Annotated in this window: 101 protein-coding genes and 3 tRNA genes (2 of these 104 cut by a window edge); 67 read left to right on the top strand and 37 right to left on the bottom strand. The window is 29.1% G+C overall.

Annotated elements, in window-relative coordinates:
• From ACZ5SO_RS05735 to ACZ5SO_RS05650, 18 genes are all read left to right on the top strand, one after another.
• Positions 1-506, top strand: partial view of an ADP-ribosylglycohydrolase family protein gene (locus ACZ5SO_RS05735; RefSeq protein ID WP_464627400.1) — the end only. 1,570 nt of this gene lie to the left of the window's left edge; the window shows 506 of its 2,076 coding nt (coding positions 1,571-2,076); its start codon lies off the left edge, out of view; it ends in the stop codon at positions 504-506.
• Between the two features lie 3 nt (positions 507-509).
• Positions 510-1,427: a PfkB family carbohydrate kinase gene (locus ACZ5SO_RS05730; protein WP_464627398.1), complete on the top strand. Its 918-nt coding sequence runs from the start codon at positions 510-512 to the stop codon at positions 1,425-1,427.
• Positions 1,417-2,352: a nucleoside phosphorylase gene (locus tag ACZ5SO_RS05725; protein ID WP_464627396.1), complete on the top strand. Its 936-nt coding sequence runs from the start codon at positions 1,417-1,419 to the stop codon at positions 2,350-2,352. The genes ACZ5SO_RS05730 and ACZ5SO_RS05725 overlap by 11 nt, the downstream gene beginning before the upstream one ends.
• A complete protein-coding gene (locus ACZ5SO_RS05720; RefSeq protein ID WP_464627395.1) occupies positions 2,342-3,478 on the top strand; it encodes an SIS domain-containing protein in 1,137 nt (378 codons plus the stop codon). The genes ACZ5SO_RS05725 and ACZ5SO_RS05720 overlap by 11 nt, the downstream gene beginning before the upstream one ends.
• Before the next feature lie 11 nt (positions 3,479-3,489).
• A complete protein-coding gene (locus tag ACZ5SO_RS05715) occupies positions 3,490-3,897 on the top strand; it encodes a secondary thiamine-phosphate synthase enzyme YjbQ (RefSeq protein ID WP_464627393.1) in 408 nt (135 codons plus the stop codon).
• An 11-nt stretch (positions 3,898-3,908) separates the two neighbouring features.
• On the top strand, positions 3,909-4,856 hold the full coding sequence (locus ACZ5SO_RS05710; protein WP_464627392.1) for a nucleoside hydrolase: 948 nt from the start codon (positions 3,909-3,911) through the stop codon (positions 4,854-4,856).
• A gap of 7 nt (positions 4,857-4,863) precedes the next feature.
• Positions 4,864-5,961, top strand: a complete 1,098-nt coding sequence (locus ACZ5SO_RS05705) for a nucleoside 2-deoxyribosyltransferase (RefSeq protein ID WP_464627391.1) — start codon at positions 4,864-4,866, stop codon at positions 5,959-5,961.
• Positions 5,962-6,669 (top strand): purine-nucleoside phosphorylase, encoded by a 708-nt coding sequence (deoD, locus tag ACZ5SO_RS05700; protein WP_464627390.1) that lies wholly within the window; start codon positions 5,962-5,964, stop codon positions 6,667-6,669.
• Positions 6,670-7,084: 415 nt separating this feature from the next.
• On the top strand, positions 7,085-8,095 hold the full coding sequence (locus ACZ5SO_RS05695; RefSeq protein WP_464627388.1) for a hypothetical protein: 1,011 nt from the start codon (positions 7,085-7,087) through the stop codon (positions 8,093-8,095).
• Between the two features lie 973 nt (positions 8,096-9,068).
• Entirely contained in the window at positions 9,069-9,776 is a 708-nt protein-coding gene (locus ACZ5SO_RS05690; RefSeq protein WP_464627386.1) for a FadR/GntR family transcriptional regulator, read from the top strand.
• Positions 9,777-9,863: 87 nt separating this feature from the next.
• Positions 9,864-10,859, top strand: coding sequence for a TRAP transporter substrate-binding protein (locus tag ACZ5SO_RS05685; RefSeq protein WP_464627384.1), 996 nt, complete (start codon positions 9,864-9,866; stop codon positions 10,857-10,859).
• 77 nt (positions 10,860-10,936) lie between these two features.
• Complete coding sequence (locus ACZ5SO_RS05680) at positions 10,937-11,467, top strand: TRAP transporter small permease (RefSeq protein WP_464627382.1); 531 nt, start codon at positions 10,937-10,939, stop codon at positions 11,465-11,467.
• Entirely contained in the window at positions 11,460-12,749 is a 1,290-nt protein-coding gene (locus ACZ5SO_RS05675) for a TRAP transporter large permease (RefSeq protein ID WP_464627381.1), read from the top strand. Before ACZ5SO_RS05680 ends, ACZ5SO_RS05675 begins: the two co-directional genes overlap by 8 nt.
• Positions 12,750-12,764: 15 nt before the next feature.
• On the top strand, positions 12,765-13,439 hold the full coding sequence (locus ACZ5SO_RS05670) for a hypothetical protein (RefSeq protein WP_464627380.1): 675 nt from the start codon (positions 12,765-12,767) through the stop codon (positions 13,437-13,439).
• A gap of 25 nt (positions 13,440-13,464) precedes the next feature.
• Positions 13,465-14,556 carry a type I phosphomannose isomerase catalytic subunit gene (locus ACZ5SO_RS05665; RefSeq protein ID WP_464627379.1) on the top strand — a complete coding sequence of 364 codons (1,092 nt, stop codon included), beginning with the start codon at positions 13,465-13,467 and terminating at the stop codon, positions 14,554-14,556.
• Between the two features lie 839 nt (positions 14,557-15,395).
• The gene (locus ACZ5SO_RS05660; RefSeq protein WP_464627377.1) at positions 15,396-15,761 is read left to right on the top strand and encodes a hypothetical protein; all 366 of its coding nucleotides are present in this window, start codon (positions 15,396-15,398) and stop codon (positions 15,759-15,761) included.
• A 45-nt stretch (positions 15,762-15,806) separates the two neighbouring features.
• The gene (locus ACZ5SO_RS05655) at positions 15,807-16,358 is read left to right on the top strand and encodes a hypothetical protein (RefSeq protein WP_464627375.1); all 552 of its coding nucleotides are present in this window, start codon (positions 15,807-15,809) and stop codon (positions 16,356-16,358) included.
• A 594-nt stretch (positions 16,359-16,952) separates the two neighbouring features.
• Complete coding sequence (locus ACZ5SO_RS05650) at positions 16,953-17,942, top strand: N(5)-(carboxyethyl)ornithine synthase (protein WP_464627834.1); 990 nt, start codon at positions 16,953-16,955, stop codon at positions 17,940-17,942.
• A 105-nt stretch (positions 17,943-18,047) separates the two neighbouring features.
• Here the strand turns inward: ACZ5SO_RS05650 and ACZ5SO_RS05645 are convergent, their stop codons facing one another.
• The 4 genes from ACZ5SO_RS05645 to ACZ5SO_RS05630 form a co-directional block, all read right to left on the bottom strand.
• The gene (locus ACZ5SO_RS05645; protein WP_464627374.1) at positions 18,048-19,103 is read right to left on the bottom strand and encodes an NAD-dependent epimerase/dehydratase family protein; all 1,056 of its coding nucleotides are present in this window, start codon (positions 19,101-19,103) and stop codon (positions 18,048-18,050) included.
• A gap of 6 nt (positions 19,104-19,109) precedes the next feature.
• Entirely contained in the window at positions 19,110-19,820 is a 711-nt protein-coding gene (locus ACZ5SO_RS05640; protein ID WP_464627373.1) for an IspD/TarI family cytidylyltransferase, read from the bottom strand.
• A gap of 497 nt (positions 19,821-20,317) precedes the next feature.
• Positions 20,318-20,401: transfer RNA gene (locus ACZ5SO_RS05635), tRNA-Leu, on the bottom strand.
• A 76-nt stretch (positions 20,402-20,477) separates the two neighbouring features.
• A complete protein-coding gene (locus ACZ5SO_RS05630) occupies positions 20,478-21,539 on the bottom strand; it encodes a tetratricopeptide repeat protein (RefSeq protein WP_464627371.1) in 1,062 nt (353 codons plus the stop codon).
• Between the two features lie 159 nt (positions 21,540-21,698).
• Between ACZ5SO_RS05630 and ACZ5SO_RS05625 the strand changes: the two genes are divergently transcribed.
• The 4 genes from ACZ5SO_RS05625 (at position 21,699) to ACZ5SO_RS05610 (ending at position 24,840) form a co-directional block, all read left to right on the top strand.
• Entirely contained in the window at positions 21,699-22,286 is a 588-nt protein-coding gene (locus ACZ5SO_RS05625) for an epoxyqueuosine reductase QueH (protein WP_464627370.1), read from the top strand.
• A 91-nt stretch (positions 22,287-22,377) separates the two neighbouring features.
• A complete protein-coding gene (locus ACZ5SO_RS05620; RefSeq protein WP_464627369.1) occupies positions 22,378-22,917 on the top strand; it encodes a hypothetical protein in 540 nt (179 codons plus the stop codon).
• A 90-nt stretch (positions 22,918-23,007) separates the two neighbouring features.
• Positions 23,008-24,537 carry a cardiolipin synthase gene (gene cls / locus ACZ5SO_RS05615; protein ID WP_464627367.1) on the top strand — a complete coding sequence of 510 codons (1,530 nt, stop codon included), beginning with the start codon at positions 23,008-23,010 and terminating at the stop codon, positions 24,535-24,537.
• An 18-nt stretch (positions 24,538-24,555) separates the two neighbouring features.
• Positions 24,556-24,840, top strand: coding sequence for a Trp family transcriptional regulator (locus ACZ5SO_RS05610; RefSeq protein WP_464627365.1), 285 nt, complete (start codon positions 24,556-24,558; stop codon positions 24,838-24,840).
• Positions 24,841-25,182: 342 nt separating this feature from the next.
• Here the strand turns inward: ACZ5SO_RS05610 and ACZ5SO_RS05605 are convergent, their stop codons facing one another.
• The 3 genes from ACZ5SO_RS05605 to ACZ5SO_RS05595 form a co-directional block, all read right to left on the bottom strand.
• Positions 25,183-27,003, bottom strand: coding sequence for a DEAD/DEAH box helicase (locus ACZ5SO_RS05605; protein WP_464627364.1), 1,821 nt, complete (start codon positions 27,001-27,003; stop codon positions 25,183-25,185).
• A 119-nt stretch (positions 27,004-27,122) separates the two neighbouring features.
• Positions 27,123-28,166, bottom strand: coding sequence for a DUF2804 domain-containing protein (locus tag ACZ5SO_RS05600; protein WP_464627362.1), 1,044 nt, complete (start codon positions 28,164-28,166; stop codon positions 27,123-27,125).
• Positions 28,167-28,285: 119 nt separating this feature from the next.
• Positions 28,286-29,812, bottom strand: coding sequence for a peptidylprolyl isomerase (locus ACZ5SO_RS05595; RefSeq protein ID WP_464627361.1), 1,527 nt, complete (start codon positions 29,810-29,812; stop codon positions 28,286-28,288).
• Between the two features lie 422 nt (positions 29,813-30,234).
• On the opposite strand from ACZ5SO_RS05595, the gene ACZ5SO_RS05590 reads away from it, so the two are divergent.
• The 7 genes from ACZ5SO_RS05590 to ACZ5SO_RS05560 all read left to right on the top strand — a co-directional run bounded on the left by ACZ5SO_RS05590 (position 30,235) and on the right by ACZ5SO_RS05560 (position 36,372).
• Positions 30,235-30,307 (top strand) — tRNA-Pro (locus ACZ5SO_RS05590).
• A gap of 24 nt (positions 30,308-30,331) precedes the next feature.
• Positions 30,332-31,129, top strand: coding sequence for an alpha/beta hydrolase (locus ACZ5SO_RS05585; protein ID WP_464627360.1), 798 nt, complete (start codon positions 30,332-30,334; stop codon positions 31,127-31,129).
• A gap of 250 nt (positions 31,130-31,379) precedes the next feature.
• A complete protein-coding gene (locus ACZ5SO_RS05580; RefSeq protein ID WP_464627358.1) occupies positions 31,380-31,964 on the top strand; it encodes a TetR/AcrR family transcriptional regulator in 585 nt (194 codons plus the stop codon).
• 18 nt (positions 31,965-31,982) lie between these two features.
• Entirely contained in the window at positions 31,983-32,651 is a 669-nt protein-coding gene (locus ACZ5SO_RS05575; RefSeq protein WP_464627357.1) for a haloacid dehalogenase type II, read from the top strand.
• Positions 32,652-32,668: 17 nt separating this feature from the next.
• Positions 32,669-33,301 (top strand): flavodoxin family protein, encoded by a 633-nt coding sequence (locus ACZ5SO_RS05570; protein WP_464627356.1) that lies wholly within the window; start codon positions 32,669-32,671, stop codon positions 33,299-33,301.
• Positions 33,302-33,413: 112 nt separating this feature from the next.
• Positions 33,414-35,150, top strand: coding sequence for a hypothetical protein (locus ACZ5SO_RS05565; protein WP_464627355.1), 1,737 nt, complete (start codon positions 33,414-33,416; stop codon positions 35,148-35,150).
• A 430-nt stretch (positions 35,151-35,580) separates the two neighbouring features.
• Positions 35,581-36,372, top strand: coding sequence for a hypothetical protein (locus ACZ5SO_RS05560; RefSeq protein ID WP_464627354.1), 792 nt, complete (start codon positions 35,581-35,583; stop codon positions 36,370-36,372).
• A gap of 33 nt (positions 36,373-36,405) precedes the next feature.
• On the opposite strand, the gene ACZ5SO_RS05555 is transcribed toward ACZ5SO_RS05560, so the two are convergent.
• The 3 genes from ACZ5SO_RS05555 to ACZ5SO_RS05545 all read right to left on the bottom strand — a co-directional run bounded on the left by ACZ5SO_RS05555 (position 36,406) and on the right by ACZ5SO_RS05545 (position 39,359).
• Entirely contained in the window at positions 36,406-37,281 is an 876-nt protein-coding gene (locus ACZ5SO_RS05555; protein WP_464627833.1) for an IS3 family transposase, read from the bottom strand.
• 53 nt (positions 37,282-37,334) lie between these two features.
• The gene (locus ACZ5SO_RS05550; protein ID WP_464623952.1) at positions 37,335-37,640 is read right to left on the bottom strand and encodes a transposase; all 306 of its coding nucleotides are present in this window, start codon (positions 37,638-37,640) and stop codon (positions 37,335-37,337) included.
• A 441-nt stretch (positions 37,641-38,081) separates the two neighbouring features.
• Complete coding sequence (locus ACZ5SO_RS05545) at positions 38,082-39,359, bottom strand: FAD-dependent oxidoreductase (RefSeq protein ID WP_464627353.1); 1,278 nt, start codon at positions 39,357-39,359, stop codon at positions 38,082-38,084.
• 233 nt (positions 39,360-39,592) lie between these two features.
• Between ACZ5SO_RS05545 and ACZ5SO_RS05540 the strand changes: the two genes are divergently transcribed.
• Positions 39,593-40,534: a Fic family protein gene (locus ACZ5SO_RS05540; RefSeq protein WP_464627352.1), complete on the top strand. Its 942-nt coding sequence runs from the start codon at positions 39,593-39,595 to the stop codon at positions 40,532-40,534.
• Between the two features lie 102 nt (positions 40,535-40,636).
• On the top strand, positions 40,637-42,259 hold the full coding sequence (locus ACZ5SO_RS05535) for an N-acyl-D-amino-acid deacylase family protein (protein WP_464627351.1): 1,623 nt from the start codon (positions 40,637-40,639) through the stop codon (positions 42,257-42,259).
• Between the two features lies 1 nt (position 42,260).
• Here ACZ5SO_RS05535 and ACZ5SO_RS05530 read toward each other — a convergent pair whose 3' ends face one another.
• The 3 genes from ACZ5SO_RS05530 to ACZ5SO_RS05520 form a co-directional block, all read right to left on the bottom strand.
• The gene (locus tag ACZ5SO_RS05530) at positions 42,261-43,013 is read right to left on the bottom strand and encodes an amino acid ABC transporter ATP-binding protein (protein ID WP_464627349.1); all 753 of its coding nucleotides are present in this window, start codon (positions 43,011-43,013) and stop codon (positions 42,261-42,263) included.
• A gap of 11 nt (positions 43,014-43,024) precedes the next feature.
• The gene (locus tag ACZ5SO_RS05525; RefSeq protein WP_464627348.1) at positions 43,025-43,660 is read right to left on the bottom strand and encodes an amino acid ABC transporter permease; all 636 of its coding nucleotides are present in this window, start codon (positions 43,658-43,660) and stop codon (positions 43,025-43,027) included.
• Between the two features lie 66 nt (positions 43,661-43,726).
• A complete protein-coding gene (locus ACZ5SO_RS05520) occupies positions 43,727-44,518 on the bottom strand; it encodes an amino acid ABC transporter substrate-binding protein (RefSeq protein WP_464627347.1) in 792 nt (263 codons plus the stop codon).
• 161 nt (positions 44,519-44,679) lie between these two features.
• Between ACZ5SO_RS05520 and ACZ5SO_RS05515 the strand changes: the two genes are divergently transcribed.
• From ACZ5SO_RS05515 to ACZ5SO_RS05505, 3 genes are all read left to right on the top strand, one after another.
• The gene (locus ACZ5SO_RS05515) at positions 44,680-45,996 is read left to right on the top strand and encodes an ISL3 family transposase (protein ID WP_464626896.1); all 1,317 of its coding nucleotides are present in this window, start codon (positions 44,680-44,682) and stop codon (positions 45,994-45,996) included.
• Positions 45,997-46,524: 528 nt separating this feature from the next.
• Entirely contained in the window at positions 46,525-47,562 is a 1,038-nt protein-coding gene (locus ACZ5SO_RS05510; protein ID WP_464627345.1) for a glycosyltransferase, read from the top strand.
• A gap of 180 nt (positions 47,563-47,742) precedes the next feature.
• Positions 47,743-50,070 carry an efflux RND transporter permease subunit gene (locus ACZ5SO_RS05505; protein WP_464627343.1) on the top strand — a complete coding sequence of 776 codons (2,328 nt, stop codon included), beginning with the start codon at positions 47,743-47,745 and terminating at the stop codon, positions 50,068-50,070.
• 177 nt (positions 50,071-50,247) lie between these two features.
• Here the strand turns inward: ACZ5SO_RS05505 and ACZ5SO_RS05500 are convergent, their stop codons facing one another.
• Positions 50,248-51,078 carry a LicD family protein gene (locus ACZ5SO_RS05500; RefSeq protein WP_464627341.1) on the bottom strand — a complete coding sequence of 277 codons (831 nt, stop codon included), beginning with the start codon at positions 51,076-51,078 and terminating at the stop codon, positions 50,248-50,250.
• A gap of 284 nt (positions 51,079-51,362) precedes the next feature.
• Positions 51,363-52,775, bottom strand: coding sequence for a lipopolysaccharide biosynthesis protein (locus ACZ5SO_RS05495; protein WP_464627340.1), 1,413 nt, complete (start codon positions 52,773-52,775; stop codon positions 51,363-51,365).
• A 228-nt stretch (positions 52,776-53,003) separates the two neighbouring features.
• Here ACZ5SO_RS05495 and glf point away from each other — a divergent pair, with 228 nt between their 5' ends.
• Entirely contained in the window at positions 53,004-54,104 is a 1,101-nt protein-coding gene (gene glf / locus ACZ5SO_RS05490; RefSeq protein ID WP_464627339.1) for a UDP-galactopyranose mutase, read from the top strand.
• A gap of 140 nt (positions 54,105-54,244) precedes the next feature.
• Here glf and ACZ5SO_RS05485 read toward each other — a convergent pair whose 3' ends face one another.
• Positions 54,245-55,522, bottom strand: a complete 1,278-nt coding sequence (locus ACZ5SO_RS05485) for a beta-phosphoglucomutase family hydrolase (protein ID WP_464627338.1) — start codon at positions 55,520-55,522, stop codon at positions 54,245-54,247.
• A 93-nt stretch (positions 55,523-55,615) separates the two neighbouring features.
• Positions 55,616-56,575 (bottom strand): 2-oxo acid dehydrogenase subunit E2, encoded by a 960-nt coding sequence (locus tag ACZ5SO_RS05480; protein WP_464627336.1) that lies wholly within the window; start codon positions 56,573-56,575, stop codon positions 55,616-55,618.
• Positions 56,576-56,894: 319 nt separating this feature from the next.
• Between ACZ5SO_RS05480 and ACZ5SO_RS05475 the strand changes: the two genes are divergently transcribed.
• A complete protein-coding gene (locus ACZ5SO_RS05475; RefSeq protein WP_464627335.1) occupies positions 56,895-57,281 on the top strand; it encodes a metal-dependent transcriptional regulator in 387 nt (128 codons plus the stop codon).
• A gap of 111 nt (positions 57,282-57,392) precedes the next feature.
• Here ACZ5SO_RS05475 and ACZ5SO_RS05470 read toward each other — a convergent pair whose 3' ends face one another.
• Positions 57,393-58,166 (bottom strand): response regulator transcription factor, encoded by a 774-nt coding sequence (locus tag ACZ5SO_RS05470; RefSeq protein ID WP_464627333.1) that lies wholly within the window; start codon positions 58,164-58,166, stop codon positions 57,393-57,395.
• A 704-nt stretch (positions 58,167-58,870) separates the two neighbouring features.
• Here ACZ5SO_RS05470 and ACZ5SO_RS05465 point away from each other — a divergent pair.
• From ACZ5SO_RS05465 to ilvD, 10 genes are all read left to right on the top strand, one after another.
• The gene (locus ACZ5SO_RS05465; RefSeq protein ID WP_464627332.1) at positions 58,871-60,706 is read left to right on the top strand and encodes an aminotransferase class I/II-fold pyridoxal phosphate-dependent enzyme; all 1,836 of its coding nucleotides are present in this window, start codon (positions 58,871-58,873) and stop codon (positions 60,704-60,706) included.
• 1 nt (position 60,707) lies between these two features.
• Entirely contained in the window at positions 60,708-61,829 is a 1,122-nt protein-coding gene (locus ACZ5SO_RS05460; protein ID WP_464627330.1) for an NAD/NADP octopine/nopaline dehydrogenase family protein, read from the top strand.
• A gap of 520 nt (positions 61,830-62,349) precedes the next feature.
• Complete coding sequence (gene ilvN, locus ACZ5SO_RS05455) at positions 62,350-62,877, top strand: acetolactate synthase small subunit (protein WP_464627328.1); 528 nt, start codon at positions 62,350-62,352, stop codon at positions 62,875-62,877.
• 49 nt (positions 62,878-62,926) lie between these two features.
• Positions 62,927-63,919 carry a ketol-acid reductoisomerase gene (gene ilvC, locus ACZ5SO_RS05450; RefSeq protein ID WP_464627326.1) on the top strand — a complete coding sequence of 331 codons (993 nt, stop codon included), beginning with the start codon at positions 62,927-62,929 and terminating at the stop codon, positions 63,917-63,919.
• Positions 63,920-64,043: 124 nt separating this feature from the next.
• Positions 64,044-65,645: a 2-isopropylmalate synthase gene (locus tag ACZ5SO_RS05445; protein WP_464627325.1), complete on the top strand. Its 1,602-nt coding sequence runs from the start codon at positions 64,044-64,046 to the stop codon at positions 65,643-65,645.
• The gene (cimA, locus tag ACZ5SO_RS05440) at positions 65,646-67,235 is read left to right on the top strand and encodes a citramalate synthase (protein ID WP_464627323.1); all 1,590 of its coding nucleotides are present in this window, start codon (positions 65,646-65,648) and stop codon (positions 67,233-67,235) included. It begins immediately after the preceding gene.
• Positions 67,236-67,248: 13 nt separating this feature from the next.
• Positions 67,249-68,517, top strand: a complete 1,269-nt coding sequence (gene leuC, locus ACZ5SO_RS05435) for a 3-isopropylmalate dehydratase large subunit (protein WP_464627322.1) — start codon at positions 67,249-67,251, stop codon at positions 68,515-68,517.
• A gap of 3 nt (positions 68,518-68,520) precedes the next feature.
• Positions 68,521-69,015, top strand: a complete 495-nt coding sequence (gene leuD, locus ACZ5SO_RS05430; RefSeq protein ID WP_464627320.1) for a 3-isopropylmalate dehydratase small subunit — start codon at positions 68,521-68,523, stop codon at positions 69,013-69,015.
• Entirely contained in the window at positions 69,015-70,073 is a 1,059-nt protein-coding gene (gene leuB / locus ACZ5SO_RS05425; protein WP_464627319.1) for a 3-isopropylmalate dehydrogenase, read from the top strand. The genes leuD and leuB overlap by 1 nt, the downstream gene beginning before the upstream one ends.
• 55 nt (positions 70,074-70,128) lie before the next feature.
• The gene (gene ilvD, locus ACZ5SO_RS05420; protein ID WP_464627317.1) at positions 70,129-71,814 is read left to right on the top strand and encodes a dihydroxy-acid dehydratase; all 1,686 of its coding nucleotides are present in this window, start codon (positions 70,129-70,131) and stop codon (positions 71,812-71,814) included.
• 43 nt (positions 71,815-71,857) lie between these two features.
• Here ilvD and ACZ5SO_RS05415 read toward each other — a convergent pair whose 3' ends face one another.
• The gene (locus ACZ5SO_RS05415) at positions 71,858-73,012 is read right to left on the bottom strand and encodes an IS110 family RNA-guided transposase (RefSeq protein ID WP_464624806.1); all 1,155 of its coding nucleotides are present in this window, start codon (positions 73,010-73,012) and stop codon (positions 71,858-71,860) included.
• A gap of 253 nt (positions 73,013-73,265) precedes the next feature.
• Between ACZ5SO_RS05415 and ilvB the strand changes: the two genes are divergently transcribed.
• The gene (ilvB, locus tag ACZ5SO_RS05410; RefSeq protein WP_464627316.1) at positions 73,266-74,948 is read left to right on the top strand and encodes a biosynthetic-type acetolactate synthase large subunit; all 1,683 of its coding nucleotides are present in this window, start codon (positions 73,266-73,268) and stop codon (positions 74,946-74,948) included.
• 69 nt (positions 74,949-75,017) lie between these two features.
• On the opposite strand, the gene ACZ5SO_RS05405 is transcribed toward ilvB, so the two are convergent.
• Together ACZ5SO_RS05405 and ACZ5SO_RS05400 are read right to left on the bottom strand one after the other, a co-directional pair.
• Positions 75,018-75,257 (bottom strand): hypothetical protein, encoded by a 240-nt coding sequence (locus ACZ5SO_RS05405; RefSeq protein ID WP_464627314.1) that lies wholly within the window; start codon positions 75,255-75,257, stop codon positions 75,018-75,020.
• Positions 75,258-75,437: 180 nt separating this feature from the next.
• Positions 75,438-76,661, bottom strand: coding sequence for an MFS transporter (locus ACZ5SO_RS05400; RefSeq protein ID WP_464627312.1), 1,224 nt, complete (start codon positions 76,659-76,661; stop codon positions 75,438-75,440).
• 211 nt (positions 76,662-76,872) lie between these two features.
• Between ACZ5SO_RS05400 and ACZ5SO_RS05395 the strand changes: the two genes are divergently transcribed.
• Positions 76,873-78,063, top strand: a complete 1,191-nt coding sequence (locus ACZ5SO_RS05395; protein WP_464627310.1) for an Mbeg1-like protein — start codon at positions 76,873-76,875, stop codon at positions 78,061-78,063.
• Positions 78,064-78,081: 18 nt separating this feature from the next.
• Here ACZ5SO_RS05395 and ACZ5SO_RS05390 read toward each other — a convergent pair whose 3' ends face one another.
• The 3 genes from ACZ5SO_RS05390 to ACZ5SO_RS05380 form a co-directional block, all read right to left on the bottom strand.
• Positions 78,082-78,228 (bottom strand): hypothetical protein, encoded by a 147-nt coding sequence (locus ACZ5SO_RS05390; RefSeq protein WP_464627309.1) that lies wholly within the window; start codon positions 78,226-78,228, stop codon positions 78,082-78,084.
• A 553-nt stretch (positions 78,229-78,781) separates the two neighbouring features.
• Positions 78,782-81,454 (bottom strand): bifunctional acetaldehyde-CoA/alcohol dehydrogenase, encoded by a 2,673-nt coding sequence (gene adhE / locus ACZ5SO_RS05385; RefSeq protein WP_464627308.1) that lies wholly within the window; start codon positions 81,452-81,454, stop codon positions 78,782-78,784.
• Positions 81,455-81,974: 520 nt separating this feature from the next.
• Positions 81,975-82,457 carry a hypothetical protein gene (locus tag ACZ5SO_RS05380; protein WP_464627307.1) on the bottom strand — a complete coding sequence of 161 codons (483 nt, stop codon included), beginning with the start codon at positions 82,455-82,457 and terminating at the stop codon, positions 81,975-81,977.
• Between the two features lie 465 nt (positions 82,458-82,922).
• Here ACZ5SO_RS05380 and ACZ5SO_RS05375 point away from each other — a divergent pair, with 465 nt between their 5' ends.
• Positions 82,923-83,162: a hypothetical protein gene (locus tag ACZ5SO_RS05375; protein ID WP_464624267.1), complete on the top strand. Its 240-nt coding sequence runs from the start codon at positions 82,923-82,925 to the stop codon at positions 83,160-83,162.
• 195 nt (positions 83,163-83,357) lie between these two features.
• On the opposite strand, the gene ACZ5SO_RS05370 is transcribed toward ACZ5SO_RS05375, so the two are convergent.
• Entirely contained in the window at positions 83,358-83,834 is a 477-nt protein-coding gene (locus tag ACZ5SO_RS05370; protein WP_464627305.1) for a hypothetical protein, read from the bottom strand.
• 307 nt (positions 83,835-84,141) lie between these two features.
• Positions 84,142-84,765, bottom strand: a complete 624-nt coding sequence (locus ACZ5SO_RS05365) for a hypothetical protein (RefSeq protein ID WP_464627304.1) — start codon at positions 84,763-84,765, stop codon at positions 84,142-84,144.
• Positions 84,766-85,004: 239 nt separating this feature from the next.
• Between ACZ5SO_RS05365 and ACZ5SO_RS05360 the strand changes: the two genes are divergently transcribed.
• Complete coding sequence (locus tag ACZ5SO_RS05360; protein ID WP_464627303.1) at positions 85,005-85,718, top strand: response regulator transcription factor; 714 nt, start codon at positions 85,005-85,007, stop codon at positions 85,716-85,718.
• An 18-nt stretch (positions 85,719-85,736) separates the two neighbouring features.
• Positions 85,737-87,257 carry a sensor histidine kinase gene (locus ACZ5SO_RS05355; RefSeq protein WP_464627301.1) on the top strand — a complete coding sequence of 507 codons (1,521 nt, stop codon included), beginning with the start codon at positions 85,737-85,739 and terminating at the stop codon, positions 87,255-87,257.
• On the opposite strand, the gene yfcE is transcribed toward ACZ5SO_RS05355, so the two are convergent.
• Positions 87,254-87,787, bottom strand: coding sequence for a phosphodiesterase (gene yfcE / locus ACZ5SO_RS05350; protein WP_464627299.1), 534 nt, complete (start codon positions 87,785-87,787; stop codon positions 87,254-87,256). The genes ACZ5SO_RS05355 and yfcE overlap by 4 nt on opposite strands.
• Positions 87,788-87,901: 114 nt before the next feature.
• Here yfcE and ACZ5SO_RS05345 point away from each other — a divergent pair.
• Positions 87,902-87,973: transfer RNA gene (locus ACZ5SO_RS05345), tRNA-Val, on the top strand.
• Between the two features lie 180 nt (positions 87,974-88,153).
• Positions 88,154-89,371 carry an NADP-dependent isocitrate dehydrogenase gene (locus ACZ5SO_RS05340; RefSeq protein ID WP_464627297.1) on the top strand — a complete coding sequence of 406 codons (1,218 nt, stop codon included), beginning with the start codon at positions 88,154-88,156 and terminating at the stop codon, positions 89,369-89,371.
• Between the two features lie 54 nt (positions 89,372-89,425).
• On the opposite strand, the gene ACZ5SO_RS05335 is transcribed toward ACZ5SO_RS05340, so the two are convergent.
• Positions 89,426-91,069, bottom strand: coding sequence for a B12-binding domain-containing radical SAM protein (locus tag ACZ5SO_RS05335; protein WP_464627296.1), 1,644 nt, complete (start codon positions 91,067-91,069; stop codon positions 89,426-89,428).
• 136 nt (positions 91,070-91,205) lie between these two features.
• Between ACZ5SO_RS05335 and ACZ5SO_RS05330 the strand changes: the two genes are divergently transcribed.
• Together ACZ5SO_RS05330 and ACZ5SO_RS05325 are read left to right on the top strand one after the other, a co-directional pair.
• Complete coding sequence (locus ACZ5SO_RS05330) at positions 91,206-93,122, top strand: YgiQ family radical SAM protein (protein WP_464627295.1); 1,917 nt, start codon at positions 91,206-91,208, stop codon at positions 93,120-93,122.
• Positions 93,123-93,205: 83 nt separating this feature from the next.
• Positions 93,206-94,231, top strand: coding sequence for a branched-chain amino acid aminotransferase (locus ACZ5SO_RS05325; protein ID WP_464627294.1), 1,026 nt, complete (start codon positions 93,206-93,208; stop codon positions 94,229-94,231).
• A gap of 246 nt (positions 94,232-94,477) precedes the next feature.
• On the opposite strand, the gene ACZ5SO_RS05320 is transcribed toward ACZ5SO_RS05325, so the two are convergent.
• Together ACZ5SO_RS05320 and ACZ5SO_RS05315 are read right to left on the bottom strand one after the other, a co-directional pair.
• Entirely contained in the window at positions 94,478-94,726 is a 249-nt protein-coding gene (locus ACZ5SO_RS05320; RefSeq protein WP_464627832.1) for a group II intron maturase-specific domain-containing protein, read from the bottom strand.
• Between the two features lie 435 nt (positions 94,727-95,161).
• Positions 95,162-96,454 carry an NCS2 family permease gene (locus tag ACZ5SO_RS05315; RefSeq protein WP_464627293.1) on the bottom strand — a complete coding sequence of 431 codons (1,293 nt, stop codon included), beginning with the start codon at positions 96,452-96,454 and terminating at the stop codon, positions 95,162-95,164.
• Between the two features lie 333 nt (positions 96,455-96,787).
• On the opposite strand from ACZ5SO_RS05315, the gene ade reads away from it, so the two are divergent.
• The 10 genes from ade to ACZ5SO_RS05265 all read left to right on the top strand — a co-directional run bounded on the left by ade (position 96,788) and on the right by ACZ5SO_RS05265 (position 106,925).
• Positions 96,788-98,524, top strand: a complete 1,737-nt coding sequence (gene ade / locus ACZ5SO_RS05310; protein WP_464627292.1) for an adenine deaminase — start codon at positions 96,788-96,790, stop codon at positions 98,522-98,524.
• 202 nt (positions 98,525-98,726) lie between these two features.
• A complete protein-coding gene (locus ACZ5SO_RS05305) occupies positions 98,727-99,095 on the top strand; it encodes a winged helix-turn-helix domain-containing protein (RefSeq protein WP_464627290.1) in 369 nt (122 codons plus the stop codon).
• The gene (locus ACZ5SO_RS05300; protein WP_464627289.1) at positions 99,088-100,119 is read left to right on the top strand and encodes a FecCD family ABC transporter permease; all 1,032 of its coding nucleotides are present in this window, start codon (positions 99,088-99,090) and stop codon (positions 100,117-100,119) included. Before ACZ5SO_RS05305 ends, ACZ5SO_RS05300 begins: the two co-directional genes overlap by 8 nt.
• Complete coding sequence (locus ACZ5SO_RS05295; protein WP_464627288.1) at positions 100,116-100,886, top strand: ABC transporter ATP-binding protein; 771 nt, start codon at positions 100,116-100,118, stop codon at positions 100,884-100,886. Before ACZ5SO_RS05300 ends, ACZ5SO_RS05295 begins: the two co-directional genes overlap by 4 nt.
• 1 nt (position 100,887) lies before the next feature.
• On the top strand, positions 100,888-101,538 hold the full coding sequence (locus tag ACZ5SO_RS05290) for a class I SAM-dependent methyltransferase (RefSeq protein ID WP_464627286.1): 651 nt from the start codon (positions 100,888-100,890) through the stop codon (positions 101,536-101,538).
• Positions 101,538-102,611, top strand: coding sequence for an ABC transporter substrate-binding protein (locus tag ACZ5SO_RS05285; protein ID WP_464627285.1), 1,074 nt, complete (start codon positions 101,538-101,540; stop codon positions 102,609-102,611). Before ACZ5SO_RS05290 ends, ACZ5SO_RS05285 begins: the two co-directional genes overlap by 1 nt.
• Positions 102,612-102,751: 140 nt before the next feature.
• Entirely contained in the window at positions 102,752-104,044 is a 1,293-nt protein-coding gene (locus ACZ5SO_RS05280; RefSeq protein WP_464627283.1) for a glutamate-5-semialdehyde dehydrogenase, read from the top strand.
• A 20-nt stretch (positions 104,045-104,064) separates the two neighbouring features.
• Positions 104,065-105,189: a glutamate 5-kinase gene (gene proB, locus ACZ5SO_RS05275; RefSeq protein WP_464627282.1), complete on the top strand. Its 1,125-nt coding sequence runs from the start codon at positions 104,065-104,067 to the stop codon at positions 105,187-105,189.
• Positions 105,176-106,126, top strand: coding sequence for a hypothetical protein (locus ACZ5SO_RS05270; RefSeq protein WP_464627281.1), 951 nt, complete (start codon positions 105,176-105,178; stop codon positions 106,124-106,126). Before proB ends, ACZ5SO_RS05270 begins: the two co-directional genes overlap by 14 nt.
• Entirely contained in the window at positions 106,116-106,925 is an 810-nt protein-coding gene (locus ACZ5SO_RS05265) for an N-acetylmuramoyl-L-alanine amidase family protein (protein WP_464627280.1), read from the top strand. Before ACZ5SO_RS05270 ends, ACZ5SO_RS05265 begins: the two co-directional genes overlap by 11 nt.
• Before the next feature lie 70 nt (positions 106,926-106,995).
• Here ACZ5SO_RS05265 and ACZ5SO_RS05260 read toward each other — a convergent pair whose 3' ends face one another.
• The 4 genes from ACZ5SO_RS05260 to ACZ5SO_RS05245 all read right to left on the bottom strand — a co-directional run bounded on the left by ACZ5SO_RS05260 (position 106,996) and on the right by ACZ5SO_RS05245 (position 111,184).
• Complete coding sequence (locus tag ACZ5SO_RS05260) at positions 106,996-108,444, bottom strand: nicotinate phosphoribosyltransferase (protein ID WP_464627279.1); 1,449 nt, start codon at positions 108,442-108,444, stop codon at positions 106,996-106,998.
• A gap of 9 nt (positions 108,445-108,453) precedes the next feature.
• Complete coding sequence (serS, locus tag ACZ5SO_RS05255) at positions 108,454-109,734, bottom strand: serine--tRNA ligase (RefSeq protein ID WP_464627278.1); 1,281 nt, start codon at positions 109,732-109,734, stop codon at positions 108,454-108,456.
• 74 nt (positions 109,735-109,808) lie between these two features.
• A complete protein-coding gene (proC, locus tag ACZ5SO_RS05250; RefSeq protein WP_464627277.1) occupies positions 109,809-110,624 on the bottom strand; it encodes a pyrroline-5-carboxylate reductase in 816 nt (271 codons plus the stop codon).
• A 53-nt stretch (positions 110,625-110,677) separates the two neighbouring features.
• Positions 110,678-111,184, bottom strand: coding sequence for a tRNA (cytidine(34)-2'-O)-methyltransferase (locus ACZ5SO_RS05245; RefSeq protein WP_464627276.1), 507 nt, complete (start codon positions 111,182-111,184; stop codon positions 110,678-110,680).
• Between the two features lie 223 nt (positions 111,185-111,407).
• Here ACZ5SO_RS05245 and ACZ5SO_RS05240 point away from each other — a divergent pair, with 223 nt between their 5' ends.
• Complete coding sequence (locus ACZ5SO_RS05240) at positions 111,408-111,923, top strand: flavin reductase family protein (RefSeq protein WP_464627275.1); 516 nt, start codon at positions 111,408-111,410, stop codon at positions 111,921-111,923.
• On the opposite strand, the gene ACZ5SO_RS05235 is transcribed toward ACZ5SO_RS05240, so the two are convergent.
• Positions 111,906-113,054 carry an EAL domain-containing protein gene (locus tag ACZ5SO_RS05235; protein WP_464627274.1) on the bottom strand — a complete coding sequence of 383 codons (1,149 nt, stop codon included), beginning with the start codon at positions 113,052-113,054 and terminating at the stop codon, positions 111,906-111,908. The genes ACZ5SO_RS05240 and ACZ5SO_RS05235 overlap by 18 nt on opposite strands.
• A 69-nt stretch (positions 113,055-113,123) precedes the next feature.
• Positions 113,124-113,564, bottom strand: a complete 441-nt coding sequence (locus tag ACZ5SO_RS05230) for a hypothetical protein (RefSeq protein ID WP_464627272.1) — start codon at positions 113,562-113,564, stop codon at positions 113,124-113,126.
• 357 nt (positions 113,565-113,921) lie between these two features.
• Between ACZ5SO_RS05230 and ACZ5SO_RS05225 the strand changes: the two genes are divergently transcribed.
• Positions 113,922-114,734 (top strand): undecaprenyl-diphosphate phosphatase, encoded by an 813-nt coding sequence (locus tag ACZ5SO_RS05225; RefSeq protein WP_464627271.1) that lies wholly within the window; start codon positions 113,922-113,924, stop codon positions 114,732-114,734.
• Here the strand turns inward: ACZ5SO_RS05225 and dinB are convergent.
• Positions 114,731-115,343 carry the 3' portion of a DNA polymerase IV gene (dinB, locus tag ACZ5SO_RS05220; RefSeq protein ID WP_464627270.1) on the bottom strand. Its footprint extends 563 nt past the window's final position, so 613 of the gene's 1,176 nt are visible here — the last part of the coding sequence; its start codon lies beyond the right edge, outside the window — the gene reads right to left on this strand; its stop codon occupies positions 114,731-114,733. The genes ACZ5SO_RS05225 and dinB overlap by 4 nt on opposite strands.

Below are 115,343 nucleotides of genomic sequence, written 5' to 3'. Positions count from 1 at the left end.
GCACACTATTAAAATCAATTTGGGAAACTAACCCATATTGGCTTCAAGCTTGGGTTGGAAGTGCAAAACAATTTGCTGCAGATTTTAATCATACATATTGCATTTCTCATGTAGAAGAAAATGGGATTATGACAATTGGAACTCAAGATTGGAGTGATTATTCACTTGAGACAAATTTAATATTCTCCTTACATAAACAAGCTGGAATAGTTGTTAGAGCAAAAGGCTTAATTAATTATACAGCAGTAGTATTTGAAAATGGAAATACAGTTAAGGTTATAGAAAATAAAATGGGTGAGATAACCACACTTAATACTTATGATTTTAACTATGTAGAAGATCAATTATATAATATTTTAATAAGTGTTAAAGATTCTGATTTAACATTTAAAATAGATGGGAAAAGTTTTTATAAAACATCAATAACAAGAGATAGAGGTTCAGCTGGCTATCTAATTAGTTCTGGGACAATAGTTGCAAGAGACTTCATTATTAAGAGGATATAGCATATGGAATATTTAATAGTTTCAACAGCAGTAGTTGATCAAATTTCTTATCCAAATACAAAAGAAAAAATCCTCTCAATAGGTGGGGCAGGTTTTTATGCATATAGTGGAGCTAGGATTTGGAGTAAATCAGTGAATCTAGTATGTGGCAAAGGAAAAGATTTTGACACAGTGATAAAACCATATTTCATAAAAGATATGATCAGTGATCAGTGTATGTTTAATTTAGATTTACCAACCCCTACTACTAAAGTTGAATATGATACAACAGGAGAGAGGGTAGAAACACCAGTATATGGATCTACTCATTATCAAAAATTTGTTGCAAATATAGAAGAAATTGAGCAACATTGTAAGACTATAAAAGGGTTATACATCTTTAAAGAAGCAGAAGATGTTGAATTTTGGGAAAAGTTAATTGAATTAAAAAATAAATACAACTTTAAAATACTCTGGGAAATCTCTAGTGACAGTACAAAAGAGAGTAATTTAGATCTCATTAAAAGATTATCTAAAAATATAGACGTATTTTCAATTAATAAAAAAGAGGCAATGTCTTTATTTAATTGTGAAGATGAAAACTTAGAAGAAAGGTTTAAACAATTTAATTTTGATTTAGTCTTTTTTAGAAAAGGAGCAAAAGGAGCATCTTTAATTAGTAAAAGAGAAATAGTTTTTGCTCCATCATGTAATAAATTTGCTCTAATAGATCCAACAGGGGCAGGAAATAGTTCAAGTGCTGCAGTTCTAGTTGGATATTGTGAAAATAAAAGTTTATTAGAAATTGGTTTAATGGGATCAATATCTGCAGGCTTTATAATATCTCAGAATGGTGCCCCATTAACTCATTCAAAAGAAATAACAGAAAAAGCACACAAGTTGTTAAACGAAGAACTAAAAGGAAAAACTTATGTTAGATAGTGAAAAAATAAGAAATAAAAAATCAATAAAAGCAATCCAAGAGAGATATCCATATTATCATAATGTTCCAGAGAGGGGCTTAGTAATAGATGGAAGGCCGGCAATGACTCAAATAGACCCATCAAAAGTTGGTGACTATGTAATACTTACAGTCAGAGATCCTCTTTGTGCCTATGATATGGATCCAGCTAAACATATAGCATCACTATTAGACGATAGTGAATTAATAGGACAATCTGGAATGTTCTTATCATATAGCGGGTATTATAAAGGGGCACATATAACAGTGGTTTCAGGTGGTAGTGGCTCAGCAGAAATTGAATTAGCCTTATATGATTATATGGAATATACTAATGCTTCTACATATCTTAGATGTGGAGGCTCAGGTGGAATTGGAGAACTAGTTGATCCTGGAGATATAGTAATATCTAGCGGAGTAGTGAGAGATGAAGGCATGACAAAAGCCTATATACCTTCCTGTTACCCAGCCGTTAGCAATTATGAAGTAGTTACAGCGATGGTAAGTGCAGCAGAGAGATTAAAAGCTAAATACCATGTAGGCGTTACACTCTCAGTAGATAGCGATTTTGTAGGTGGTGGAAGACCTAGTGTAGGTGGATATTTACAACCCTGGAATATAGAAAAAGTAGAAATCTATGATAGAGCTGGTGTTTTAAATGGAGATAGAGAATCTGCTGCAATAGTTACCTTATCATCATTATTTGGTAAAAGAGGTGGATCAATATGTTCAGTTGCTGACAATGTAACAACGGGTAAAAAATTTACTGCAGGAGCCGGTCATCAAGATGCCGTTCAATTAACCTTAGAAGGCTGTGCAATTTTACATGAAATGGACAAATTAAAAAAGAAAACGAACACAAAAAACTGGAATGTAGATTTGAATGGGAGTATAAATGAAAAATAAATATGACAATAATATGCGAGAGCAAATATATAGTTTATCACAAGAGATAAAAAATCAATATGATAAATTAGAACCTTTAGCGAGAAAAGTTTTAACAACACCTGAAATCTTTTCTATTCAAAAAATAGTTTTAACAGGGTGTGGAGATTCTTTTGCTGCTAGCATGTTTTTAAAAAAGACTTTTGAAAAGCTAACAAAAATGCCGGTAGAAGTAGTTTCTGCCTTAGATTTAGCTAGACATTATGATGAATCACAATTAGGTTTTGCACCATTAAATCCATTAGTTATAGCAGTTAGTAATTCAGGAAGTGGTGCTAGAGTTGGAGAGGCAGTTCAAAGAGTCTTAAAGCATGGAGGCTTTGTACTTGCAGTAACAGGAAACAAAGAATCAATATTAGCTAAAAACTCATCAGCAGTATTAGAGTTGAATATACCACCACTTCCACCAGCTCCTGGTGTTACAACATATTTAGTATCAATACTTTCCTTATTGTTAGTTGCAATTAGAATAGGGGAAGTTAGGGCTAATATTACAATGGATAGAGCAAATGAGTTAAGAAGCGAAATTCTAACACAAGCTGATAAATTAAGTAAATCACTAGAAAGTATTGATAGAAAAGCTTTATCAGTTGCTACTAAATTTAAAGATAATGAAGCCTGGGATTTTATAGCAAGTGGAAGTGATTATGCAACAGCATGGTATGGCATGGCAAAAGTGATGGAAGCAACAGGGCAATATGCTATGCATATAAATAGTGAAGAATTTAACCATCTAAACTTTTTTATGAGAAAAACCCATTCACTTAACACCGTTTTTGTCATAAGCAAAAACGATTTAGGCTATTCTAGGACAGTAGAATCTTTAAATTATGCAATAAAGTTAGAAAGACCAACAGTATTAATAACAGATGATAAAACACTAAGTAAGAAATATCCTCTTTCCATTTTAATAGACTCCTCTAATTTTGATGAAATTCCATATTTATTCCAAAGTGTCCCAATAGCATTAATAGTAAGCTATGTAATGAAAATGATAGGAGAGAGGCCTGGAAGAGGGGTAGAAGGCCTATGGGATTTTGCAAAAAATGGAAATGGCGTTAAGAACAGTGAAATAATTATTTTATAAGGAGAGTACCAATGTTAAGTAATTATAAATTTAAAACAAAGTTTAATGATGTATATGATATAAAAAGATATGTATTAGAGGCAGTAGAACAAAGTGGTGTAGAGAGTGGAATTTGTGTAGTTTACACACCACATACAACAGCAGCAATTACAGTAACATCCTTTTGGGATCCTAAAGGATTTGAAGATTTACAAGATGAAATTTGTAGATTAATTCCAACACGAATAGATTTCAAACACCAACATGACACTCCCTCTGATGCAGCGGGACATGTTAAATCATCTTTGATAGGAGTTTCTTCATCTTTTATAATTAATGATGGAAAATTACTCTTAGGTCATTCTCAAGGATTATATTTTCTAGAGTTTGATGGTCCTAGAAACAGAGAAATTTTTGTCAAAATAGTTTCAGATAAATAGGAGATATGATTTTGAAAAAAGTAATTTTAGATTGTGATCCTGGAATGGATGATTCAGTTGCCATAATTATGGCCAGTAAATCATTGCAATTAGATTTATTAGCAATAACATGTGTTAATGGAAATTATCCAGTAGATATAACAAGCAAAAATGCAAGAGCTATAATGGAATTATTAGGAAGGGATGATATCATTGTTGCAAGAGGAATGGCTAATCCAATGATTAGAAAATCCCCTGCAGACCCATTTACACATGGGGAAGACGGATTAGCAAATTCAAATCTTCCAGAACCAAAATTGCCATTAAGTGATAAACATGCAGTTGAAGTATTAAAAGACCTTATAATGGAAAATCCAAATGAGATAACGATAATTGCAACAGGTCCATTAAGTAATATAGGAATGTTAATTTCACAATATCCTGAAACAAAATCCTTAATTAAAGAAATAATTGCAATAAGTGGGACATTTGGTTTAAATAAGGCTGCTTTTTCAAATGCAACAGGAGATACACCACAAAGTGAGTGGAATGTATATGTTGATCCTGAAGCAAGCAAGTTAGTATATGAAAGTAAAATCCCATTTACAGCAATAGGTTTAGATGTAGCAACTAATTTTGATGTAGATTTAACAAACGAAGATATAAAGCAAATAGAACATTCAACTAATAAAGAAGCAAAATTTTTATTTAATGCAATCAATTTTGTTAGAAAAAGAGGATTTGGAGCTTATTGTGCAGTAATCGATTGTATGGCAGTAGCATATGCAATAAATAAAGATTTGATAAAATGTGAAAAAGTACATGTTGGAGTAGAAACTAAAGATGGATTAACCCTTGGGATGACAGTTAGAGATTCTAGACATCATTTTGTATGGGAAACTCTTCCATTAATTAATATAGCAGTTGATGCTGATTATCAAGGTTTTTTGGAACTATTAAAAGATTTGGTTTTAAGGTAAATAAATTATGATGTATAATCCATATAATAAAGAAAACTTGTATATAGCAGGACCTGAGTGTTTTTATAATAGAGGCTATAGTCTTTGGTATTCTCAAAAACAGCTAGCTGAATATTATGGCTTTAATGTAGCATTACCAACCTCTACAGAATATAAACTTGATAGTAAAGATTTAAGAGAAAATGCAAAAGAAATATTTAGAGATTTGATAGATCAAGTAGAAAAAACAACAACAATTATAGCAGATTTAGAATTTTTTAGAGGATGTGAACCTGATAGTGGAACAATATTTGAAATCGGTTGGATATATTCAAAAGGTGGCAAATGCTATGGATATACTAGAGACTTAAGAAATATGGTAGTAAAAAGCCAAAATGCTAAGTTAATAAATAATAAAATAGTAGATGAAAATGAAAAACTTTATCCATATTATAATTTACCCTTTTGTTCCTCTATCTGTGCTTCAACAAAATTGGTAGAAGGCAATTTTGAAAATTGTCTAAAAACTTTAATGCAGGATATAAATGAAGAGAGAAGAATATCTCCAATTAAAAGAGTTGAAGCAAATATTAATCAAATTGATTGTAATCATATTGAAAAGGTTGAAAAAGGTAAAACTATTTATATTTCAAGTTTGAATAGATATGATGAAAGTAGTATAGCTTATTTTGAAAAATTAAAATCAAAGTATGAAGAGTTAGGATATAAAGCAATATCTCCATTGGACAATTACATAGAAAGTAAAAATGAAGATCCATTATTTGATGCAGTAGTTAATTTCCACAATAGATTACAACTCATAGATCAGTGTGACTATGTAGTTGCAACCCTTGATGGTTTTCATGGCTTAGAAACAAATAATGATGTATCCTTTGAATGTGGCTATGCATACGGAAAGGGTAAAAAGTTAATTGGAGTTTTAGAAGATACTAGAATAATGAGAGATAAAATACCTAGTTTAGATAACAATGGCCTTGATATTTGTGATAATGTTATAGAGAATTTTGATTATCCAATAAACTTGATGTTTGCTTGTTCAATGCAAATAATAAAAGGTAATGAATTGAATTCAGTAGATAAAGTTATTAAACTAATGGAGGGGTAAATGAGCTTACATATTGGTGCAAAAAGCGGTGAAATTTCAGATAAAGTATTATTGCCAGGAGATCCCTTAAGAGCAAAATTTATAGCAGAAACATATTTAAAAAAAGTTTTTTGCTATACAGATATAAGAGGAATGCTAGGTTTTACAGGGGAGTATAAAGGGCAAAGAGTTAGCGTTCAGGGGACAGGAATGGGAATGCCATCATTTTCGATTTATGCAAATGAATTGATAAACGATTATTCTTGTAAAAAACTAATCAGAGTTGGTACTTGTGGATCCATAAGCGAAAAAGTTAATTTAAAAGACGTAATTTTAGTAAATGGTACACATACTGATAGCAACATATATAAAACTCGTTTTAATAACATAAATTTTTCAGCAGTCCCTAGTTTTGATTTATTATATAAGGCATATAATATTTCAACAAAAAGTAAATTAGAAACAAAAGTTGGAACAGTTTTAGTTTCTGACCTATTTTATATGGATAATGCTAATGAAATTAATCAATTAATGAAAAGTTATGGGACTTTAGCAGTTGAAATGGAAAGTGCTGAATTATATGCTCTTGGAGCTAAATTTGGTGTTGAAGTTCTAACTCTTTTAACAGTGAGCGATGATTTAGTAAGACATAAAGCCATAGCCCCAAAAGATAGACAAACAACATTTACTCAAATGATGGAAATCGCCCTAGAAACAATCATAGATTAATGCTAATGCAAATGACTTTTTACAAAAATATATACCCAGTTTTATATAAAGTAAAAGAGAAATTTTCTAGATAATATAGCAATGTAAATAATTGCTATTTTTTTTTATCTAAAGCAAGAAATAAATTTTATAAAATACTTATTTAAATGTAACTAATATTGAACTAGTATTGTTTTATACCTAATTTTTTTGAAATAAACGTTTATGTGTTAATAAATAAAATCCATAAATAGTGTGTATTATTTATTTGACAGTTGTGTAAAATCTCACTAATATAAGCATTGTAGAATGCAATTTGTTATAACATGTATTTTGTTATATTCATTTAAACTTCCTTATATCAATATGTAATCTACTTAATTAGAAATTATTTTATTTTAAAAATGAAATATATAACATTTTTCGGAGGTTTAAAATGAAAAAAGCAAAGTTTAAAAGTCTTACTATAGTTTTGTTCTCTTTGTTTGCATTTTTGTTAGTTGGTTGTGATGATACTGCTTCACAAAATTTCAATGATGAAGTTCACTCTTTTAAAGAAGTTGGGACAAGTGATATTCTTGATGCTGAGGATACTGATTTGTATGATCCATTAAGAGATGATGAGTTTTACGACTTTGATGAAGACGAGTTTATTTCGGTTGCTCTACAACGTACATTTTGGGGAATTGCTTATAGTTTAGAGACTATTCCTTATATTATTTTAAATTATGAAGATGGCACAGTATCTAGTACAAAAGATATATCTATGGATATACTTTTTCACATAGATGACGAGTCTTTATATTTTGAGCCAGATGATGTCGACTCCTCTACGGTCTCTTTATATATTGAATGGTTAGATTTAATTGCAAGTGGTAATTTATATGATCCTATTGCAGATTTACTTAATGAAGACTTTAATGAAATTGATAAAGAAATGAGTTTAGATCTTTCGACGTATTTTACTACTGAGCTAATATCAGAGCCTATAAATAATAGTGGTATTAATTGTATAGATTTAAGTTTAAATGTTGACCAAGATGATAGTTCTGATATGACACTTTCTGGACATTTAGATTATAGCTTTGCAGCAAGGATAATAAATACCGAAAATAGTGCTTTGGGTGCTTTTTCAGCAAATTTGAGTATTGATGAAATAGATTCTTTCAATGGTGCTGATTACGAATATGTAGGTATCCAAATAGAAAATCTTATTTCTGATATTCTTTCATCCGAGGGTGATTCCTTAGAAAGTCAAATAGATGCAAGTGATTATGTTGATGTTTGGGAAGATATTGAAAATAATATTTGGGGAAATACCTCAAACGATCATATTTCTGTAGAATTCGTACTCGCTGATGCTGAGGGAGTAATAAATAGTGCAACTTTGGTAGATGAAGATTTATTTAAACAGTATCTTATCTACTATATATTAATTACTATCTAGTTTAAATGTAGAATAAAATTAATTAATAACAGTATTTCAAAAAAACCAAGCAATTTGTAATGCTTGGTTTTTTAGTGTTTGCCCAGCATGGGCAACATCTAGGTAGTGAAAGTCCACTGTGGGTTTGGCAATTTCATTTAAAAAAAATGAAATAACCACTAGCTGATGGCAAGTGCAGTATTGTGAGGTGTGAAGAAAACCTAATCCAAAGTTTCGAAGTTACGAACAGAAACAAGATATAAAGAAGATAATGAGTATGAGTTGTCAAAAAAAGTGACAAATACCAGTCAAAACTGTAATAGGTTAAGCCTAGATGACAAATAGTCTTTATTCTTAATCGAGGGGTTTGTAATACGTAGGAAAGGTTGAAATAAAACTAATGATAACAGCAATTTCCACAGTAATGTTTAAATAGGTATTTAAATTGGCAACTCTAAGAATTAAAGATAATAAAAGATATATGTAATTTTAGTAAGCATTTTTTTACCTTATTATTTTTTATTCCGTCATAAAATTTATATACTTTTGTAAATGGTCTTTAGATATTCAATCATATATCAAAAAATAATATTTAATCAATTTTAGCATTCCTAACAAATAGTTTTTCCAATTATATATCTTGTCAAAAATTGAAAAGATATGATGAATACAAATTATAAATATTAAATTCATCATACCTTTTTTATTGATACTTAATTTTTGTTTAGTATATTAAAATTTTTATTGGAAATGAATAAATTTATTTAAAATATTTTTTTAATGAGCTAATTCACTATATAATAACAAATTAATCGATTAAAGCTGAGATATTTTATAAAGTTTATAAAATAATTGAAATTTAATTTAAATTTTTTCTTGACTATTCGATATTTCATAGTAAGATAAACATCGTACGAATTTGAATGACTTCAAATTCAGTGATTATTTTATATAGTCAATGGTATGATGAATTTTAATTTATGGAGTTTCAATTATGAAAGACGGCAACCAACCTGCATCCGCTTTAGTCTTAGCTTATATCAAAGAGAAAATAGGCAATGGTGAGTGGAAGAAAGGTGATAAGATTTATACTGAACCACAATTTATGAAGAAACTTGGTGCAAGCAGAGCTGCCGTTAGAAGTGCCATAGATGAATTGGTTGCATTAAATGTATTAACACGTATTCAAGGAAACGGTACCTTTATATCAGATAGTGCTATTCCTCCAATGATGAATTCTTTAATTCCTTTTATGTTATTTGATGATTTTGATGCATTGACAGTATTAGAGTTTAGAAAAATCATTGAGCCATCTTGCATTGAACTATTTATAGATTGTTACTCAGAACAAAATATAAAAGATTTAGAAGAATGTTTAAATGTAATGATAAATTACGAATCATATGATAATAAAGAATTCTATAAGGCAGACTTTAATTTCCATACCATTATTGTTAAAGGAACACAGAACCCATTAGCTGCAAAAATAATGGACATTCTTCATGATGTATTAATTACATACCAATACAAATCAAACCAAGCAATTGGTCCTCAAACAGGACTTTTAGAACATAAGAGAATTTTTGAAGCTATAAAGAATAAAGATAAAGCTTTAGCTTCATTATTGATGAAACGTCATATCGAACGTTCTGAGGTGGATATGAAGGCTTATATAGATTCAAAAGCTATAGAGAAACAATAAATTAATTTAAACATTTTACAAACATATTGTTTGTTTAAAAAAATATAAGATTTTATTCGAGAAGCAAATTTTCTCGAGGAGGTTTTTATGAAAAAAGTATTTTGTATATCTACTATTTTGTTATTAGTAGTTGGTTCAGTTTTCGCAAGTGGTTCAAGTGAAGAGGGTGCAACACCTGAAAATCCAATTGAATTTAAACTTGCTGATAATAGTCCATTATCAACACCTTTATGTGCTGTTAATGTAAAATTTAGCGAATTAGTTGAAGAAGCAACTAATGGTGCAATTCATATTGAAGTATATCCAGATGCTCAATTAGGTAATGAAAATGAAACAATTGAACAAGTTAAAGCTGGCGTATTAGATTTAACTAGAGTTAATATCATTCAATTAGCTCAATATGATCCTAATTTCCAATTATTTAATCTTCCATACATTTTCGTAGATGATGAACAACGTTGGGCTGTTACTGATGGTGAAATTGGACAAGCTTTAAATGAAGAGTTCCATGATCTTACAGGAATGAACATTTTAGCATATTTAGATTCTGGTTGGAGATGTTTTTACACAACAGATAAAGCTGTAAAAAGCTTAGCAGATTTAAAGGGTATGAAAATTAGAGTTATGAATTCTGATTCAAACATTGCTATGATTAAATCATTCGGTGCAGTAGCTACTCCAATGGCTTATTCAGATGTATTCTCAGCATTACAAACAGGTGTTATTGATGGTGCTGAAAATGACTTTGTAAGTTATGATACATCAGGTCACTATGAAGTTGCTAAAAACTATACTGTTGACCGACACACAGCTAGCTTTGGTGTTATTTTAATGAGTGATAAAGCAAAGAGTAAAATCACTGAAGAACAATATCAAATTATCTTAGATTGTGCTTATGAAGCATCACTATGGCAAAGAGAAGCTATGGTAGCTAAAGAAAATGAAAGTATGGAAAAAGTTATTGCAGCAGGTAGCAATATTTATGAAGTAAATGTTGAAGAATTCCAAGAAGTTGTTCAACCTGTATATGACCAATATTCAGATTTAGCTCCATTAATTGAAAAAGTATACGCTTTAAAATAGTTAAATTAAAATAATACTAGTTACTTTCTAGTGAGTTATTTGCTAGAAAGTAGCTGTTTTTACGTAGGGAGAATAAAATGAATAAATTAGATTCATTTATCGAAAAAATGATTAATGTCGTTCAAAATATTTGTTCAGCATTACTTATGATTATGCTAGCAATAGTTTTTGCTTCTGTATTTGCTAGATATTTATTTAACAGTCCAATAATTTGGTCAGAAGAAATAACACTAATGTTATTAATTTGGTTTGGGTTTTTCTCAATTTCAAATGAGTTATATTTTGAAAATCACATGAGCTTAACTATAGCTTATAATAAATTTTCACCAAAAAAGAAAAAAATAATATCTCTTTCTAACGCAGTTTTATTTATATTCTTTTTTACACTTATGGCTGTAAATATTATTCGTATTTCATTAGTTATTTCAACAAATAAAATGCCAGTAAGTGGAATCCCCAAAGTATTGTTATATCTTCCAGTTTTATTGTCAGCAATATTAATGGTAGTTTATTCAGTCGCATTATTTTATAAAAAACTACATCAAGATTATTCCATAGAAAACAGTGAATCAGATATTTCTGCTATGAAGGAGATTAAAAATGAGTAGTACAGCTCTTGGAATTATATTACTATTTGGCATACTCGCCATTTTAATGATAAATTGTTTTCCTATTGCTTTAGCTTTAGGTTTATCAAGTGTAATCACAGCTTTAGTTTTAGATATTAATCTATTTCTATTGTTTCAGAGAATGGTTATTTCCCTAAATAATTTTGGGTTTTTAGCTCTTCCATTTTTTATCCTTTCAGCAAATATAATGACTGCAGGGGGAGTTAGCGATAAGCTAATGAAATTTGCAGACGTACTTGTTGGAAGAATTAAAGGCGGATCTGCAATGGTTAATATTATTGTAAGTATGCTTTTTGGTGGTATTCAAGGATCTTCTGTAGGGGATGTGTCTTCTATTGGTGCTATGTTAATTCCTGCTATGGAAAAACAAGGGTATGATAAAGATTATAGTGTAGCTGTTACAGTTACTTCATCAGTTGAAGGTATTATTATTCCTCCAAGCCAAAATATGATTTATTATTCAATGGCTGCTGGTGGATTATCATTAAGTAATTTATTTATTGCAGGTTATATCCCAGGTATATTATTAACTGGTGCACTAATGATTGTTGCATATATAATCGCTAAAAAAAGAAATTATCCAACTAGTGGAAAATATAAATTTAACGAAGGCGTTAAAGCTATTATTGATTCATTAATTGGATTATTTACAATCGTAATTATTATCGGTGGTATTGTTGCAGGTATTTTCACACCAACTGAATCAGCTGGAGTTGCAACTGTCTATGCGCTATTTGTTACGTTCTTTGTATATAAGACAATGAATTTTAAGAAGCTAGTTGGAGTAATTAAAGATTCACTTGGCTCCCTTGCAATAATTATGGCAGTTATTTCAATGTCATCAATGTTTAGTTATGTATTATCTTATTTAAAAGTACCAGTTTATGTATCAAACGGCTTATTAACTATCTCACAAAACCCAATTATTGTAATGTTAATGATTAATATAATCTTATTTTTTGCCGGTATGTTTATGGACATGGCAGTATTAATATTCATGTTAACTCCTGTATTTTTACCAGTAATTACTCAAATTGGTTATAACCCAATTCAATTTGGTATAATAATGATTTTAAACTTAGGTGTTGGACTTTGTACTCCTCCAGTAGGTAATTCCCTCTTTGTAGGTTGTGCGATAGCCAAGTTGCCGTTAGAAAAATCGATAAAAGCTTTCTTACCGTTCTACGTAGCAATGTTAATTGTACTAGCTTTAGTAATTTGTGTTCCAGCAGTTACCCTTTGGCTTCCCGGATTAATGTAAGGTTGGGGTTTAATAATGAGTTTAGTATTAAACAAATATTCTATTGGGGAAATTTCCCCATATAGAAGGGTTAGTGTGTTAGACGGAGAAGTGAAAAAAACTAATTTATATTATCATAAAATTAAAAGTAATGAAAAATATATATTAGAGCCTTGTGAAGATGTTTTCACAATCTTTTTTCTCCTATCTGGTAATGCGACCTTTTTAAGTAGTAATAAAGAATATGAATATTTTGAAAAAGGCGTATTTATAAATTTACCACATGAAAAAGTTGATGTTGTAACACAAAGTGAGAGTGAGTTAATCGAAATAAAATGGCCAATCTTAGGTGATTTCGATAGCAAGGAATTTCCATATACTCAAAAATATATAGATGCTCCGCAATATAGAGATGCATCTAAAAGTGAAAAATCCATAAGTAGAATGATTATACCTAGTTCTTTAATAAAAGGATTTAGTATGGGCTCAGTTGAGACTGAAGGAGAAGATATGGTGGCACCTCATTGCCATCCAACTCAAGATCAAATCTTTTATAGTTTTAGTGAAAACCATATAAAACTTTTAATTAATGATGAGGAAGCAGCATATGGACCAAATTGTTTCGTTCATATACCTCTTGCATCAAATCATGGTGTAAAAGTGGAGCAAGGCTATAAAGCAGAATATATATGGATTGATTTTGAAGTATAGCGAAAATATATCAAGGGGTTAAAAATTGATTTCAAATGTACAACCAGTAAAATTAAAAAAAGCAAAGGCCTGGAGAACTTACTTAGGTGGATCTCTGTTAAGGGAGTTACAAGGAACACCTAATACAGAAGATGATCATTTTCCTGAAGAGTGGATTATGAGTTTAGTAAGTGCTAGAAATGCAGGTAGAGAAGATATATTAGATGAAGGCTTAAGTTATATAGAAGCTGATGAAAAGATTTCATTAAAGGAACTAGTATTAAGTGATCCAGAGCATTATCTTGGCAAGCAATTTGTTGGTAAATATGGAGAAACAACTGGAGTTCTAATTAAGCTAATAGATTCTTATGAGAGATTATCTGTACAAGTTCACCCTGATAGAGAAAAAGCTAAAAAATTGTTTCACAGTGCCTATGGAAAAACTGAATGTTGGCATGTATTAGGTGGTAGAAGAATAAATAATGATGATCCTTGTATTTACTTAGGTTTTAAAGAAGGAATAACTCAAAAGAAGTGGAAAGAACTTTTTGATGTTCAAGATATCCAAGGAATGCTTGATTGCATGCATAAAATTTATGTAAAGCAAGGTGAGACTTATTTAATAAACAGCGGTGTTCCTCATGCAATCGGGGCTGGTTGTTTTTTAGCTGAAATTCAAGAGCCAACAGATTATACTATTAGAGTTGAAAAAATAACAGAATCAGGGTTAAAAATTGATGATAGAATGTGTCACCAAGGAATAGGTTTTGTTAAAATGTTTGAATGTTTCCATTATGATGGGCTTACATATCAACAAGCGGTAGATAGATGGTCTGTTAAGAAAAAAATACTTGATCAAACACCAGTTGCAGTTTACGAAAGTTTAATTGATTACTCATCAACAGAAATGTTTGCCTTATATGGTTTAAAAGTTAAAAGTGGTGACTATGAATTAAAATTAACAGATGTATTTTCTGGTATTTATGTTCTTGAAGGAACTGGAAAGATGGAGTGTGACGGACAAACTTATGAATTAAGTAAGTCTAATCAATATTTTATTCCAGCAGGTTGCGAAGACCTAGTCTTTAAAAATAGTAATAATCTAAGAATCTTACATTTCTTTGGTCCTAAAATTTAAATGTATATATAAATTATTATTAAGAGTATTACAAATTTGTAGTACTCTTTTTTTATGATTTTAAAAATAAGTTGGTAAATTAAAGACAATGATATTGATAATTTATAACAAATTTTTTAAGAAATAATTTAATATCAAATAGCATTAACAAATATAATCTCTATATCAATTTTAATATTTATTGTTAATTACAAAATTTAAACATGGAATAGGTGGTTTGAATTGAGTTGCTCTAGATATAGTATTTGCAAAGACTAATATAAGAGACAAAGAATTATTAGTTAGGCGTATAGATAATTTATTTTAAAATTAGAAAAATTAGTTATGTTTTGAAATAACCTATGTGATAATAGAATTTTATTTTTTCAAATTACTTTAAGAATACACTGACTATTAATATTAATTAACAAGTAACAGAATTGTAAAAAAATTAAAGTCTTTTAATTCACATAAAAATATTATTATTCAATTTGATTTTAAGATGTAAAAAATGGCATTATAGTTGAAATATTTTTCTATTGTAAATTTTAAATTTGATAATTTTTTTACTAATTTAATATAATTTGTATATAAATCATAAATACAAAAAACAAGTATTTGAATTCAAAAATGAGTAATAATATACTAATTGCTAGGAAAATGACTTTAAAAAGTAATGATTTTGTTTAATTAAATTTAGTTCTTTTAACAAAAATAAATTAGTAAAGTAAATGTTTATTATTGTATCTATTGTTACTAGCAATTAAATTTGTTAATCAAAAATTATGCTTGGTTTATTGTTGTAACGGAGGATTTTTATGAAAAAATAATTTATTACAATTACCAGTGTATTATTTGTTTTGATTGTAAGTATCTTTCTCACTGGTTGTGAAGATGCATCACAACAAATTAGCAATGAAAAGGAACTTCATTCTTATCAAACGGTATCTTTAGCGGATATTCCAATAATTGAAAATGTTGATAACTACCTGCTGCTAGGAGATATATCTTCATTAGATGGGGAAAAATATATTGAAACATATCGCTATGAGTATTTAGATGTCGCTTTTGAAAATTGTAATAAATTATTTGAATTAATAGATAGTGCTCTAAACGATGACAATCAATTAAGATCTCTTTATGCTAGTATTGAATTATTTTTAGAAGATGAACAACTTTCACTTACTGATGAATATGACTCAACTTATAACGCAAATATTGATTGACTTGATTTAAAAATTAGTGGAACAACTAGTTCCCAAATTTTAGATATGTTTGATAATATGAATTTAGATGGAAATAATTCAATAGATTTAAATCTTTCTAGTTATTGTACTTTATATGATGTTACTGATGATAACGATAATGTTTCTTATATGCCAATTAGTATCTACGCTAAATTGAAAATCGATTCTGAAGAAGAAATATCTGATTCAACTTTTGGTGGAGCATTATCTCTGTCTTTTGCAGATATAATATTACAAAATGTTTCAGATTTAGAAATTAATACCACAAAGTCTCAAATGCCAGAATATCTAGGAAGAATTGCGTTTGAACTTGATATTGCTGAATTTGATGGAGTAACATATTCCGATATTAATCAAATTATAGATATTATCTCAGAGATTGAATCCCAAGAACAAGAAAAAGATTATACTAGTTATTGGTCAGAAATAAAGAATATCCTTTGGGATAATGATGCACCAGATTCATCTCTTTCATTAACATATTCTGTTGGGGATGAAAACGGAGAAATTGAAACTATAGTTTATAGTGGAGCTGAAGCTTTAAAAATAATTTTTCCAGTATCGACTAAGATTTAGCTAATGAAATTTAATTATTTATAATCTATAATATTGATACTCAAGTGTTATTCTTTATAGCACTTGAGTTTTTTGTTTGCCTATTATGGACAACAATATTTATATTGGAAAAAATTAAATAAGAGTATATCTACACAGCTTATGTATGATATTTATATTTAAGGCTACTGTAGATATAGGTTGAATCTTTCAAACAGGTTAAATAGAAAATAGATTAGGATACTGTTTTAGTAAAAGAACATAATTTTTAAGAAATATAAATAGTAGTTTTTTTTGAAAAAAATGATGTAATCCTAGTATCAAAAAGTGTCAAATACACTAGTTCCTTGCTAATTTCTGTAAATTTTGTTATAATTAGTTTAGATTTTGTAAAATATTAAATATTTTAATTAAAAAAAATTATATTTTACTTTAATCGATTTTAATTGTAATTAATAAACTTTTCTGTACGAAAAGATTTTACATATTCTTCTAAGTAATACGACTAACTACATTCACTAACGCATGAAGCAAAAGTTACACATGTAATAAGGTAACTAACTTATTATGCCAAATCAAGTATTAACAAACTAAGTTGGTTATCTAGAAAAATTAATAATTAAGGAGGCGCTTATCAAAACAATAGGATTTTTATTAAGTACAAAAGAAAATGAGAGACGAAGAGCATTAATTCCTAAAGATGTATTAAGGATAAAAAATAAAAAGTATTTATATTTTGAAAGAGGTTATGGCTCTCTATTAGGATATAGTGATGAGGACTATAGAAAAGTAGGGGTAAACGTTGTTAGTAGGAGAGAAGCTCTTAACCAAGATGTAATTTGCGAGCCTAAAATAGGTGACGCTGATTATCTTAGTGAAATAGAAAATGGGAAAACTATATTTGGTTGGATTCATGCTGTTAAAAACCCTGATGTTACTGATTTAATTGTTTCAAAAAATTTATCAGCAATCGCTTGGGAGAATATGGATAAAAAAGGTCGTCATGTATTTTGGAAAAATAGTGAATTAGCAGGTAAAGCTGCTGTGTTACATGCCTTTCCACTCTTTGGCAAATTACCAACTGAGTGTAATGTCGCAATAATTGGGCGAGGCAATGTGTCTGTAGGAGCTTATAATATTTTAACTTCATTAGGAGCTAAAATAACAATTTATAATAAACATAATATGAAATTCTTGAGAAGTGATATTGAGAAATATGATGTAATAGTAAATGGAATTTTATGGGATCCCTTCAGAGATGATCATATTATTTATAAACAAGACTTAAAAAGAATGAAAAAACCATCAATTATAATTGATGTTAGTTGTGATGAAAACGGTGCTATTGAAACAAGTCGTCCCACAACAATTGAAAACCCTGTTTATATGGAGAATGGGGTAATGCATTATGTAGTGGATCACACCCCTTCATTATTTCCACATGTAGCTTCAAAAAATATTAGTAATGTAGTTAAAAATTATATAGATGACATCGTCGAAGATAATCTAATGTCAAATAAAGTCTTACAAAAGGCTATTATTATTGAGAAAGGAATTATCTTAGACAAACGAATAATCGAATATCAGCACATGGATGCTAGTTAGCCCAAGTTTTTAGAAGGTTAGATAAAGTGTGCTGGTGAAAAAGTTTCAACTTAGCACACTTTTTAAGCATTAAAGAAGGAATGATATAATCAAAACGTATAATGTTTAATTTAGTTTGATTTGTTTCAATATTAATACTGTTCGTTTTAAAGCAGCGATAATATCATATTTAGCTGTCCAATTAAGATTTTCCAATTTAGTTGCATCTAGTACTGATTGTGATACAGGGTTAAAGCTATTTTTTTCTTTATCACACGGATTTTCAAAAATAATATTTTTATTATACAAAGAAGTTAGGTTCTGCGCGATTTCTCTTATTGTGACATTTGAGTTCTTATTAGCAATATTATAAGCATTTCCTTTTTCACCTTTTAATAAAACTGCAAATATACCAGAAACACAGTCACTTACATAGATGTAGGATCTTAGTTGAAGTCCGTCACTTTTCATTAAAATATCTTGATCGTTAACTATATTATTTATAAATTGTGAAGCTGCTCTATTATCTTTTACAGTTGCACTAGGCCCGAAAGTATGGCAAGGTCTAGCTATAACTGTATCCAAATTAAATTGATTTTGGTATGAGACGCATAAAGTTTCGGCGGCTCTTTTACCATTAGGATAACATGAGCGAGGATTTATTGGGTTTACATAACCGCTATAGTCTTCAATAAAAGATTTCAGATTTTTTTCTCCTTGTCCATAAACCTCGCCTGAAGAAACAAATAGGAATCTTTTTAAATTATGATTTTTACCATAATCTAATAAATTATTTACACCATTAAGATTAGTCATTAATGTACCTACTGGATCATCAGAGAAAGCTTTTGGATATGCATTACTAGCTGCATGAATAATAAAATCAAAATTATAATCAAAATCTAAAGGAATATTAATGTCAGTGATAACGAATTTAAGTAAAGGATTATTGATATTAGATTTAAATCTACGAAGTAATGAATTTTTATTTCGTGATAAAGCAAACACCTTAATATTAAGATTAAAAAGTTCATTGCCTAATAATAATGAGTCAACAATAACTGAACCTATCATTCCTGAAGCCCCTGTTATTAGAACATTACAATCTTGCAATTGATTAAAATCATTATCTGAAATGATATTTAATAAGTCTTCTTTGTAAAGTTTATTGTTAAATAACATATATATTTATTTCAACCATTCAGTTTTTTTTGTTCGAAGTAGGGCTTTAAAAATATCAATATCTTCTGGGGTCGTTAATTTTATATTTTTTTCAGATCCTGCCGAAAAGTAAACTTGTGAACCTAATTCAATCATCAATGTACATGAAGCTACAGAATTAGTTATTCCTCTTTTTTTCGCTTCTTCATGTGCCCAAACTAGTTTTTTTAAAGTAAAAGCTTGAGGTGTTTGAGCTCTCATTAATTTATCTCTATTAAATGAAGATGTAGATTTTGTCTTTGTCTCAGTTGTAAGCATAGCTTCACTACAAGGAATAGAAGCAATCGCAGAGCCGTAAAGTTTGCATTTTGCAATATTATCTGAAATTATATCTGATGAAATCATAGGTCTAATTGCATCATGAACTAAAACTATATCATTGCTATTATATATTTCATTTATAGCGAAAACCCCATTTTTGATAGATTCCTGTCCATTTTTTCCACCAAGAATTATTTTTTTTAGTTTAGTTATTTGAAATTGATTAGCATATGCTGATAATATTTCATGCCAACCTTCTAAACATACAACAAAAATTGAATCAATATCTGGGTGATTTTGAAAAGCTTCTAAAGTATATATTATTACTGGTTTGTCTTCTACATTAATAAATTGTTTTGGTATGTCTTGATGCATTCTTTGGCCATTTCCACCAGCAATTATTAGTGCTATATTCATTTGATTCCCTCCGAATCTTTCATGTGTAGTAAATTTAAGTTAAAAATAATGATTAATTAATATATTCCTAATATTTTTATATAAATTATTATATAGTATATAAGTTTAAGTTGCTATATATTTAAGTTTGATAAAAAAAGTTATATTTCTAAGTAAATATTAGAAAATGCACATAATTTTTTCTTATCATAATTTCTATAATTTTAATCATTGATTTTTAACAAATTAGGGTCATATTAAATATAAAAGTAATTTATTTCAATAGTAATTTTAATAAAACACCCATTAATCATTTTTATAAATTATTATGTATAATTATGTTTCTTTAATAAAGGTAAAATCAATTGCAATTTTTTTTAGATGGAATCTTACTTAAGCATAAATATTAATTTCAGTGTCCTTATTATATTTATATAAATTCGCTAATATCATTGAACAAATTCAATTGATTATTTTGTAGTTATAAAAAAAGATTGTTACATTGTAACAATCTTAATTACCGGCGATCGGACTTGAACCGATACGGAGTTGCCCCCAATAGATTTTGAGTCTATCGTGTCTACCAATTTCACCACGCCGGCATGTATGATGAAATTTAGCATAAGATATTGTTTTGTTCAATATGAAATTTAAAATTAATTTGTGAAGTTTAAAAATTTATTTATGTTCTTCAGCCCATTTCAAATCTTCTTCTGTTAATTCAGTATTTGGGAGATCTTCGTCGTCGATATCATCAACTAATTCATCCTTATCTTCAATTTCTTTTTTACTCACTACAACAGGTTCTCTCTCAAAAGGTTTTTTCATTATTTTATTAGCCGTCGCTTCATCTAATAGTATGTAAGATTCACCTTTTGCAACTTCTTCTACACTGCTATTAATACAAGCGACAATATAATCTTTATTATCAGATTCTAACCCATTTATCATTTGAGTTAATATATCTTGTTTAAAGAATATTGTATTAGTCCACATTTTGTTAGCAGCCTCTTTCAAACATTCAATAGCTTTTTCAATATTATTGTAATGCAAAAATACTTGAGCTGCATGTACATAAGGGTCTGGGAAACGTGGTTTGCGATCTAATATATCTATATATAGTTTATAAGCTTTCTCCCATTTCCCCGTGAGAATATAATACCAACCATGGTTATCAGCTATTCCACTACTTGTATTCTCTTGTTCAAGAGTATCTTTAAGTAAATCTTTAGCTTTTTTTAGATTATTTTGATACAAAACATAGGTTTCTAGATTAATCATTAAGTTTTTATCACAATAACCACCATGTCTAACTTCTTCTAAAATTTTGATTGCATTATCAATGTCCCCATTTAATTGATATACCATGCTTTTTTGTATTTTAGCTAGTTTTACTAATTTTTTATCTTTAGAATGATTAATAACTGAATCTAAAATTTCTCCACCGAAATTATGATCGTTTTTTTGAATTATAATACTAGCCATAGTTATTTTATATTTATCAACAAGTTTTGCATTATATGCTTTTCTATAGTATAGCCATGTTTTTTCTTTATTCTCTTCTTTTTTGCTCATATAAAGTCTATTTGCGTGAATAAAATAAAAAATAGATCTGTTTATATAAATAATAGTAGCTGAGATTAGAATTATACCAATAATTTTTATAATACCAGCAATGGGTAGAAAACCTAATGTAACACATATAATTATAGCAGCTAGAGCACCATATTTACTTTTCATAGAAAACTCCTCAAAATGTTTAAGATTATTTTATCATTAGTATTTACTATATTAAACAAAAAAATTAAAAAAAACAAATTATTATGAAATTAAAATTAGTTGTTACTTTTGTAAATAATATATATAATTATGGAGATTCAAGAAATTAAAGGAATATTGATGTTAGAGAAAACTGATAATGATAAAAAAATATTATTACATTGTTGTTGTGCACCTTGTAGTACCACATGTGTTGAAAGATTAATTAATGAAGGCTATGAAGTCATTCTTTGGTTTTCTAACGATAACATATATCCTAAAGAAGAAAATTATAAAAGATTTGGAGAACTTATTAAGCTTGCCGAGTTTCACAATCTCAAAGTACTTAGAAATGAATATAATCATAATAGTTGGTTAGAGAAAGTTAAAGGCTTTGAAGATGAGAAAGAGGGAGGGGAAAGATGTTCTATTTGTTTTGATTATAATTTAGCTGCAACATACGAGAAAGCTAAAGAACTTTCTATTAAATATTTCACTACTACTTTAACGGTGAGTCGTTACAAAAATAGTTTGAGGATATTCGAAATAGGTAGTAAATATGATGGATTTGTTGAAAAGAACTTTAAGAAAAAAGATGGATATGCTAATAGTATAAAACTAAGTAAAGAATTAGGTTTATATCGACAGAAATATTGTGGTTGTGAGTTTTCCCTACGTGATGCTAAGGCTTATGAAAAACTCAAAGCTGAAAAAGCTAAAAATATATAATTTGTAAAAAAAATAAAAAAATGCTAGAATAATAAAAAGTATTGCCCGATTTAAATTGTGGGTTAATAAATTAGTTTAAGGAGACATATTAATGGATAAAGAAACTTTTTTCCAAATACTACCTGAATTTCAAAAAGAAGGTCCAGTTAATGTTGTAAAATTAGCACAAAGAATGAATTTGGGAATTTATTGCTCTCCAATGTTAAACCCTGCTATTACGGGTAAATTAATTCGTGTCAAAAGTGAAGAGACAAAGAAGTTTGACAAGGGAGCTGGATGGTATCTATTAATGAATAGAGATAGACCTGCTGGAGTAGTAAAAGAAAGTATAGCTTACTTAATTGCTAAGTACATTTTAACTGATTTAACTGAAGTTAATTTGTTATCTGATAACGTTAGATTTAGAACGAAATCAATTTTTACTGATCCATTAGAATCTGAAATCAATAAATTGGCGCTTGAGATTATATTGCCTGATCATTTAATAAAAAAAGAAATAGAGAAGGGTACATATATTCATGAGTTACCTTTAATTTTTAAAGTTGATCCTAGTACTTTGTCTGCTAAGTTCGGATATACTGTTTATCCAATTGATTTTTGGGTTAATGCTAGTAAAGAAACTGAATTATAATAACTAATTTCTAGAATAACTTATATTTAAATTTTTGAAAATAAAGTGATATATTCTGAGAATTTAGCTTTTGACTAGTGGAATTAAAAATTGAAAAAATTAATAAAAATTATTACAAGTAGATTGTTTTTCTCAGCCATTTTAATAGCGGCTCAACTTGTTATTATAATATTGCTTTTTTCAAGAGCCGTAAATAATACTGTTTGGTCCCAAATTTTTGTGGGGATTTCTTTCGTTTTTGGACTATGGGTAATATTTAATAAACATGAGCCTGAGTATGCTATAGGATGGCTTTTAATAATTATGATATTTCCCGTATATGGGGCTCTGTTATACCTCATCTTCGGCAAGAAAACTCTGACTTTAACCGGTAGAAAAAGATTATCCAAATTTGTAAGAAATTTTAATAGGACAAGAGAATTTAATACTGGTAAAGAAGCAGTATACAAAAAATTAAATGCGGTTGATAAAGATTTTGCCAGGCAATCTAGCTATATATCTAATTCTGCATTTAGTTCACCTTGGGAAAAAACTGAAGCTAAATATTATCCTTTAGGAGATGATTTTTTCCCTGATTTTATTGAGGAATTGAAAAAAGCAAAGAAATTTATTTTTTTAGAGTTTTTTATAATTTCGCTAGGGGAGATGTGGAATCAGGTTTTAGAAATTCTTCTACAAAAAAAAGAGGAAGGTTTGGATATAAGAATTCTTTATGATGACTTTGGTTGTATTGGTGGACTTCCTGGTAATTACGCAAAACAATTAAGATCAATGGGTTTTAAGGCTAAGGCTTTTAATCCTGTGAAACCTCATGTTAATAGCCGGATGAATTATAGAGATCATAGAAAAATTGTAGTAATAGATGGCAACGTTGCATTTACTGGTGGAATTAATTTAGCGGATGAATATATAAATAGAACTATAAGATTTGGACATTGGAAAGATACAGCTGTAAAGATTGTAGGTTTTGCAGTTTGGGATTTTACGGTTTTATTTTTATCAATGTGGGACATCACAAATGGACTTGAAGGTGATCTTACTAAGTTCCAACCAACCTTTGAGGCTAATAATGATGGTTTTGTACAACCTTTTGGTGATAATCCTTTAGATGAGATTGCTATGGCAGAAACTTCTTATTTACAGATAATTAACATGGCAAAAGATTATGTGTGGATTACTACTCCTTATCTTATTATTACAAGAAGTATGTTTAATGCTCTGTCTATTGCGGCTCAAAGTGGAATTGATGTCAGATTAGTTGTACCATATATACCAGATAAAAAATATGTAAATGAAGTTTCAAAATCATACTATTTAGATTTGATAAAAACTGGAGTGAAAATATATGAATATTCACCAGGTTTTATTCATTCAAAGATGTTTGTTTCAGATGATAAGGTATCGATTATTGGAACTGTTAATATGGATTATAGATCATTTTATTTACATTTTGAATGTGGAGTTGCTTTTTTTGGTTCATCAGTAGTAAAAGATGTAAAAAAAGATATGGAAAATTTATTTGTTGTAAGTAATCAGATAAATTATAATGACGTTATATCAGTTAATATAATAAAAAGGTTTTTCAGATTAATCCTTAGATTATTTGCCCCAATATTATAATACATGGAGAGATATGTTATGAATGAATACGATGATTTAATAAAAATATTTTGTGAGACAAAAGATCCTAAAAAGATGAAGCAACTTTTTAGTGAAATGTTTACTGATAGGGAACAAAAGGATTTTGTACTTAGATGGGATTTGCTTAAAGATTTATATCAAGGTATACCACAGAGAGAAATTGCTGCTAAGCATAAAATAAGCTTATGTAAAATAACAAGAGGGTCAAAAATACTTAAAAAAGAAAATTCTTATGTTAAAAAAATTCTTTCAAAACGATATGATGATCATCTCCACTTATAATTACTTGTTTTAGTATTTTGCTTTAATTTATTTATTATTGAAAAAAGTAGATTCTTAAAGTTTACAAAAGTGACTCCAAATCAAATGATTTGGAGTCTATTTTATGTTTGCCCAACATGGACAATATTTAAGTGGTGAAAGTCCATTGTGGTTTTGGCAATATATTTTATAAAAAAATAAATAACCACTAGTTGAGGCAAATGCAGAAGAAGGTCTTGAATTATTAAAAGAAGATTGGCACTACTTCAACATTGAGCGTTATGTTTGATAATCCGCTAGTTACCGAACGGTATCATGTGATGATGTGAGAGGATGGTTTCGTGAGAAACCCTCCTACTCAATTTATCTACGTCTAGAATTTTTATTGTATTTACCATGAGCTTTTCTTTTACTAGAAGAAGATGGTTTTGTATCCCAATCATCGTCTCTAAAAGAATCTTTTCCATATGGTTGATAACTGTCATCACTAGATTTCTTTCTAGGTGAGCGTCTATCACTTCTTCTAGAAGATGATCTTCTGTTTCTAGTTAAATGTTTTCCATTCGGATTATCTGGTTTAGCTCTAGTAACAATTGGTTTGCTGCCTGTATTACCACTGTTAATAATTCTAATAATATCTTCTGCAACCTCAAAAGGTGCAGATACAAATGAAAATTCATCTCTAACAGTTACATTTTGAATGTCTTCATCTGTTGCTTTAACTTTACTTGTAAGATAAGAGACTAACTCTCTCTTTCCAAGTCCATCCTTACGACCTCGAGCGATAAATAGTCTTACAAATCCATCTTCATCTTGATTGAATCTAGATGGAATTTCATTACCTCTAGATCTTCTAGAAGAAGAAAGGTTCTTATATTTACTTTCATCTAAAGCGTCTTTATAAAAATGGGTTAAAACTGAAGCTAAAACTTGTTCACTATCATAAGAAGCTAACATTTTTCTTGCAATAGGAATAAATTGTTCATTTTCAACATTGTTTGTTAATAAAGATAATAATTCACTTTCTATCCTATCTTTTCTAATTGATATAATTTCTTTTGCTTCAGGTATTGAAGCTTTTCTAATATCGGTTTTAGCTGCCCTTTTAATGAAGTTAAATTTTCTAAATTCAGATGGAGTGATAAAAGTGATTGCTGTTCCCATCTTACCAGCTCTTCCAGTTCGTCCTATACGGTGTATATAAGCCTCAGGAGCTTGTGGAATAGAGTAGTTGATAACATGAGTCAAATCATTAATATCAATTCCCCTAGCAGCAACGTCAGTTGCTACAATGATACTGATATTATGTTTTTTCATCTTGTTTAAGATTTGTTCTCTTTGTTTTTGAGATAAATCACCATGAAGAGCTTCAGCATCGTATCCACGATCTTGAAGTTTTCTACCAATATCATCACATTGAATTTTAGTACGACAGAAAATAATTCCGTAAAAAGATTCTTCCATGTCAATTATTCTACAAAGAGCCTCTAACTTATCACTTTCTCTAACTTCAAAATAGATTTGATCTGTTAAATTTTTTGTGATATCTGTTTGTTTAACTCTTACAATAGTTGGTTCTTCCATGAATTTAGAAGCTAAGGCTAATATGGGTTTAGGCATAGTAGCAGAAAAACAAAGCATTCTTTTTTCAGTAGGTGTATTTGATAAAATGTTTTCTATATCTTCAATGAATCCCATATCTAACATTTCATCAGCTTCATCAAGTACTGCAAATTTAAGTTGGTTTAATTTTAAGGAACCTCTTTTTAAGTGATCTTGTATTCTTCCTGGAGTCCCAACAACGACTTGAACGCCTCGTCTTAATTTTCTCAATTGATTATCTATGGACGCTCCTCCATAAATAGATGTTACTTCAATTCTCTTTCTACCTTTTAATGAGTTAATCTCATCCGCAACTTGTATAGCAAGTTCTCTTGTAGGTGTAAGTATCAAAGCTTGCACCCCTCTAATTGAAGGATCAACAATTTCTAGGATTGGAAGACCGAAGGCAGCTGTTTTACCTGTTCCGGTTTGAGCTTGTCCTATAACATCGACTTGGTCTTTAAGTAAAAGTGGAATACACTCTTCTTGTATTTTTGTTGGTTCTTCAAAGCCTTTTTGACTCAAGGCTTGTAAGGTCTCTTCGCTTAGACCTAATTTCTTAAAATTTGTTAAATCTGGCATGTAACTCCTGTATCTTTATTTTTGATTTAAACAATTACTGCGCATCAGCAATTATCTATTAATTTAAATTTATGTCCGTACCTATAAAACCATAAAATATAACTAATTACAACTATAATTTACCATTTATTGTCGACTTTCTCTGCAAAACCCAATTGTTTCTCTAATACTATTATCTCTTTGTTATCTAAAATGAGTTTTCCATTAAATTCCCCAAATACTTGGTGTTGATCACTTTTTATGATTCCATAGTTAAAATACCCATATCGATCTACTAGGGGTGTGAAAGTTAAATCTACTCTATTTTCATTATCTTTTAATTTCCATTCTTTTGCTAAATATCCTTCTTTAGGTATTTCAAATTTAACTTTGTCAAGTTTATGAATAATATTATTATAGAAAATAGCATTCTCACTTGCAGGAGTGCGGTCTGTAAATCCATAGCCTAAATTAAAGCCGACAGGAATATGATTAATTTGAGTTGAAAGGCTAGCCCAATACCATGTGTTTTTGTAAGTCCATCTTCCACGGCCCCAATCAAGAGTAGCAAAGGTGGTATGTGGATCAATGTTTTCAAGATCATAACCTCTTTTTATAGTCCCAGTAACTTCCATACAATTTACTTTTTCGTTTAAATAAAATGCTTTTCTATTTTCTTTCCAACTAGTTGCAATATTTATAGACTCCATTTCTTTTTTTTGAGTCAGTTCAACATCTACATCTAAGCCAACATGACCATCAGGTAATTTTAATTGTGGAGCACTAAAAAGAAGTCTTCTTTGTTCACCTTTTTTAATAAAAGATGCTCTTAAATTACTATAACTTTTTGTTACAAAGCTATCATCAACTGTGTTAGGGGAGAGTTTAATTCTAGTAAATGGAAGCAAAACTACTTTATCTACCTGGGAATATTTTTTTAGCTTATAGTCAATATATGCAATAGAAACAAGAGAAGAATAACCTAAATCACTAATTGTTACAGCAACACTATATTTTGATTTATGATTAGTTATTGCATAATAGTCCCATTCTTTTATCTTAAATTTTGAAGCCCTAACTTCTTTTCTTACATAATTAAAATAAGGGTGTCTTGCCCAACCTTGTTGGTATAATGTTCCTTTTTTAGTTAATAATTTAGTAGGTTTATTTATTTCATTTTGCATATTATATCCTTCTATCGTTTTTATTATACACTTAAAATTGTGATTTTAAAATAGAAGAAAGGACTGAAAATAATTTCAGTCCTAAGTTAACATATTGTATAGATCTCATTTTATTAAGTTTAATTTGAGGCAGAACCTAAAATTTTCTCAATAAATACAGTCATAAAATTATTTTCTAATTTATCAGATGCCATAATTGCATATTGTAAATCTGTTGGGTTTTGTTGTGCTGCGTAGTAAGGATATACACTTCTTAGATATTCTCCCATACCAGAATCATCTGTTTCGGCTGCAACTTTTACAACAACATAAGAAGATGAACTAACTTTTATAGGATCCATTACATTACCAACTTCTTCGGCAAATAAATCTTTCATAATCGTTTCATCTTGAGCTACACTTGCTAAAACACCATTAGGATCACTGTAACTGAATGAACTCATGTATTGTGAATCGCCAATATTTTTAGCAGTAGAAGTAACATTAGTAACAGTAAGATTCATTTGTTCAGCAGCAGCATCAAAGTCATCACCTACGTTAGCTACAAATTCATTTGCTTTTTCAAGTAAGTAACTGTCCATGATGCTTTCATCATTTCCAGCTATATAAGTTCTAATCATATTGAGTGTATCTTCATCAGTATAATCAGCTTCAACTGGAGTTGCATTTAATTTATATATTGTCCAACCATTTGCAGCTTCGAAAGGTCCAACTACGCTATCTTTTGTTTCATCCAAAATTGATAAAGCTTGTTGTGGATCTTTGAAATTATTTTGAACAGCGTAGAAAGGAACAACTCCTATTTCACCGCCATTTTCAGCATATGAGTCTTTACTGTTTTCTTTAGCTACATCACTAAATGATGAACCACTGTTAATTTGTTCAATTAAAGAATTAGCTTCTTCTTCACTCTCAACACTGATTATAGATAAATCTATGCTATAGAATAGTTGAGGGTTTGTTAATCCGTATTGTGCAACAAGTTGTTTTGGATACAAAGAGCTATCAATTACAACATAATCAAAACTTCTAGTATTATCTGCCATATTAACCACGTATTCGGTTTCATTGTCACTTGTTAGAGCAGAAGAGATATCAGCTAAAACAGTATTGTAAGGGAGTGCTCTTGTAATAGATTTTCGAATTGAAGCTTTTTGTTCAATAGAAGTTTCTTCATAAACTTGTTTACTGAACTTGCCATCAACATTGTAGTAGCCGCTGTTAATGATAGCATTGTTTATCGTGTCTTCTGTTGTAATAATGCCAATATCTTCTGCCATCTTAGTTACGGCAACATAATATACAGTACTATCAAAAGCACTTTTCCAAATATTATAAAGAGCTAAATCACTGTTAGTAGTTGACCCACTATACTCTGATCCATATTTTTGATACTGCTCATAGAAATAAGAGTCTTGAGTGTAAGCTATTTCTTCTCCATCATATGATCCAAAGGTCAACGAAGTGCTAACAGATTGGCCAACAATAGCTCTGATTGCAGGTGCAGCGACGAATGAAATTGCGATTAGAATTAATACGGTCATACCGAAAATCCAACCTGCACTAACTTTCTTTTTCTTATGTGTATTAAACTTCACATTCTTATTTGAACCTTTTTCAGTCCCTTTATTCTCATTTGAAGGCATGTATAAACCTCTCCTACAAAGTTCTTATCCAATTAGAAGGATATATCTTTTGAAAAATACCATTTTAGGCAATAACTGTCAATGAATTAATTCTTAAATAAATTTGTCTATAAGATATTCTTACATTTAAATTTTGATAGAGCTTTATTAAGTTTTTTTTAATACTGTCTTTAATTTAAAAAACGAAAAATGAGGGTAAAAACTTATTTGATTTAATATAGAGAGGGATAAAAAGATATAAAGTTTTTTTATTCTTTATAGCTTTTTGAAAGTTTTATTCTTTTTCTTTCATAATTTATAGGCAATTAATGAGGCATCTGTCCATAAAAAATTTATATTGTTTTTTCTGTATGATGATTATCATAAAATTTATATCAAATATTTGACATAGATTCTATTTATCACTAGAGTATTATTTGACTCGGATAGTAGCGCAGAGGCTAGCGCACTTGCTTCGGGAGCAAGATGTCGGAGGTTCAAGTCCTCTCTATCCGAATATTCAATAAGGAGATTAGAAAAGTGAGAATTATACAATTATCAGTCGGTCCAAAGAAAGTTCCCTTAGTAGGTTATCTACATGATTATAATGAGGATTCTATATTAAAAAATATAAGAAGTGGAATGATAATTTGTCCAGGGGGTGGATATGAAAAACTATCTGATAGAGAAAAAGACCCTGTAGCTTTATATTATTTTGCAAAAGGTTTTAATACTTTTATATTGAATTATTCTATAAATGAAGATGCTACTGATTTAAACCCATTATTAGAATTGAGTGATGCTTTAGTTCAAATAAGAAATAGAGCAAGCGTATTCTGTGTTAACCCTACTGAAATAGCTGTTATTGGTTTTTCGGCAGGAGCTCATTTAGCAGCTTCAATTTCAACCTTATATAATCATCCTAAAATTCAAAAATTAACTGATATTAAAGATGGGTTAAATTCTCCTGATGCTTGCTTGCTTTGTTATCCTGTTATTAGCATGAAAAATGATATTGCTCACATTGGATCAATGGAGAAAGTTACAAATAATAGAGAAGAATTAATTGAATTACTAAGTGTTGAAGATCATGTTACTAAGGATACTTGTCCAACATTTATATGGCATACTCAAGATGATGATTGTGTTACTATTCAAAACAGTTTGACTTATGTAAATGCATTAGTAAAAAATAATGTTCCATGTGAGTATCATATGTTTACTAATGGGGAGCATGGTCTTTCAATGTGTACTTCTGATTGTTATAAGGAAGACGAATATTGTGGACAATGGAAAATTTTAAGCATAAATTGGTTGCATAAATACCTGTCTTTCTAATAAATAAATAGAAAATTGTTTCTATTTTGATGTTTGTTTATTGACTTTTGAGACGACCGGTCATATATTGTATTTACAAGTTACTAAATTGAATCATGTCACTAATTTTATTAGTTGTTGTATTTTAAGTTAAATGTGATAGTAAAAAGTTAAGTTAGATAGAGTTTAGGCTCTTGTTTTTTAGATATTAGAGACGATACATTAAATACTTAAGTTCAACCCTAAGCAGATTTAGGGAATAGGTGGATTTATGGACAAGAAAGAAGAGAAGAAAAACAAGATAATTAGTAGTTCAATTCATTTGATGTATCTAAATGGTTATAACGGAACTAGTGTGAAAGATATAACTGAAGCTGCTAAGATTCCTAAAGGATCTTTTTATAATTATTTTAAGGATAAAGAACAATATGCTGTAGATGCATTAAATTATTATCAATTTGTGATGCGTAAAGATAGATTGGATATATTTACTGATAAAAACTTAGCTCCTTTAGATAGAATAAGAAAATTTTATAAAAAAGGTATAGAAAGCTTAAAAGATAATGATTTAAAACTTGGATGTTTTGTTGGAAACTTATCCCAAGAAATGGGAGATGTTAGCCTAGCTATAGCTCAGAGTGCTAATTCCTTTCACTCAAGAGTTACAGAGTATGTTTATTCCAATCTTGTTGAAGCTAAAATAAATGGATGTTTTTCTAAGAATGTTAATCTTAGAGCTTTAGCAAGTTTCATAGTGAGCAGTTGGAATGGATCCTTATTGAGGATGAAGACTAGTAAAAATTCACTAGTTCTAGAAGATTTTTATTATATTTTAGATACGTTTTTACTAAGTTAATTATAATTGGAGATACATTTGATAAAATCCGTTATTTTCGATATGAATGAAACCTTATTGAATTTAGAACCGTTAAAAAATATTTTTAAAAAATATTTTAATGACGAATTTATTTTAAAATATTGGTTTTCAAAGTTATTACATTATTCAACTATAGTTGGAATAACAAATGAATATGTGAATTTTGCAGATCTTTCTAAAGCAACTTTAGAAGTGATTAGTAAAGAGAGCAATATCAATTTAACAAAGTTTGAGCAAGATGACATTTTGTCGCATTTTAAAAAATTAAGTTGTTTTAATGATGTTGAAAATTCCCTAAAATTGTTAAGAGAGAATTCAATAAAAATAATAATTTTATCTAATTCCTCACATAAAATGATAGAAGAACAATTAGCTAATGCAAAAATAGCAGATTTAGTTGATCAATATTATTCTGTTGACATTGTTAAATCTTATAAACCTTTTTCAAAAATTTATTTAACTGTTTTAAACAAAGAAAATATTATACCAGAAGAAACATTTATGGTTGCTTCGCATGATTGGGATTTGAATGGAGCTAAAAAAGTTAAATTAAAAACAGCTTATATCCAAAGAGCAACAAGTTTATATAATCCACTATTTCAACCTCCAGATTTATCCGATAAAAATCTAGAGACTCTAGTAAAACAAATAATTAATTACAAATAAAAATATCGAGGTAAATAATGATTTTGGGAATATCAACAAGCCCTAGGGTTAATGGAATAAGCTCTAATGCAGTTCAATATATTCTATCTAAGTTTGATGAAGATACAAAGTATATTACTCTTGCAAATAAAAAAATTAATGGATGCATTAGTTGCTTAGGTTGTGTTAAGACAAATAGGTGCGTTGTTAATGATGCTTTTATGGAAATCCAAGATTTGCTTATAAGTTCACAAGCAATTGTTTTGGGGGTTCCTAACTATTATGATTTGCCTAATGCTCTAGCTCATTCACTTTTAGAGAGATTGTTTTGTTTTCGTCATAATAATGCTTTTTTATTAAAGGAAAAACCTATTATTTATTTTTCTACTGGCTATTCTTCTGATGTTGTACAAAATCCAGTACTAAAAACCATAGAATATTTTGTAAAAAGTAACAAAATGAAGATTGTTGATTCCTTTTTAATAGGTGCTTTTTCTCAATGTTACACCTGTCCAATTTCTGTTTCTTGTTCTGTTGGAAATGTTGTTAAAAATCATGGATATATAGATAAAATAACAGAAGATATTTTTCCACCAAAATTTCAAGAGCAAAAAGAATCGCTTAAGAAATGTGATCAAGCTGTTGAGCTAATTAAAGAATCTCTTAAATAATAATTAGTGAAAAAAAAATACAACTTTTTATTTTGTGTCGTATAATATAGCAAAGGTGAAGTATTTTTTATTTTTCTCCTAAGTTTTGTATCACATTAAGAAGCAACTATTTATGAATATTAAGAAGTTTATTTTTATCCTTATCATGTCTTGTTTAACTCTACCAATATTTTCTAGAGCAAATGAACAATATATATTTGATTTAAACACATCTAAACAATTGATTAATTCAATTACATGTTTATATATCCAATCAAATTTAGCTTTTCCATCAATGACAGGCCCTTATTCAGTTGAAGAGTTAAAAAAAATGTTAAATCAAGTTAAGTTTAATAAATTAGATCATTGGGGAAAAAAAGAATTTAATAGATTAAATAGCAAATTTAATTTATATATAAATGATCTAAATAAAAATGTCGAATATGATTTTAAACCTATTTTAAATATCGAAACATATACACACTTAAATAATATAGATTTTATTGAGAGAGATAGTTGGGTAAGAGATTGGCCTTATATGAAAAATTTACTTGATTTAAATTTAAGTATTATATCTTCTTCAAATTTTTATGCTTTAGTTGATTTTTCTCTCTCATCAGCTAGAGTCCTTGAAGTACCTTTCGGTTCAAATTTTTTCCAAACGAACATTATTGGCTTAACCGATGTATCTTTTGAAACAGATATCGAGGCTAATTTCCCTCATAGAGCTTTTGTTTCATTTGGAGATTCTTTTTGGAATTTACAAGTGGGTAGAGATAATTTAAAATGGGGTGCTGCAGTTTCAAGCAATCTCTTAATTTCTGATAATCTTAAATATCAAGATTTTATAAAATATTCAACTTTCGGAAATAAAATGAAATATACATATTTAGTTTCTTTTTTCCCCCATCAACTAAATTATATAAAAACAGTAGGTGAAGATATAAACGATAGCCAACTTGATCCACTCAAAGGTTTTAGCATGTTTGTTGTGCACAAATTTGAAGGTAGAGGGTTAAATAATAAATTTGGTTGGGCCATTGCTGAGGGACTAATGTATGCAAGTGAAACATCTACAATAGATTTTCGCTCTTTTAATCCTATGCTTGTTTATCATAATATATTTTTAAAATCAAATTGTAATTCAATTCTATCTTTTGATTTTGATTATAATATTAATAATTCTATTAATGTTTACACACAATTTGTATTAGATGATTTGGTATTTGTTTTAACAGAAAACTCTTCTTCATCACATGCTCCAAATGCTTATGGATTAATTTTAGGAATTAAAAAGTATAAACTAGTCAACGATAATGTAGCTAGTCTTTTATCGGTTGAAATAGCATATACTTCTCCGTATTTATATTTACGAAATAAAGGTAAAAATGATTCTTCCTCAAGTATTCAAGAGGGATATGGTATTAATTTTATAGTTGCAACTAGGGAATTTGGAAATACTAATAGGGCAGGAGGAGTATTATTTGATAAACAGTTCTTAGGTTATAAATATGGTGGTGATGCTTTGGTGTTTAACCTAAACAAAAGATATATGTTTACACCCTCTACTCTTATTTTTGAGTGTAATTTTTTATCTATGGTACATGGGACCTTTGATATTGATACACCGTGGTCCACTGTTGGAGGATCTTCTCTAAAAGACAGTGGATTTTTATCTTGGAGTAATTGGGACCAGAGTAAAAAAGGTTATAGTTTTACTAATATATATGGTATTTATTCTAGTTTTGATTTAAAAAGCCATATAAATATTTTTGGACAATTAGATATGATTTCTATTTTGAATTATGATCATAAAGGAAATAATAAAGCTGATATACAACTAACTGTAGGTGTTACAAGTATTATCTAAAAACAGTTAAAATGTAATATTATTTAGGAATTAGTACCCAAAATCATTATATTTGTAATATTTTAAAAAAAAGCTAAAATTTGCTTGAAAGATTACACTTTAGAATTTAATATATTTTAGTTGTCTTTTATAAAAGTCAAAAATAATTTTTTAAAAACGGAGTTGCCTTATTAATGCTAAAAGATTAATTAGATATAAAACTAATTATTTATATATTTATATATTTTTGACTGTACTATATGATTTTATAAATATTAAAACTAATACTGCTCATGATATTTATTTTATTGAGCAGCTTTTTTTAGTGACTTCACAATTATTTTTAATTATTTATGGTATCTATTTATTAATTAATGATTATAATGTTTGTAGTGAAAGACATGTTTTCTTGTTGCCTTATATAAAATCTATATTAATTTTAACTGTTTACATGAGTATATTAACTGTTTTTCACAGTGGTTTATTGTCATCTTATAATTATTTAATTTTTATAATTCACTCCATTTTATTCTTTTTAGTCCTTTTAATTTATGGCGATAGATTCAGATGGATAGAATCTATGGTAAAAATTGCATTGTTATTAACAATGATTATATCTATAATTTCAATTTTATCTTTTTTTGTTTTTGTAATTACACATAGTAAGTTGTTGAATCTATTTGGTGATTCTATTCTTAAAACATATTTATTAAAAATTTCTCCAACTGATGGAAGATTAAATAGTATTTTTAATAATCCAAATTATTTTGCATACTTATTACTTTATTCTTTTTACATATATCTTTTTTTAATCCTATATTATAAAACAACAAAATTAAAATATTTCTTGAGTATTGGACTTTTGTTTAATTTAATTAACTTATTTTTAGCTGGTTCTCGAGGAGCTATAATAACTTTGATTGTAAGTTCTGTATTATTTTCTTTAATTTTTTTATTATTAATGAAAAAAACTCATTATAGTAAATTAAAATTTTTTACAGTGCTTATTTTATCTATTTACTTATTTTTAATTTTATTTTTTTTAATAATTTATAATACAAATTTTCGATTTTCTCAAAATGTTAGAGCCTATATTTTATCTAATATATTTAGACTAGATAACTTAGCAGATGGAAAAAAGAGAATAGAATTAGCTGAAGTTATTTTATCTCTTGATATTAAATATCTATTATTTGGAATAAGTGATAGTAAAATTATCTTATTGTTAAAAGATGGCTTATAGTGAGATGCGAATCAAGACACTTTCTAAAATATTTCACGAATATTTCAGTAGTTTTTCCTCTTTTTTCGCTGCACCAGTAAATGCATTGTAATAAATTTCATTTGGTGCATAATATCCCAACGATTGGTGTGGCCTTGTAATATTAAAATAATTAATAAACCAATCCAATCCTTCTTCCAATTCACTCATGGTAGAGTAATCATGAAGAAAAATATGTTCATATTTTAGAGTTCTCCAAGTTCTCTCCATATATATATTATCCATTGCTTGACCAACAGAATCCATACTAATTCTAATATGTTCTCTTTTTAATACTGCAAGGAATTCATTTGAGGTAAATTGGCTACCTTGGTCACTATTAAAAATTGATGGTACTCCATAAATTTCTATGGATTTTTCTAAACATTCAATGCAAAAATATACGTCCATTGTATTACTTAATTTCCATGAAAGTATTTTACGACTGTAAAGATCTATTATTGCACAAAGGTAAACAAATCCATGGGGTAATGCTATATAAGTAATATCTGTAGCCCATACTTGATTTACATATTGGATAACCATGTTTCTCAACAGATAAGGGTATTTCTTATGATTTTTACCTTTTTTAGCTCTAGAAGTATTCTTTACTGCTATAGCACTATATATCCCTAATTCCTTCATTAAACGCCTTACAATGCTCTCTGTTGCCCACTTATATCCTTTTTTTATTAATATAACAGATATTTTTCTATATCCTAAAAATGGAACTGGGGACCAAGCTTTAAGTATAATCATTGCTCTTTCATAATCAATTTTTCTCTCTTCTCTATATTTTATTTCTCTTTCTATATGATGATTTAACCAATCATAATAATGACTTCTACTTATATCTAATATATTACATTGCTTACTTATTGAACATTCAATAGTATGTCCAAATGAAAAATATTTAAGACCTGGAGTAATAAGTTCGCAAAGATCTAATCCAATAAATTCATCTTTTTTTTTAAAAGCTCTAATTCAAGCTGAGATTTACCATAAGCTTTGGTAATGAACTCTATTTTATCTTTTGCTTCTTCTAATTCTTTTTCAGTTTTTGTATTTTTCTTTGATTCTTCAAAAGGAGATAAATCATGCCGTAATAAACTTTTTTTCCACAATGAAACCATACTTGGTGTAACTTGATATTTTGCTGCAATTTCTTGTACTGTAGCTTCCTCTTGTATTGCTTCTAATGCAACCTTTAATTTTGTGTCTTTGCTAATTGTCCTTCTTTTTCTACCCATAATTAATATATTATTCCTTTGGGAATAAACTAACAAGGATTCGTGAAATTATTTTTCTGTTGTCTAGTAACTCGTCTCAGTATAGCTATCCTTCTTTAATAAGTTCGAATACTATTAATTATTATAATCTTTATTTAAAAATTCTAGCGAATTACGGTATTATTACTTTACTATGTTTTTTAATTTTTATTGTCTATACTATTAATAGAAATTTAAAAGGTTATTTAATATCCTCTTTTAAAAGGAAACGTTTTATTTTACTTTTTTTAAGCCAATATTTAACTTTTTTAATTGGTGGGTTATTTGAACAAACAGCTTTATTTAGTTTAAATTTCCACTCGATTTTATTTGTATTTACTTGGGCTTCGACTCTAACTTTAAGTAATAGAAATAGATAAAATAATAGCCTTCAAAATTTTGAAGGCTTATTGAATTTATATTTTATTTTAACATACCCATTGCAACACGCATACCACTTGCCCAGGCTCCTGTAATCCCTCTAGATGTTCCAGCTCCGTCACCAGCAAAGTAAACATCTTTGCAAACTTCAAAATATTCATTTTTATATGTTGGTTTATTAGCATATAACTTTATTTCAGGATAATACATTATAGTTGATGGATGTAAAACCCCAGGAACTATCGTATCAAGGTTCTTCATTGCTTTCCAAATTGCTCTAAGGATTTTGGATGGCATAGCTAGAGAAATATCACTAGGACAACAGTTTGCAAGTGAAGGTTTAAAATTATATGGATCACTATTGAAGGTGTGTTCTTTACTTCTAGATCCCAATCTAAAGTCACCAACTCTTTGCATTAAAGGCCGACCGCCACCAAGCAATGCAGCTTGTAGACCTAAATTTTCAGCATATGTTTGACCGCTAGCTAAAGGTGCTGTTAATTTTACAGTTTTCAAAATTGCAAAATTAACAAGTCCATTTTCATTTGTACCATCTGATGAAAATGCATGACCGTTAACACTATACCACTTATCACCTCTTGAAGTTGTGTAAGTTTCCCTAACAACATGGGCCTTACCACTATTTGTGCAAAATGTCCTAACTTTTTCAGGAAAGTAAAATTTAGGATCATAATAGTCTTTAACTATTGGATATTGTTCAATCTTCGTTTCTACTCTAATTCCAATGTCAACAATGTTATCAACATAGTCTATATTTAAAGATTTCATAACATCTTGTAAAAAATGGAATCCTTGTCTACCAGGTGCTATTAAAATTTTAGAGTAAGAAAGTTCTCTTTTATCAGTTTTAATTGTTTTATGATCATTATCTATGGATATCATAGTCTCTCCAAGAGATAAATCAACACCATAATTATCTAACTTTTCTAGTAATTGTTTAATAAGTCGTAAGCCACCATCAGTACCAAGATGGGTTTGTTTAATTTCTAATAAACTACAACCTAATCTTTTAGCTCTTTTTTGATAGTTTTCAATATTAGTTTTATCTAAAATTTCTGGATCAAAAAAGTCAATTACTTTTTTGAGATATTCATCAGCCATCTCTTTATCCCAATATTCTAAAGGGAAACCTATTGGATAGGTGAAATTCATTTTGCAGTCATTTCTCATACCACCTGTAGAATATTTGTGAGAATCTAAAATAAGGATTTTAAGTGAAGGTTTTTGTTCTAGAAGAGAAAAAGCACAACCCATACCAGCAGGACCAGACCCAACGATTATAACATCATATTTACTCATTATAGTAAATGCTCCTAAAAATAAGGTAGGATGTTAAGAAGAACATCCACTTTATTATTAACAAAATAGCAATAAAGGTCAAACCTATTGAGATAAAATTTATAATTACTATCAATTTAGTATTTTTAACTGTATAATAAATTATGTTATAAAACTATTTTATTAACATCTTGTTTTCTTTAATATTATACATTATAATTCCTAAGTGGGTATTATTTATAGGGGATAGAGTCGTGAAATATATAAGTGTTAAGCAAGCTAGTCAAAAATGGGGCATTTCAGAGAGAAGAGTTAGAATTTTGTGCAGTGAAAATAGAATAGATGGAGTCACAAAATCAAGTTGGGCTTGGAATATACCTTCTAATGCACCAAAACCTTCAGATGGTAGAATAATTAGACATATAAAGAATTTTGATATGAGAGTTAACTCAATTAATCTTAATGATTTAATTGAAAAAGTAGATAAATTTAATAAAATAATTGATTCTCAAGAAAAATATTTAGAATTTTTTAATGATAGTGTTGATAGATTTTTATTAATGGCTCTATCTCAAGAAAATATTGAAGCTGAAAGTATTCTTAAAATATTAAATAAAGAAATTGATTCATCCCTCTCTTTTGAATCTAATATGTTAGTATTAAATTCTAAAGCTATTATCATAGATTTTTTTAGACAAACAGGATTTGGTCCTATTTTAGCATCTGAATCTAAAACTGATCCTTTTTTGAGCGATAGAATTCTTAGAAAGATCAATAATAACTTGTATAGAGGATATCAAGATTATAAAGTTTCAAAATATAGAGAAGGAATGGTTATTAATCCTTCATCTTTTGATGAAAAAACTTATAACGTATCGATGCAAATTGAAACTCTTATTTTCCAATATGAGAGAGAATGGTCTAGCTTAAATCCTTTAGTAAAAGCCTCTTTTATGTTTGCCCAGCTTCTTAGAATAAAACCTTTTGGAGAACATCATTTTTTGTTTGCCTCATTAATTTTTGCAGCAATTTTGTTAGATTCAAATTATCCACTTTCAATTATTCCTTATGATTTAGTCCCAGAATTAAAAGCGAACTTAACTTTAACTTTAAAGAGAGGAAATTATTCACCGTTAATTAATATGTTTAAGACTTCCTTACTAGGAGAATTAGATAGGTTAATTGATTTACAATAATAATTTTTAATTTTGCTTGTTATAACATCTTGCCCAACTTTTTACATTGTGGTAGACATTAATTGATAATTAAGTGAAAAATATTATTTGAGGCTATATCTGATGAAAAATGAAAGAATCTTATTTAAAAATGCAACAATTATTGATGGTGATAATAATAAAAAATTTAAAGCAAATTTATTGATTGAAGATGATAAAATTGTACAAATAAGTTCTATTATAGATACAATTAATAGTTGTGAAGTAATAGATTGTACCAATAAAATTATCACACCAGGTTTTATTGATGTTCACGGTCATAGTGATTTACAGATAAGAAGATCTTGTGATATGAAACCTAAAATTCAACAAGGTATTACAACTGAAATAGCTGGAAATTGTGGAGTAGGAGTTTTTCCTTTAAATTTAGATAATAAAACTGATGTTGAGATAATAAATGATTTAACAAAAGATGTACTTGGATCTTTTGATTATGATTTTAGAGATTTTGATTCATTCTATAAAAAAGCTCAAACTTCTTTACCTAACACTAATGTTTTATTTTTACAAAGTCATACAGCTCTTAGAGCTGCTGTAATTAAACCTAATCCAAATAGAAAGGCAACTTTTGATGAAATAAAAAAGATGTGTGCTCTTTTAGATACAAGTTTAAAACAAGGTTGTATTGGCCTTTCTACTGGTCTGTATTATGCACCTTGTTTGTATGCTGATGAAACTGAATTGTTAGCATTATTACAAGTTGTTAAAGATAATGATAAAATCTTTTGCACCCACCACAGATGCGAAGGTGATGATGTAGTAAATTCATTAAAAGAAGTTATTTCTTTATCAAAAAAAGTTGGTGTTAGATTAGAAATTAGTCATCTCAAGGCTATTGGCAAAGAAAATCAAAAATATGTTGATACTCTTTTATCTTTAATTGATGAAGCTAAAAATGAAGGTTTAGATATTGGATTTGATCAGTATCCTTATGAATTTGGTTCTACTTCATTAAATAGTTTACTTCCTCCAAAATATCTTAAATTAACAAATTCAGAATTAAAAAAAGCTTTATCAAACCAAATCGATAGGGATGAAATTATAAGTCTTATCAAAAAAGGTGAAGGTTGGGATTCGATAATTAAAATGTGTGGTTTTGATAATATAAATATTATGTATTTAGAGAGCCAAAGGCATCTTGAAGGAAAAACTCTTAGAGAAGTAGCTAAAATATTGAAGGAAAATGATGATGATAATTCATGCTTTGAAGCTTTTCTTGATGTTTTAGAGAAGGAGAGTGGAGTTGCTTTAATGACTGATGTTACCCAAAGTAAAGAAAGTATTGAAAAAGTTCTTAAACATCCACTGATGTGTTTTGGAACTGATGCAATCTATAGTGCAGATGATAAAGATTCAATTCCAACACATCCTAGATCCTATCAAGCTGCTGTACATTTAATTGAAGAATATTATAAAAAAAGAAAAGTGCTTCCTCTTGAAAATCTAATTTACAATATGTGTGGGAAAAGCGCAAAAAGATTTAGGATTGATAGGCGTGGAGTAATTAAGGAAGGTTATTATGCTGATTTATTAGTAATTGATATTAATTCATTAAAAGATAACTCTTCCTTATCAGATACAAAAATTGAACCTGATGGAATAGACTTTGTATTTGTCAATGGTAAATGTGTATACAAAAACAAACAAATTGTTTCATCACATGCAGGTAAAATTTTAAAGTATTAAGTTAAAATCGTTGTAAAAATTGTTTTGTTCTAGGATTTTTAGGATTATCAAAAACTTCTTCTGGGGTTCCTTTTTCTGCAATAATTCCATCATCCATGAATATTACTCTGTCGCTTATTTCTTTAGCAAAAGCCATTTCATGAGTCACAACAACCATAGTCATTTTTTCTTTGGCTAAATCTTTAATAACTTTTAAAATTTCTCCTGTTAATTCAGGATCTAAAGCAGATGTTGGTTCATCAAACCACAAAACATTGGGTTTTAAGGCAAGGGCACGAGCTATTGAAACTCTTTGCTTTTGTCCTCCAGAAAGTTGAGATGGATAAGAGTTAGCTCTATCTTTTAAACCCATTTTATCTAATAAATTTAGTGCTATATCAATAGCTTCTTGCTTATCTTTTTTTAATACATATATTAAAGCCTCGGTAATATTCCTTAATATACTCATATGAGGGAACAGATTGAAATCTTGGAATACTAAACCGTTATGAAGTTGGATTTTTCTTTTTTGTTCTTTAGTTAATACTATATTATCATTGTTACAAAGAGTATCACCACATATTATAACTTCACCACCTTCTATTGTTTCAAGTTGGTTAATTGCTCTGAGTAAAGTACTTTTACCACTTCCAGAAGATCCAATAATTGATAGAACTTCCCCCTGACTTACGTGAAAAGAAATATCTTTTAATACTTTATGATCTCCGTAGCTTTTTTCCAAATGATTCACTTCGATTATATATTTTTTATCCATTTTTATTTTCCTTAATCGTAATAGCTAAGTTTTTTCTCAATTAAATCAAAAACTTTAGAAACTATTCCATTCATAATAAAGTAGAAAACTCCAGCAATAAATAAAGGCATAGTACTAAATTCTCTTGCAGAAGCTGTTTTAGCAACCCTAAATACTTCAGCAACACCGATAGTTTGAGCGAGAGCTGTGTCCTTTACAAGTGTTATAACTTCATTTCCCATTGCAGGAATTATTTCTTTTATTACTTGAGGGAAGATGATATGGAAGAATGTGTGGGCTTTAGTGAAGCCTAAAACCTTTCCAGCTTCATATTGTCCTTTATCAATAGATTGAATTCCACCTCTATATATTTCAGCAAAATATGCAGCATAATTTATAACATAAGCCACAATTGCTGCATTCAATCTATCAAAAGATGTTTTAAAAATATAGTAGGGAGCAAAATAAACAAATATTAATTGTAAAATCAGCGGAGTTCCTCTCATAATCATTATATATATATTAATTAATTTTCTTACTATCCAAAATTTACTTTTTTTAGCTTGAGCTACAAGCAAACCTAAGGGTAGTGCAAAGAGGAGGGTAAAGAAAAAAATCTTTATACTAACTAAAGTCCCCTCTAACATTGGTAATAATAATTGTTTCATAACAGCTCCCATATGAAAAAAATTAAGGACGTACTTAACGCCCTTAATTTGAATTAAGATAGTTAATTAGTTTTTACCTACAACGCTAATATCTGCACCAAACCATTTTGTAGAGATTTTTGCGATAGTACCATCACTAGCCATTTCTTCTAGTGTTGATTGAACTTTATCTCTTAGTGCAACATCTTCTTTTCTAAAGCCAACAGCATATTCTTCTTCTGTTAAGCTGCCTTCTAGAATTCTGAAATCTTTACCACTTCTTTGAATATTATCATTAGCAACAAAAAGGTCCAATAAAACTGCATCAACACCACCTGCTTCCAAGTCCATTAAAGCAGTTAAGTTTTCACTAAATTCAATAACTTCTTTTAAGCTTTCTTTGAATTCAGGAGAAGATTCTAAAGCATCACTTGCTGTACTTCCACCTTGTAGACCGATAGTCTTACCTTTTAAGTCCTCAAGACTTTGGTAAGGAGAATCAGTTTTTACTACTAAAATTTGTTGGTTTTTTAAATAAGGTTTACTAAAAAGTACAACTTTTTCTCTTTCTGGAGATACAGTAAAACCATTCCAAATACAATCAATATTTCCAGTAGCTAATTCTTGTTCTTTACTACTCCAATCAATAGGTTGAGCTTTTAATTCGACTCCCATTCTAGAGGTGACTTCTTTAGCAAGATCAATATCGTATCCTACAATTTCATTATTTTCATCTCTATAGCCCATTGGAGGGAAAGAGTCGTCAAGGCCTAAAACAAAAACACCTTTTTCCATAACTTTCTCTAAAGATAGATCTTTTTGATCTTCTTTTGAGCCACTTGCAGCGATTGTTGCTATTGAAAAAATAGGAGGCTTCATCAGTAAGTGTGGGTAAATTTTATAATTGAGAATTGAAAAAGAAAGGAAAAAAGAAAGAAATAAAGAATACAGATATTAGTTTTTTTAAGGAATTTATTGAAAAAGTCACCAGTTATCGTCTATTGTAGTTTTACTACAAACCAACAAAAGAGGTATAACCAGTGACTAGAACGAGCTTATTAAAAGAATTAATCGGTGTCAATAATGTAAAAGTTAAAAGTTGGGAATTAATTACAAATTCCAGTAATATTAAAGAACTTTTTATTCATGTAGAACCATATAAAAAAGAGCAGAATAAATGCCCAATCTGTGGTAGAAGATTACCAGGATATGACAAAAAGAGAACTCCTCGAAAATGGAGATCACTTAATGTTGGAAATATTCCTGTATATGTCCTAGCTAATACTAATAGAGTAACTTGTTCAGAACATGGTGTTATAACTGCAGCAGTTCCTTGGGCTAGGCATAACTCTAGATTTACTAAAGATTTTGAAAATCAAGTAGCCTGGTTAGCTTTTAATTTAAGCAAGAAAACATTATCAGAGTTTATGGGTGTTTCTTGGAATACTGTTGGTGATATTATTAATAGAGTATTAATAGATGTAGCTCCTAAATATGAAGATAGGTTTGATAATTTGGTAAATATAGGAGTTGATGAGACTAGCTATAAAAAAGGACATAATTATATTACAACAGTTGTAAATAACGATGATAGTACAGTTATATGGGCAGAGGAAGGACATAATCAAAATACTTTATCTAAATTCTTTGAATATTTAAGTCCAGAACAGAGAGCATCTATTAAGACTGTCAGTGGTGATGGAGCTAGATGGATAAAGGCTTGTCTTGATAAATATATCCCTAATGCAGAGCGTTGTATTGATCCTTTTCATACTATCTCTTGGGCACAAGTTGCACTTGATGATGTAAGAAAAGCTGCTTCTCAAAGAGCAAGAGCAATACTTGAACAGAAGGAAGGAAAACCAAAGAAGCGAGGTAGAGGACAACCTAAGAAAGGAGATGAGAAACCAATAGATGAATCAAAGATTATAAAAAATTCTAAATTTGCCTTACGCAAGAACCCTGAAAACTTAACAAAAAATCAGAGAGAAAAATTGGAAATGATAAAGCTTAATGATAATCAATTATATAGAGCATATAGGCTAAAAGAAGAGCTTAGATTTATATTCAAGCTTGATGATATGGATGAAGTTAAAGAACATTTAGATTCATGGTTATCTTGGGCTAGAAGATGTAGAATACAAAGTTTTGTAGCTTTAGGAAGGAAAATAAAACGACACTATGATGCGATTATGGCAACTAGAACATACAAAATTAGTAATGCAAAAACTGAGGCTTTAAATAACAAAATAAAACTCTGTATTAGAAGAGCTTACGGGTTTAGAAACATAAATAATTTACTCAATTCTGTACTTTTGGTTTGTAGCAACATAAAAATCCCTTTAGCTAACAGATAAAATCAGTTAACAAAGGGACTTAACAAGAAAATTAATAGGATCTAACCCACATATAGGTTAGAAGACCCAAAAATAGCTAAGACTAAAACAGTAAGTAGTTTTTTCATATAATTTTCTCTTCCTTATTTAATGTTTAGGGAATTATAATAAAATATGCCATAATATACAAGTAATAATGAATATTTATACAAAATAAGAATAACTTTATTTTATTAATTAAATATTCACTCCAAGATATAAAAAAAACATGAAAAATTCAAGATAAAATTACATTTTTGTATTTTTACGTATTTGTAATTAAATTGCATGTTTTATAATTGATTTCTTTATAATTTATCATTTTTTTTATGATAAATACTATATTTGAAAAAAAATATTAATAAAATTTAGTCAAATTATGAAATAAAATATATCATAAATTTAGTAAAATTTTTAATAGATAAATAGCTGATGGAATAACGTCAAATTTTACACTTTTTTAAATTTTTGGAGTTGATTTAATCAAAGAATACATTATACTATCCATGTATGAAAAAATTTGACAAATTACTTACTTTTACAGTACCTTGCTACAATTCTGAGGCTTATATGAGGCATTGTATAGACTCTTTGCTTGTAGGTGGGGAAGATGTTGAGATTATTATAATTGATGATGGGTCCACTAAAGATAAAACTGCTGAAATAGCTGATGAATATCAAGCAAAATATCCAACTATTTGTAGGGCTATTCATCAAGAAAATGGTGGACATGGAGCTGGTGTTAATAATGGAATTAAGAACGCTAGGGGAAAATATTTTAAAGTTGTCGATTCAGATGATTGGGTTGACAAAGAAGCATATTTAAAAATTTTAGCAAAATTACATGAGTTTGAAGACAAAAATATTAATATTGACCTGTTAATAACAAATTATGTTTATGAAAAACCTTCAACTAATGAGCAAAAAATAATAGATTTTTCTAAAGGACTTCCTCAAAACCGTGTTTTTGGTTGGGAAGATATGGGAAAATTTGGACCTAATGAATTCTTTGTAATGCATACATTGATTTATAAGACTCAAATACTATGGGATTCAAAAGTTGAATTACCCATGCACATGTTTTATGTTGATAGTATTTTTGCAACTATGCCTCTTCCATATGTTAAAGAAATTTATTATATGAAGGAAAATTTCTATAGGTATTTTGTAGGACGTAACGATCAAAGTGTTAATCAAGATATGATTCTAAAAAGAATTGATCAATATATGTATATTCCTCAGTTAATTTGTGAAACATTTGATCATGATGAAACTTCTAAAATTTCTCCTAAACTTGCAGAGTACGTTTTTAGATTGATAAGGATTCTTTCTTTAATCTCTACTATTTTCTTAAATATGAATCCAAGTAAAGAAAATGAGAGAAAAAGAAAAGCGTATTGGAAAATGGTTAAAAAAAATCAACCGCAGACATATAGAAGAATTAGATACTATTTACCATGTATAATAGCGAATTTCCCTGGACATATAGGGACATTAATGGCAAAAATAGGGTATAATGTTAGTAAGAAAATTTTGAAGTTTAATTAAAATTTATCGATTTTGTTTTAAGAGGTTAAGACTGGTAATAAATTGCCGGTCTATTATTTTCATAATTAGAGCTCAGTTTATATTGTGTAGATTCTATGAATATGAAATATTAATGTATACTCTTAATTATTAGCTTGTTTTATAATAAGATGATAAACCATTTTTTTATTGGAGTAATTAATGCAAAGAATACTTGATTTTATAAGAAAACATCCTTTGGCAATAGTAATATCAATAATTGTTGTTACAATGATTTGTTTTATACCTATTAGAAAAATTCAGTTAAATACTGATGTACAAAGTTTAATTGAACCAGATAGTGAAACTGAAGAGATTCAGAATGCTGTTTTAAATACTAAAGGTGACTATACGCAAGATTATACTTTTGTACTACAAGGAGATGGTGTTTATACAGCTGAGACTTTTAACAAGCTTGAAGAAGTATTAGATCAATTATCGCAATATGATGAGTTAAATGTTCCAATTTCAGTATTTGATTACTTAACTGTAGAAAAAAAAGGAACTAGATTAGCTATAGCTAAACTTTCAAATCATAAAGATGGAACACCTTGGACAGATGAAGAAGTCAAAGAAGTTGAAGAAAATATCAAAAATGATAACATCGCAAAAGGACTTTTAGCTTCTAAAGATGGTTCTGCTCTTCTTTTCTATTTTAATAATAAAGTTCTTGGGGATAGACAAGCCCAGTTAATTGAAGAATGGGATACTATAATTCATCAACTAGATCCATATTGTGATGTTTATATCTTAGGTGCTCCAATATTTGATCAAAGAGTAGAATATTATTTATTTAGAGATTTTATTGTATTATTAGCTCTTTGTGTTATTGTTATTCTTTTAGTATATTTTGTTAGTTTTAGATCATTTAGGGCAATAATAATTCCAGGCATAGTTTCCCTGATAGGTCTGATTTGGTCGATGGCTTTTATGAGTATTATAGGCTATGAACTATCTGTTGTGACAATGATAACGCCTTGTATGATTTTAATATTAGGATCTTCTTATAGTATTCATATGCTAAACGAATATTATCAATTGAATGGTAAACATGGCTCTAATAAAGAAGACATAATGCAAGCAGCAACAAAGATAAAAGGCACTATATTAACAGCTAGTATAACAACAGTAATCGGATTTTTAAGTTTACTAGTGGCTAAATTAGACGCATTTAGAGAGCTAGCAATTTCTGTTTCTTTTGGAATAGCCTTATGTGCCTTTTTATCTGTAACCTTTATTCCTGCATTATTACTTCTTCAAAGAAAACCTTCATCAAAAAAAATAGATAATTATCAAAAGGGAAGATTAGATAAAATTGCAAATAGTCTAGGAAAGATTGTTGAGCGATATTGGTATATTTTTGTAGTAATCTTTGTTTTATCCATTATAGGATTTTTTACAATTCATGATAAAATCGAAACAGTTACAGATTATTTATCTTATTTCCCTCAAAAAGATCAATTAGTTGTAGATTCCAAAACCTTTGTAAGAGATTTTGGAGGAACAGAACCTTTTTATATAACATTTAATGCTCCTGAAGGAAGTGAAAACTACTTTGATGATCCAGAAAATTTAGCAAAGATATATGAATTTGAAGAAGCACTTAAATCAAATACACCTGATATTGTAAGTATATTTTCTTTCACCCAATATGTAGCTTTTTTGAATAAACAATATTCTGGGGAACTTGGTATACCAGAGAATAAGGGATTGATATTATTTATGTCTAGAATGCTTGATTTAGTAAACAAACAAGTAGATTCATATTTGTATGACACCTTGATAAATGAAGAAAAGGATTCTATTACCCTTTCAATTAGATATTACGATAGTGTGCTTGATTCGCTTCAATCAGTTGGTAGTGCACAAAGAATTATAGATAGTGAAGAAGCTTTTAAACATTTATTGCCCTCTGATATAGAATATGTGAACTGGGGTGGAAAAATAAAATTAAGCAAAACAAACCAAGCAATAAGGACGGATCAAAACACAGCTAACATTGTTTCATTTATCTTAGTATTTTTTGCAGTTTTAATATTCTTTAAATCATTCTCAATAAGCTTGTATTCTCTGTTACCTATTTTGTTCGGGGTTAGTACTAATTACGTATTTATGTACTTAGTTGGAATGCCGTTTGATATGGTTACTTCTGTTTTTGGATCTATTACAGTTGGGGTAGGTATAGATGATGCCCTTCACTATTTAATTAGATACAAAAATATAAAGATTGCAAATAAGAATATAAGTAATAGTACACTAATAGCTAAGACTTTAAGTGCAACAGGAAAACCAATTATTGTAACAAGTTTATCGATAATTGCTGGTATGCTTGTATTAACTTTTGCTTCATACGCACCAATTAGATATTTTGGAATATTATTATCGTTAGCATTAGTAAATACAACAGTTGCTACTTTGTTTATATTACCTTCCTTTATGGTTTTATTTGATAAAATTAAACACATGAAGAAAACTAAAAATTCCCTATAAAAGTATTTATATTTAATTTATTTTCCCCCTAATACTTTATTTTTAGAATAGGGGGAATTTTAAAGTTATAATTTACAAATTTATTTTTAAACAAAAAAAACACTGCCTATAAAATCCGATTATAGTCAGTGTTTTAAAATAAGTAATAACTAAAATAAGTTATAATAGCTAATAAAATTATTTTTTTTCTATAAAGTGATAATCGTTGTAAGTGTGATTATCTTTTCTTTTATTTTCAGGAGGGAGAGTCATATAATCACCATATATTTTTTTTAGAATAACATCATAATGCTTACTGATTTTACAAGTGATTCCTTCAAAAGTTGCATCCATAGTCTCTTCAATCCATTCTTTCTTAATAACAACAACACTAGCAGCTCCGTTAGCCATTATCATCAAATCATCAGTACTATCATAATCAACTTCTTTACAAAGAGAGACTAACTTATCTCTTAATTTAATTGAATTAACTGACCATCCGAATAAAATAGTTGAAATTGCAAGGCCAATATTATAGTGAAAAGGGAAAAAAGAGCTTGGTTTCAATCTTGCCAAACAAGACATTTGCATCAATCTTTTTGCCTTCATTTGTTTTTTCTTTAGATTCTTGTCAACATTGATACCATCAATTGGGAAAATATCAAAATAAATTCCATATGGATTATCTTTAAAACCTCTGTAATGTTCATCGCATACAGTTCGATTATCGCAAATTTTTGCCCAAGCAAAATGATAAAAATCACAATGTTTTTCATCAAACATAGTTATATTTTTATTTTTAGGAACATAATGCTCTAAAAAATATTCGTAGTCAGGACGTGGCATTACAATATCCATATCAACGTCCCAAGGAATATATCCTTTATGTCTAATAGCTCCAAGAAGAGTTCCATAATAAAGAGTATATCTCAAATTATGTTCTTCGTTAAAAGATTTTACATCAATAAGTATATCTAAAATAATCGATTTAATTTCTTCATCAGGTATTTGGTTAAATTTTTTATTCATAATGCTCCTATTATAAAAAATATATTAAGTAAAATAAATAGATATCGTAAAAAAAAGCTTATCTTTTCACAAAAAATACAAATATTATATATTTTTTTTATTATTTCATAAATAGTATATTCTTTAATTATATTAGTGTTTTATTTCTTTTCAAATTCATATATTTAGCAAATTTAAAACATACAAGCAACTCTAAAAAAATCTAAAAAAAATTACAACTATTAATTTTGATTTTTTAGAACAAGAATTAACTTTTCTATATTATAAATTTACCTGTAAGAGTGTTAATTAATCTTCTTCCTTTCATGCTTCAACGTAGGAATTCCAATAGCTAATCCTATCAATAGGATTAATATATTCATTTTGTAAGAACTAATTGTGCTAAAGTATCCGAAAATGAAAGCTAATATTAAGCTTAATATTATTTTTAAATGGCTAATATCAAAATGTAGTACAAGATCTAACCATATTAATCTTACAAACAGTGTTATAGCAAAAGATATACAAACACATAAGGCTGCACCATAGATTGAATCAAATTTAATAAAAAATGGAATAGTAACAACTAGAAATAGAGAGCCAATTATTGTTGATATCATAATTGGTCTTGAATCTATATTATTTCCAAAAATACTAGCTACCATTTGGGAAATACAATCAAGAGTAAAACCTGCTGTACATAAAGCTATAATATATTTAACGGATTGAAAGCCTTCACTTAAAAAATATGGAATTATTAATTGCATTAAAGGAATAAAAACAATAAAAAAGCAGCTAAAAAATTTAAAAATTGAGGTAATTGAAGTTGAAAAATAATTAGTATCTATCTTATTAATATTTTCTGTTTTTCTCGAAAAAGCAATTTCTTGCCAGGCTAAAATAATTCCAGCAGTTGCCATTGGAACTGATTTTGCAAATTCCATTGCCATTGAAAAAATACCATTAGAAGAAGAGCCTAAGATTGCTGTTACTTGTATACTAGCATAATAAGACATTATCCAAGTACCCAAAGCAGTAATTGCAAGAGGAATCGAAAATTTTAGCATATGTCTAATTATCTTTTTATCAATAAATCTAGGTCTAAAATTTTTTAATATTTTAATTCTTTTTTCAAGGTATATTACTTGTATAAATTCGGCAATTGTCATTGAAATTAAAATATATTTAGCTCCATAGTGTCTAAAAGCTAAAAAATATAAATTTAAAAATAACAAAGCTCCGAAAAATAAGGAATATGCTATGGAATAAGAATATTCCTTGTCTAGACCCCGCGTAACAAATAAATAAAAATTACCTAGGGCATAACTTAATGCCCAGAAGAATCCTATTTTAGGGAAGGGAACATTAGTAATTTGATTTGCTATATAGGTAGTAAAAAATAATAAAATTATACAACAAGCAAAAATCAAACCACCACTATAAATGGCTTTGTTTCTATTATCATCATTTTCAGCTGCAATACCATACATAAAACGAAGGGTAGCTGTTCTTATATCGAGAAAACCAACAGTAGCTAATAACATCATTATTGAAACTGTTAATTGAAAGTTCCCGTAGTCTGAGGTGCTAGTATATTTTGAATATAGGTATGTAGAGGCAGTCATTGAAAGACTTGCCAATATGGAACCACCAGTATAAATTAAAGTTTTTTTAGTTATGCTTCTTTTTTTATGTTTAATTTTTTTATCCTGTTTCATTATTTTAAGACAGTCCTTATAATATATACATTCACTTTAAATGTAAAAGGGGTATTAGTAACCTTTTTATTAAATTTGTTCGTAAAAGTGATAACAAATAAAATATATAAAAAGTTTCAATATATTGCTAAATAATTTTAATATGTTATTATGAACATATATAATAATAATTTAATTATTACAGTTTAAAATAATATTTTAATAGTAAAATTTAAAGTAGGAGGAGTAATGAATTCTCATTATGACTATTTAATTGTAGGAACCGGTTTGTTTGGTTCTGTTTTTGCACATGAAATGATAAAACAAGGTAAAACTTGTTTAATGATAGAGAAACGTTCTCACATAGGTGGTAATATATATACAGAAAATCGAGATGGTATTAATCTTCATATATATGGTGCTCATATTTTTCACACATCTAATGAAAGAGTTTGGGAATATATAAATAATTTTACTACATTTAATAATTATATTAATTCACCCATAGCTAACTATAAGGGAGAATTTTATAATCTTCCATTCAATATGAATACCTTTTACGCAATGTGGAAGGCAAAAACTCCAAAAGAAGTTAAAGCAATCATTGAAGAACAAAGAAAAGAAATTACTAGTGAGCCAAAAAATTTAGAGGAGCAAGCAATAAGTCTTGTAGGTAGAGATATTTTTGAAAAGCTGATAAAAGAATATACAGAAAAACAATGGGGAAAGAGTTGTAAAGAATTACCTGCTGATATAATCAAAAGAATTCCAGTAAGATATACTTTTGATAATAATTATTTTAATCATCGTCATCAAGGAATTCCTGAGGGAGGATATTCTCAAATTATTGAAAAATTAACTAAAGGCGCTGATATTTTATTAAATACTGATTATAACAGTGATAGAGAAAAGTTTAAAAAGATGGCTGATAAAGTATTATACACAGGTCCATTAGATTCTTTATTTGATTATAGTGAAGGTTATCTTGAATATAGATCTGTTAAATTTGATAATCAAAGGCTTGAAGAAGAAAATCATCAAGGTGTTGCAGTAATAAATTATACAGATCATTCTGTTGCTTATACAAGAACAATCGAACACAAACATTTTGAAAGCCCAGAAACTAATGTTACTTGGGTAAGTTATGAATATCCAGTAGATTATGCAGAGACAGGCGAACCATATTATCCTTTAAGAGATAAAAAAAATATTGAATTACATAATAAATATTTGAATAAAGTTAAAGAAGATAATTCATTATTAATTGGAGGTCGTCTAGCAGAATATAAGTATTATGATATGGATACTACTATAGAGTCTGTATTAAATTTAATAGAAGAAATAAGTTAATTAATTATTTTATTAAAGTTGAGAAAACTAGACACTTTGCTGTAGAATTTAACAAAGTGTCTAGTTTGGTAAGTATAAGAGCCAACTTGTTGTTTTGAGAGGATAATTTTTTTGATAAACTTTCCTACTCCATCATCAAATTAGTTTAAAAAATTTTTGAAAGCTAATTTTAGTTTATTATCTTTATTCTTATTAACATAATGTAAAGTATTAATACCTAAAGAAGCTGCACTAGCAATATTTTCAGATAAATCATCAATAAAATAAGCTTTATTAGCTTCAATATTTTCATTATTTAAAATATATCTAAAGAAAGATGGGTTAGGTTTATATTGATGCATTTCGTTACTAACATAAATACTATCAAATAAGTCAAACATTCCAATTTCTTCCATTTTCTTAGTATGTGGAGCAAAAGTATTAGAACCTAATACTACTTTTTTGCCATTTAGTTTAAGAGCTTTTATAAGATCTACAATTGGTTGATTTAAAGTTGGCTTAAAATGCTTATAAAAAGCATCTTTATTAATATTTAAGTTTAAATTTTGATTTATCCTTTCTATAAAGAATTCTGTTGAAATGTTGCCATCCATAAGAGGGGCAGTGTAATGATGAAAATCTTTGATAAACTCATTTTTTTGCATTGTTGTAAAATTATATTCTTCAAAAATACCACTGAAACAGTGAATATTTTCTATAACAACATTGCCAGCATCGAATATAAATAGAGAGCAATTATCTGCACTATCATAAATATTTTCATATAATCCTTTATAACAGAGAGGATCTTCTAAAGATGTAATAAATCTATCAGCAATCTTATCGTTATAAGTTATATCTATGTTTTCAAAATCTACATTCATTGCAATTGAGTACATATTACTATCATTTGCGGCTTTTAAGCCATTTATAGCATCCTCATAAACAACGCAGTCAGATGGTTTAACCATTAATTTAGAAGCTGCTTCTAAAAAAATAGCTGGATTAGGTTTTCCTTTTTCTATTTTGCTAGCGTCAACCACCCAGTCAAAATATTTTTCAATTTTAGTTGTTTTAATAATGTGTTTAGCATTTGCAGAAGCACTAGCTAAAGCTGTTTTTACATTATTCGCTTTCAATCTTTTTAACAAAGAAATAGTCCCTTCATTTAAAAGAGACTCTTTATTTTTTTCTATTTTTTGTAAATAAAGATCATTTTTTATTTTAGATATATAATTTATGTTATCATTAGTAGGTTCTAAATTGATTGCATTACAAAAAAGTTTAACTCCTTCTATTCTTAATATTCCCTCAAACTTATCAAAAATTGATTCATCTAAAGTTACATTGTATTGTTTTGCTATATCTATATAACAAGAATCGTGTATTTTTTGTGTATCACACAATACACCATCCATATCAAAAAGTGCGGCTTTCACTTTTTATCCTCCTAAAGAATTTTATTAATACAAGACTATCAAAGAGATAGAGATAATACAAGTAAAATAATAAAAATATAAATATAGGATATTTTATATAATTGATTTTTTTTGTATAGATTTTTTTCTTCTTTTTAATTCTTTTTTACTCTTAGGAGGTCTAGGAGAAACTTTGTTTGGTTTGAAAAAAAGTTGTTCAGGAGTATTTAAAATTTGTTGTAACATATTCAAAGATTGAACAAAGTAATATCCATCGGCAATTCGTTCATCAAGAGTGATTCCAATTTTCAATGAATCTCTTCTTTCTAACGAATCTTCTTTGACAATGCGTTTTCTTTTTAAGGCTCCTATAGTGATAAAAAGGCTAGTAGTACCCCATTGGTAAAGATGATGATAAACAGCTCCTGTTTTTAAGCCGATGCTACCTAAATTACTAATATAGGCAGAACAATGAAGTCCGTCTTCATTAATAATAGATTTAGGAGCAAAGCCTTTTGTGTCCATAAATTTAATAATAGAAACAATAGCGGTTAATATAAAAGGAGGGAAGGCAGTAAAAAAGTTCACAAGTCTATCAACAGCAAGAGAACTTTTATCTAAATCAGTGTTTTTCCTAGCTTCAGTTATTTTTTTGTCTACAAGATTAGCAACGGTTTCTAAAGTATGATTCTCATCAAATTTCAAAATAATGCTATGCTCTGGAGCGTTATCATTATACTCTTCTTTAACGATAAAATTTATAGAAATTTCTTTTCTTTGCCAAAGTCTTTTATTCATGACAAATCTATTTAATTCAGGTCTAATTACTATAAGCCTAGCTATTGCAGCAATAAGAACTTCAAATACTCTATATTTTCTTTTAAGAGAAGATGATTGGTTGTTTTTAATGAAATCAAGAGTTGCAGTTAAATCTAAATCTAAATCTAAATAAACTAGTGAGTCACATTTTCTAGGCATTAAAAAAGGAAATATTTTTTTAAAGGTTTGAATGTCATACACATAAGTCGCATCATTTCTTCTTGGCATTGATATTTGGTCCTCTCTTTTTTTCATTATTTATAATTTTACATTGATAATTCAAGATTTGTATATAAAAAAATAAAAAATAGTTAAAAAGTTCTGTCTCAGCAATATAAATTTTTATATACAATTATATAAAATGAAATTAAATCTATAATTTTGTTAACCTTTTAGAACAAAATGTTAGATGGTGCTAAGAAAAATAAAATTAATTATTCATGCACATATTTTAACTAATTTATATCCTGGCAACAAGTTGCTTTCTGTAATATGTCAGATATAATTAAAAAAAGTTAAAAAAAAGTTCAAATAGTGAATGACAAAACCCAAATAATTGGTTATATTGTTACATATGAATAAATCAGGTGAAGACTACTTAGAAGCAGTTCTCAATATTGAGAGTGAAAATGGTGTTGTAAGAACAACAGATATTGCAGCAAGGCTTAATGTTTCCAAGCCTAGTGTTAATAGAGCCATGAAGGTTCTTAGTGCTGAAGGTTATATTAATCATGAGACTTATGGAAAAATAACTTTAACTGAAAAAGGTAAGGTTCATGCTTCCATGGTATATAAGAGACACACAACTTTAGTGCGATTTTTAAGAGACATCTTAAATGTTAGTGAAGAAGTTAGCAAACGTGATGCTTGTTTGATTGAACATGATGTATCTAGTGAGACTATGGAAAAAATAGCTAGCTATTTAGAAGGCCATCTTGGAGCTGAAAAAATAGAGAACTAATAATATATAAAATCTAAATAATAATACAAAAAAAAAGGGGATCTTTTAGGTCCCTTTTTTTTTGTTAATAAGAATTAGAACAATTTAAACAAATTTATTCTTTATATATAATTATTCAGAGGATAAATTATAATTAATAAATGATTCTCTATATTTATTTGGATTTACTCCAAGTAAACTTTTAAATATTTTAGAAAAATAACTTGGGTTATGGATTCCAACAGCATTACAAATTTGGTTAATACTTAAGTTTGGATCTTGCATTAAATGAATGCTCTCATTAATTCTATAAGAATTTAAATATTTAACAAAATTAAAATTTGTTTTACTTTTAAATACTCTAGACAAATGAGCTTCACTCACCCCTAAAAAAGCAGCTGTTTCCTGAAGTCCAATATTTTTTGAGTAGTTTTGCTCAACAAAAGTTATAGCTGAATTAGCTAAATGGTTTTGAGTACTTGTTGGCAATTTTATCGCAACGAATTTTTTCTCGTCATTATTTTCTATAATATTTTGTCTTTCCTTTTCTAATTTCTTTTTCATGTCCGTAAGGACAAAGTTTAATTTTTGAGGCGTTATTGGTTTTTGGTGATATTCAAAAACGCCTAAACCGAAGGCCTTATGAGTACTACTCATTTCCTTTTCACTGTTACCAAAGATAAGCGTGTGATAAATAGGACAAGCCTGTAACATCGCATAAACTCCCCTGACTGAGAATTCAGTAATAACCATATCTGGTTTTAATAACTCAATCAGCTTCTGTGCGATAATCCCTTCTTTTAATGAAGCAATTAGTTCAATACCTAAGTGTTTCCAATCGATAGACGAAATTAAATCTAGTCTTGTGTAATCATCTCTAATTACTATAATTAATGAATAATTCAAAAGATATTTCCTTTAGTCTTTTATTTTTCAATACAAATATATAATAACCATATTACAAATCACAACAAATTCCTACAATATGTATAATCATATAAAAAAATCAGTATTGATTTAGTTATAAGGATCAAAGTAGTCCGGAATTATATAGAATCATTGTTATAACAAATAATACTTAAATAACTATACATAATTTGTAGTATTTTGTGAATATTAGTAATACAAAATCTTTATATCGATATTAATTTCAACATTTATTTTATCCTTGAATAGGGTTTTTTGTAAAGATATAATTTACATTATTTAAAAATATGAGAATATTTATATAACAAAATTAATATAGTTTACTTTATATAACAAAAATTTAACTATTGTAAATTAAATAAAATATACTAAACTTGTAATATTTTTTAATATTTATTGACATCCAATCAAAAAGGATTAATTTTTTTTAAATTTGTAGATATCAAGAGTAATAATTTAAGTTTTCCTAGTGAGGATTCCCTGTAAGATTAAATAGATTCCCTGTAAGGTTAAATTTCACATTTATTTTGTAAATATTTGTTAGTTATGCTATAGTGTTATTTGATTAAATTTAAAATTGTAATGTTTGCATAAGAATAATATTTGTTATTTACTTAAATTTTCTATTTAGTAACAAAAATTAATTTTAGATTTAAATCTTATTTTTTTATTGGAGGCTATGAATGCAAGCAATAATATTAGCTGCAGGCATGGGAAAACGATTAAAAGATCTTACAACAGATGTACCTAAGTGTATGGTAAAAGTTAATGGAGTTACTCTAATTGAAAGGATGCTTAACCATTTAGATAGTTTTAACTTATCTAGAATAGTAATAGTAGTAGGATATAAATCTAATAAAGTTAAAAATTTTATTAATGAATTAAATAATAGTGAGAAGAAAATAAAAACACCTATTGTTTTTGTAGAAAATGATATTTATCATAAAACAAATAATATTTATTCATTGTATTTAGCTCGTGATTATTTAGTCCAAGAGGATACAATACTTTTAGAATCAGATATTATATTTGAAAAAAAGGCCTTAACCCAATTAATAGATAATGAATATCCTAGTTTAGCTTTAGTCTCAAAGTATGAGAGTTGGATGGATGGAACTGTAGTAAGGTTAAATAATGACTGTAAGATTATAAACTTCATTGATAAAAAGCATTTTGAGTTTGATAAAATTAATTCATATTATAAAACTGTGAATATATATAAGTTTAGCAAAAAGTTTTCTACTCATCATTATGTTCCTTTTTTAGAAGCTTACTGCATGGCTCTTGGCAATAACGAATATTATGAGCAAGTCCTTAAAGTAATAACATTATTAGATAATCCAGGAATTAAAGCATTAGTGTTGGATAAAACGTGTAGTTGGTATGAAATAGATGATATTCAAGATTTGGATATAGCTGAATCAATTTTTGATTGTGATAAAAAAAATAAGTTTAAGAGAATACAAAAAAGATATGGTGGATTTTGGAGATATCCTAGAATAATTGACTTTTGTTATCTAGTTAATCCATATTTTCCACCTAAAAAATTGTTAGATGAAATTCAAGCAAATTTCCACACTTTAATAACTCAATATCCATCTTCTTTAGAAGTTAATAATTTATTAGCTAGTAAAAATTTTGGAGTAAGATCTGATCAAATAATTATAGGAAATGGGGCAGCAGAGTTAATAAATATAATAATGGGTCATCTTGAAGGCAATATTGGTATTGTTTTCCCTACATTTGAAGAATATCCAAACAGAGTTGAAAAGGATAGAATAGTTTCATTTACTCCTAATAATGAGGATTTTAGATATACAGGAGATGATTTAATATCATATTTTCATGATAAGGATATAAGAGCTTTATTATTGATTAATCCAGATAATCCAAGTGGAAATTTTATTTGTTATAAAGATGTACTTAAATTAATAGAATGGGCAAAATCAAAAAATTTAAAAGTAATTGTAGATGAATCCTTTGTTGATTTTGCACAAGAAAATTTAACCTTTACATTAATAAATAAGGAATTATTAATTAAATATCCTAATCTTGTTGTCATAAAAAGTTTATCTAAAGCTTATGGGATTCCTGGTTTACGTTTAGGTGTTGTTGCATCAAATAATAGAGAATTAATGGAATTTATCAAAAAACACATTGCTATATGGAATATAAATTCTTTTGGAGAATATTATATGCAAATCGAAGAGAAATATAGTGATTGTTATCAATTAGCATTAACTAGATTTAGAAAAACAAGAGATATTTTTATAAAAGAACTGTCACAAATTCCAAATATTAAAGTTTTAGAATCACAAGCAAATTATGTAATGTGTGAGCTAATAAATATCTCTAGTTCTAACCTTGCAATTGATTTATTCCATAATCATTATATCCTTATAAAAGACTTATCTACTAAATTAGGAATGAATAATAAAAATTATATTAGGTTAGCTATAAGAAATGAAGAAGATAATAAGGTGTTACTTGAAGCCTTAAAGAAAGAATTAGGAAAATAGTGTGAAAATTGTAATTTTAGGTGGAGGAAATATAGGATCTCTTTTAATTGGAGATTTAGGTTCAAATAAGAAAAATCAAGTTTATCTTTATACAAAGAGCAGTACAAATTGGAATACAGATATTTCAGTATATAATAAGAAAAATGAGTTTCTATATAAAGGAAGATTATATGAGGCAAGTGATAATAAACAAACAATATTTTCAAACGCTTCTTTAATTATTTCAACTTTACCCTCACATGTTTTTCCTTCTGTATTAAAAGAGATTCAAGATTATATTCCTCAAGAAAGTATTTTACTTATGATACCAGGGAGTGGAGGAGGAGAGTATATTTGTTCGTCTCTAATTAAAAAAAAATGTATTATAGCTGGATTACAACGGGTGCATGGAATAGCTAGGATAAAAGAAAAAGGCAAAAGTGTTTATAGCTTAGGCAAAAAAGACAAATTATATGTATCCACATTATCAAAAAAAAATCACACTTATGTTACAAATTTGGTTGAAAATTTATTTGGGATTGAAACAATTTGTTTAGATAATTATTTAAATATCACATTAACTCCATCAAATCCTATTTTGCATACCACTCGACTATATACACTTTTTCCTAAGGTCTTTGATTACTTTGCTAAAGAGCAACCTCTATTTTATGAAGAGTGGACTGATGAATCATCAAAGATTTTATTTGCCTGTGATAATGAGTTACAAGATGTATGTAAAGAAATATATAAATATGGAATAGATCTTAGTTCTGTTGTTTCTCTGCCTATTTATTATGAAGCTAAAACAATTAATGATTTTACAAAAAAAATTATATCAATAAATGCTTTTAAGGGGATAGGTGCCCCAGTTAAGGAGCAAGGGGAATATTATATTCCTGATCTTAATTCGAGATATTTTCAAGAAGATTTTCTGTTTGGCTTAGCTATTATAAAAAGTTGTGCCACTCTATTTGATGTTAAAACAGATTATATAGACTTAGTTTTAAAATGGTATGAAGATATTTTTAATTTGAAGTTATATACAAAAAAAGGTTTTTGTCCCACTAATGAATATAATTTAACCCTTCCACACTTATATTTTAAGAAAAAACAGGATTTTATTGATTTTTACAAATCTTAACTTTTGTAAATAAATTTTTGATTCAAGTGAGGATTTCTTCAAAATATCATAATTTTTGTATAAAATATCATAATTTTTCTCTAATTTTTTATTTGAAATTAAATTCAGAAATTAATTATTTCAATTTTTAGAAAATAGTTTTTTTTTAATAATTTATTTAGAGTAAATGTTTTATGTATAATATAAGAATATATATACACAAAATTGCATAAAAATATCAAATTTTCTATTGACCTATTTGCTCAAATAAAATAGATTATAGCTATATAATATCTTAAAGCAAGGAAGAAATAGAAGATGAGAGCGAATCTTATAAAATTAACAAATATCTTCTCACTCCACATTATTGATGTGGTGCTGCTCTCTATTGCTTTAATTATAGTCCTTATTTTATCAAGCCTACTAATTATTATGTAGCCACGGAGCTTAGAAATTAAGCTGTTAGCCGTGGTAAAGACCTCCCAAAGTAAAAATATATAGGGAGTAATTTACTATACCCATTTTGTAAAGGAGTAAACAAATGGCAGATTTAAAGGAAATGAGATTTACATTATCACTACTTGTAAAAAACCATTCTGGGGTTCTTCAAAGAGTTGTCGGTCTTTTTTCAAGACGTGGATATAACATTGATAGCTTAAGTGTTGGAAGAACTAATGATGATGGAATAAGTAGAATAACAATTGTCATTCTTGGTGATACTTCCATAGTAAAGCAGATCAAAAATCAAGTTGAAAAACTTGTTGATGTGTATAGAGTTTCTATTATTACCGATGAAAATGGTATTCAAAGTGAACTAATTTTAGTCAAACTTTCAACTAAAAATGGGAATAGAACAGATGTAATTGAATTGAGTGAATTATTTAAAGCAAAGGTTGTAGATGTGACCCATTCTACAATTACACTTCAACTTACAGGTAGTAATAAGAAAATACAATCATTTTTAGATTTGGCTACTCCTTATGGAATAGTTGAGCTAACTAGGACTGGAATTACAGCAATTGGTCGTGGGGAGAAAGCCTTAAAAGACACCCCTTACGAACAGCTATAAAATATTAACAAATTCATATTCGGCATAGAAAAGCCAAAGGACGAGAGAAATGAGTAAAATGTATTATGACAGTGATGCAGATTTAAAGTACCTAGAAGGTAAGACAGTAGCAATTATTGGTTATGGTAGCCAAGGGCACGCACATGCACTTAATTTAAAAGAAAGTGGTGTAGATGTAGTTGTTGGTCTTTACAAAGGTTCTAAGAGTTGGAGCAAAGCTGAAGAAGCTGGCTTAAAAGTTATGGAAGCTAAAGATGCAGCAAAAGTCGCACAAGTTATTATGATGCTTGTTCCTGATGAAAAACAGTCTTCCTTATATGATAGTGCAATTAAAAATGGATTAGAAAAAGGTGACTACTTAGCTTTTGCACATGGTTTTAATATTCATTTCGGTCAAATTACTCCTCCAAGTGATGTTAATGTAATAATGATAGCTCCCAAAGGTCCAGGTCATACAGTTAGATCTCAATTTGTTGAAGGCAAAGGTGTTCCATCCTTAGTTTGTGTAAATCAAGATCCTAGTGGAGACAGTATGGAAGTTGCTAAAGCTTATGCCAAGGGTTTAGGAGCAGGTAGAGCTGGTATTTTTGAAACTTCATTTAAAGAAGAAACGGAAACAGATTTATTTGGTGAACAAGCTGTTCTTTGTGGTGGTGTTTCGGCCTTAATTAAAGCTGGATTCGATACTCTAGTAGAAGCTGGTTATCAACCTGAAATGGCATATTTTGAATGTTGTCATGAAATGAAGCTAATTGTTGATTTAATCAACCAAGGTGGTCTTTCATACATGAGATACTCCATTTCTGATACAGCAGAATATGGTGATTATATAACTGGTGAAAAAATCATCACAGACCAAACAAAACAAGCTATGAAAGATGTTTTAACAGATATTCAAGAAGGTGTGTTTGCTAGAAATTGGTTATTAGAAAATCAAGTAAAAAGACCATATTTCAATGCTAAGAGAAGAATTGAAAGTGAAAGTCTTTTAGAAAAAACCGGTAAAAAATTAAGAGGATTAATGAGCTGGTTAAAGAAATAAATTAAATTAATTTTCCCTCTTTTCATATTTTGATTAGAGGGAAAACTAAAACGTTAATTTAAGTAGAGTAGTTAAAGCTAATTTAACTAGTTTACTTGAATTAAAATAAAACATGGAGGCAATAATGCAAGATCAAATTATTATTTTTGATACAACCTTAAGAGATGGAGAACAGGCACCTGGCTATAGTATGAATTTAGAAGAAAAACTAAAGATGGCAGATAGGCTTGAAAAACTTGGGGTTGATGTTATAGAAGCTGGTTTTGCTATTGCAAGTCCTGGTGATTTTGAAGCAGTTAAAGAAATTTCAGATAACGCAGGGGATTTAATAGTAGCTTCTCTATCTAGAGCTTTAGAGAAAGATATTGATGCAAGTTTTAATGCTACAAAGAATGCTAAAAGACCTAGAATACATACCTTTTTAGCTACAAGTGATTTACATCTTCAATATAAATTAAAGATGTCAAAAGATGAAGCTTTAGAGAGAATTATTAAGATGGTAAAATACGCTAGAAATCTTTGTGGTGATGTAGAGTTCTCATTAGAAGATGCTACTAGAACTGATTTAGATTATATGTGTAAAGTAGTTGAAGCAGCTATTAATTCTGGTGCTACTACAATTAATTTGCCTGATACAGTTGGATATGCGACTCCTTCAGACATAGAAACTATGTTTAAAACAGTATTAAATAAAGTCCCAAATATTGATAAAGCAATTTTAAGTGCTCACTGTCACAATGATTTAGGACTTGGATTAGCAAATTCCCTTTCTGCAATTAAAGCCGGAGCTAGGCAAGTTGAAGGAACTATTTGTGGAATAGGAGAGAGAGCTGGAAATACTGCACTAGAAGAATTAGCTATGACTATTAAAACTAGAAGTGATGTATATCCTTTTAATCTTTCTTTAGATACTACAGAAATATATAAAACAGCTAGGACTTTATCCTCTATTACTAATATAAAACCATTTCCATCTAAGGCAATAATTGGAGCAAATGCATTTGCACATGAGTCTGGAATCCATCAACATGGAGTTATGGCTAATGCGAAAACTTATGAAATAATGACACCTGAAAGTGTTGGAATGGTTAAAACTGAATTGGTTTTAGGAAAGCATTCTGGAAAACATGCCTTTGTTAAGAGAATGGAAGATTTAGGATACCATTTAGATGAAGATGAAGCTTCAAGATTATTTAAAGAATTTAAAGCTTTGTGTGATAGAAAGAAAACTATCAATAATAGAGATTTACTAGCTTTAGTTGAGTCAAGCGAACAGTGGAGTGAAAATGATTGGACATTAGATAGTTTTGTAGTAAACAGTGGAAATATGATGACAAGTACCGCTTGTGTAACACTATTGCATAAGGGTAAAAAATATCAAGAAGTTGCAGTTGGAACAGGTCCCGTTTATGCCGCAATTAGGGCAGTAGAAAAATTAGTTAAGCATCCCTTTGGACTTTGTGATTATAGTTTAAATGCTGTAACAGAACACAGAGATGCTCAAGGTGAAGTATTTGTGAAAATTTCTGATGGAAAGAACTTTTATAGAGGAAGAGGTGTTTCAACAGATGTAATCGAAGCCTCAATACTTTCAACCTTAGCTGCAGTAAATCATATGTTGAATTCAAGTGATTATGCTCTTGGGTCTTCAATCAACGCACAACAGCTTTCCTTAGATGATGATATGCTTGTTGGCCATAGTGATAAAAGAAATGAGGATAATTAAATGAGTAGAGTAGAAATTTTTGATTCAACACTAAGAGATGGTTCACAAGCAGAGGGAATAAGTTTTTCAGTTTCTGATAAATTAAAAATCGTTAAACTATTAGATGAGTTATGTATTGATTATATAGAAGCTGGGAATCCAGGTTCTAATCCTAAGGATATGCTTTTTTTCGAAGAACTAAAAAAAGTGAAATTACAAAATTCTAAACTAGTCGCATTTGGATCAACAAGAAGATATAATACTGAAGTAAAAGATGATTCTAATTTGCAAGCAATTTTAAATAGTGGTGTTGAAACTATTTGTATTTTTGGTAAATCTTGGGATTTCCATGTTAGGAATATCATACACACCTCTTTAAAACAAAACTTAGAAATGATTGAAGATACAATCAAATATCTAACTAGTAAAAATAGAGAAGTATATTTTGATGCTGAACATTTCTTTGATGGATATCTAAGTAATAAAGAGTATGCACTAAAAACTTTAGACGCTGCAGTTAGAGGCGGAGCAAAAAAATTGATTCTCTGTGAAACAAGGGGTGGAGTTCTTTCGACAATGGTTGGTAAAATAACAGCAGATGTTGTAAAAAGATATCCAAATATAACAATAGGAATTCATACTCACAATGATACAGGGGTTGCTGTTGCATCATCCTTAATAGCTTATGAAGCTGGAGCAACACATATTCAAGGAACATTGTTAGGGTATGGAGAGAGATGTGGAAATGCAAACTTAGTTGAGATTATTTGCAATTTGAAATATAAGCTTAATGTAGATTGTTTAGATGATAAAGTATTTGAAAATTTGACAACAATCGCTCACCAAGTAGCTGAAATTTCAAATGTAAGAATTCCAAAATCTGCTCCATTTATTGGAAGAAGTTCTTTTGCACATAAAGGTGGAATGCATATAGATGGAGTTAGAAAAAATCCAATCTCATTTGAGCACATGGAACCATCTTTAATTGGAAATACTAGAAGACTTTTAACAAGCGAAGTCGCAGGAAAAGCTTTATTACTTGAAAAGATAAAGAAACACTATCCCTCATTTGATTCTAAAGATAAGAGAGTCTACGATTTGGTTAATGAACTAAAAGAATTAGAAGCTTGTGGTTATCAATTTGAAGGAGCTGAAGCCTCTTTTGATTTATTAATAAAAAGACATATAGAAAGTCAAAAACCTTATTTTAGACTTAATAATTATCAAACAATAGGTAAAGAATATTATGAAGTTGGTCTAAAAAATACACCACATACTGCAATGATAAAAGTTGAGGTTGCAGGAAAGAGTGCAATTACTGCTGAGGAAGGGGCTGGACCTGTTAATGCTCTAGATAAAGCACTTAGAAAAGTTCTAGAGCCTTTCTATCCAATCCTTAAAGGTGTTTATTTGAGCGATTATAAAGTTAGAGTTTTAGATTCACTTGATGCAACCGCATCTGTTGTAAGAGTTATGATTGAATCTACCGATGGAAAGAAAACTTGGAATACAGTAGGTGTTAATCACGATATTATTGCTGCAAGCTGGCAAGCTTTAAGCGATAGCATAGCATGGTACTTAGAAGATTCTGGTGTTGAACCAGCAAAATAGGAGATATAAAATTATGGGTATGACAATGTCACAAAAGTTACTAGCAGAAAAAGCAGGTTTGAAATCTGTTGAAGCTGGTCAATTGATAATGGCTGATGTGGATTTGGTGTTAGGTAATGATATTACAGCTCCAGTCGCTATTAAAGAATTTGATAAATTTGGGAAAACTGATGTTTTTAATAAAGAAAAAATAGCATTAGTTCCTGATCATTTTGCTCCAAACAAAGACATAAAAGCTGCTGAACAATGTAATTGTATGAGACAGTTCGCAAGAAAAAATGAAATTACTAATTATTTTGAAGTTGGACAGATGGGTGTAGAACATGCTCTTTTACCAGAACAAGGTTTAGTTACAGCTGGAGATTTAGTAATAGGTGCAGACTCTCATACTTGTACTTACGGAGCTCTTGGTGCTTTTTCTACAGGTGTTGGTTCAACAGATATGGCTTGTGGTATGGCAACAGGACAAGCTTGGTTTAAAGTTCCAACAGCAATAAAATTTAACTTAACAGGTAAGTTTAATAAAAATGTTGGTGGTAAAGATTTAATCCTTCATATAATTGGAATGATAGGTGTAGATGGTGCTCTTTATGAGAGTATGGAATTTGCTGGACCTGGAGTTAAGAATCTTACAATCGATGATAGATTTACAGTTGCAAATATGGCCATCGAAGCTGGTGGTAAAAATGGAATCTTCCCAGTAGATGATATTACCCTACAATATTTAAAAGACCATGGTGCAAAAGAGCCAAAAATATTTAGTGCTGATGAAGATGCAGAGTATGAAAAAGTCTATGATATAGATTTATCAACAATCAAGAGTACAGTTTCGTTCCCACACCTTCCTGAAAATGCAAAAACTTTCGATCAATTTGGTCAAGTTGAAATCCATCAAGTAGTAATTGGTTCATGTACAAATGGACGTCTTTCAGATTTAAGAAAGGCAGCTAAAATTCTAAAAGGCCATAAAATTAGTGATAAGGTTAGATGTATAGTTCTACCAGCTACACAACAAATTTGGAAAGATGCAATGCATGAAGGTCTATTTGATATATTTATAGATTCAGGTTGTGCAGTTTCAACTCCAACTTGTGGTCCTTGTTTAGGTGGACACATGGGTATTTTAGCTGAAGGTGAGAGAGCTGTTTCTACAACAAATAGAAACTTTGTAGGCAGAATGGGACATGTAAAATCTGAAGTATATCTAGCTGGACCAGAAGTTGCTGCTGCAAGTGCAATAACAGGTTTTATTACAGATCCAAACACAATAGAGGAGAAATAGTTTATGAAAGGTAAAGGCAAAGTTTTTAAATATGGTGATAATGTAGATACAGATGTAATAATTCCAGCAAGATATTTGAATACATCAGTTCATAGCGAACTTGCGAAACACTGCATGGAAGATATAGATAGTGAGTTTGCAAGTAAAGTAAAACAAGGTGATATTATAGTTGGGGAAAAAAACTTCGGTTGTGGTTCCTCTAGAGAGCATGCACCAATTGCAATTAAAGCTAGTGGAGTATCTTGTGTTATAGCAAAATCATTTGCAAGAATATTTTATAGAAATTCAATTAATATAGGTCTTCCAATTTTAGAGTGTGCAGAAGCTTGTGATAATATTGAGAGCGGTGATGAAGTTGAAGTAAATTTTGACACTGGTAAAATTACAAATATAACTAAAGGTACAGAATTCCAAGCTCAAGCTTTCCCTCCATTTATGCAAGAGTTAATTGCTGCAGGTGGGTTAGCTGCATATATCAAAAATAAAGGAGACAACTAATGGATATGAAGATTGCACTAGTAAAAGGTGATGGAATAGGTCCAGATATTATAGATGAAGCTGTCAAAGTTTTAGATGCCGTTTGTTCAAAATTTAATCATAAAGTTGAGTACAAAGAGGTATTAGCTGGTGGAGCTGCAATTGATAAATTTAACAATCCTCTTCCTCAGGAAACCTTAGATATATGTAAAGCAAGTGATTCAGTGCTTTTAGGAGCTGTTGGTGGACCAAAATGGGATAATGTTCCTTCTCATTTAAGACCAGAAAAAGCTTTGTTAGGACTTAGAAGTGAACTTAAATTATTTTGTAATTTAAGACCTGCTATAATGTATCCTCAATTAAAAGATGCTTGTCCATTAAAAGATGAAATAATTGGTGATGGGCTTGATATAATGGTAGTTAGAGAGTTAACTGGTGGAATCTATTTTGGTGAAAGAGGTAGAAATGAAAACTCAGCTTTTGATACCTTAAGTTACAGAAAAGATGAAATTGAGAGAATTGTAAAAAAAGCATTTGAGATTGCTCAAATCAGAGGTAAGAAACTAACAAGTGTAGATAAAGCAAATATTTTAAATTCTTCCCAACTTTGGAGAGATATTGTTGTTGATATGAGCAGTAAATATGGCGATGTAGAAGTTAATCACCTATATGTAGATAATGCTGCTATGCAACTAGTTAGAAACCCTAAGCAGTTTGATACAATTGTTACAACAAATATGTTTGGTGATATTTTAAGTGATGAAGCATCACAGATAACAGGCAGTATTGGAATGCTTCCAAGTGCTTCTTTAGGAAGTGGTACATTAGGAATGTATGAGCCAATACATGGAAGTGCTCCTGATATTGCAAATCAAGATATAGCAAATCCAATAGCTACAATATTATCAGTTGCAATGATGCTTAGATATTCTTTTAATTTATTAGAGGAAGCACAATGTATAGAAGATGCTGTATATTCAGTTTTAGATCAAGGTTATAGAACTAGTGATATTTACAGTGAAGGCTTGAAGAAAGTTGGTACAAAGCAAATGGGTAGTTTGATTTGTAAAGCTATCTAAACTTTATAAATAGTGTTATTATACTATCTATAAAAAAAAGAAGAGAAGGCAAAAGATGAATAAAGATGATAAATATAGATCAAGTCAAATGACTGAAGGAATGGAAAGAGCTCCACATAGATCCTTAATGAAGGCTTTAGGTTGGAGTGATAGAGAAATTCATTCTCCTATAATTGGTATTGTAAATGCAAAGAATGAGATAATACCTGGTCATGTTCACCTTGATAGAATTGTTGATGCTGTAAAAGCTGGAGTTAGAGAAGCAGGTGGTCATCCTGTAGTATTTCCTACAATTGGGGTTTGTGATGGCATTGCTATGGGACACACCGGAATGAAATACTCCTTAGCTTCTAGAGAATTAATTGCTGATTCTATTGAAGTAATGGCTATGGCACATCCATTCGATGCTTTAGTTTTTGTTCCAAACTGTGATAAGATTGTTCCAGGAATGTTAATGGCTGCATTAAGGCTTAATGTTCCTTCAATCTTTATCTCAGGTGGACCAATGCTTGCTGGAAAAGTTCCTGGAGTCAAAGAGGGTAAAGATCTCTCTTCGATGTTTGAAGCTATAGGTAGTTTAAAAAATAACACTATGGATGAAGCAACATTCAAATGTTATGAAGATAATGTTTGTCCAACTTGTGGATCTTGTTCAGGAATGTTCACTGCAAATTCAATGAACTGTTTAACAGAGGTTTTAGGCTTAGCATTACCTGGAAATGGAACAATACCAGCTGTTTATTCTCAACGTGATATTTTGGCAAAGAAATCAGGATATATGATTCTTGAGTTGTTAAAAAGAAATATTAGACCTCAAGATATCGTTAATGAAGAATCATTTAAAAATGCATTAACCGTTGATATGGCATTAGGTTGTAGTACAAATACAATGTTGCATTTACCTGCTATTGCTCACAATGCTAATATTGATTTTAATATTTTCACTGCAAATGAAATAAGTGAGAAAGTTCCAAATCTATGTCACTTAGCTCCAGCTGGCTCTCATCACATTGAGGACTTGTATTTTGCAGGCGGTATTATGGCAGTAATGAAAGAGCTTGATAAAAGAAGTCTGTTAAATAAAGACTTATTAACAGTTACAACAAAAACTATCGGTGAATCTTTTGAAAATGCTGTAAATTATGATAATGAAGTTATTAGAGATATAGATAATCCATATACTAAAACAGGTGGAATTGCTGTACTAAGTGGTAATTTAGCTCCTTCAGGTGCTGTAGTAAAGAGAAGTGCAGTAGATAAGTCTATGTTAGTACATAAAGGACCTGCTAGAGTTTTTGAAAGTGAAGAAGAATGCATAAAAGCAATTTTCGATTCGAAAATTAAGAAAGGTGATGTATTAGTAATTAGATATGAAGGACCTAAAGGTGGACCTGGAATGAGGGAAATGCTCTCACCAACTAGTGCAATAGCTGGAATGGGCTTAGATAAAGATGTTGCATTATTAACTGATGGAAGATTTAGTGGAGCTACAAGAGGTGCTTCTATAGGGCATGTTTGTCCTGAAGCTGCTCAAGGTGGACCTATTGGACTAGTAGAAGATGGAGATATTATATCAATAGATATCCCAAATTATAAATTAGAATTATTAGTTGATGATGAAACTTTAGCAAAAAGACGTGAGAGTTGGGTTTGTAAAGAACCAACTATCACAACTGGTTACTTAGGCCGTTATGCAAAACTTGTAAGTGATGCCTCTAAGGGTGCGGTATACAAAGAATAGGAGTCAACTATAAACAATTATGATTAAGGAAAAAGATTTTAAATTATTGAATACTAGCTTTTTCGCCTCTAATCAAAAGGGCGTAAATAGCCCTAATAAGTTTATTTGTCGTAGCAATCATAGCCTTTCTATGAGGGAATCCTTGTTCTCTTTTCCTGGAATAATATTCAGCCAGAACAGGATTACTTCTAAGACTATTGGTAGCCATAAGGTAGCAATATTTTCTCAAGACTCTATTCCCTCGTTTGGAAATTTTACCATGTCTATCTTCATTTCCAGATTGATAGATTGTTGGATCAGTTCCTATGAAAGCTATCAATTTTTGGTAGCGACTAAATCGGTGAATATCTTGAATTTCTGCCATAAAATGTGCAGCAGTTGTATCACTAATACCAGGGAAAGAAGTAATAATCTCTATCTCTTGTGGATGAATTTCTTTTTCCATATCTATGAGAGCTTTTGTAAGTTCTTTGTCTTCCTTTTTAAGATAAAGAACAGTTTTAGCTTGATGCTTGGTAATAGCTGCATGAAGATCTACACCTACAGAGTCTTTAGCCAATTCTTTGGCTTGTTTAGCAAGTTTTTTATCTCGCTCTGTACTTTTTGCTCTAGTCCCCCTAATAGCTTTAGCAAGTTGTACAGTAGAGGCAGAAGCTACTTGTTTAGCAGAACCATACACAGACAACAAATTGAGCCAAGAATCAGTAAAAACGTTAACATTATGCAATTCAGGGAAGGCTACAGCTATATCTCCCTTCAATCTAGTCTTAGCTTTTGCAAGTTGATCGCTATTAGCAATCCTATCTCTAGAGAGAAGTTTACTTTCAGATTCCAATTCTGTTTTTCTCCCTTCAAGTTGAATACTAGGGTTATTTGCATACCCTGCAATAAGGAGAGCATCAGACTTATCAGTCTTAGTTTTCCTTAATGTAATTGTATCCTTGTATTGCTTAATAAGCAACGGATTTACAACATAAGCTATCATGTTGTGATTTAGTAGATAATGATAGCAAGTTAAGTGATATTTCCCAGTGGATTCCATGACAAATGTAGTATCTTTGTTAATTCCGGGAGTAGATAATAATTTGTTAAAACCAGTTTTATTTAGTGGAAACTCATCTTGTGCGATAACACCAGTATTGCCAAGAATACAAAATGTAGCCGAAGTACTTGAAATGTCGATACCAACGATACTCATACTAACCTCCAAGGTTAAAAATAGGTTCCATTTTCCAATCTCCCGCATGAATGAAACTCAAGGATTTAATCAACCGATAGGGAAAACTGGGACCGAGGACAGACTCCTATAAAAACTTAAAAGTTTAGATAAAAAGAGGCCCTCTGTCCACAATTATATCACTTATAAAAACATATCATCTATTTATTTATAGATGGTAATAAACAATAGAAATTATACTGGTATTATAGACCAGTTATTATTAGGAGATAATATGGAATTAACAGGTGCAAAAATTATAGTTGAATGTTTGATTGAGCAAAATGTTGATACAGTCTTTGGTTACCCAGGTGGAGCAGTACTCCCTCTTTATGATGCATTGTATGATAGAAGTGATAAAATAAAACACATCTTAACAGCTCATGAGCAAGGTGCAAGTCATGCTGCAGATGGATATGCTAGATCAACTGGAAAAGTTGGTGTTTGTATTGCTACAAGCGGACCAGGTGCTACAAATTTGGTAACTGGGATTGCAACTGCCCAAATGGATAGTGTACCCATGGTAGCAATTACAGGAAATGTCCCAGTAACGCTTTTAGGTCGTGATAGCTTCCAAGAAGTTGATATTTCTGGAATTACTATGCCAATTACAAAGCATAATTATATAGTTAAGGATATAAAGGAATTAGCTTCAATAGTAAGAGAAGCTTTTGAAATTGCAACCACTGGTAGACCAGGTCCCGTTTTAATCGATATTCCTAAAGATGTTCAAACTGCAATTTGTGAATATGAGGCTTGTGAGCCTAAAACAGGTGACTATGTAGCTGAAAGATTGTCAGAACAAAGTTTAGATGAAGCAGTAAAACTTCTTAAAGAATGTGAAAGCCCAATGTGTTATGTAGGTGGCGGGGTAATTATTTCAGATGCTAGTGAAAAAGTTAGAGCCTTTTTAGATCTTATTGATGCTCCAAGTTGTGTCTCTTTGATGGGATGTGGTGCCATTAGATCAGATAGTCATAGATATACTGGATTGGTTGGCATGCATGGTTCAAAAGTATCTAATGTATGTGTTAATAATTGTGATTTACTAATAGTAATAGGGGCAAGGTTTTCTGATAGAGTAGTAAGTAAAGCTAGCAGTTTTGCTAAAAATGCTAAGATTATTCAGATTGATGTAGATCCTGCTGAAATAGATAAAAACATTGCTACTACTTGTCATTTACTAGGTGATATAAATATTGTTATAGATAAATTGACCAAAAAAATTAGTAAACCACTAGAACATAAAGATTGGATGGACACAGTTGCTCAATATAAGAAGAGATTCCCTCTATTAACTAATCAAGAGAGTAAGAGAGCTAGTGAAGTAATTCATGCGTTGAATGAGATTTTAGATGATAATGATATTGTAACTACAGAAGTTGGACAACATCAAATTTGGGCCGCTCAGTTTGTTGACCATAAAAAACCAAGAAGATTCTTAACTTCAGGAGGGCTTGGTACAATGGGTTATGGAACAGGAGCTTCAATTGGAGCTCAAATGGGAAATAAAGATGCTAGGGTTGTTAACATTGCTGGTGATGGTTGTTTTAGAATGAATAGTAATGAATTAACTACAATAAAAAGATATGATTTACCTATTGTAATTATTGTAATGAATAATCATACTCTAGGTATGGTAAGACAGTGGCAAACTTTATTTTATAAAGGTCATTATAGTCAAACCACTTTAGATACTCCCATAGATTGGATTTTATTAGCTCAAGCTTATGGAGTAGAAGGAAGACGAATATTACCAGGAGATAACCCAAAAGAGATTTTGGAAGAAGCTTTTAGTTTAAAGAAACCAGTTGTAGTGGATGTTGAAATTCCATTGGACGATAAAGTTTTCCCAATTGTACCACCAGGCAACTCTATTAAAGATATGCAAGGTGTTGTTGAAGTAGATTTAATATAGTATTTATTATTCCTAATAAATACTTCTTCATGCCTCTCTTTATAATTTAAGGAGAGGCATCTTTTTGAATTAAATAGGATCTATTTCATTATCCATTGAAGAGTCGGTAGTAACATAAATGTCTCCTCCAACATCTAATGCTGATTTAATTTTATTAGATTCTCTCTTTTTAAATAGCTTAGCCTTAGCTAAAAGGCTTTTTTTATGTGCGGCTGAAATAGAATTTTGATTTTTATTAACTTTATAAATATTCCCATTTTGAGTTTTATATAAAGCTTCAATATCTTTTGATTTTTTATCGATTAACATTTTACCTTCTTTTAAATAAAATAAATATAATAAAAATATAAGTCAATTGATTGGTTAATTTAAGATGCGAAGTATACATAAAATATTTAGTATTAAAAGCTACAATGTAAATCCAGTATTAATAAATTGCTAACAATGGATTGAAATTTAATATTATTTATTAAACTTATTGTATCTCTTTTATTTTGGTGTAATTGGATCTCCATCACGTATGTAGGTATGTCTAAGGTAAGTCAAAGCAAAAATACAAAAAATAACTATCATTGAAACAATATGATAAACTTCTTTAAAAGTAAATATTTCTAATAGCTGTCCACCGACTAATGGTCCAATAGCATATCCTGAACCTTGAATAATGGAAATTAGAGTAGAAAATCTCGCCCTATGTCCCATTGGAGTATGATTTGCAATAAAGTAATCATTATTTGTCGCATTTAAAGACTCACCTAAGCTAAAAGTAATAACACCTAAAACATAAACAATTAGTACAGATCCTATAGCTAAGAAATTAAAACCTATTAAATATAAAACAAATGATAAGATAATTGCCGTTAAAGTGTTTTTCTTTCTAGATAATTTTACAAACAAAGGTGTTATTAAAACAACAGTTACAGCATTTGCACTCATCAAAAATCCATATATAGAGGGGCCATTATCATTAAAAAGGTAAGTTGCATATAGAGGTAAAGAAAAAATAACAAGGCTAACACTAAAGAAAAATATTCCGTTTATACAAATAAAAGTGAATAATTTAGGCCTAGCTAACAGCGCTTTAAACACACTACCTTCAACAGCTTTATCGGTTTGATTTTTTTCAATGCTTTCTTGAAGCATTTTTTTATCCGGTCTTTTATCATGAATTGTAAAAGTTATTATAGTTGTTGCGATAATACCAATAATGCCAGAACCTAAAAATAACCATCTGGGGTAAGAATTGAATAATAATCCAGCAATGGCTGGACCAAATCCAAAACCTAAGTTATATGAAAGGTAAAAAAGAGAAAAGGCTTCTTGCCTATTTTTAAAATTGGTATGGTCGGTATGCAAAGCTTGTCTTGCAGGATCACTTGCTCCATCAAATAGCAAGCCAAGTATGAGAATATATGGAATTAGATGTGTGTGACTATAAAAAATACCACAAGCTAAAAAACTTAATGAAAAAAGTGTTTGAGTTATAACCATTATCTTTTTTCTTGACATTTTATCAGCTATTTTACTCGAAATTAATGAACCGGGAACATACATAGCCATACTAAGCATGGTAAAAGCACCTGCTTGTGAAGTGGAGTAACCCAGTTTAAGTGTTAAAAACAATGTTAAAAAAGGAAAGGTAAAATTACCGAAACCATTAATAAAATTAACAATTGCTAGAGAATAAATACTTTTTGGTAAATTTTTATACATAAATATAAGATATAGATAAAAAAAAGTTTAATCAATGCTTTTACTAAACCGTGATTTTAAGGTTATATTATATAGATTAGATTTACATTCTATAAAAACAACTCAAACATATTTGTTAATAATTTAGAACAAATTGTTTGATTAAAAGTATTGGCTTAGAATTAATTATAGTAATATACTATGATATGAAAAATATAAAAGAGGAAATATTATGGATAATTTATATGATTACATCTATTGGAGAGGTGATATAAGCTTTGAAAGTGTTGAGATAAATGAAATTGATATGGCAATATTTTCCCTTTTATCATATATAAATTTTCTTCCAGATATGGAATTAAAAGAAAATGGGAAAAGATATTCAATAGATCAATTAGTTAAATTAATGGATGAAAACGATATTTTGAAATTGCCAAAAAGTACTCCTGCCTCTAAAGTTGAATGTATGGAATTATTATCTTTAATATCTGATAAAAATAGATATAAGGATGTAGAGGTTTTTGGATATTCATATAATTTTGAAAAAGAAAATGCTATTCAATTTGCAGCCGTCTCTTTTCTTTTGCCTAATAAAGAAATAATTATATCATATAGAGGGACAGATGCTACTTTGATTGGTTGGAAAGAAGATTTTTTACTCAGTTTTCAAAATAGTGTTGGCTCACAAGAAAATGGAAAATTATATTTAGAACAACTTTCAACATTATATAACGGACCTATTACATTGGTTGGACATTCAAAAGGGGGAAATATTGCATTGTACTCTGCTTTAACCGCCTCAAAAACAATTCAAAATCGTATAAAAAGGGTTTTTAGTTTTGACGGTCCCGGATTCAATGAAAAGACATCAGAAGATCTAAAAAAATCTGAAATTATTGATAAATTGGTAACCTTAGTACCTCAAGGATCTGTTATTGGTATCTTAATGCAACATGAAGAACCTATAGAAATAGTATATTCGAATAAAAAAACGGGAATAACTCAACATATGCCATTTTCTTGGGAGATTAAGGTGGATCATTTTAGAAGGATTGAACAAAGAGATAATTTATCCTTGCTCTTTGATAAAAGTATTAGAACTTGGGTTGAAAAGTTAAATGAAACGGAAATGGAAATTTTTATAAATTCTGTATTTGATATAATAGACTCCATTGGAATTGTACATGTGTATGATGTAAAGTTTAAGCCAATTAAAAAGATATATAACTTGCTAATAGCTTATGTTAAAAATGATGAAACTACTAGAAAAATAATTGATAAAATAATCGTCGCACTCATATCTTCTATGAAAGAAGTAACAGTTAAAGAATATAAAACTAAAAAAGAAGCCCTTGTATCACAATTAAAAAATAATAAAATATTCAAAAATTTTAACAACAATTCATCACTTACAGACAAATAATTAGCAATTTAAAAAAAATCATAGTAGAATAGAGAGACTGTCATAAAACCCTCCTGTCACACCATCTAGCTCACCATTTAATACTATGGGGTAAACACAACGCTCAATTACCTGTAATGCAAATTGTTGTACAAATCTATCTATCACTGTTGGTATTTTAAGCATTCTAGTTTTTCGTCATTATCTTTTGATATTTAATTTTGAGTAAGTATCTAGTTCACACCCTTTCAGTTTATCAATTCTAGCAGTGTAACTATTCTTTTAAACTTTGATAAATGTAGGTTTTAGATACTCTAAAATTTCAATTATGCTATATGCTGTAACAATGTTCGCAAATTGCTGTATGAATTGCTATTATCCTTGGTGTTATAGTAACCTTTCAAAAGCATTAGAAATCTCACCAGGTAGGATTAATATCACTCATTTCAAGTTGACTCAAGATTTACTTATTGCAGTTTAGGTGGACTTTATCAATTTTTGAAAGTTCACTTTCATAATCACATTTATCTCTTGTTTCTGCTAACAGCTACGAGACTTTAACTTAGATTTCTTTCACAAACATTTTACAATACTTCACTTATCATTAACTAGTGATGATTTTATCTAAAAAATGAATTTACCAATTCCACTGAGAACTTTCACTACTTATATGTTGCTTAGTTTGGCAAATTAAAAAGGAGTGGCAAAAGCCACTCCTAGTGTCGTGAATAAGAGTTTACTAAGCTTCTTCTACCCATTTTGTACCATAGTAACAATTTAAATATAATTGCTTAATTTGGCTAATTAATGGATATCTTGGGTTAGCACTTGTACATTGATCATCAAATGCATTTACTGCTAATTCATCAACAGCAGCTAAGAATTCTTGTTCATCAACTCCCCATTCTTTAATAGATTTAGGAACACCTAACTCATTCTTTAAACTTTCAATAGCATCAATTAAAGCTTCAACTTTTTCTTCTTGTGTAGCATTAGGTTTAATATGAATGTAAGGAGTATTCTCCTGTTCATTTGCCTTCATATTAATATAATCTGCTAAACGAGCATAACGGCTAATTGCAGAAGGGTAAGAATATTGAGGGAAAGCCGCTTGTTTAGTTGGGGTATCAGTTGCATTGAAACGAATAACGTTAGTTAGTAGTAGAGCATTAGCCATACCGTGTGGAACATGGAACTTAGCACCTAGTTTGTGAGCCATTGAGTGACAAACACCTAGGAATGCATTTGCAAAAGCCATACCAGCAATAGCAGAAGCATTATGAACTTTTTCTCTTGCTACTACATTATCTCCATGATGATAAGCGGTAGGTAAGTACTTAAAGATAATTCTAGCAGCTTCAAGGGATAAGCCGTTAGTATAATCTGTACTCATGCAAGATACTAAAGCTTCAATTGCGTGAGTTAATACATCAATACCACATGAAGCTGTTAAACCTTTTGGCATTCCAACAGCAAGTCTACTGTCAACAATAGCCATAGAAGGAGTTAATGCATAATCAGCAATTGCATATTTAGTACCAGTATTTTCATCAGTGATAATAGCGAAAGGAGTAACCTCAGCACCAGTACCACTAGTTGTAGAAATACATACTAATTCTGATTTTTTTCCCATATTAGGGAAAGCGTAAATTCTTTTTCTTATATCCATGAAACGAAGAGCTAAACCTTCAAATTTAACATCAGGGTTTTCATATAATAACCACATTATTTTAGCAGCATCCATTGGAGAACCACCACCAAGAGCTATAATAACATCTGGTTGGAAGTGATCAATCTTTTCCATTGCAAGTGAGATAGTGCCTAAAGTTGGGTCTGGTTTAACTTGGTGGAATATTTCTGAATCAATTCCTAAGTTATTTAATTCATCAGTAATTAAATCAGTCATACCACTGTTGAATAAATAACTATCTGTAACAATGAAGGCTCTCTTCTTATCTTTTAATTCTTGTAAAGCTACAGGAAGACAACCATATTTGAAATAAATCTTTGAAGGTACTTTGAACCATAACATATTTTCTCTCCTTGCAGCTACAGTTTTGACATTTAATAAATGTTTAGGTCCAACATTTTCACTAACACTGTTATTGCCCCAAGATCCACAACCTAAAGTTAATGAAGGTTCTAATCTGAAGTTATAGATATCACCAATAGCACCTTGAGATGTAGGCATGTTCACTAAAACACGACTTGTTTTTAATACTGATCCAAAATGTTCAATTTTATTTACATCTTTTTCATCAGCGTACAACACACTAGTGTGTCCAAATCCCCCAAGAGCTACTAACTCTTCTGCCATTTGAGCACCTTCTTCAAATGAATTACATTTGAACATACCTAAAACTGGAGATAGTTTTTCATGTGCGAAAGGTTCACTTATATCAATTTTATCACATTCACCAACTAAAACTTTTGATTTTGGTGGTACTTTAAAACCAGCAATATCAGCGATAACTGCTGCAGGTTGTCCAACAATTGCTGGATTAACTGTGCCTCTTTTTGGATCTAATATAACATTCCGAATTTTATTAGTTTCATCTTTAGTTAAGAAATAAGCACCACGACTAATCATTTCTTCTTTAAATTCTTTATATACATCTTTGTGACAAACAATAGCTTGTTCAGAAGCACAAACCACACCGTTATCAAAAGTTTTACTCATTAAAATTGAACTAACAGCCATTTTTATATTTGCTGAGTTATCAATTAAGGCCGGTGTATTTCCAGCACCAACACCGATAGCAGGTTTACCTGAAGAGTAGGCTGCTTTAACCATACCTGGACCACCAGTTGCTAAAATAATGTTAATTAATGGGTTTTTCATTAAATAGTCAGTTTTTTCAATGCTTGGTTCTTCAATATAACCTATAATACCTTCTGGAGCACCAGCTTTTACAGCAGCATCCAAGATGATTTGTGCAGCATGGTTTGTACATTTTTTAGCTCTTGGGTGTGGGCTAAAAATTATAGCGTTTCTTGTTTTTAAAGCAATTAAACTTTTAAAGATAGCAGTACTAGTTGGATTAGTAGTTGGAATAATACCACATACAACACCAATAGGCTCTGCAACTTTTTGAATACCAAACCCAGAATCTCTTTCAATGATTCCACAAGTTACATCATCTTTATATTTATTAAAAATATATTCTGAAGCAAAGTGATTTTTAATAACTTTATCTTCAACAATACCCATTTTTGTTTCTTCAACAGCTTCTTTTGCTAATGAGATACGAGCATTGTTAGCAGCGATAGCAGCAGCTCTAAAGATTTTATCAACTTGTTCTTGTGAGTAAGTTGCAAATTTTTCTTGTGCTTTTGCTGTCTTTTCAATCAAACTTTGTAATTCAAGTTGGCCGGGGAAAAGTTCTTTTGTTTCTTTTGCTTTTGTAGCCATATTTGTCTCCGTGTTTATATATTTGCCTTAAACTCTTAAGACACTTGTAATGTATAAAAAAATATCGATTAGGTCAATACTGTTTTTTTAAATATGTGATATTTTTAAAAATCAACAGTAAATATTCAATCAATAATTGTAATAATATGTTAATTTTTATACTTTATCGATATAAAATGCTTATTTTGTTAATTTAATATGAAAATTAGAATATTAAGTAATTAAAACAGAGAATAAAATGTCATCTTTTTTTGGATGCTTAAATAATGCATTAGTTATTTTAATTTTAATAAAAGATAGTTTTGTGATGATATTTTGGAGTATAAAATAATATGAAATCTGTATTATTTTAATTTAAAATACACCTTCAAACCTTTGTTTATTTTTAATTTAATTTTAAGCTTAAGAAAATAATTACAAAAAATCTTTCATGTTCATATGTGTCTTAATATAATAGATATAAAAAAAGAGCAACTATTAAGTTGCCCTGTATTTGGAGAGAGTATATATATTTTTTTAATTAGTTTATTGAGTAATTGATTGTTACGTTACTTACATAATCACCAGCTGGAAGTTCTTTGTTACCACCCCAGCTAAGGTTGAATTTATTAACTAATTTATCTTTATTAAGACCAGCACTTAAAGTTGAAACTGAATTAATTTGATTTACAGAAGGGGTAATGTTAGATTTATATGGAGTTGAGCCATTTAAAGTAGTTTCAAAAGCTTCAGGTTTTATTTCTACATTAACTGATAAATCACTATTTAAATTACTAGAAGCTACGATAGTAAAATCTTGAGTTTGTCCACCTTCAGTAAGGGATCTAGAAATAAAGATATCATATTCAGTTGTATTATCTTCAATTTTGTCATTGTTATAATAAAGTTCATAAGATACTGGAGTTGAATCTACAGAAGTGTTTAATTGTACTTGAGCTGACTTTGCGCTCATTGATGTTATTGCAATTGCAACTAGTGCTAAGATTGTTAATAATTTTTTCATAATTTGATTTTATCCTTTAAATAAATAGTTTTTTTGTTTTTCTTAATTTCCTTTAAGATGATTTAACTATAAGTTATATTGTAACTTATGTCAACACTAATATAAAAAATAATTAATAAATATTTTAAAATAAATATAACTCTATATATTATAAAGAATTATTATATGTAAATAACTGTAACAATTGATATATTTGATCATAAGATGTAGCTTTTTTCTGAAAATCTAATAAATTTTATATTTTTTTTAATAATTAAGCCCTAAAGCTTACCTTAGGAAAAATAGGTCAGTTTTATTCAACTTCTCCAAACTTATTACATAGCTATTTTAGTTACAAATAACTTATTTATTGTGTTATAAAGCTTAAAATTTGCTTTATTTTAATTTATTTAGCTTTGTTTTATAAAACTTCTGTTGACTTCTACAAACTTATTACATATATTATACATATAAGGAGCATAAGAAATGAGAAAAGCATTTATCTTATTAGTTTTAGTTTTATTAACAACAATGTTTTCATTAACTGCTAAGTCAATGACTGTTCGCATTGTAGCTTATGTTCCTGAAACAATAACTTTTGAAGAAACAGATTCTTCTTTTTCAGTTAAGACTAATATGAGTAATGTAGATTATGGCTTTTATGATCAAAGTGGAAGCTTAGTTTCTCCTCAAGCAGCTGATGTATTAGCAATAAGTGCTATTTAATTTAGATTGATTTATTAAAAAGACAGACAATATATTAACAAAACTTGCATAACCCAATTTCTAAAAGGGAAAATTAGAAATTGGGTTACCTTTTTTTTAATCTAATATACTCTCATAAAAAAAGAGCAACTATTAAGTTGCTCTGTATTTTTAGAAGTTTTTTATTTTATTTATCACTTTAGTTGTGTTTTTCTATTATTGAATGCTGTATTCAACTTTAATATCACTTGTATAATCACCAGCTGTTAGACTTTCATCACCACTCCAGCTTAGGTTAAAAGAGTTTACTGTAAGATCTTTGTGTAAACCAGCTGATATAGAGCTTAATGAAACTTTAGTATTAACTTGTGGTAAAATGTTTGAATCTAAAACAGTTGAACCATTGATAGTTGTTTTAAAAGTTTCAGGAGTTACAGATACTTTAACAGCTAAGTCACTATTTTTATTACTAGAAGCTTTAATAGTAAAGAAATCAGTTTTACCATCTTCTGTTAATGGAGCAACTTCAATTTGTTTTGTATCACCTTCGTTAATGATATTGTTGTTATAATATAAATCATAAGAAACTTCAGTTTCTTCAATTGAAGTATTTAATTGAACTTGAGCTGACTTTGCGCTCATTGATGTCATTGTAATTGCTACTAGTGCTAAGATTGTTAATATTTTTTTCATAATTTGTTTTATCCTTTAAATAAATAGTTTTTTTGTTTTTCTTAATTTCCTTTAAGATGATTTAACTATAAGTTATATTGTAACTTATGTCAACACTAATATAAAAAATAATTAGACAAATTTACAACAAAAATATTAACTTGTTATAATGTAAGTAATTAAATAGTAAAAATAAATTGCAACTTATAGTAAAAGTATACAAAAATGATTTATTTTGCAAAGAATAACTTATTATAATATAAACAAAAAACTAGTGATTTAATAAAAAATCACTAGTAACATTATTATTTTATGAAAGGAGATTGTATTAACTGAGAACCAATTTTTTCCCAATTGTAAAAGATTTATCAACGGGATTAATAGAAGCTATTAAGTTTAAATCTCTTTTTAATCTTATGTTATAACCAATTCCATAGAAAAAATTGTTTAAAGCTTGAATGCCATGTGATATTATTAATCCAGCACCCATTAATTGTAAGATAGGCGCATATCCATCAATATCTTGAGAAACGCTTGAGGTTGAGCTAGAAAAAACTGATAAAACAATCCAAACTGTAGCCATTGCTCCTAGACCATAAGTAATAATGCTAGTATCTATATTAAAAAATACTCTACTAGTTAGAACTTGTCCTTGTGATTTTGCACCTGAACCAAAGCCTAAAACTAAACTTTTTAATGTTGGCCATAGTACTGGAATCTTGCTTTCCTTATAAAAAAGATCTAAATCAGAATTACTATCAAGAGTGTCAATTTTTAATTTTAAATCTTTATAATAAGGATACTTTTGATTTTGATATCCTTTATCTATTGCAATTGCTTCGTCTGAAATTTTACTTGCTGTGTTTAATGCTGTTGCAGTAAGTGTTTCAGCAGCATATAGGGTTGAAAAGGAAATAGTAAACAACAAGAAAGTAATTAAAACTTTTTTCATTAGAATTTGTCCTCCTTTTTTAAATTTTATCATTTTATGCTTGAATGTAAAGGATAAATAATTTAATTTTATTTAGGAAAGTAAATAGTTTGATTGAATTATCTAATACGACATGCAACAAAGAAAAATTATGTGTTTTTTGTGTTGAGTTTTTATTTGTTTTGTATAAATTGTTGTTTTATACTATAATTTGTAATATATAGTTTGATATAGTATAATTCAAAAAAGGGTTAGTGAATATGGAAAGTGATAAGAACGCGTTAATTTATGTTATAGAAGATCATCAAGTAATTGCAAATGGTGTTAAACAATATTTAGAGTTTAGTAATTTAGATTGTAAAGTATTTTATGACTTAGAGAGTGCAAAAAAAGCTTTTGAAGATAAATTGCCAGATTTATTAATTCAAGATGTTATGCTTCCTGATGGTGATGGATTTTCTTTCGTTAAAAATTTAAGACAAAAATATAATTTCCCAGTAATTTTTATGACCGCAAGAGCAGATGAATCTGATAGAATATTAGGATTTGAACTTGGTGCAGATGATTATATAACAAAACCATTCTCTCCTAAGGAATTAGTTTTAAGAGTTCAAGCTGTTTTAAGAAGAACTAACCAGCCAGGCTCACAAACCCCAGAAGTTAGTATATTTAAAAAAGATGGAACACTTTTATATGTTGACAGAGAAGCTCACTCTCTTAAGGTTAATGATGAAGAAGTAATTTTAACCGCAGCCGAATGGAGAGTTCTTTTATGCTTAATAGATAGTTCTCATTTATTAGTTTCAAGAGCTAAAATTTTAGAACAATGTTTTAATTATTCTAGTGAATCATATGAGAGAATTGTTGATACTCATATAAAAAATATTAGAGCAAAGCTAGGACATGGCAATTGGATTGAAACAGTTAGAGGTTATGGGTATCGTTTTGTTGGTGTAAACACTAATGATTATTAATAAAGAGAAAATTATTGTATGAAAAAATTATTTGGTCGACTATTTATTTCTATTTTAAGTGTCTCTTTATTAGTACTTTTTTTTGTACTCTTTTTCATTGGCATTTTTTACGTAAGAGCATCAAAACAGTGGTCCAATAATTCTTTTGACGAATTTTCAAATAAATTCGCACTTTGTTTAGCTGAAGATAATGAATCTCCAAACTTAAAAAATGTTATTTCAAATGCACTAGATTGTGCATTAGAAGATAACAGAATTAGTGGGTTGATATTTAGAGATGCAGAAGGGCGAATTGTTTATTCTTTAGGAAAAACACAATTAGGAGATATATTATCACATAGGGACATGCCTTTAGATGGTAGAGAGCGACCTATGGATATGAATTTTTTACATAATACTCGATTTGAAATAGGTGGGATTGAGACAAATTCTTATCGGACTGTTGTAACAAATAGTCCTCTATCATTAATTCAAACTAAAACACTAGAAGATCAATTATTAGTTGATTTAATAAAAATTAATGAAAATAGAAGTGCTTTTGAAAAAAGAAAAATAGAAGTACCTTTAGAAGTTGATGCAAAATCAATCACAGGGTCTGTTATAATTATAGATAATGATGAATTTTCATATGCTATAGATGTTTTAGTCTTTACTCCATCAACTTACAAAAATAGTAAAGACATATTTAGTGTTGGTTTAATATGGTTAATTAGTATTATATTAATAGCTTTACAATTTTCTTTAGTTTTAAGTTATCACTTTTCAAGACAATTAGAAAATTATGCTAAGGGATTAAGGAAAGCACTTTTTCAACTATCAAAGGGTAAAGAAAATGTTGATTTACCACACTATAATGTTGAAGAGTATCAACAAATAAATCAGGCTGTACAACTTTTAGATAAAGATTTGTCACAAAATAGAAAAAATAGAAAGGCTTGGCTTAGAAATATAACACACGATTTAAATACGCCAGTAACATCGATGCAAATCTTATTGGATGGGATAGAAGATAAAATCTTCCCATTAAATGAAGATACCATTTCTTTATTAAAAAAAGAACATACTGATTTATCTACTAGGATAAAAAGAGTTGTACTTTATGCTTCTCTACAAAGTCCAGATAAACAAATATACATATCAGTATGTAGGACTCAAGATATAATAAGTTCAGTTAAAAAAGCTATAGGTGATGTTGAGAGAATTAAGTTTATTGAATTTGATAAAGAGATAGTAGCTGAATTTTCTTCTATCGTATTAGCTATAACATGTTTAGTTGAAAATGCTATTCAATATGGAACAGGTGAGGTGTTAGTCGAAATTTCTAAAAATCAAGTAAAAGTTATTAATAAGGGAACTATATTAAACGATATTTCGATATTTGAACCTTGGGAAAGAGGTGATAAGGGCAGAACTCAAGGTGGAAATGGTTTAGGTTTACCTATCGCCCACGAGGTTATGAGATTACATAATGGAAAAATCTCTTTAGCTCAAGTGGATGATAAGGTAGTTGCACTTTTAAAATGGAGTGCAAAAGTTTAGAGGGATTGTTGTAAAATAATATTCCCATCAAAATCATAAATTGTGAAAGTATTACTTTCATAAATCATATAACTATTATTATAATCCCCTTTTGGGATAGATATAGACCCTGGATTAAAATGATGGAATTTATTATCTATTTTTTCATAGAGCGGTATATGCGTATGCCCTGTTAATAAGACATCATTATAATTTAATTTAGGAAACTGATGGTGTCCATGTGTTAAATAGAACATTTTTCCATCTACGAAAAGATTGCTATGTTCGCTAGAAACATCAAAATCTAAAACCATTTGATCAACTTCAGCTTCACAATTTCCCTTTATAGCAATAATATTTGATGAAATATCATTCAAAAGTGATATAACTTTTTTAGGATTATAATCTTTAGGTAAATCGTTTCTAGGACCATGGTATAATATGTCACCAAGAAGGATTAATTTATCCATTTTCTTTTGTTCATATATATCAATTAATTTTTTAGCATAGTAATAGCTACCGTGTATATCTGATGCAATTAATAATTTCATAATGCTTATTATATATCAACAAAACAGTTTAATTGCAAGTAATGAAAAAAATGTATTGCACTTTATTTCAGTTTATGTTATAAAAACAATCGTTCTAAGAACAGATGAATAAATGGGGCCGTAACTCAGTGGGAGAGTATCACGTTGACATCGTGGGAGTCGTTGGTTCAAATCCAATCGGCCCCAATTTTTTTATCAAATCTAAAAAATTGATCACTTTATATTCAAAAAGTATTATTTTCACTATAAAAGTTCAAAAAAAAGAATTTTAATAATAAAAAATCTAAAATAATTTAAGTATATTCTTCACAAGATTTAAAAACTACTTTATCTTAATAGAAGTTGTATATACAGGAGGACAATATTTTGAAAAAAATCAAAATGACTACACCCTTAGTCGAATTAGATGGTGATGAAATGACTAGAATACTATGGAAAATGATTAAAGATGATTTAATCTTACCATTTGTAGATTTAAAAGCTGAGTATTATGATTTAGGCTTAGTTCACAGAGAAGAGACTAAAGATGCGGTCACTTATGAAGCAGCTCATGCAATTGCTAAATATGGTGTAGGTGTAAAATGTGCTACAATAACACCTAATGAACAGAGAATGAGTGAATATAATTTAAGTGAAAAATATAAAAGTCCTAATGGCACATTAAGAGCTATTTTAGATGGAACAGTTTTTAGAACTCCAATTTGTATTGATTCAATTAAACCTGTTGTAAAAAATTGGATAAAACCAATAACAATAGCTCGTCATGCATACGGTGATGTTTATAAGGCAACTGAATACAGGGTAAAAGAAGAAGGTAAAGCTGAATTAGTATTTACAGATAAAAATGGCAAAGAACAATTTAGAGAAACTATATATGATTTTGAATGCCCAGGTGTTATTCAAGGAATGTATAACAAAGACTCTTCAATAAAAAGCTTTGCAAGATCTTGTTTTGCTTATGCATTAGACGCTAAAGAAGACTTATGGTTTTCAAGCAAAGATACAATTAGTAAAAGCTATGACCAACATTTTAGAGATGTATTTGAAGAAATTTTCGAAAAAGAATATAAAGATGCTTTTGAAAAAGCAGGAATTACTTATTTCTATACTTTAATTGATGATGCAATTGCTAGAGTTATAAGAAGTGAAGGTGGTTTTGTTTGGGCATGTAAGAACTACGATGGAGATGTTATGAGTGATATGATATCAACAGCATTTGGTTCTTTAGCAATGATGACTAGTGTTCTTGTATCTCCTGATGGAAAATATGAATTTGAAGCAGCACATGGTACTGTAACTCGACACTACTATAAATATCTAGAAGGCGAAGATACTTCAACAAATCCAATGGCTACAATTTTTGCTTGGTCAGGTGCTTTTAGAAAACGTGGTGAATTAGATAATAATCAAGAGTTAGTTAAATATGCTGATTCATTAGAAAAAGCTTGTTTTGATACATTAAATAGTGGCATAATGACTAAAGATTTAGTACATTTAGCTGAAGGTATTGAAACAAAGCAAGTAAATTCAAAAGATTTTATCAAAGAGATTAGAAAAAATTTAGAAGTTATACTAAATAACTAAAAAAATATTGATTAATTAAAAAAATTCTTGGATGTTTTACCATCCAAGATTTTTTTATATACATTCTACAATATCAATATTTTGAGGTTCACCAATAATAAAAAAGTCTTTTTTATCATTAAAAGGTTGATTAATCTCTACAAAATCTCTAATTGACATTTGTTCTAAAAGGCTTAATTGATTTGGTTCATAATATAAAGATAGAATTGGAGAAGTTGCATAATCTAAATAATAAGAAAGACCTTGATTAAGTTCAATATAAGATAATAAAGCTTTAGAGTATTTAGATGAAGAAAATTCGTCAACTAATTGATGAATAAAAATATCTTGCAACTCAAAAATATCTGTTTGATTCACTTCATTTTCACTATAATTTTCATCTAAAAAATCATTGAATTTTAGAAATAAAGAAGATGGGGATAAGTCAAAAGTATCACACACAACTTTCATGAACATAACAGCTGAACCTTTAGTATAGAAATAATCACATCCACGTTTTAATTTTAAAGCATCATTAATATCTTCTTTTGAATAGTAAGGGCTTTCGATAAAATTATAAGGAGATTGGTGGTCAAAATTTATCTGATATTTTTTTGTTTCTTCATATATTTTAGTTCCAGGTAATAAAGATAAAATAAAAATATCAATATTGCTTGGTTTACAAAAAACGGTAAAATCCAAACTTTGCTTAAATAGTTCTATACTATCGTATGGAAGACCAATAATTAAATCTAAACCATAAACTAAATTTCTTTTTTCTAATAAAGTGATTTTTTCTTTAAATAATTCTTTGTCAAAAGATCTATTAACACTTTTTAAAACATCTTGATGGATACTTTGTAAACCAATTTGTAGAGAGCAAAAAATATCACTAAAAGCATCTGCAATATCTTCATCTAAGAGTTCAGCTCTTATTTCAAAAGTAAAATGTATAAAAGGGGCCCTATCTCTTATAAGATGTAAAATTTTTAAAGTTCTTTTTTTATCAATATTGAAAGTTGGATCTAGAACAAAAACATCTGTAACACCTTTTTCAATGATATAATCCAATTCTTTTTCAATTCTTTCGAAAGGATAATTTCTAACACTTCTAAGACCTTTTGATTCAAAACAGAATCCGCATCTAAAAGGACAACCTCTAGTCATCTCCCAAAGAATAGAACAATCTTCATAGAGAAATGGATCACTAGCGTGAGTTAAAATAGGGGAAGATAGAGTTGTTAGATCAATATTTGGAGAGTAAGAAAGAGAGGGATTATCTAAACTTATAATGCCTTTTGCAATAAGTTTCTCGTTATTTAGTAATTTTTTAATAGCGATTACGGTAGTTTCTTCACCTTCGCCAGCGATTAGAAACTTGTAAGTATTTAGATCAAAACTTTTAGTGTTAGCACTAACTTCACTTCCACCAGCAAAAATTAAAATATTGGGATTTTTTTTCTTTAAAGTATCTGTAAAAACATCAACCCATTCTCTATTCCATAAATATATAGAAAGTCCTACTAGCTGAGTAGAAGACGATGCAATTTGTATTGCTACATCTTTAGGATCACTTTCTAAGTCGAATAATAAAGTTTCTACTTTAGTTTTACTATTTAATTCCTTATCACTTTTAATAGCAGCTTCAATACAAAGAGCTCCGAGAGGATAAGAAAGATTAGATTTTTCAATTGCTATTGATATTAATGTTATATTCACACAATGTAGCTTATCAAAAATAGTTAAAGTTATAAAGATATAGACATTAATTATTACTTATACTATCTATTATCATTTAAAGAAGCTAAAATTTTTGATAGAGTAAAATTACATTAAAAATAAGTGAGATATAAAATTGAATAGAGATTTGTTCATACCAACTACAAAAGAAGATATGTTAAAACGAGGTTGGTCCTATGTAGATATAGTTATGATAAGTGGTGATGCCTACGTAGATCATCCATCCTTTGGAGTACCTTTATTAGCACGACTTTTAGAAAGTCGAGGTTATAAAGTTGGAATAATTGCCCAACCGAGATGGGATAGAATAGATGATTTCTTAATATTTGGAAAGCCAAGGCTTTGTTGTATGATAGGTAGTGGTAACATAGATTCAATGGTATCTCATTATACAAGTGCTAATAAAAGACGAAGTAATGATTATTATACTCCAGGTGGAAAAGCAGGAAGCAGACCAGATAGGGCAGCAATAGTATATACAACAAAAGCAAAAGAAGCTTTCGGTAAAGATGTTCCTATTATACTTGGAGGTATTGAAGCCTCATTAAGAAAATTTTCACATTATGATGTCTGGAGTGATAAAGTAAGACATTCAATAATTTTAGATTCGAAAGCAGATTTAGTAATATTTGGTATGGGCGAATTACAGACATTAGAGATAGCAAAAAGATTGGATAAAGGGGAAACAATAGACCAATTAATTGATATTAAGGGTACATTATTAGCATTTTCTAAGAAAAAATTTGAACAAATTCGACCTAAGATAAAATATCCTATATTTGAATTACCTAGTTTTGAGCAAGTTAGTGAAAGAGATAAACAAAGCAATAGCCCAACTGAAGAAGGTAAATTAAATTACGCAAAAGCATTTCAAATACAAATGCTACATGAAAACCCTATGCGAGAAGAGTGTTTATTACAAAAATCTGAAAATCGTTATGTACTTAGGAATCCTATAGCTAGAGGCTTAACCCAAAAAGAAATGGATGAATTATATGAACTTCCTTTCACTAGAGTCTCACACGTAGATTATGATAAATACGGTGGAATTCCTGCATTGAATGAAGTACAATTTTCAATAACTAGTAATAGGGGATGTTATGGAGGGTGCTCGTTTTGTGCCATTACTACACATCAAGGTAGAATGATTCAAACAAGGAGTAAAGAATCTTTAGTTAGAGAAGCTACCCTTCTAACCAAGCTACCTAATTTTAAGGGGTATATTCATGACTTAGGTGGTCCAACAGCAAACTTTCAAGCAGTTGCTTGTGATAAGCAGTTAATAAGCGGCCCTTGTGATACTAAACAGTGTCTATTTCCAACGCCCTGCAAAAATTTAAAAGATTCTCATTTAAGATATCTAGATATTTTAGAGGCAATTGAAAAAGTAAAAGGAGTAAAAAAAGTATTTATTAGATCTGGTATCAGATTTGATTATTTAATGGAAGTTTGTGATCCTAAAACAAGAGATAAGTTTTTAAAACATTTAGTATTAAATAATGTAAGTGGACAATTGAAAATAGCGCCAGAGCATGTAGATCCATCAGTATTAGATATTATGGGTAAACCTAGGGTTGAAGTATATGATTCGTTTATTAAAGCCTTTAAAGAAACAAATGAAAAATACCATAAGAAGCAATATACTATTCCATATTTTATAGCAGCACATCCAGGATCAACACTAGATAGTGCAATAAATCTAGCACTCCATTCAAAAAGTGTAGGCTTTGTTCCAGATCAAGGACAAGAGTTTTATCCAACACCTGCAACAGTATCTACTTGTATGTATTATACAGGTTATGATCCTCGTCCTAATAGGAATTTTGCTAAAGTATATGTACCAAAAGGAAGAGAAAAAAGACTCCAAAGAGCTATACTTCAATTTAACAAAGCTGAGAATAGAAGTTTAGTTAAAGAGGCTTTAACTAAAGCCAATAGATTAGATTTAATTAATGTACTAAAACCAACTGATAATCATTATTTGCATAAAAATAGAAAAAATATACATAAAAAATCCCATATTAAGCCTTAAATTGTCGAAAATAAATTGACACATTTTTCCAATGTGATTACTATATTCGAAAAAGTAAATTTTTTCGTAGCTGGGGGGCTTATATGAAAAAGAAAGAAATCGATTGGAGTAACTTAGGTTTTACATATACTAAGACAGACAAAAGATATGTAGCATCTTGTAAAAATGGTAAATGGGAAAAAGGCCAACTTATTGATGATGAAACCATAACACTTAATGAGAGTGCTGGTGTTTTTCAATATGCACAAACCTGTTTCGAAGGCTTAAAAGCTTATACCACTAAAGATGATAAAATTGTTGTATTTAGACCTGAGTTAAATGCTAAAAGAATGGCTGATACTTGTAAGAGATTATGTATTCCAGAACTTCCTACAGAAATGTTTTTGGATGCAGTTGAGCAAGTAGTTAAAGCTAATGCAGCTTATGTACCTCCATTTGGCACATCTGCTTCATTATATTTAAGACCCTTTATTATTGGATCTTCTCCTGTTATTGGAGTTAAGGCATGTGATGAATATCAATTTAGATTATTTGCGATACCCGTTGGTGCTTATTTTAAAGGCGGTTTATCACCAATCAAAATAATGGTTAGTGATTATGATAGAGCTGCCCCAAGGGGAACTGGTGATATTAAAGCTGGTTTAAACTATGCAATGAGCCTATATGCAGGAAAATTAGCTAAATCTCAAGGTTATGCTGAAAATATGTTTCTTGATGCAAAAACTAGAACATATGTTGAAGAAACTGGAGGCGCAAACTTTATATTTGTAACTAAAGATAATAAAATTGTAACCCCCAAAAGTGATTCTATCTTACCTTCTATTACTAGAAGATCTTTGTTAGTAGTTGCTAAAGAAGTTCTTGGGTTAGAAGTTGAAGAGAGAAAAGTTAGATTAGACGAAATAGAAAACTTTGCTGAATGTGGTTTATGTGGTACAGCAGCAGTTATTTCTCCTGTTGGGTTAGTCCATACAAAAGACAAGGATATTACATTTAATGGCGATGGTACTGAAGTTGGTCCTGTAATTATGAAATTGTATAAGACACTTGTTGGTATTCAACTAGGTGAAATCGAAGCTCCAGGCGACTGGGTTAAAGTTATTCTATAATTAATTAACTTAATAAAAAAAGAGGACATGATTAGTCCTCTTTTTTTAGTACATTAATCAAGTAAGAGTTTTTTTTACGAAACCGTCCTCTCACACCACCGCGTCATACCACTCAATGTTGAAGTAGTGCCAATTTTCTTTTAATAATTTAAGGCCTTCTTCTTGCTAGAAAGTCAAAGTTAATGATATCTTTTTCTTTGGCTTCTTAGTGTTTTTCAACATATAATCTTAATTTATTAACTAGTTTTAGTTTTTCATGCAATAACTCATTTTCCAATAACTAGTTGAGATTAGAAATGCTTTCTTAAGTTTCCACTCATTAGTCTTTAATAGTCTTAATTGATGTTTTAACTTTTTATTAGTCTTCCAGATTTTGAAAGAATATTGTCTACCCCTTCTTTGTATCCAATGCATTATGACTTTAAGCTTACTTTTTATAAAACTTCTATCATAGTAATTTATGTAGCCTCTAAGTAAACTATTCAATTCATAAATTACTCTCTCTCTAATGAAACTCCTCTGTATCTTTTTGTAATTTCTCTTATTCTAGCTTTTAACTTTTCAAGACTTTTTTCTCTTGGAACACATCTACAAAGATTTAATACTACATCCGCAACCTTCTTTTATCGTGTTTGAAATACAAATCCAAGAATTTTAGCTCCATCTGCTACCATCTATAATACATAATTACACATTGCAGTATAATTTGTTATTATAATTGGTGTTATTTAGGCTTCCTTAATACTGCATTTGCCATCAACTAGTGGTTATTTATTTTTTTATAAAATAAATTGCCAAAACCATAGTGGACTTTGACCACCTAAATGTCCATTCTAGGAAAACAACAAAAAAGGAAGATTCCAAATGAACCTTCCTTTTTGTACATACAAAATAAGATGCCATAGCATAGGCTATGGCAGATAAGCTAAATTAACCAGCTAAAGCTGTAATTAAGATTTTTGCTAAGAATAATAAAGCTACAATCCAAGTCATTGCAGTTAAATCTTTTGATTTTCCTGTAATAAGCTTTAAAACTGTGTAACTTAAGATACCGAACATAATACCATCAGAGATAGAATATGCTACTACCATCATTATGATACATAAGAAAGCTGGTACAGCTTCTGTAATATCATCAAAATCAATATCTTTAACAGGAGTAATCATTAATACACCAACTATAATTAGAGCTGGAGAAGTTGCAGCTGAAGGAATAGATCCAAAGATAGGTTCTAAGAATAATGAAATTAAAAATAGAATTGAAACAACAACAGCTGTTAAACCAGTTCTACCACCTGCTACAACACCAGATGATGATTCAACGAAAGTGGTGATTGTAGAAGTACCTAAAATAGCACCAACAGTTGTACCAATAGCATCAGCAAATAAAGCTTCTTTACAATTAGGAATTGAACCATCAGATTGAATCATATCAGCTTTAGTAGCACATCCAATTAAAGTTCCAACAGTATCAAACATGTCAACAAACAAGAAAGTAAAACAAATAACTACAAAGTCTAAAGATAAAATGTTGCTAAATTCGAATTCGAAGAAGTAAGGAGCTGAAGGCAAATATGAACCACCAGAATAAGAAGTAACTCCAAAAGGAATACCTATAACTGTAGTAATTAAAATACCATAAAGCATAGCACCCTTAACACCTTTTGCCATTAAGAAAGCAATAATAATAACACCAATAATTGCAACTAATGGGGCACCTGAAGTCCATGCTGGATTTAATCCAACTAGGGTGGCTCCACCAACAATAATACCAGCATTTTGTAGTCCAATGAAGGCTATAAATAAACCAATACCAACAGAGATAGCTTTTTTCAAATTAGCTGGAATACTATTAACAATAGCTTCACGAACATTAACTGCAGTTAATAAGATGAAAATAAGACCTTCTACAAAAACAGCTGTTAAAGCAAACTGCCATGTATATCCCATACCAATTACAACAGTGTAAGCTAAGAAAGCGTTAAGTCCCATACCTGGAGCTAATGCGAAAGGAAGATTAGCAACTAAGCCCATAACTAAAGTTGCGAAAGCACCTGCAAGAGCAGTAGCTGCAAAAACACGGGAGAAATCCATACCAGTTTCTGATAGGATACCTGGATTAACTGCAAGAATATATGCCATTGTTAAGAACGTGGTAATTCCTGCCATAATTTCTGTACGTACATTTGATTTTCTTTCTGAAATCTTAAAGAAATTGTCCATAAATGCACTCCTTATATTTAGTGATTGTTTGCCTTATTATAGCTTATAAATTTGATTAAGTACAGAAATATTTTTTTTTACGTTGCATTTTGTTGTTTTGTAAATATTTGTTAATTATCAAATTTGTTCATTAATATTTTTAGATAAAACTTAAATATTTACCTGATAATTGTTATATAAGAAAAGAATACAAATTAAGTTATTTTGTCAATTTGAAATTTAATATTAAAAAAATATTAATAAATCCTTGTTTTATCTTATAAATAAGTGTTACAATTTATGACAATTTAAGCTAGCAAAAAATATAATAATTATAATTGGAGTAATAATATTATGGATAAAAAACAACTTATGGAATTAATTGATGTAGCATCAAACAGAAAAAAAGCAGATCTTTGTATAAAAAATGCTAAAGTTGTTGATGTTTTTAATAGAAATATATTTGAAAGTGATGTTTTAATACAAAATAATAGAATTGCTGGCTTTGCTAAATGTGGAGAAGGTAAAGCAAAAGATATATTTGATGCAGAATACTCTTACATGATACCAGGCTTTATTGATTCCCATGTTCATATAGAATCATCACATTGTACTCCAGAAGTTTTTTCTAATTTATTAGTAGCTAATGGTGTTACAACAGTAATAGCTGATCCTCATGAAATTTGTAATTGTCACGGGTTAGATGGACTTGATTATATGTTAGAAGCTAGTGAAGGTTTACCATTAAAAGCATATTTTATGGTCCCAAGTTGTGTTCCAGCAACATCCTTTGAACATAGTGGAGCTAATCTAGATGCAAAAGAAATCTCTAAGAGAATAAATAAAGATAGGATATTAGGACTTGGAGAGATGATGGATTATCCAGGAGTTATAAACAACAGTGAAGTTGTTATTGATAAAATACAATTAGCTCATGATAATAATAAAATAATTGATGGTCACTCTCCAAATGTTGAAGGAACTGACCTAGATGCATATAGCGTGTCAGGAATAAAAACTGACCACGAATGTGCAACAAAAGAGGAATTAGAGAGCAGAGTTTCAAGAGGCATGTATGTAATGCTTAGAGAAGGAACAGTTTGTAAGGATGAATTAAATTTATTAAAAGGTGTTACACAGGCGAATTACAAGAGATGTTTATTTTGTACCGATGATAGACAAGTTGAATCACTATTAGATCAAGGCAGTATAAATAATAATGTTAGATTAGCTGTTGCAAATGGAGTCGATCCTTTAATTGCTATATGCATGGCAACAATAAATGGAGCAGAGTGTTATAATCTAAATGATATAGGTGCAATTGCGCCAAGATATTTTGCTAACTTTTCATTAACTAAGAACTTGACAGATTTCAATATGGATTATGTATTTGTTGAAGGAAAGTTAGTAGCAAAACATGGTAAAATGATAAACGAATCTAAAGTTAAGCCCATACCTGAAAAAGTGAAAACAAAAATGAAGGTTAAAAACTTTAGTATAGATAGTTTAAATCTTCCTTTAAAATCTAACAGAGTTAGGACAATTGATATTGTTCCAGGAGGAGTAGTAACAAAAAAAGGGGAAGCAATAGTAGAAATTGAAAATGGATTGTACAAATACAATGATGATGATATTTGCAAAATAGTAGTAGTTGAAAGACATCAATATACAGGAAATAGTGCAGTAGCACTGCTTAGAGGTTTTGGACTAAAAAGAGGAGCTATAGCAACTAGTGTTGCCCATGATTCTCATAATATAATTGCAGCCGGTAAAAATGATGAAGATATATATCTAGCTATTCAAGAATTAATCAAAATTGGTGGAGGAATGGTAATAACTTTAGATAAAAAAGTCGAAAAATCCTTTTCTCATCCAATTGCAGGATTGATGAGTAATCTAAAAGCAGAAGAAGTTGCAACTAATCTTTCAAATATGGTAAATACCGCATATGAGAAATTAGAGATAAATAGGGAGGTAGACCCATTTATGACACTTTGTTTTATGTCTCTTCCTGTAATTCCTGAATACAAAATAACAGATATGGGCTTATTTGATGTAACGAAATTCGAATTTGTTAATCTAGAGTTATAAAAAATATAAAAAGATAAAAAACATGATAGCTACCTAATTAATATACTAGGTAGCTATTTTAATTTAACTAAATAAATTGATTAAAAAATTCTCTTTATATAAAAATTAATATAATGGGTAAAAAAAGCTTTATTTATTAAACAATATATGGTATTATGAAGCAAGTTGTTTTTAAAAACAATTCGGTAAGTTGGGTGATAAAATGAAGTTTCCAAGAACAAAAAAAAATAATAACAAAATAGAAATAAGAGTTCGCTTAAGCTGTGACCATTTTTATTTTGGACCAGGGGCGGCAGAGCTTTTAGAATTAATTGAAAAAGGTGAAAGCGTAAGAGAAGCCTGTAGTTTAATGAGAATGTCATATTCAAAGGGGTGGAAAATTTTAAAGATTATAAAAGAAGAGACAGGCTATGATGCAGTAATTAGACATCAGGGCGGAATAAATGGAGGCAAGACTGAGCTAAGTGAATATGGCAAGGCACTATTAGCTAGTTTTAGACAAATTGAAAACGAAATAAAAGATTTTGCAGAGCAAAGATTTAAAGATTATATAGAGAAAGCAAATGACTAAAAAACAATTTAAAATACACTTTAAACATCCTTCAATAATTATCCTATCCTTCATTTTTTTATTTTTGTTTGTTTTTTTAACATCTTTTTTTGTAGGACGATATCCCATAAAACCAAGTGAATTAATTTTAGTATTATTATCAAAAATTTTTCCAATAGAACAGAGTTGGAGTAATACAGTTGAGTCTATAATTATAAATGTTCGACTTCCAAGGATACTCAGTTCCGCAATAATTGGTGCAGCTCTATCAATTTCAGGCTTAAGTTATCAAGGAATGTTTAAAAACCCAATGGTATCTCCTGATGTTTTAGGAACAAGTGCTGGTGCGGGTTTTGGAGCTTCTTTAGGAATTTTACTAGGATTATCATATTTAAGTATAAGTTTAGTCAGTTTTTCTTTTGGTTTATTAGCCGTAATTTTAGTGACTTTTATAAGTTCAAAATTAATGAATCAAAAAACTTTAGCTCTTATCCTTGGGGGAATTATGATAAGCTCATTATTTAGTTCCGGAACTTCATTTATTAAACTAGTTGCTGACACGGATAATACACTTCCTGCAATTACTTATTGGTTAATGGGATCTCTATCCTCAGTTAGAAAAACTGATGTTTATTTTCTCCTTATAGTAACTATAGTAGGTCTTATCCCCTTAGTATTATTAAGATGGAAATTAAACTTATTAACCTTAGATGAAGATGAGGCAAAAAGTTTAGGAATTAATACAGTTTTACTTAGAAAAATTGTAATATTTTGTGCAACATTAATTACGAGTGCTTCGATAAGTGTAGGGGGACACATCGGTTGGATTGGACTTGTAATACCTCATTTTACGCGAATGTTAGTTGGATGCGATTATAGGATATCCCTTCCAGTTTCAATTCTTATGGGATCTTCATTTTTAATGTTGGTTGACACAATTAGTAGAAGTCTTCTAACAAGCGAAATCCCTATTGGAATTTTAACTTCATTTATTGGGGCTCCATTCTTCTTATATTTAATGATTAGGGAGTCTAAAAAAGTATGAGTTTAATAGTTAATAATTTAAGTTTTAGTTATAAAGATAAACAAGTATTAAATAATATTTCTTTTGAAATAAAAGAAGGAGATTTTGTTTGTGTACTTGGTAAAAATGGAGTAGGAAAAAGTACCTTATTTAAACTTCTTTTAGGTTTCTTAAAAAAACAATCAGGTAATATTTTAATATCTAATAAAGAGTTAGAGCATTATAGTAGAAAAGAATTAGCTAGAGAAATAGCATATATTCCTCAATATTCGACTAGTGCATTTAATTATAGCGTTTTTGATACAGTTTTAATGGGAACAACTTGCAGATTAGACACTTTAGGCTCTCCAAAAGCAAAAGAGAAGCAAATAGCTTTAGAAGCTTTAAAGCAATTTAAGATACAACATCTTTCACATAAATATAGTGATTCTATAAGTGGAGGTGAAAGACAGTTAGTGGTTTTAGCAAGAGCAATTGCACAAGGCTCTAAAATTTTAATTTTAGATGAACCAACAGCCAATTTAGATTATGGCAATCAAGTTAGAGTTATGAAGACTATTTCTAATCTTAAAAGCCAAGGCTATTCAATTATTTTATCTACACATAATCCAGAACAAGCACTTTGGTTCAGCGATAAGGTAATGTTATTAGATAACCAAAAGATATTATCTTTTGGTTCAACAAAGGATGTTATTAATTCAACCGTGTTAGAAAAAATTTATGGAATCAAAATTGATTTAATTGAAAAAGATGGAAAAACTTTATGCTTTCCAAAGTTAGAGGATTAATATGTTTACTTGGGATGATAAAAGTATAAAATGGTTTAGTGAAAGTTCTAAAAATACAAGTTTTCATAAAATAATAGCTTCAAAAATAATACCTTATCTAGATTATAATAAAACACTACTATCATTAGGAAGCGGTTTAGGTTTTTTAGAAAGGGAATTATCATCTTATGTTGCTTCTATGACCTTAGTTGATAACAGCGATAAAGCAATAGAATATTTAAAAAAAAATAAGGAAGAAAAACAAACTATTATCAAAGCAAATTGGCAAGATATAAAAATTCAAAACGATTATTTACTATTATCATTTTTTTCTAGGATGTATGTCGAGGATACCTTAGATGAATTCTTTAAATTAACTAAACGTTATATTTTTTACTTAGTAAACGAAAGAAGAAGTGATTTCCAAGCTGTAAAAGAGTATTTAATTGATAAAAAAGCACATTTTAAATATGAAAGAATGGAAATTGAGTTTGACCAAATATTAGAAGAAAATGAAGTTTCACAATATTTATACAAATATTATTCAAACGCGTCTGAAACTAAGAAACTAAAATTATTAAAAGAATTTAAACCCATTAATGAAAATAAATTAGTGTTTAAAAATAAGAAAAAAGTTGTTTTATTTATTATAAGCAAAGGAGAAATAGACTAATGAAAAAAACAGTAGCTATGATTCTACTATCAATCGTTTTTATAAGTAGTATTATCGCCCAAGGTGAAAAAGAAAATACTTTTGTTGAAACTACTGCAGAGACGAGGATTTTTGTAGATTCATTAGGTAGAGAAGTTGAAGTTCCTAAGAACATAGAAAGGGTTGCTCCTTCAGGAAATTTGTCTCAACAAATTATCTATTCAATAGTTCCAGATAAAATGGTTGGTTGGGGAACTAGACCAACTAATGAAATGGAAAAATATTTTGATCAAGAAATTTTAGATAAGCCAGTTTATGGAGCGTTCTATGGAAAAAAGGCAAATTTAAACATGGAAGCTTTATTAGTAGCAGATCCACAAGTAGTAGTAGATCTTGGTGAAATTAAAGGCTCTAAAGAAGAAATGATTAAGGATTTAGATGATTTGCAAGCTAAATTAAATATTCCAGTTGTTTTTATTTCTTCATATTTAGATGATTTAGGTACTACTTATAGAGAGCTCGGAAAGCTATTAAATGAAGAGGAAAAAGCCCAAGAGAGAGCACAATATTGTGATCAGACGATATTGGATGCTACTTCAATTAGTAAAACAATTGAAAGTGATCAAGTTGTAAATATATATTATGGCGCTGAACAAGATGGATTAACTTCATATCCTAAAGGAAGCTTTCACACTCAAGTTTTCCCTCTAATAAATGTAAATAACGTTGTAGATAGTGATGCAAGTACAGTTCAAGTTAGTCCTGAACAATTACTAATTTGGGATCCTGATGTTATAATATTAACAAATGAAGGTGGATATAATTCCTTCATGGCTGAAGATAGTCCTTTTAAATCGTTAAGAGCTATACAAACAAATAATATATTTATTATTCCTGAGGGCCCCTTTAATTGGATTGATCGTCCACCTGCCATGAATAGAATATTAGGGATAAAATGGTTAGCAAATCTAATATATCCTGATAAGTTTGACTTAGATATATACCAAGAGACAAAAAACTTTTATAAGCTATTCTATAATTATGATTTAAGTGATGAAGAAGTTAATAAATTATTAACAAACGCTACAAGATAAGAAAAGTAGAGTTATTATAAGACAAAAATCTTGTAATAACTCTTTTTTTATATTTAATAAGCTACTCTTTTAAATTTAGTATATTGAAAACATATCTAAATCATAGTATTTTTTTATATACCTTAGGAGAGGCAAAATTTATGAATGATAAAAACAATTTAGAAAAACAAATTATAAATTTGAGAGAAAATATTGTAAAACTATCTAGTAGTTCTAATGCTGATAGAAATAATGCATTGAATTTAATAAAAGAGGGTTTAGTTAGAGACAAAAAGATAATTTTTAAAGCAAATGAACAAGATTTAATTGTTGCTAAAAACTCCAACTTAGCATCTCCAATAATTTCTCGTCTAAAATTTGATGAAAAAAAATTAGAATCCTGTCTTAGCGGCTTAGATATGGTAATAAGTCAAAAAGATCCTATTGGCGAAGTTTTAGAAAAAAGGCTTCTAGACGATAATTTAATATTAGAGAAGGTTAGCTTCCCCTTAGGTGTTATTGGAATGATTTTTGAATCACGTCCGGATGCCTTAGTACAAATAGTTTCTTTATGTTTAAAAAGTGGAAATGGAATTGTTCTAAAAGGTGGTAAAGAAGCAATAAATACAAATAGGGCACTAATTGAAAGTATCAAAAAATCATTAGAATCATCACCATTAAAATCTTTTTGGGTAATTTTAATTGAAAGTCATCAAGATGTTGATACTCTTTTAACAATGGATGGGTATATAGATCTTTTAATTCCAAGAGGTTCAAATTCTTTTGTATCTTATGTAATGAATAATTCTAAAATACCAGTGATGGGGCACTCTGATGGTCTTTGTTCAATTTATGTAGATGAGAGTGCAGATTTAGAAAAAGCAGCCTTAGTTTGTTACGACTCAAAAACTCAATATCCCTCAGCCTGCAATGCAGTTGAAACTATCCTTGTTAATAAAAAAATAGTAAAAGACTTTTTGCCTTTACTAAAAGCTGAATTAGATAAAAAAGATGTGGTTATTCACGGTGATGATGTAGTAAGTTCAATAATTCCTTGTGAAAAAGCTTGTGATGAAGATTGGGATACGGAATATCTTGGTTATGAGGTTGCAATCAAAGTAGTTGAAAATATTGATGAAGCAATAAGTCATATTTCAAAACATGGTTCTCATCACACAGATGCTATTTTATCTAAAACAGAAGAGAATATAGTCAAGTTTTTCAATTCTATAGATAGTGCTGATGTATTTAGTAATTGTAGTACAAGATTTGCTGACGGTTATCGTTTTGGATTAGGAGCCGAAGTTGGAATATCGACATCTAAATTACATGCTAGAGGACCAGTAGGTGTTAAAGGTTTAATGAGTACTAAATATTTACTTAGAGGTGATAACCAAATTGTTGAGGATTACAGCACACATAAAAAGAATTATAAACATAAAGAATTAAGATAAAGCAGAATTGGTGGTATATAATGTCAAGAGATTTTTCTACTCTTAAAAGAATAGTAGTTAAAGTTGGAACTAATCTTTTATCAAGCGAGACAGCAATCGATGAACAAAGGATTGAAAATATAGTTGAACAAATTAACCGACTTAGAAATAAAGGATATCAAGTAGTACTTGTTACATCTGGAGCTATAGGAATGGGGGCTAAAGAATTAAAAATAACTCATAGTGTTAAGGATATAGCTATGAGACAAGCTTTAGCTTCAATTGGTCAACCGGTTTTAATGAGCACTTATAGAAAATATTTTAAAAAACACAATATAATTTGCTCACAAGTTTTAATTACTAGAAAAGAGTTAGATAAGAGAAAAACTTATGTTAATTTAAGAAATAGCATATTCACACTTTTAGATTTAGGTATTGTCCCAATTTTAAATGAGAATGATTCAATAAGTACTGCTGAAATAGGATCAGCTTTCGGTGATAATGATAGAATGAGTGCTTTAGTAGCATCTAAAATTGATGCTCAATTATTAATAATATTAACAGACATTGATGGTTTGTATGACGATAATCCAAACAAGAATAAAAATGCTAAATTAATTAAAGAAGTTATTAAGATTGATGATAAAATAATGAATTTTGCTAAAGGAGCTGGCTCTACTTTTTCAACTGGTGGTATGAAAACAAAACTTTTGGCTGCAAAAATAGCAGCAATTGCAGGATGTAATTGTGTAATTGCTAGTGGTATGGAAGATAATGCCCTAATTAAGATAGTTGAAAATAAAGATATAGGAACTTTCATACACTCTCGTGAGAAAAAAAGTCAAAGAGCTAGATGGATAATTAATAGTTCAACATCTGGATCAATTAAAATAGATGATGGAGCAAAAAGAGCTTTAGAGCATCATAAAAGTTTGCTTCCCTCAGGTATAATTGAAATAACAGGTGTATTTGAAGCCGGAGATGTAATTGAAATTTGTGATAAAAAGGGACTTGCCTTTGCAAAAGCAGTACCTTATTATGATAGTACCGATATTTTAGCTATTAGTGGTCACAACAGTAGTGATATTGAAGAATTATTGGGACCAGGGAAAAAAGCTGTTATTTTCCGTCCGGAGGATTTAGTATTTATATATGAGTCAAATTAACAAATATAGAATATATCATAGAAAACAAGATGTAGGTAAAAAGATAGAGCAGTTGCATAGAAGTGAACAGTTAGCAATAGGTATTATTGATGTTGGAACTTTAGAACAACTTGAAAAAGCTTTAACCTGGTACGTCAAAAATATGAATTTTTGTCTTCACGCTGTAATTAGTGGAGAAAGAGGTGATTTGTCTTCATTTAAAGATAAATTTCCTGATGTAACATTTATTATATTTCCAACAATGCCCTCATTTGGTGAGTGCGTTAATACAGTAGCAGCTGAATGTTTCACAACTTTTTTCATGACTGTTAGAAGTGATGTTGAATTAATAAGATTTGAAGGAGCCTACTTATTTGATATTTTAAATAGTGAAGACTCCCCTGTTGCTCTTGTTCCAGCTATAGCTAATAGTAACAAAGAAATAGTCCCATCGATGAGATCTCCAAGATTGACAAATAATTTAATAGATCCTGATTCTTATTTTCCTCATATGGGTTCAACAGAAGTTTATCCCACTCTATATCCTTTTATGGGTATGGGTTTGTTTGATCGCGCTTTTTTTCAAAGACTTAGAGGGTATGATATAGAAATAAAAAGTGAATATTATCAATTATTAGATTTTGGATTGCGTTGTAATGAATTTGGCAATGTAATAGGAGCAACAAGTGCTTTTATTTTAAGCTTTCCAGATAGACTAAGTTTAATTGAAGATAGATCTCCTAGTGAAGGTATGAGTAAAGTTCACACTAGAGCACTTGGGGTTGAAACCATTAATGGAAAGAATTTTGCCCATAAATTTAGAGGATATTTTGATAGAAAAACCTTCAACGACGAAGTTAAAACTAGAACAGTAATTTTGTTAAAAAAAGATTTTGAAACATTGGTTAAAACCTGGAAATATACACCAGATGAAGAGCTTTTAAGAAATGACAAGTAATATTGGTATGAAAATACTATTGAAAATGACTTATCCTCATTTAATGAACAAAGTCATTATTTTAATTTTAATTGCAATCATATTTTCTTCATCTATAGGTGCAACTTCAATATTTGATTATCCCATATCTACAGTAATAATAGATCCAGGCCATGGGGGAGAGGATAGTGGAGCTGTAGCTAGTTACGATTTTAATCCTTTTATTCAGGAAAAGGATATTGTTTTAAATATTTCTCTAAAAATAAAAGAGTATTTAACAAAAGAACTACCATCGTTAAATGTTATTTTAACTAGAGAGGATGATACATATTTAACGTTACAAGAGAGGAGTGAATTTGGCTTCAAAACACCTTTACCTAATAAATCTTCATCTCTTTATGTTTCTATACATGCTAATTCATCAACAACAAATGCTAGCGGCTTTGAAGTTTTTACAAAATTGCAAAATAAAATTGTAAATCTTTTCGACAGTAGTACTCCAATCGAAAATATTGCTTTATATGCGAATGAAAATTTATATACTTTAAATAAAAAACAATATGATACTAGTTATAAGTTGTCGCAAAAAATATTAGATTCAGTAGTAACAAGTTTTCCTAACATTAATAATAGAGGGATAAAAAGTGAAGATTTATATGTCCTCAATGTAAGTAGAACTACAGCCTGCTTAGTTGAAGTAGGTTTTATTTCAAATCAAAGTGAAGCAAAATTACTTTTAGATAATGCTTATCAAGACAAAATGGCAAAAGCTATTAGCAATGGTATTATAAACACTATAAAAGAAAGGGCTTCAAAATAAAAAACCTCTAAAGAAATGAAAGAAATTTTCCATAACCTTAGAGGTAAATAAAAATCTATACAGAGTAGATTTAGTCTTTTTCTAATTTTAATCTTTCTTTTGCTACAAGTTCTCTCTTCAGAGTTCTCAATGATCTTGATAGACTTACCTTATAAATGTGTGGGTTAATTTGTCTTTTGTAAGATTTATGGAACTTATTAAGATTTTCTTGTGCTTCTTTTTGAAGTTGTTGTAAACTTTTCCTTTCGTCTATTCTAACTCCATTTTCCATTTTCTTAGTTAATAAAGGTTTTATAGATGTATATTTATTACTTTTTAATTTAAAGAAGTCCGTCTCGCTGAAGGGATGATAGAAAGTATAATCTTTACCTTCAACAATCTTCTCTGAATCTAGAGTAATTAAATCTGCAAGAGCACCAAGCTCTTCGTCATAAAATCTCCAAACTTGTTTAACAGCAGGGTTAGTTGTTTTACCAAAAGAATTAGAAATTTTCATGGTAGGTATGAATTTACCATCTTTACCTTCTTTTGCACATAGTTTATAAACACCATTTAGAGAGGATTGAAAACCACCAGTAACTAAATGCGTTCCAATTCCCCACATATCAATTGGTACACCTTCTGAAACTAAAGCTTGAATTATTTCTTCAGTTATATCATTAGATACAACAATAATAGCATCTTCTAAACCTGCTTCATCTAATCTATCTCTAATTACACGAGGTAGATAACTCATATCGCCAGAATCAATTCTAACACCAATTTTTTTGCCAATTGCTTTTTGTTCTAAACCAATTTTAATTGCATTATCTATACCAGATCCTAAGGTATCATAAGTATCAATTAATAAAATACAATTATCAGGATAAATTTGAGCAAATTTTCTGAAGGCTTCTTCTTCATTATCAAAACTCATAACCCAAGAGTGAGCCATAGTTCCACTGACTGGAATATTATAAAGTTTACCAGCTAAAGTATTACTCGTAACTTTTGTCCCACCAATAAAAGAAGCCCTTGAAGCGCTAAGAGCTCCATCATCACCTTGGGCTCTTCGAAGGCCAAATTCCATAATACTAGATCCTTTACTAGCATAAACCATTCTAGATGCTTTAGTAGCAATTAAAGTTTGAAAATTAATTGTGTTTAACAACATACCTTCAATGAGTTGAGCATCAATTAAATTTGTATGAACTCTAATTAAAGGCTCGCCTGCGAAAACAACTTCTGCTTCATCAATAGAATATAAAGTTCCTTTAAATTTAAAATTACTAAGATATTCTAAAAAATCATCATCAAACATCTTTAACTCTTTTAGATATTCAATATCTGCCGAGCTAAATTTAAAATTTTCCAATTTTTCTAGCAATTGATCAAGACCTGCATATAGAGCATAGCCACCATTGAAAGGATTCGTTCTATAGAACATATCAAAAACAACTTTTGGATTATAGTTGTTTTTAAAAAAACCTTGCATCATAGTTAGTTCGTAAAAATCTGTTGTTAAAGCACTAATATTCATAAATTTCACCTACTTTTTTGCTTTAATAACATCAAAATGTGTATAAGGAACTAAAGCTTTTGGAATAGATACTGAACCATCTGCATTTTGGAAATTTTCTAAAATTGCTACTATAGCTCTTGATAGAGCCACTGCAGTACCATTTAGCATGTGAACATATTGAGTGTTATTATTTTCATCTTTATAACGAATTTGAAGAGATCTAGATTGGTAATCTGTACAGTTACTAGTTGATGTAACTTCACCATATTCTCCACTTTCACCTCTGCCTGGCATCCAAGCTTCAATATCAAATTTTCTATAAGCTGGAGCACCTAAGTCGCCAGTACAAGTGTCTACGACTCTATAAGGTATTTCTAATGAAGAGAAAATTTCTTCTTCAATTTCTAAAAGTTCTTGATGAATTTTATCGCTATCTTCGGGAAGACAGATAACAAACATTTCTAATTTAGAAAATTGGTGTACTCTATATAATCCTTTTGAATATTGTCCTGCTCCACCAGCTTCTCTTCTAAAGCAATGAGATAGACCTGTCATCTTTATAGGAAGATCATCTTTGTTTAGAATTTCATTACTATAATAACCCCCAAGAGTGATTTCAGCAGTACCAACCAAACAAGTATCTGTGTTCTCAATAGTATAAATATTGCTTTCAGCTCCTCTAGGATTGAACCCAATTCCATTTAAAATTTCTTCTTTAGCAACATCTGGAGTGATAAAAGGAGTAAATCCTTTTTTCATTAATATATCAGTTGCATATCTTTCTAAAGCCATTTGTAGAATAACTGCTTCATTTTTAACATAATAAAATTTTGGACCAGAAACTTTTGTACCTTTTTCAAAATCTAAAATGTCTAGTTTTTCACCTAGTTGGACATGATCTAAAGGTTTAAAAGGAAATTTTTTAGGTTCACCAAAGAATTTTATAGCAGTATTATCTTTATCTTCTTTACCAATTGGGGCTTTTGGATGAGCATAGTTTGGAATAGTTCTAGTAAGCGAATTATATTTATCATTAGTTTCTTTTAATTTTTCTTCAACTTCAGCTATTTCTGCTTTTAGAGCTTTTCCTTGTGCTATTAGTTCACTTCTAACACTTGCATCTAATTTGCCTTTCATTTTAGAAGCGTTTAAATTACGTTGGCTTCTTAGCTCTTCACTTTTATGTAGTAGGTTAGCTCTTTCTTCTTGTAAAGCTAAGATACTGTCTAAATCTACATTCATAAAACGGTTTTTGATGTTTAATGAAATTTCGTCTTTTCGGCTTTTCAGCTCTCTTAAATCAATCATGGTCTTTGTCCTTGTGATTTGAAATTTATATATATTATAATAATAGTTTTAAAAAAAATGTACTAGATAATTATTTATCTTTTTTCTAATTCTTTAGATTTTTTTGAAGCGTCTATTACACTATTCATTACAGCACTTGTGAATTTATTTTCACTCAAAGTTTTTATACCTTCAATAGTAGTGCCACCTGCTGAGCACACTTTACTCATTAGGCTTATTGGATTTTCCTTATCAACTTGGTAGAGAGCTCTAGCGCTTTCCATTGTTTCAAAAGCAATGTCTAAACTAGTATTGTAAGCTATTCCTTCATGAGTTCCACCTAAGGCTATAGCATGAGCAAATTCAAAAACAAAAGCAATGGCAGATCCACTAATTCCAATAAAAGCACTAAATTTATCTTCATCTAAGAAAAAAGCACTACCAAAACTTTGGGCAATTTTGAAAGCTTCATTTTTATCTACTTCATTGGTTTTCTCATATGCAGTAACTGCTGTAACAGCTTTATCGCATCTAGCCGCTAAATTTGGCATAACTCTAACAATTCTATCACTTTTCAATTCATTTGCTAAAGTTGAAGTTGTAACCCCTGCTAAAATTGATATAAACAAACAATCGTTAGTATTTGCAAAGAAAATATCACTACTTATTTTAGAGAAGACTTGTGGTTTTATACATAAAATAACTATTGAACAATTTTTAACTAAATCCTCAATAGAAGAATATCCTTTAACTGTTACTTGATCTGTTGTAAGAGTAGTAGAGAGTTCTTCTACTTTGTTGCTACAAGTATCGAAGATACCAATAGACATATTATCTTTTGTGTTTTTTGCAAGTGATTTTAATATAGCAGACCCCATATTCCCAAGACCAATAAAACCAATATTATCCATAATAATGATGCTCCTTTAATATACAATATTTGAAATTGAAGATAATGTATAGGCTAATTATCCCACTTTAAAGTGTGTAGATTTCCTTTTTCTTCTAGGCCGTAAAAATCAATTTGTCTTAGATATTCATATGCAGCGATGGCCACTGAATTTGATAAATTTAAACTTCTCAACTCTTTAAGCATTGGAATTCTTACACATTCATCTTTATGTTCAACTAAAATATGTTCATCAATTCCCTTATCTTCTCTTCCAAAGATTAAATAAGTATCGCCTTCTTTTTCATACTTAGCTTGATGATATGATAATCTAGCCTTTGTAGTAAAGAAAAAAAGTTTTTCATTCTTTTTAGCATCTAAAAATACTTTTGTATTTTCCCATTGGGTAACATTTACCTTATCAAAATAATTTAAGCCTGCTCTTTTAACATGTTTTTCATCAACGCTAAAGCCAAGAGGATGAACTAAATGTAAATTCGCACCAATAACAGCACACGTTCTAACTATATTCCCAGTATTTTGTGGGATTCTTGGTTCAAAAAGAACTAAATTTAATGACATGACTAAATACTCCTAAAATATAATAGAAAAATATCACTATTATAAGGAGTTATCAAGCAACCTAAAAAAAATAATCAATTTATTCGTATAGATATAATTATTTTTTTTGTTTTATGAACAAGATTAAATTAAAACTTATTTTTTATATATATATTTCTTGTAACATACAAGTAGATTTTGTACATTTAAAATAAGAATATTTAATAATATTTAAGGAGATGATATGAAAAAAGAAATTAGTGTATTAGATAATGCGACAGAAATCATGAATCAATTAAATTCGGGTGTTTTATTAACTACTAAAAATCAAGATAAAGTTAATTCAATGACTATTTCTTGGGGTGCTCTTACTATAATTTGGGGAAAACCACATTTTATTGTCTTTGTAAGAGGTAGTAGATACACAAAAAAGATGTTAGATGAATCTATGGAATTTACAATAAACATTGCACAAAATAATGTTGATAAAAAAATTCTAAATTATTGTGGTTCAAAATCTGGTAGAGATTGTGATAAAGTTAAAGATTTAGGTCTTGAATTGATTGAAAGTGATAAAGTGAATGCTCCTGCAATTAAGCAACTACCTTTAACACTAGAGTGTAAAGTTGTTTATAAACAATTACATGACAAAAATGCACTGTTGCCAATTATAAAAGATAATTTTTATCCACAAGCTGAAGATAGTGATTTCCATATCGCCTATTATGGAGAAATTGTAAGTTCATATATTATTAAATAATATAAACTTACTAAATATAATTATTAATATCAAAAGAAGTACAATATTCATAAAAATCGTTAAGGATAGGGGCTTACTAAAATAATATCCTTGAATTTTATCACAGTCTAACTGTTTTAAAATCATGTATTGTTCTTTAGTTTCTACTCCTTCCGCTATTACTTGTCCTCCAATTTCGTGGCAAGCATTAATAATGTGTTCAATTATCAGTTTGATGCTTTCATCATGTATCCTATCTATGAAATATTTATCAATTTTTATAATGTCATATGGTATTTCAGAGATTGTCATCAAAGAATTATATCCAGTACCAAAATCATCAATTTCAATAATAAAACCCTTTTTTTGTAAGCGACTTAGTATCTCATTAATTTTTTTGTTATTTTTAGATAATACTCTCTCCGTAATTTCTATTCCGAAATTCAAATCTTTCACTTCTTTGCTAGATATAAAATCTTTTGCCCATTTAATAAAAGAGTCATCTAATAGTTCATTAGCTGTAATATTAATTGAAAATTTAATATCTAAACCTTTTTCTTTTAAAGAGAGATAACTATTTAAAGATTGAATTAAAATCCATTTTGTTAATAATTTAATTGAACCAGTTTCTTCCGCAATAGGAATAAAAATATTAGGACCAACAGGTTGTCTTTCACCGCGATTCCACCTAATAAGTGTCTCACCGCTTGAAATACAATTATTTCTAATATCTATGACAGGTTGAAAAACTAAATAAAGTTCATTCTTAGCGATTGCATTAAATAAAGAACCGGAAATTTCATTAGCCAATTTTCGTTTTTCTTCATATTCATTATCATAAATGAAGCATCCAGAAATTTTATCATTCCCTTGATCCGCTGCAATTCTAGCTTTGTTAAATAGTTCAATAGGATCAATTTTAACTCCATCATATTTTATAAGACCTATTTTAATTATTATCTTAAATAAATAACCTTCTATTTCTGTTGATTTAGCAAAATGCTGTAAGTAATTAAAAATTTTAATATTAACTGATTCATCTCTCTCATCTTTTATAACCAACAAAAACTCATTAGTAGTAATAGAATAAATTTCTTGTGATTTAAATACGTTTTCAAATTTACTAATACAATATTGAGCTATATGTTTCATTATTCTATAATCAATATATTTACTAAACTCTTCTAAATTTAAAATATTTACAAAGACAAGATGAAAATTTTAGTTTTTAAGCATTAAGGTATTTAAATCTGGTATAAGTTTATTAGTATTATATAGACCATTGAAATGACTTCTAAGATAACTTTCTTTGATAATTTTTTCATAATGATTATTTTTTTTGAAAATGATACCTGTTATAAAGGCAATACCTACATAGATAAGAAGTCGAAAAATCCAATTTCGAGGTTCTTGCATTATACCTAAACTCCTATCTAAAGGCATGTAAGGTCCTAAGATAAGCCCTAGAATTATTGCAACTATAATACTATGTTTTTCGTCCCATAAATAACTTGCTGCAATAATTGGAATGTAATTTAATTGTGCCCATGAAGAAGAAGTACCACCAGTAAAATATACAAATGTATTTATTGCTAGGCTAAAAAAAATAAATGTAACATAAATTAATATATTTAGTAGAAGAGAAGAATATCTTTTTTTCATGAGCTAAAATTTAATCTCCTAAATTTAATTTAATATACATATATAAAAAAAATAATAATCATATAAAAATTATTGTTAGTTTATAATATTTTTTTCAATTTAAATAACTTATTTTTAATATACTATTATGGTTGTTATACTATCTATTATTAAAAAAAAAGTATCATAGCACTGATGAAAAGTAAATAAATATTTATTTTAAATCAAAATATTTGTACCTTATAAGCTATAATGATAAATATATATTATATAAATGAATGCTTTAAATTTATATCAATTAATCGTTCATAACTCAAAATGTTAATTAAATCTAATTTATTGATTTATTGATAGTTATTTGATATATTGAATTTCATTATGGTAGAAATATTTAAGTCAATAATTTTTGGGATTGTACAAGGCTTCACTGAATGGCTTCCAATTAGTAGTACTGGGCATTTGTTGTTATTAGACAATTTATTAACTTTAAACCTTAGTGATAATTTTAAAGAACTATTTATGGTAGTTATTCAATTAGGTTCAATTTTGGCTGTTGTAGTTTTGTATTTTAATACCCTAAATCCTATTTCTTCAAAAAAATCAAAAAACGAAAATAAAGCAAGTTTGGTACTTTGGCTAAAAGTCATAGTTGCCACAATTCCCGCTATATTTTTCGGATTATTACTTGATGATATTATTGATGAAGTATTATCAACCTGGCAAGTGATTGCAGCTATGTTATTTTTTTATGGCGTAATTTATGTTTTATTAGAAAAGTGGAATAAAAATAGAGCAATCAAAATTGATAATATTGAACAAATTACTTATTTAGATGCTTTTAAAATGGGGTGTTTTCAAACTTTAGCCCTAATTCCTGGGACAAGTAGAAGTGGTTCTACTATTTTGGGAGGATTAATCATTGGAATAGATAGAACAACGGCAGCTCAGTTTTCATTTTTTATGGCAATTCCTGTTATGGTGGGAGCCTCTTTTTTAAAGCTAATTAAACTAGGGTATAACTATACTAGTTTAGAACTTTGGGTCTTATTTGTTGGCACCTTAGTTTCTTTTCTTGTTTCTATGCTTGTTATTAAAGCTTTAATAAATTATGTAAGAAAACATGACTTTTCTATTTTTGGTTGGTATAGAATAATAATTTCGATAATTGTAACTTTAGTGTTTGCCTTTTAATCAAGATTTGTTGTTTTATTTTTTAATAAAGTAGCTTTAGTTAGGTGTTGTCCCTTTTTTTGAAGTTCAAGGGCAACTTTTTCTAAGGCTCTTCGCTTTTTATTTTCTTCATTAAATAATTCTTCTTGGTATGGAGACTCACCTTTATATGTTTGGTAAAGGCCAACTCCAAGTAATCTAATTGGTAATTTTTTCCATTTTTTCTTAAATAGAACTTTAGAATGCTCATATACTTGTTCTGCACAATAAATTGGTTCACTTGGAGTAATTTGAGCACTGACAGTTGAAAAATCACTATATCTAATTTTTATTGCTATAGTCCTTGCCATTTGTTTTTCGTCAATCGATCTAAATAGAACTTCATGGCTCATATCCAATAAATATGTTTCTAAAACGTTAATATCTGCTACATCATTAGGGAAGGTTCTCTCTGTAGAGATAGAATGAGATTTTGGTTTCCCACAATATATTCCTGGATCTTCTCCACGACAAACTTTGTATAAGTAATCTCCCATTGATTGTCCGAAAGCATTTTGTAAAAAAGATAAACTATAACTTCTTAATTCTTGAGTTGTTTTTATATGTCTTTTATCTAAAAGTTTTTGAGTA

Source organism: Pleomorphochaeta naphthae, from assembly GCF_055396005.1.
This window is presented reverse-complemented; position numbering and strand designations above follow the sequence as displayed.

Excerpts from the sequence above, each read along its gene's own strand:
- ACZ5SO_RS05730 (WP_464627398.1), top strand. The coding sequence starts at position 510 with ATGGAATATTTAATAGTTTCAACAGCAGTAGTTGATCAAATTTCTTAT.
- ACZ5SO_RS05415 (WP_464624806.1), bottom strand. The coding sequence starts at position 73,012 with ATGAGTATCGTTGGTATCGACATTTCAAGTACTTCGGCTACATTTTGT.
- ACZ5SO_RS05395 (WP_464627310.1), top strand. The coding sequence starts at position 76,873 with ATGGATAATTTATATGATTACATCTATTGGAGAGGTGATATAAGCTTT.
- leuC (WP_464627322.1), top strand. The coding sequence starts at position 67,249 with ATGGGTATGACAATGTCACAAAAGTTACTAGCAGAAAAAGCAGGTTTG.
- ACZ5SO_RS05720 (WP_464627395.1), top strand. The coding sequence starts at position 2,342 with ATGAAAAATAAATATGACAATAATATGCGAGAGCAAATATATAGTTTA.
- ACZ5SO_RS05380 (WP_464627307.1), bottom strand. The coding sequence starts at position 82,457 with ATGAAAAAATTATTAACAATCTTAGCACTAGTTGCAATTGCAATAACA.
- ACZ5SO_RS05655 (WP_464627375.1), top strand. The coding sequence starts at position 15,807 with ATGTTTGATAATATGAATTTAGATGGAAATAATTCAATAGATTTAAAT.
- ade (WP_464627292.1), top strand. The coding sequence starts at position 96,788 with ATGGATAAAAAACAACTTATGGAATTAATTGATGTAGCATCAAACAGA.
- ACZ5SO_RS05495 (WP_464627340.1), bottom strand. The coding sequence starts at position 52,775 with ATGAAACAGGATAAAAAAATTAAACATAAAAAAAGAAGCATAACTAAA.
- ACZ5SO_RS05245 (WP_464627276.1), bottom strand. The coding sequence starts at position 111,184 with ATGTCATTAAATTTAGTTCTTTTTGAACCAAGAATCCCACAAAATACT.
- leuD (WP_464627320.1), top strand. The coding sequence starts at position 68,521 with ATGAAAGGTAAAGGCAAAGTTTTTAAATATGGTGATAATGTAGATACA.
- ACZ5SO_RS05370 (WP_464627305.1), bottom strand. The coding sequence starts at position 83,834 with ATGAAAAAAATATTAACAATCTTAGCACTAGTAGCAATTACAATGACA.
- ACZ5SO_RS05315 (WP_464627293.1), bottom strand. The coding sequence starts at position 96,454 with ATGGACAATTTCTTTAAGATTTCAGAAAGAAAATCAAATGTACGTACA.
- yfcE (WP_464627299.1), bottom strand. The coding sequence starts at position 87,787 with ATGAAATTATTAATTGCATCAGATATACACGGTAGCTATTACTATGCT.
- ACZ5SO_RS05295 (WP_464627288.1), top strand. The coding sequence starts at position 100,116 with ATGAGTTTAATAGTTAATAATTTAAGTTTTAGTTATAAAGATAAACAA.
- ACZ5SO_RS05725 (WP_464627396.1), top strand. The coding sequence starts at position 1,417 with ATGTTAGATAGTGAAAAAATAAGAAATAAAAAATCAATAAAAGCAATC.
- ACZ5SO_RS05505 (WP_464627343.1), top strand. The coding sequence starts at position 47,743 with ATGCAAAGAATACTTGATTTTATAAGAAAACATCCTTTGGCAATAGTA.
- ACZ5SO_RS05690 (WP_464627386.1), top strand. The coding sequence starts at position 9,069 with ATGAAAGACGGCAACCAACCTGCATCCGCTTTAGTCTTAGCTTATATC.
- ACZ5SO_RS05365 (WP_464627304.1), bottom strand. The coding sequence starts at position 84,765 with ATGAAAAAAGTTTTAATTACTTTCTTGTTGTTTACTATTTCCTTTTCA.
- ACZ5SO_RS05550 (WP_464623952.1), bottom strand. The coding sequence starts at position 37,640 with ATGGGTAGAAAAAGAAGGACAATTAGCAAAGACACAAAATTAAAGGTT.
- ACZ5SO_RS05520 (WP_464627347.1), bottom strand. The coding sequence starts at position 44,518 with ATGAAGCCTCCTATTTTTTCAATAGCAACAATCGCTGCAAGTGGCTCA.
- proB (WP_464627282.1), top strand. The coding sequence starts at position 104,065 with ATGTCAAGAGATTTTTCTACTCTTAAAAGAATAGTAGTTAAAGTTGGA.
- ACZ5SO_RS05325 (WP_464627294.1), top strand. The coding sequence starts at position 93,206 with ATGAAAAAGAAAGAAATCGATTGGAGTAACTTAGGTTTTACATATACT.
- ACZ5SO_RS05715 (WP_464627393.1), top strand. The coding sequence starts at position 3,490 with ATGTTAAGTAATTATAAATTTAAAACAAAGTTTAATGATGTATATGAT.
- ACZ5SO_RS05705 (WP_464627391.1), top strand. The coding sequence starts at position 4,864 with ATGATGTATAATCCATATAATAAAGAAAACTTGTATATAGCAGGACCT.
- ACZ5SO_RS05565 (WP_464627355.1), top strand. The coding sequence starts at position 33,414 with ATGAATATTAAGAAGTTTATTTTTATCCTTATCATGTCTTGTTTAACT.
- ACZ5SO_RS05685 (WP_464627384.1), top strand. The coding sequence starts at position 9,864 with ATGAAAAAAGTATTTTGTATATCTACTATTTTGTTATTAGTAGTTGGT.
- ACZ5SO_RS05355 (WP_464627301.1), top strand. The coding sequence starts at position 85,737 with ATGAAAAAATTATTTGGTCGACTATTTATTTCTATTTTAAGTGTCTCT.
- ACZ5SO_RS05225 (WP_464627271.1), top strand. The coding sequence starts at position 113,922 with ATGGTAGAAATATTTAAGTCAATAATTTTTGGGATTGTACAAGGCTTC.
- ACZ5SO_RS05405 (WP_464627314.1), bottom strand. The coding sequence starts at position 75,257 with ATGTTAATCGATAAAAAATCAAAAGATATTGAAGCTTTATATAAAACT.
- ACZ5SO_RS05610 (WP_464627365.1), top strand. The coding sequence starts at position 24,556 with ATGAATGAATACGATGATTTAATAAAAATATTTTGTGAGACAAAAGAT.
- ACZ5SO_RS05300 (WP_464627289.1), top strand. The coding sequence starts at position 99,088 with ATGACTAAAAAACAATTTAAAATACACTTTAAACATCCTTCAATAATT.
- ilvD (WP_464627317.1), top strand. The coding sequence starts at position 70,129 with ATGAATAAAGATGATAAATATAGATCAAGTCAAATGACTGAAGGAATG.
- ACZ5SO_RS05280 (WP_464627283.1), top strand. The coding sequence starts at position 102,752 with ATGAATGATAAAAACAATTTAGAAAAACAAATTATAAATTTGAGAGAA.
- ACZ5SO_RS05400 (WP_464627312.1), bottom strand. The coding sequence starts at position 76,661 with ATGTATAAAAATTTACCAAAAAGTATTTATTCTCTAGCAATTGTTAAT.
- ACZ5SO_RS05630 (WP_464627371.1), bottom strand. The coding sequence starts at position 21,539 with ATGAAAAGTAAATATGGTGCTCTAGCTGCTATAATTATATGTGTTACA.
- deoD (WP_464627390.1), top strand. The coding sequence starts at position 5,962 with ATGAGCTTACATATTGGTGCAAAAAGCGGTGAAATTTCAGATAAAGTA.
- ACZ5SO_RS05285 (WP_464627285.1), top strand. The coding sequence starts at position 101,538 with ATGAAAAAAACAGTAGCTATGATTCTACTATCAATCGTTTTTATAAGT.
- ACZ5SO_RS05595 (WP_464627361.1), bottom strand. The coding sequence starts at position 29,812 with ATGCCTTCAAATGAGAATAAAGGGACTGAAAAAGGTTCAAATAAGAAT.
- ACZ5SO_RS05695 (WP_464627388.1), top strand. The coding sequence starts at position 7,085 with ATGAAAAAAGCAAAGTTTAAAAGTCTTACTATAGTTTTGTTCTCTTTG.
- leuB (WP_464627319.1), top strand. The coding sequence starts at position 69,015 with ATGGATATGAAGATTGCACTAGTAAAAGGTGATGGAATAGGTCCAGAT.
- ACZ5SO_RS05670 (WP_464627380.1), top strand. The coding sequence starts at position 12,765 with ATGAGTTTAGTATTAAACAAATATTCTATTGGGGAAATTTCCCCATAT.
- ACZ5SO_RS05265 (WP_464627280.1), top strand. The coding sequence starts at position 106,116 with ATGACAAGTAATATTGGTATGAAAATACTATTGAAAATGACTTATCCT.
- ACZ5SO_RS05570 (WP_464627356.1), top strand. The coding sequence starts at position 32,669 with ATGATTTTGGGAATATCAACAAGCCCTAGGGTTAATGGAATAAGCTCT.
- ACZ5SO_RS05640 (WP_464627373.1), bottom strand. The coding sequence starts at position 19,820 with ATGAATATAGCACTAATAATTGCTGGTGGAAATGGCCAAAGAATGCAT.
- ACZ5SO_RS05390 (WP_464627309.1), bottom strand. The coding sequence starts at position 78,228 with ATGCTTAAAATACCAACAGTGATAGATAGATTTGTACAACAATTTGCA.
- ACZ5SO_RS05480 (WP_464627336.1), bottom strand. The coding sequence starts at position 56,575 with ATGAAAAAAAGAGAGGACCAAATATCAATGCCAAGAAGAAATGATGCG.
- cimA (WP_464627323.1), top strand. The coding sequence starts at position 65,646 with ATGAGTAGAGTAGAAATTTTTGATTCAACACTAAGAGATGGTTCACAA.
- glf (WP_464627339.1), top strand. The coding sequence starts at position 53,004 with ATGAATTCTCATTATGACTATTTAATTGTAGGAACCGGTTTGTTTGGT.
- ACZ5SO_RS05510 (WP_464627345.1), top strand. The coding sequence starts at position 46,525 with ATGAAAAAATTTGACAAATTACTTACTTTTACAGTACCTTGCTACAAT.
- ACZ5SO_RS05645 (WP_464627374.1), bottom strand. The coding sequence starts at position 19,103 with ATGTTATTTAACAATAAACTTTACAAAGAAGACTTATTAAATATCATT.
- ACZ5SO_RS05600 (WP_464627362.1), bottom strand. The coding sequence starts at position 28,166 with ATGCAAAATGAAATAAATAAACCTACTAAATTATTAACTAAAAAAGGA.
- ACZ5SO_RS05580 (WP_464627358.1), top strand. The coding sequence starts at position 31,380 with ATGGACAAGAAAGAAGAGAAGAAAAACAAGATAATTAGTAGTTCAATT.
- ACZ5SO_RS05500 (WP_464627341.1), bottom strand. The coding sequence starts at position 51,078 with ATGAATAAAAAATTTAACCAAATACCTGATGAAGAAATTAAATCGATT.
- ACZ5SO_RS05675 (WP_464627381.1), top strand. The coding sequence starts at position 11,460 with ATGAGTAGTACAGCTCTTGGAATTATATTACTATTTGGCATACTCGCC.
- adhE (WP_464627308.1), bottom strand. The coding sequence starts at position 81,454 with ATGGCTACAAAAGCAAAAGAAACAAAAGAACTTTTCCCCGGCCAACTT.
- ACZ5SO_RS05240 (WP_464627275.1), top strand. The coding sequence starts at position 111,408 with ATGAAAAAAGAAATTAGTGTATTAGATAATGCGACAGAAATCATGAAT.
- ACZ5SO_RS05530 (WP_464627349.1), bottom strand. The coding sequence starts at position 43,013 with ATGGATAAAAAATATATAATCGAAGTGAATCATTTGGAAAAAAGCTAC.
- ACZ5SO_RS05475 (WP_464627335.1), top strand. The coding sequence starts at position 56,895 with ATGAATAAATCAGGTGAAGACTACTTAGAAGCAGTTCTCAATATTGAG.
- proC (WP_464627277.1), bottom strand. The coding sequence starts at position 110,624 with ATGGATAATATTGGTTTTATTGGTCTTGGGAATATGGGGTCTGCTATA.
- ilvN (WP_464627328.1), top strand. The coding sequence starts at position 62,350 with ATGGCAGATTTAAAGGAAATGAGATTTACATTATCACTACTTGTAAAA.
- ACZ5SO_RS05235 (WP_464627274.1), bottom strand. The coding sequence starts at position 113,054 with ATGAAACATATAGCTCAATATTGTATTAGTAAATTTGAAAACGTATTT.
- ACZ5SO_RS05290 (WP_464627286.1), top strand. The coding sequence starts at position 100,888 with ATGTTTACTTGGGATGATAAAAGTATAAAATGGTTTAGTGAAAGTTCT.
- ACZ5SO_RS05445 (WP_464627325.1), top strand. The coding sequence starts at position 64,044 with ATGCAAGATCAAATTATTATTTTTGATACAACCTTAAGAGATGGAGAA.
- ACZ5SO_RS05360 (WP_464627303.1), top strand. The coding sequence starts at position 85,005 with ATGGAAAGTGATAAGAACGCGTTAATTTATGTTATAGAAGATCATCAA.
- ACZ5SO_RS05465 (WP_464627332.1), top strand. The coding sequence starts at position 58,871 with ATGCAAGCAATAATATTAGCTGCAGGCATGGGAAAACGATTAAAAGAT.
- ACZ5SO_RS05535 (WP_464627351.1), top strand. The coding sequence starts at position 40,637 with ATGAAAAATGAAAGAATCTTATTTAAAAATGCAACAATTATTGATGGT.
- ilvB (WP_464627316.1), top strand. The coding sequence starts at position 73,266 with ATGGAATTAACAGGTGCAAAAATTATAGTTGAATGTTTGATTGAGCAA.
- ACZ5SO_RS05305 (WP_464627290.1), top strand. The coding sequence starts at position 98,727 with ATGAAGTTTCCAAGAACAAAAAAAAATAATAACAAAATAGAAATAAGA.
- ACZ5SO_RS05620 (WP_464627369.1), top strand. The coding sequence starts at position 22,378 with ATGGATAAAGAAACTTTTTTCCAAATACTACCTGAATTTCAAAAAGAA.
- ACZ5SO_RS05525 (WP_464627348.1), bottom strand. The coding sequence starts at position 43,660 with ATGAAACAATTATTATTACCAATGTTAGAGGGGACTTTAGTTAGTATA.
- ACZ5SO_RS05545 (WP_464627353.1), bottom strand. The coding sequence starts at position 39,359 with ATGAGTAAATATGATGTTATAATCGTTGGGTCTGGTCCTGCTGGTATG.
- ACZ5SO_RS05560 (WP_464627354.1), top strand. The coding sequence starts at position 35,581 with ATGAGTATATTAACTGTTTTTCACAGTGGTTTATTGTCATCTTATAAT.
- ACZ5SO_RS05270 (WP_464627281.1), top strand. The coding sequence starts at position 105,176 with ATGAGTCAAATTAACAAATATAGAATATATCATAGAAAACAAGATGTA.
- ACZ5SO_RS05605 (WP_464627364.1), bottom strand. The coding sequence starts at position 27,003 with ATGCCAGATTTAACAAATTTTAAGAAATTAGGTCTAAGCGAAGAGACC.
- ACZ5SO_RS05680 (WP_464627382.1), top strand. The coding sequence starts at position 10,937 with ATGAATAAATTAGATTCATTTATCGAAAAAATGATTAATGTCGTTCAA.
- ACZ5SO_RS05260 (WP_464627279.1), bottom strand. The coding sequence starts at position 108,444 with ATGAATATTAGTGCTTTAACAACAGATTTTTACGAACTAACTATGATG.
- serS (WP_464627278.1), bottom strand. The coding sequence starts at position 109,734 with ATGATTGATTTAAGAGAGCTGAAAAGCCGAAAAGACGAAATTTCATTA.
- ilvC (WP_464627326.1), top strand. The coding sequence starts at position 62,927 with ATGAGTAAAATGTATTATGACAGTGATGCAGATTTAAAGTACCTAGAA.
- ACZ5SO_RS05375 (WP_464624267.1), top strand. The coding sequence starts at position 82,923 with ATGAGAAAAGCATTTATCTTATTAGTTTTAGTTTTATTAACAACAATG.
- ACZ5SO_RS05625 (WP_464627370.1), top strand. The coding sequence starts at position 21,699 with ATGTTAGAGAAAACTGATAATGATAAAAAAATATTATTACATTGTTGT.
- ACZ5SO_RS05230 (WP_464627272.1), bottom strand. The coding sequence starts at position 113,564 with ATGAAAAAAAGATATTCTTCTCTTCTACTAAATATATTAATTTATGTT.